The following is an 82,271-nucleotide window of genomic DNA, read 5'->3' as shown; positions in this document are numbered from 1 at the left end:
AATGCTTAAAACCTTTTATGCTCTAACTCGCTATTTAATTGTCAAAGACCTTGCCTCGTTGTTACCAGGAAAGCGAGCTTCTATCCACTCAACCATCCGGTTGTCAACAAGTTTTTTCTTCAAAGATCGTATCTGCAATGCTCTTCGCCGCCCCCATGACTCCGGTCGCGACGAGGAGAGAGTATCTATCCGACCCCCCATTCACTGTCAATGACTTTTTGGATTGATTTGAACAAAATCCGTTCAATCCGCTCCAGCCTGACAACGAACCTGCAAACCGTCTTTATACCTCAAAGATCATCATACTGCCAGTCAAAAAACAGCCGCGTCATGGTCAACGCGGCAGGTGGGAGTATCTATCCAAGCCCCGAATGGCTGTCAACATCTTTGTGCCTCTTGCGGGAGTTTCTTCCGAACGCCCCGGCAAACAGCAAGCATGACATGAACCATCATGGTCGGAAATGAATACATTATATCCCGTTATTTCAAGTCCTTGACCGCACATGGCCCGGGGCTTTACCCCGCCAGCGCGTCAAGAGATGGGTCTTCTATGTGCGGACCCGGACTTTGTCAAACACTTTTCCAACAGTTCCTCATCTTTTTTCTTCCCCATATGCCAACCATTTCTTTTCCTTGGCAACCCTTCAATACGGTTTGACCTCACGAAATTTTGACTTTCCTTTGCACCCCTCTTACACCACCAGCATTCAGCTGGTACGCTCCCCCATCAACAAGGATCTGCTATGCAAACCACCCTTGATTGCATACCCTGCTTCATGCAGCAAGCCCTCAAGGCTGCCAGAATCATCGATCCAGAGGATGCCGATCTGCACAAAAAGGTGCTTCTGGAATGGGCATCCATGTTGCCATCCCTGGATCTGACCGTCTCTCCCCCTGCCCTGGCCGGGATCATGTACAAACGACTGGGCGCCCTTCTGGGCACCAGAGACATCTTTGCAGCTGTCAAGGAACAGGCCAATACCGAGGTACAGCGATTCCTGCCCGGGTTTCGAGCAACCCTTGCCGCCAGTGACGATCCCCTGTTCGACGCCCTCAGACTGGCCATCATCGGCAACTACATGGACGCCGGCACCCCGACCCAGCATGCCTGGGAACAGGCCATGCACGAAGAACGCGACGCTACGTGGGCATCCACCCATTATCCCCGTTTTCGCCACCACCTGGCCTCTGCCAGGTCAGTACTCATTCTGGGAGACAATGCCGGAGAAATCGTCCTGGACACCCTGCTTGTGGATGAACTTGTTCGCATGGGCCACAAGGTCACCTATGCGGTCCGGGGAACGCCCATTTTGAATGATGCCACCATGGAGGACGCCAAACGGGTCGGCATGGTCGATCGGTGCGAGGTCATCACCTCTGGCGTTGATACGCCGGGAACCGTTCTTGAACGCTGTACACCGGACTTTCTCCACCGACTGGACCAGGCAGAGGTCATCATCAGCAAGGGGCAGGGAAATTTCGAGGCCCTCAAGGGCGAGCGGACCGGAATCTATTTTGCCTTCAAGGTCAAATGTCCCGTGGTTGCAGCCATGACGGGTCGTCCCGAAAAAACGTCCATATTCGAATACATCTAAACAAAGGAGCTGATCTGCGATGCGAGCCACCAGCATGGCCCTGTTGATTATCGACATGCAAAACGACTTTGTGCTCCCCAAAGGAGTGCTTCATGTGGCAGGGGCCCAGGCCACCATCCCGGTGATCCAGCGCATTCTCCACGTCTTCAGGCAAACCGGGAGACCTGTCTTCCACATCACCCGGGAATACCGTCCGGACGGATCCGATGTGGAGAACATGCGCCGCAAGAAATTTCTGGAAGAGCGCCCCTTTGTGGTTCCGGGCACATGGGGCTGGCAGATTGCGGAACAGCTCACCCCGCTTCCCGGGGAATACAGGATCATCAAAAACCGATTCAGCGCGTTCATGTTCACGGAACTGGACCTCATGCTCCGACGATTGGGCCTTGCCCACCTGGTCATTACCGGCACCCAGCTGCCCAATTGTGTCCGGGCCACGGTGTTCGATGCCTTGAGCCTGGACTACGAGGTAACCCTGATCACCGACGGATGCTCGGCCCAGACACCGGAAATAGCGGCCGCCAATATCAGGGACATGGCCCATGTGGGGGTGCAGTGCATGGATTCGAAGCAATTTCTGAACGGGTTGTAAGGGTGAGACACAAAGCTGACGGGGAAAACAGAAGCCAGTCACCTGTGACATCTGCACACATCCCAGAAGAAAGGTACGGGCACCCATCCCTGGCTTTACTCCTTCACCGGCCTTCCATGCCCAGACCTACCTGACGTGTGCCTCCCGCAACGAACAATCCATTTCCTTTGACCATTCCCTGCGCATATGACGCAAGGCAGGTAAGGTCGTTCGAACCGCCCGGATTCTCTGCTTTGCACACTTCACACGCACAACCCCTTCCTTCTGGGGACCACGGTCCATGACCACCTCGCCCCAGGGGTCAACAGCCATGCTGTGCCCGAACAGCTCCATCCCGGTCTCCTCATTCCTCCCGCACAGGGAAGCCGAGCCCACATAGCACTGATTCTCCACCGCCCGGGCCCGAAGCAGCAACCGCCCATGGGCCGCGCCCGTTCGGGCGGTAAAGGCCATGGGGCAGAGAATGAGATCAACGGGTGCACAGGCCCTGAACAGCTCGGGAAACCTGATATCATAGCAGATGGACAGGCAGATCCTCCACCCGTTAAGTTCCCAGACCACCGGTTCCCGGCCGGGAACGTAGATCGCAGTCTCATCCACCCCGCTCACGTGATCCGGGTCCAGCTGAAAAAGATGTATCTTGTCGTATCTGGCAACCAGTCTGCCTCTCGGATCATAGGCCAAAGCCGCGTTGCAAATACCATGGTCTTGTCTCACGGGAACCCCGCCAAACAGCACATGCATGCCATGTTGCGCGGCCATGTTACCAAGCTCCCTGTTGAGCATGTCCAGGGAGCGCGCGCTGGTCCGCAATGTCTCGGCGTTGCCCAGACAGATGGCGGTTTCCGGCAGGACAGCCAGATCACATCCGTTGCACTCTTCAAGCAGACGATCAATGGTTCGGAGATTGAAAGCCCGATCCGGAAGCGCGTGCATCTGGATCAGGGCAAGATCAAGGGTAGCGGGCATGTCCATCACTTCCTTGTGCGCACAAACCGATCGGCTTCTTCTTGCTTCATGCCGAAGCAATGCTCGGGTCCGGGAAATATCCCCGCGGCCACCTCGGTGCCATATTCTTGCAATGCCTGGACGACCACCTCTTCCAATTGCGCATACCGTTTGACAAATTTCGGGGTGAACCGGTCAAAAAGCCCCACCAGATCATGAAAGACCAGCACCTGTCCATCGCACTCCCTGCCCGCACCAATACCGATGGTCGGGATATGCAGGGTCCTGCTGATCTCCCGGGCCAGGATATCGGGCACACACTCAAGCACGAGCATGAACGCCCCGGCCTCCTGCAAGGCAAGGGCGTCTTCCACCAGCGCGCTGGCTGAAGCCGCATCCTTCCCCTGCACCTTGAAGCCGCCGAGATTGGTAGCCGTCTGGGGGGTCAAGCCGATATGACCGCATACGGGGATTCCGGCCCGGCACAAGCCTTGTACCTGGGGAACGACTTCGCGCCCTCCTTCCAGCTTGACTCCGTCACACCCCCCTTCCTTGATGAACCGGCCTGCGTTGCCAACCGCCTGCTCGACTGAAACCTGGTAGGACATAAAGGGCAGGTCGCCCAGGACAAAGGCCCGCTGGGTCCCCCTCATGACCGCGCGAATATGGTGCAGCATGTCCTCCATGGTCACGGGTACCGTGGAATCATACCCAAGCACGACCATGCCCAGGGAATCACCCACCAGAATCATATCCAGTCCGGCCTTGTCTACCAACCGCGCCGTTGGATAGTCATAAGCGGTGACCATGGTTATTTTTCGACCAGCGGTCTTGCGTGCCGCCAGTTCGGAAAGTGTCATCTTGGTTGCCATTGTTCTTTCTCCTTGAGGCGATGCTCTGGATGGGAGGTCTGCGCAGCATGCAGCGTGGGGTCACGAGTCAGCTGCTCCATGGGGGAGATCAACCAGAATATTGTCGATCAGCCGCGTCTTCCCCAGATACAGGGCCACGGCAAGGACCACCGGTCCGCTGATCTCGGATACCGGATGCATGGAATCCGGATCAACCACCTCGAAATAATCCAATCGGCCGGCAGGCAAACGCTCCGCGTACCAGGTCGTAATCCTTTCCCGCAAGACCGAGGCTCGGACCTCCCCCTGCCGGATCCACTGCTCGGCAGCCTGCAGTCCCTTGTACAAGGCCGGGGCCTGCTTACGTTCATCATCCGCAAGATAGGCGTTGCGGGAACTCATGGCCAATCCGTCCGGCTCGCGCACAATGGGCCTGCCTGCAATCTTCACCGGCATATTCAGATCCCTGACCATCCTTCGTATAATCGCCAACTGCTGCCGGTCCTTTTCACCGAATGCGGCCACATGGGGCTGAACCAGATTGAACAGCTTGGTCACTACCGTGGCCACGCCCCGGAAATGAACGGGTCGGCTCGCGCCGCACAATCCCCGGGCCAATGCAGGAACCTCGACCCAGGTGGCATGATCCCGAGCATACATGGTTCCGGCAGGAGGCATGAACAGAATATCCACGCCATGTTCCTCGGCAAGGCGTGCATCGCGCTCGGCATCCCGGGGATAGGTTTCCAGATCCTCACCCGGCCCGAATTGGGACGGATTGACAAACAGGGACACCACCAGGATGTCACAATGCTCTCGCATCCAGTTCATGAGGGAAAGATGGCCCGCATGGAAATACCCCATAGTGGGTACCAGTCCAATGACCTTTGTTGGTCTGTAACCCAGGCAGACCTGCTGCAGTCTGTCCGGAGACCTCACTATCTCCATGATATCCAGCTCCTTGTTCGCATCGTGTCGCAAGGGGTTCATCCCAATCACCCGGTCGGTCCCCTTTTCCCGAGATGGATGTTGACCATGCCCTGTCAGCTAGCCAATGCCCCCGTATATAATCCCCAGCACCAGTACCAGCACGGCCACCAGGGGGAAAACATACTGCAAAAACCATTTCAGGCGCACGCCATACACCCGACCGGCCCCGGCATTGATCTCTGCCATGGCCCGATCCGCCCCGTAAACCCAGAAAAAGGCCACCTGGATAACAAGGGCGCCAAAGGGAAACAGGTAAATCGTGATGAGGTCCGCCCATCTTCCAAACGCGTTCATGTTCAGATCCAGAGGAAGCCCGACCACAAAGGCCAGAGCCCCCACCAACAACACCGCCACGGGGCGTTGCAGTCCCAGTCGCTCCATGACCGCTTCAACGGGCACCTCGAGAAGATTCAGGGCCGAAGAGAGCCCGGCCAGCACCACGCTCAGGAAAAACAGCGTCCCGAACAGATGGCCCTGGGGCATGCTGTCGAAAATCCGGGGCATGGTGATGAACAGCAACCCAGGGCCGGACTGCAAGTCCAGACCAAAGGCAAACACCGAGGGAATGATCACAAAGGCGGCCAGAAGCGAGGCACTGGTGTTCATGAGCACCGTCTTGAAGGCCGAATCCGGGATGTCCACATCCCGGGTCAGGTAGCTTCCGTAAATGAGCATGCCCCCCAGGCTTACGGTAAAAAAACTCTGTCCAAGGGCCATGACCCAGGTCGTGATCTCGCCCAGCTTGGACCAGTCGGGCTTGATGAGATAGGCAACGCCTTCAAGAGAGCCGGGCAGGGTCAGGCTCCGGATGAGCAGAATCAGAAGGAGTCCGAAAAACACGGGCATGGCCACCTTGTTGCACTTTTCAAGACCCTTCTCGATACCGGCAGCCACAAAGATCATGGACAGGAGCATGGCCGCCAGATGCCAGGGAATGGACGAAGAGTTGCCGGCCAGACCACCAAACAGACCGCCCGGATCAACGCCAGCAAACCCGTTGTAAAGCGCAAAGAAAAAATACTTGAGGATCCAGCCCAGAACAATGACGTAAAACACCAGAATGCCGAAAAGGGCCACCACGGGGATGGCTCCCAGGATGCCGCCCATCACGGGGTGCTGGGGCGAGAAACTCTTTACCAGGGCGCCCATGGGACCTGCCTTTTGACTCCGGCCAAAAGCCAGTTCGGCAATGAGTCCGAACACGACCATGCCGAACACGAACAAAAAATAGGGCACCAAAAACGCTGCCCCGCCATAGGAAGCCAGCCTCCAGGGAAAAAGCCAGATATTCCCCAGTCCAATGGCTGCTCCCATGCATGCCAGTACAAATCCGAGCTTGCCGCTCCAGGTTTCACGATTCATCATGCAACACTCCATCTTCTCGTCATCCAACCAACACTTTCACTCCCTGCTTCCGGGCCACTGCAACCATGCAGCAGGCTGTTCCCCCTGATCGTTCAGGGATCGGAAGGCAGACAATGCTCACCTTTTGTCAAGGACTCACTCAGAAAAAGCCACTCCTGCAACGCCCATGCATCGGCAGCGCCATGTTGCGAAAAAGCCCCCGGCCAGTGAGCGCCGAGGGCTTTTCACAACATGCTGCAACACGTCATCCGGACAATACACATGGTTCCATATCCTCCTGCTGCCCACTCAAAAGACGCACCTGCGTGGTTGTCCTGGCAAGAAATTCCTTTTCATGGGAAACAACGATCATGGCCACATCCAGATCGTTGAGTACCTGGATGATCCGCTCCCGGGTCGACTCGTCAAGGCCGGTGGTCGGCTCGTCAAGGAGAAGAATACGGGGGGACATGGACAAAATGGTGGCCAGGGAAACCAGCTTTTTTTCTCCGCCAGACAGTTTGTGGGTGATCCGGTCCTCAAATCCCTCCAGCCCCAACCGGGCAAGCGTACTCCGGGCCAGAGCCCGGGCCTCGGCCGGCGTGTACCCCATATTCAGGGGCCCAAAGGCAACATCATCCAGCACCGTGGGACAAAACAACTGATCATCGGCGTTCTGGAACAAGAACCCGATTTCCCGGCGCGCACGAACAAAATCCTGTTCCCCGCGCATGACCCTGCCCATGATTTCGATATGACCCGATTGGGGCACAAGCAGGCCCACAAGAAGCTGCAGCAAGGTGGTCTTGCCCGTGCCATTGGGACCAACCAGGCCCAGGCGCTGGCCCGGGTACAGCTCAAGGTGGACATGGTGCAGCACGCAACGGCCGCAGGGATAGGCAAAACTCAGGTTGTGTACGCCAATGAGTGGTTTCATGAGCAGCCAGCCAGTTCAAGAATACCCAGCAGGACAATCACAACCGCCCCGCAGGCAAAAAAAAGCCAGTCTCCGGCAACCGCGCGGTACGTGGTGAGACCATACAACCGCCCCCTGAATCCGCGACAGATCATGGCCGCATGGACCCGACGGGCACGTTCCCAGGCACGCACCAGAATCATGCCCACCATATAGGCATACGTCCGATAGGTATGCATGGAGGTCGTGGGTGTGAACCCGCGCAGAACCGCCGCCCTGTGCATCCGCCCGGATTCCTCTTCGAACACGAAGATATAGCGATAGGTCATGAGCAACAACTGGCAGATTTTGGGAGGGACCCCCAGGGACTGCAGCGCATTGCCCAGAATGATCACGGACATGGTCGCCACCAGAGCCATACAGACAATGATGATGGCATTGGCCTTCAGGGTGATCTGCAGGGCATGCATGATCCCCGGGGACGAGGCCTGCAGGAACCCGACATCAAGGACAACCGGACCGGGTACGGAAAAAGGGAGCACCAGCCAGAGGAAGGCAATGAACCCATTGACCACCACCAGCCGCCTGACAAGCACGCGCAGGGGCAGACCGGCACCCAGATACAGCCCTCCGGCAATGCCTAGGGCAACGAGCTGCACATCCATGGCCCGGGAAAGGGCCACGACCACGGAAAAAGCAATGGCCAGGACAACACGGAATCGGGGATCAACCCGTGCAAGCGCGGTACGGGTGTCTGCAAGGGACTCACGGATCATCGTTATTCTCCAGCCAACCCTGAAGTTCACAAGCCGGCAAGATCAAAGGCCTGGGAAAAAGTCCCTCATGAAGGGTCTGTTTTCCCGGAAGCGGAATGGGAAGAGGAGGAAGATTGGCGGTCCTTGCCCCCTCTGATACTCCTGCAATACAGCGCAAGCCCCATCAACCCGAAAAGATAGCCAAGGCCGCCCACAACATCCCTCACGGAAAAACGATCCGCCTGCATCTGGGCCAGACGGCGTTTGATGGGCGCGAGCTTGCGATCCAACTCCCGATCCAGGATGTCCTGCACTATTTCCGGGGAAATGCCGGACATTTTATTGTTCGTTCCGGCCAACATTCCTGCCGACCCGTCCCGGGTGTCGGGTTCCACGGATTCCAGCCCGTCCACATACTCGGTTGCAGGAACGTCCCACTGCCCCTTATGCCCGGTTCCGGCCATAAGCAGGACTCGCAGGTCGAGGTGCTGCTGGCGGGCTCTGTCCGGGATACGGAAGGTGTATTGCCCCTCAGGATCAGTGGTCCCCGTGGCCAGCACCTCGCCGGTGGCAGGCACAACCATCTGCAAGCGCCCCCCATTCACGGGACCGCCCGGCTGAAATTTGCTTTGGGTATGCAGCCTGTTGCCTTCAACCCAACAGAAAACGCCCACCCGGTGGGCATGGGCCAGGGAAGAACCCAAGCCGAACACCAGCACGCAGACCACGGCCATCACCAGCCAGCCCTGTTTCATGCCAGCATCTCCGGTTTGATCTTTTTCAAAAAACCCACCAGCGCGGCGGTCATCCCGCCTTCAAGAAGCATGATGGGCACATGGGCCGCAACAAGCAGGCCAGCCGTTGCCAGAAGATCGCTCCCGGAAAGCCACAGGGCCCCAGCCGCGAGCAAGGCGGTCAACCCGATGGACAAGGCCCCGGCCAGAAAGGCGCAGATAACGGCTACTCGTCCCGTGGAGTGGATGCCCCGGCCACAAAGCATCCACACCATAAGGGCGGGCACGGCCATGATGACGGTATTGACCCCCAGAACCACCAGTCCCCCGAACTGAAACAGCACGGCCTGGAGCAGCAGGGCAATGAAAATGGCCAAAACAGCCCCCCAGCCAAGAACCAGTCCCAGGGCACCGTTGAGGATGAGATGCACGTTGGAAGGCCCCAGGGGGACATGAATCAGCGAAGCCACAAAAAAGGCAGCCGCCATGACCGCAACCAGGGGAAGGGAATCGTAATCCATTTTTTTCAGGGCGATGGTCAGCCCCGCCAGCGTCAGACAGCCCCCTGCGAGAAGCACGGGAGCCGAAAGCACGCCCTCGGAAATATGCATCTTCTGTCTTCCTTGTCCATGAGTAACGCTGCAGCCGGCCGTTGCAGACCGCTCGCAAATCATAACCGGGAAAAAGGCGACCGCCACAAACCCGAACGTTTCAGCCTACGGTTCCGGCCAGGGTACTACTTCAACCCACAGAACAGCGCCCAGTTCCACATCCTTGGGGGTTCCCTTCTGACGAATCTGATAGTCAGCCGTGTTCAGACCGGCAAAACCCCACCAGCCTGCCGCTGGGATGCCAACAGTGAACACACCGTTCGCATCCGCCCGCACAACCTGAGTCGCCAGATAGGGATGGGGCGCCTGCATGGGGCCATGGGGATTGTAATATTCGATTTCCACGGGTGTATGGGGAGCCGGCTTGCCGTCCAGCAATATCTGGCCCTGAAAGACATTGCCGGCATACAGCCCAAAGGGACGCGTCAGGGGCACGATTTCGGTTTTCAAACCTGCGGGTCGTTCCCACCCTTCTTCCTCGCCAAAGGCGCCCACAATGGTCTTGGTGTAATGGATGATAAAACAATCCTCTGCCGGCTCCCAATAGGGGTGGGGTTCCATCACAAAGGTATACACTCCGGGACGCTTGACCCTGTAGTTGACAGACCATGCCGTATGACCAAATACCGTGGTTTTCCGAAGGTCCTTTGCCAAATCCGTCATGGTTCCCTCCAGAAAAACGCCCGCATGCAGGGGTTTGACCAGTTCCATGCCTTCCTGGGCAAAGGGGTGGGAAAAACTCATGGTCAGGCCGAGGTTTCGGGATTGCCTGTCCACCATGGAAGCCGAAGGAATGATCATGCCGAAATGGGCGAATCCAGGGGCGGGAAAACAGAGAATCAACCAGCCAAAAACCAAAGACAGGGCTATCCGAACCATGCTCTCACTCCATGACAATCAATGCGTTCACATGCACAATCAACTGGGCAACCATTTTCTGCATACGCTTTCTTAAAAAATAACACAACAGAATTCTCAAGGGGTACTGAGCAACACAAAACCATGGGTTGTGCAGACAAGACGTTGCAGGAGGTAAACCTGAAAGGCAAGGGAATGCACGCAGGAAGGCCTGTTGTTCAGGCAAAATCGTCACGACCACAAGAAGAACAAGGGGAGCACGCCAAAGGCAGACAGCCCTCAGAACTCTTCCTGCAGCCGATAGACAAGATGGGTGAAACGCTTGGAGCTGTCCTTGTTGGAAAGGCCAATGGACAGGGCCCGGTGGGAGCCGAGCATCACGGCCAGTTTGCGGGCCCGGGTAAGGCCCGTGTAGATGAGATTTCGCTGCAAAAGCATGTAATGCTGGGTGACCACGGGCATGATCACGGCCGGGTACTCACTGCCCTGGGACTTGTGCACGCTCACGGCATAGGCCAGGGAAAGCTCGTCCAGCTCATCGAACCCGTACTCCACCTCCCTGCCCTCAAAGTCGATCTGCAGGGTCTCGGCCTTGGGATCCAGGGAAACGATCCACCCGAGATCGCCGTTGAACACGTCCTTGTCATAGTTGTTGCGCATCTGCAAAACACGATCCCCCACCCGATACTTGCGCTGTCCCCTGGCAATCTCCGGCCCGTGGGGATTGAGGCGCTCCTGGAGCAGGCTGTTGAGGGTCTGGGTGCCCACATCGCCCTTGTGCATGGGGGTGAGCACCTGGACATCGCGCATGGGATCAAGGCCGTACACCTCAGGAATCCGCTCGCAGGCCGTCTTTACAATGAGCTGTTGAATGCGCAGGGGATCATCGTTTTCCACCCAGAAAAAATCCGCCTGGGGGACCGGTCGGGTGGCACCCAGGGGAAACTCGCCCTCGTTGATGCGGTGGGCGTTGACCACAATCATGCTCTCCCTGGCCTGGCGAAAAATGGTAGTCAGCCGCTTGTGGGGCAAAACCCCACTCTCCAGACAGTCCCGCAGCAGATTGCCCGGCCCCACCGAAGGGAGCTGGTTCACATCTCCCACCAGCACGATGCGGCAGGTCAGGGGCAGTGCGCGCAAAAGATGCAGACAAAGGACGCAATCCAGCATAGACACTTCGTCCACAATCAGGGCGTCCACCTTGAGCTTTTTGTCTTCGTTGAACACGAAGCCGTCACTGCCAACGGGATCATACTTGAGAAGGCGATGGATGGTCGAAGCGGATCTGCCCGTGGCCTCGGCAAGGCGCTTGGCAGCCCGGCCCGTGGGCGCGGCAAGTTTTACTTCAAGGCCCAGGGAGCTCAAGGCCCGGGCCACCATGCGCGTGATGGTGGTCTTGCCTGTTCCCGGACCGCCGGTGATGATGTAGATATTGTTCTCGCAGGCCCCGAGCACGGCCTCGCGCTGCTCAGGGGATAAAGTGACCCGGGAACGGGCTTCCTGTTCCCTGATGACCCCGGCCAGCTTGTCCTCGTCCACATGAACCCGGTGAGAGGCAATGGCCTGGAGCCGGGAAACGATCTCCCGTTCCATGCGGTAGAAAAAATGCGGGTACACGGCCTGATGGACATCCTGTTGGGGAAGATCCTCAACCACAATGCGTTTGGCTTCCTGCAGCCTGACCAGCCCCTCCTGGAGCAGAGGGGCGTCAATGTCACCCAGGGCATGGGCCGCCTTTTCCAGCAACGCATCAGCCGGATAGAACAGATGGCCCCGTTCTCCCTGCTGATAGAGAACATACATGATTCCGGCCTGGACACGTTGGGGAGAATCCTGGGCAAACCCCAGCTTCAGGGCCATGGCATCGGCCGTTGCAAATCCGATCCCCCGGATCTCGTACACCAGCTGATAGGGATCCTGTTTGAGACGCTCCACAGCCTGAATGCCATAGCGTTTGAAAATCTTTCCGGCAAAGGTGGGGGCGATCCCGTACTCCTGCAGAAAAAGCATGAGGGAACGGATTTCCCGCTGTTTTTCCCAGGATTCCCTGATCTTGACCAGAGTCTTTTTGCCCAGGCCGGGGACTTTGAGCAGCTGTTGGGGATCCTCGTCCAGGATGTCCAGAACACGGGCCCCGAAGTGCTCCACCAGTTTGCCGGCCATGGTCGGCCCGATACCCTTGATACACCCGGAACTCAAATACCTCCTGATCCCGTTGATGGTGGCCGGAAGGACCTGCACACAGGTTTCGGCCTGAAACTGCCGCCCGAACTTGGGATGTTCCTTCCAGGTCCCGGTGAGTTCAAGCATTTCCCCGGGGACCACTTCGCCCAGAGTCCCCACCACCGTGACCTGCCCGGGCTCGCCACGAGCCCGCAGGCGTGCGATGACAAACCCGTTTTCGCTGTTTGCGAAAACAATGGTCGCCACCTCGCCCTTGAGGGTTCGGGTCGATGTACTGTCCTGGGTCATTTCGACTCTGTCCTTCAGATTTTCTGCCGGTACGCAAGTGACTGGCGCAGGGTATTCCGATCCATGTACTTGACCTCGGCTCCCAGAGGAATGCCCTGGGCCAGCCGGGTGATGCCGATATCGGGAAATTCCTTTTGAAGCATATTCTTGAGATATGATCCCGTGGCCTCGGCGTCTCCGGTGGTTCCCAGGGCCAGAATCACTTCACCAATGTTTCCCTGGGCCAAGAGAGTTCTCAGACCTTCGAGTTCCAGGTCCCCGGGATTGATCCCGTCAAGGGGAGACAGCAGTCCCCCCAGAATGAAATAGCGTCCCCCATAGCCTCCGGCCTCTTCCATGACCAGCAGGGAATCCCACTCCCCCACCACGCAGAGCTGGCCGGTCTCGCGCCTGGGATCGGCACAAATGGAACAGGGATCACTATCGGACAGACTGCCGCACACGGAACAGATGGACAGATTCTCGCGCAGAGAAAGAATACTCTGACCGAGTCCCCGGGCCTGGGGTTCGGGCCACTTGAGCAGGGTCATGGCCATGCGCAGGGCACTCTTGGGACCAACTCCCGGAAGGGAGGAAAGTCGTTCAACAACATCTTGTAAGGGTTGGGGAAGATTCACCAATACAATCCATCCTCGCAGAAAATGACATGCCCGCCCTACAAGGGACGGGCCATGAAAAAGGGTTCACAATCATGCGCCTTTTGGCAGATGCTCAGAACAGCTAGAACATGCCGGGAATCTTCATGCCGCCGGTAAGCTGACCCATTTCCTCCTCGGCCATTTGCGTGGCCTTTTTCAGGGCCTCGTTCACGGCAGCAAGGATCAGATCCTGAAGCATGTCCACATCCTGGGGATCCACCACGGCCGGGTCGATGGAAAGAGACAGGATTTCCCGGGCACCAGAGGCTGTGACCGTAACCATGCCGCCACCGGAGGAGGCCTCCACGGTCCTGGTTTTGAGATCCTCCTGCATCTGGGTCATTTTCTTCTGCATTATCTGCGCCTGGCGCAATATATCGTTGAGTCCCATGACGGGTTTCCTCCTTGGATGGATGGTTGGGGTGACATCGGATCACCCGGTTTTCTCGACGCTTCCGGGGAGTGGGTACACCGCCTCAAGCCCTCAGCGCTTCCTGATATCGACCACCTGGGCCCCAAAGGTGTCCATGACTTCCTTGACCAGGGGATCGGCCAAAGCCTTCTTGCGAACCTCCCCCGGCGACATGCGGGTTTGTTCCCGGGGAGGCTCGACCCGGATATCCATGGGCTTGCCCGCCCATTCCGTGGCAAGGATTTTGAGTCTGGAGACGACTTCCTGGCGGGAACACTGCTGGTACACGAAATCCTTGGAACAGAGAATTCTGATGAGGTCATCCTCAATAACGCCCTGAACCTGCAAGAGAAACATGAAGCCATGCCCTTCTGTCCCCTTGTGGGACTGACAGAATCTCACGAATCCGGACCAGTCGAGGGGCCGGGACGAAGAGGACACGCCCCCGGAATCCAAACCCGTTGTCATGGGTGCCGGGGTCTCGTGTACTGCTGCCTGGGGAGCAGAGGGCTGCGGCCCGCCTTCATGCCGTTCTTCAGCCCTTGTCGGCGCATGCAAAGGTTTCCCCGTGACTCCTGACTCCTCGTGCTCCGAGGTCCTGGCCGCAAAACCAGTGGATGCAGAGGAAACTGCCTGACCTTCGGCAGGAGTTCCCCCCGTGGTCTGGGGAGAAGACGGGGGTGTTGCGGGTGTGACCTTGCCCAGGGGCAGCAGGCTGGGAAGATAGCTCAGGTTGACCAGGAGCATTTCCAGATCCAGGCCCGGTTCAAGGCTGGCTTGTACCCTGCGCTGCCCTTCAAGGGTCATCTGCCAGCAGGCATGTACATGAGCCGGAGTAAACAGGGGAACACAGGCCTGCCAGGCCTCCACTTCCTCCTGGGGAAGATCAATGAGTTCCCGGGCCTTGTCCCCCATTTGCTTGAACAGGAAAAGATTGCGCCAGCAAAGAACCAGTTCACGCAAGAAAAAAATAAGATCCAGTCCCTTGTCCAGCACCTCGTTCTGGATGCGGCCAAGGGCTCCCAGATCCTGGGCCGCAATGGCCTTGACCAGATCAATGTACAATTCCTGATCAGCCAGCCCGAGGACCTCGCGCACTTCACGCACTCGGAGCCCATCCTTTCCCAGGGCAAGCACCTGGGCCAGCAGGGACATGGAATCACGCACGCTTCCCGCACCCCTTCGGGCCAGCAGGTGCACGGCTGGCAGCTCAAAGGAAACGCCTTCCTGCTCCAGGATGAACGAAAGGTGGTCCACCAGCTCCTGCTGGGGCAGCCGCTTGAACACATAATGCTGACAACGGCTGATGATGGTCTGAGGAAATTTTTCCGGCTCGGTTGTGGCCATGATGAAGACCACGTGGCCTGGGGGTTCTTCCAGGGTCTTGAGCAAGGCGTTGAAGGCCGCCTTGGAAAGCATGTGCGCCTCGTCGATAATGATCACCTTGTACCGGCAGTCAAGGGGCGCGTACGCCACATTTTCCTGAAGCCTGCGCACATTGTCCACTCCGGTGTTGGACGCGCCGTCGATCTCCATGACATCCACGCTGGCCCCCTTGGTGATCTGATCGCAGAACCGGCAGGCATTGCACGGTTCCGGCGCGGGTGCATCCTGACAATTGATGGCCTTGGCAAAGATCCTGGCAATGGTGGTCTTGCCCACCCCCCGGGTCCCGCTGAAAAGATAGGCCGGGGCGATACGATCTTCGGCAGCGGCCCTGGAAAGGATCGTCTTGATGGCCTCTTGCCCGGCAACCTGTTTGAAGGTCTGGGGCCTGTACGTGGCGGTAAGGGCTTCCTTGCTCATAACATCGGTGGGGGGTGAAAGATGATCCGGCGGCAAAGAGCTTGAGCATCCCCGGGGATGCTCAAGCCGGCATATTCAGGAAAGGCACAAATCCATTGGGGTTCTTCCGTCAGGACGCTGTCTGATCCGCACAAGGCATGCACAGCGGAAGTTCCCCCGAAGGAGCCTACACAGGGCAGGCAGGCTCTGAAAATCCGAACACCTTGTGCTTCAAAGGCACCCAGGCGATATGCCGCCATGATTGCGGAAGATCACGCAGGGACAAACCTTGCGTGATCCCCGCGCTCATTTACAGGGAATAGTGGGTCAGCCACCGGTCGTAATCGGGATTCTCGCCCTTGACGATGGCAAAAAACGCCTTTTGCAGGGCCTTGGTCACAGGCCCGGCATGACCGGCGCCGATCTGACGGCGGTCCACCTGGCAAATGGGCGTGACTTCGGCGGCCGTTCCGCAGAAAAAGGCCTCGTCAGCCGTGTACACTTCATCCCGGCTGAAACGCTGTTCAAGGACTTCATACCCGAGATCCCGGGCAATGCGGATGAGAGAGTTGCGGGTCAGGCCGGCCAGGATGGATCCCAAAGGGGGCGTGCGGATGATGCCGTCCCTGACAATGAAAATGTTCTCGCCCGTGGCCTCGGAAACATAGCCCTGGGCGTCCAGAAGCATGGCCTCGTCATACCCGTCCTGCAGGGCCTCTTTCTTGGCCAGAACCGAATTGACATAATTGCCTGCGGCCTTGCTCTTGGTCATCATGGCATTGACATGCTGGCGGGTGAAGCTGGATGTGCGAACCCGGATACCCTTTTCCAGGGCTTCCTGGCCCAGATAGGCTCCCCATGCCCAGGAGGCGATGATCACATGAACCGGATTGTCGCCGGGATTGACGCCCATGCCGCCGGCGCCAAGAAATACCAGCGGCCGGATATACCCTTCGGCAAGGTTATTGATCTTGAGGGTCTCAAGGATGGCTTGGCAGATGTCTTCCTGGGAAAAAGCAATGTCGAACTGCAGAATCTTGGCCGACTCGAAAAGACGGCGTACATGATCCTGCAACCGGAATACTGCGGAGTCCTGGGGACATGCATAGCACCGGATTCCCTCGAACACGGCGGTTCCGTAATGCAGGGTGTGACACAGCACGTTAACGTTCGCTTCAGCCTGGGGAACCAGCTTCCCATCAAACCAGATCTTGCCCGCATCTACCATTGTCATGCCTTCCTTTGGTTGTTAGTGGGGATTGTCGAGATAGAAAATGAACCGTCGTAATGTAGGGAATCGACATTCCCGGGTCAAGACGGAAATACATCAGGTCAACAACCATACCGGAATCTTTGACAAAAAAACGGGCCCGAACCGGGTGATGCGGTCACGCTCCCATCCACATGACCCACAGGGTCCGCGCGCGTGGTCCGTCAAACTCGGCCAGAAAGACCCGCTGCCAGGTGCCCAGGCACAAGGTGCCGCCTTCCACCAGAAGCTGCTGACTGGAGCCGACCAGGGATGTCTTGACATGGGCATCGCTGTTGCCTTCGGCGTGTCGATAATCCCCCTGTCGGGGAACAAGGCGCCCAAGGGTCTGCATCATGTCCCGGGCCACATCAGGATCGCATCCCTCGTTGATAGTCACGGCGCAGGTGGTATGGGGCGAGTACAGGGTGAGTACACCCCGGGTGCATGCATGCGTCGCAAGGTACTCTTCCACAAGGGGTGTAATGTCCTGCAAGGTTTCGCGCTGCCGCGTCCGTACGCATATGGTGTCCATGTGTGAATATCACTCCTGTCATGCGTCCTGCTATTGAAAAAGGGACCTTTTGGGTTTATGCTTGCAAGGATCAACCGGATGAATCGCTGCGCAGTGTTCCCAGCCGCCCTTGTTCACGCGGTGAGCATTGCTCCATGTCCCAACCAGTCTGCCACACGTTGCCCCAAGGAGGACAATCTCATGACCACGGCTTGCAAAAAAGGGGAACATCTCAAGGAAATTTTTGATATCTGCACCTGGAAGAACAAACACTTCAACGAACTGCCTGCCACGGATCACGATATCCGGTACAAATGGACCGAGGACGAGTATGAATTCGCCAGGCCTTTTTTTTCAACCGGCGTCCTGTGCGAAGACAGCGCGGCCACCCATCGCGAACTCTATCTGGGAGAGGATGCAAACGGCTGGGTTTTGTGCGTCACGGAAACCACCAGCAAGGATTTCAGCCCCAAGGACGTGGCCAAGGAAATGGTCCGGTTGATGGACCCGGATACAAGCATGGATGCCCTCAAGGCCATCTATTCCACAAAGTCCAAATAATCCTGCTTCACGGCTGCTCGCCCACGGCCCGTTTTCCCAACCATGCACGACCGGGAAGCGGGCCGTTTTCATGGCCAACAACGCAACCGGACTCATTCGTCCTGAAATACCCTGCTTAGCACTGCCCCTTGCAGCACGGTCCGGACAAATCGTGCATGGCATAGAGGATGCGCTGCTCCCTGACCATTCGTTCGGGATCGGGTTTTTCACAGGCATGATGGGCGGCCAGGGGCACAAGCTCCCCCCAGGTGGGGAAGGCGTGAAACCCCTCCTTGAGGATCTCCCCGTCACAACACCGAACCAGTTTGGCCTCCCTGGAATCCGTGACCACAAGCAGCGGAATGGGGCCTCCCTCAAAAATCCGGGCCGCGGCCACATATTGCCGGATGTAGGAAACCAGTCCTCCCGGACAGAACATGACCAGAAGGATGGGCTTTCCCTGGGGATCAAGGGCTATCAGGTCAAGAATCTTCTCAAAGGGCTGTCCATCCATGACATAGGCAAGACGCTGCTTGGTCCTGAGCCGATCCTTGGGATATCCGCGCTGCTCCACAAGAATGCGGGCAATGGCCTGACGCAGATCCTCGAAGGTGGTATCCTGAATTTCGTCGCCGGAAATGTAGTCGATGATGGTCTGATTGAGACTGGTTTCGTGCATGGGCATGGGGGTTTGAAGTGAACACGGGAGCGCAATGGACGGGACCGATCGGTGAAGGCTGCCACCGAGGACTGCATACCTGTATCAATGGGCCTGGGCCCAATTGTCGCCAATGCCCCAGTCCACGGCCAGAGGAACATCCAGATCGTAGACACCGCTCATGATGACAGTCAACCGTTCTCCGACCTCGATGGCGTTTTCTGCCGGAACCTCCAGAACCAGTTCGTCATGCACCTGCAGGAGGATGCGGCTTCCCGTCTTGTGCAGAAGCGGATCCCGGTCCACAGCGAGCATGGCCTTTTTGATCACATCAGCGGCCGAACCCTGAACAACGGTATTGATGGCCATGCGCCTGGCCTGTTGGGCCAGGTTGGCGTTTCGGGAATTGATATCCGGCAGGAGACGTCTGCGCCCGGCGATGGTGGTCACGGAACCATGCGCCCTGGCCCGCTTTTCAACATCTGTATAGAATGTCTTCACCTTGGCCAGGGCACTGAAATACCTGGCGATAAATTCTTTGGCTTCCTTGAGGGTCAACCCCAAATCCTTGCCCAGTTTTTGAGGACCCATGCCGTAGAGCAACCCGAAATTGATGGTCTTGGCCTTGCGACGCTCGTCCGCCTGGATGGCTTCCGGTTCCTTGTCAAAAAGCAGAGCCGCTGTCCGGGCATGAATATCCTCGTTTCTGGCAAAGGCGTCCAGCAAATGGGGATCCTTGGACATGTGGGCCAGAATACGCAATTCGATCTGGGAATAGTCGGCCGCCACCAGCTTGTATCCGGGCCGGGCGATGAAACACCCCCGCATTCTGGGACCGAATTCTCCCCGAATGGGAATGTTCTGGAGATTGGGCTTGCTGCTGGACAGTCTGCCCGTGGCGGTCGCCAGATTGTTGAAATGCGTGTGCACCCGATTTTCCCTGTCCACCAGTTTGGGCAGAGGTTCGAGATAGGTGGATCGCAATTTTTCCAGGGTTCTGTAACGGAGAATGCTGTTGATGACCGGATGGGCGTCTGCAAGGGCCTCCAGGGCCTGAACCGAAGTGGAGGGTTTGCCGCCCGGTGTCTTTTTCCGGGAAACAATGCCCAGCCGGTCAAAAAGGACCTCGGCCAGTTGCTGACTGGACCTGATGTTGAAGGTGGTTCCGGCCTCCTGGTAAATGGCCGTTGTCAGCTGATCCAGCTTCTCCTGGACCTCGGCGAGAAAAGCGGCAAAGGCCTCCAGATCCAGTCTGATGCCGTTTTGTTCCATCTTGACCAAGACGGGAATCAGGGGAAGCTCCAGCTCCCGCATCAACGGGATGAAATCTCCGGCCTCGAGACGCTTGGTCAGGAGTTCCCCGATCCGACAGGCTGTCAGGGCGGGATTTTCAGGGTGGGTGTCCAGTTCCCCGGACAAGCCGTCACGTATCCGCTCAAATCCGTAATTGCGCTCCTCGGGATCCAGAAGATACTCGGCCAGCCCGATATCGAACCACGTGCCCAGGGGCACGAGGTACCACAACCGGTGATGATAGAGAACGTCCTTGAGCGAGGGGACCGCAATGGATTGCGCCGTACCCAGCGCGGTGACCAGGGACATGGAGCATGCGTCAAACAGGTACTCACGCCCTTCAAGGCCGATTCTCACGCCCTTGCCCTCAAGGATCATGCCCACCTGTTTACCCGCGCAATCAGGCAGGGCCTCTCCGTGGACCGGCTCGACAAACGTTCCGGTCATCTTGTGTCCGGACGCGTTCGTGTCCCGGGCGTCATCCCGGGCGAATTCCCGTTTCAGAGAATGAAATTCGTAGGCATCCAGAAAGTCCAGAAACGCGCTCATATCCTCCTGATTGATCTTCAGTTGGGCACAAACGTGGTCCGCACAACAATCGGTCTTGAGACGGGTCAGTTCGCGATAGAGAAAAATGTCCTCCATGTGCGGCTTCAGACGGGTTTGCTCCTTGGCCGAGAGCCGCTCAAACCCGTCACGCAGCGCCTCCAGAGAGGGAAACCGCTTGAGCAGACCCAGGGCGGTCTTGGGTCCCACACCGGGAATGCCGGGAATATTGTCGGCCTTGTCCCCCACCAGCGCCTGGTAATCCGGCCACTGGCCGGGCACGAGGTCCTGATGCGTACGGAAACTCTCCAGGGTGACCAGCTTCTCCTTGCGCATGGACGGATCCCAGAGATAGACGTTCTCGTCCAGGCATTGCTGCAGATCCTTGTCCGCCCCCACCAGCACCACGGGCCGATCCTTTTTGAACCGATTGGCCAGGCTGGCCAGGACATCATCGGCCTCCACCCCATGGGACACAATGGTTGCAATCCCCATTTTCCCGAGACCTTCGAGAAGAGGTTCGATCTGCACAGCCAGGTTCTCGGGCATGCGCATCCGCTGCGCCTTGTAGCTTTCCATCAGGGCATGGCGAAAGGTCGGTCCCTTGCCATCCAGAACAAACCCCAGATACGCAGGCTTTTCCTCGCGCAAAAGCTTGGCCAGCAGCCGCAGGACAATAAACATGGCATTGGTGGGAAACCCGTCGGACCGCTTCAGATCCGGATAGGCGTAGAACCCCCTGTAGACAAAGGCCGAACCGTCTATCAGGTACACGGGTTCCCTGGTGAATCCCAACCGATTCTTCAGTGACATGTTCACTCCGGATCGTTGAATGTTCTGGAAGATGCAACCACGAAAGGCTCATGCAAGAGGCAACACACAGACCGCGCAGCCCCGGAAGCGATCCACGTCTACAGGATCATGGTACGGGAAGCCAGCGTCCTGCCTCAAGGTGTCTGGCAAATGCCGACCATGCAGAGCGCTCCTTGCGAAGGATTACTCTGCAGCAGGCTTGGGACTTGCCTTTTTTTTCCGTTTCCGGGCCAGCCGTTCCAGAATAAATTGCTGGGCGTGCTGGTTACCGATGTTTTCCAGGGGAATCTCGGCCCGAGCCATAGCCCTGTGCCCGCCAGCGGACCCAACATCTCCGAACAGCCCCTGGGCAAACTTGCCCATATCCCTGCGCAAACCGTCTCCCCGAAAAACCACCACAAGCTTGTCATCATGAAGCCCGCTCATGAGGACCCAGGAAAGCCCGTGCACCCGCATGAAGAAATCGGCCAGGATGACCAGGATATCCGGGGAATCCACTGCCCCGAGAAAGGCGGTCAATCCCTTGCCCAGGATGCGCATCTTGCGAAAGGCCTGGGAAAAGTATTTCAGCCATTCCACCCGGAACTCGCTGCGGGTGATTTTGTGCAACAGATTGGGATTATAGAACTTGGTCAGATATCTGAAGGCCTTGATGTCGGCATCATTGAAGTCGCGTTCAAAACTCTGGGTGTCGGTCTTGATGCCGTAGAGCAGAGCCGTTGCCAGCAATTTTCCCGGTCTGAGCCCCATATTGTACAGATATTCTGTCATCAGGGAGCTGTTTGATCCGTAGTCGGGACGGATCTCGTAAAAGGGGAAGTCCGGGGGATACTCCTCCAGGAGCGGATGGTGGTCGATGACAATGGAAAACTCGAAGGGAGCGAAATCAGGGTGATGATGCGGCTGCGAGTCAACCAGGGCAAAACGATCGTACTGGGCTGCCAGGGTGGGGATGAGTTTTTTGATAGGGATACGCAAAAGGCGTATCATGGCCAGATTGTCAGGCCGGGAAAGTTCGTTCACGTACGCGATCCCAACACTGGTCACCCTGCGGGCCAGAATCCGCTTGAGGGCCATGGCTGAGGCCATGGCGTCGGGATCGGCATTCACAAGGATGAGCCATCTCTGATCCTTTTTGAGAAGCCCGAGGAGGTTGGCGACCTGCGCGTCGAGATTTCGAAAATAAGCCATGCAATCCTTCCTGGTTTCACGTGAGGGGGAGCTTTCGGACTTGCCTGGCCGCAAACCGATCCATCGTCCCCAAGGGCAACGATCCGGGGCAAGAACCTGAAAGCCGCCTGATTGACATGCAATCGGGCAATGTCTCCGGAATTCGGTCATGAGCCCCGGGCCTCATGGCCGCGGATCGTTGCCCGAAATCACGAAAACAGACATAATGGTGTATGCAATCCGGAAACGCTATGAATAACGCATTTCCCGATCACGTGCATCCATCACATCCGACAAACGAAAGCCCCTTCTAATGACTTTGAAATGCAAGTCAAATACGGCCTTCTCCCCCAAAGCGGCCCGTGTTTCCAGAATGAAATCCGACCATGCCTTTGCCAATGCAGCCCTGGATGCGACCAATCATCCGCGCCCGGCCCGGTGCATACCGTGATGTTCCCGGGCAGCATGTCCCCCAGAAGGCCAAACGTCTCCGGGCACTTATTTTGCTGTGCAAGAATAACAGTCTCCAAAGACTATACCCATGGACACCATGCCCCGTACACTACGCCTCTTGTTCCAGCACTACTGCAACCCCCTGTACGTCTATTGCCGACTGCGAAAAATGGGCTTCCCATCTCGCGCGGCCCTCAGGGTGTGTGCGGTTTACGAACACCTTTTGTTTCGAAAAACCAGAAGATAATCAGAGGAAACCGCAGAGATCGCAACCGATTCACCCCACAGGCAAGACAACAACAAACGGCTGGAGGCACACGATGACGCTGCAGGAAACATCTGACGTCATGTCCTGGCGAAGGCAGCCCTTCAGGACATCTTGTGCGGACGCATTTTCTCCAACATGGTCAGGGATTTTTCCTGGACCCGGACATGGGCCCGGGCCGACCGGACGCTCAGACCATGGGCAGGAAGGTCCCTCAAAAACCGCGTGGGCTTGCCGCGCAGGGTATGTCCAAAGATCTTGCGTTCCCTGCTGTGACTCAAATACACGCGCTGTTTGGCCCTGGTTAACCCCACATAAAAAAGTCTGCGCTCTTCGTCCACATCAGACCTGATCTCAAGGCTTTGCACCTTGCCCGTAAGGATGTCCGTACCCACAAAAGGAAGAATGCCCTCCTCCAGAGCGGGAAGAAAAACAGCTTCAAATTCCAGCCCCTTGGCCCCATGCAGGGTCATGATCTGCACCTTTTGGGCGGCCAGGCGAATTTCCTCCAGCTCGCTCTCAAGACTGAGATGATTCAGGAGACCGGCCCATGATCCGTGCTGGTGGTAACTGGCCACCAGTTTCTTGAAGGGAGTGCTCGACCAGAACATGCGGTCAAAGGGCGGACGGTCTCCCACATACCGGGCAATATGTTCGGGTCCCCGGGCCAGGATGTCATCCGGACACACCTGTTCCATGTCTGTGGTCATGATCCCGAAAACAGCACCAGCCTGGGCCAGAATCCTTTCCACGCGAGGGTCCCTGAAAAAGGCCTCGGCCTCGGGAGCGGCACAGGGAATACCCATCTTGTCAAACATGTTCCTGTACAGGGGAATGAGGGCCTTGAACCGGACCAGCACGGCAATATCACCGGGACCAAGACCGCCCTGTTCACCGGCATCGGCCTGCCAATGGGCGGTCCCGCCCACCAGGGAAAGGATCTTGCCCCCCATCCATGCCGCCTCCTGGGCCGCTGTACCCGCCTGAAACAGGACGGCCGAACCCATATCCTGGCGGACAGCGCTCAATCCTGCGGCATGGGGAAAGACCCCCTGGGCCAGATCCAGAACCTGCCGGGTCGACCGGTAGTTTTTCTCCAGGGACACCGTGACCAAATCCGGCCAAAGTGCCTTGAGGTGGGACTGGACATCGGCAACCGCCCCCCGGAAACCGTAGATGGACTGGTTGGGATCGCCGATGGCAAAAAATCCCGTTCCCTGCTTGTCCACCAGGGCCGAGATCAGGGCCATCTGCAGGGGAGAAAGATCCTGCACCTCGTCCACCAGCACATGGGCATACCTGTCCGCATCGTGTGCATCGGTTTCGGTCCGAAGCTGTTCCAGCCAGAATTCGAGCAAATCCGTGTAATCAACCAGGTTCCACGCTGATTTCTGCCCGGTATAATTCAGATAATATGCCGAATCACCTGCCCTGCCCAGTTCCCGATCCCGGTTCATGGACTCCCAGGCCCGCTTGAGACTCTGCCCCGAAAGATCCGGGTTGGCCGTGGCAAAAAGGGATCGGGCGCCTTCCTCGGACAGCAGAACCGGAGCCTCTCCCAGCTTCCTGGACCAGAAATCAAACGCCATGGCGTGCAGGGTGTCTGCCCGCATCTTTGATCCGCGCGGATCCACAAGGGCCAGACGATTTCTGATCTCCTGGGCCGCCCGGCGGGTAAAGGTCACCACCAGCATTGTGGCGGGGTCCTCTCCCTGGGCAAGAAGATGCTTCACCCGGCCCATCAAGGTGTGCGTCTTCCCTGTTCCCGGACCGGCCAGAACCAGAACAGGGCCCGGACCGGCCTCTATGGCCTGCTGCTGCAGGGTATTGGGCTCGGCAATGGGCTCTGGCCGCGGTTTTGGGTCCGCCTCGAAAGACCGGGGAGTAGCGCCCTGGGCATGGACCTGCTCCTGCCTGTCCACAGGGATGGGCAGCATGGCCTTGCCCCGCTTGAACGCTTCCCGTTCCTGGCGGGAAAAAACCTTGATGGTCCCGTATTGCCCGTCAAATCCCCCCTGCCTGACCACCTGATCTTCCCGAAGCCGCGTAACAGCCTCGGCCACCACAGACGAAAAACGCTTGAGATCTTCAACGGGCACGGAACGCAGTATCTGCATTTCCGTGCCAAAGCGCTCGATCAGGGAAAAGTACATCCTGGCAACCTTCTTGGTCCGGGGGCCGGTCCCCACAATTTCCGAAACAATCTCCGGCAGCGGGATGAGGGAGGTAAAACCGGGATGCCCGACCGGACGAACCGGGGTGGTCCGATCCGCCAGCTCCAGAACCCGGTTGAGCACCCCGACGGTCAGGGGTTTGCCGCAAACAGGGCAGATGTTGTCGGAGCGTCTCCCCTCGCGGGGATCCACAACAACCCCGCATTTGCGATGCCCATCCAGATGATATTTTCCCTCTTCGGGATAGAATTCGAGGGTGCCTCTGAACTCCGTGGCCGAAAGCTTGCCCTTGAGGGCCCGAAAAATCCCGGTATAATCCTTGGCGCCATGAAAAATATTGGCCTCGCGTCCCAGATTGGGTCCGGAATGGGCATCGGAATTGGAAACAAGGGCGTAGGCGTCCAGATCGGACCAGAGCCAGTTCATGGCAGGGTCCGAAGACAACCCGGTCTCAAGGGCGAAAATTTCCGAGGTCAGATCGCCGAAACATTCTTCCAGGGTGTCAAATCCCGATTTGGAGCCGAACACGGAAAACCAGGGCGTCCAGATGTGTGCGGGAATCAAATAGGCCTGAGGATGGGTTTCCAGTACCATTTCCAGAAGATTTCTCGAATCAAGGCCCAGAATGGGGCGCCCATCAGAAGCGATATTCCCCACCTGGGCCAGCTTGGCGTTGAACCGCTTCGCAGCATCCAGATCCGGCATGTACACGAGGTTGTGAACCTTGCGCACCCGCCCTCCCCGTTTGTAAATGGAGCTGATTTCGGAGCTGAGCAGAAATTTGGTCCTGCAGGGAAGATCGCCCTCCATGCCCGGCAGCTCCCGGGCCAGGTCAGCGGTTTGTTTCAGACGAAACAGTCCCCCCTCGTCAGGTTCGAGCTCGTCCTCGAGCATGGCCAGCCAGCCGGGATGGGTGAAATCGCCCGTGCCCAGAATGTCGAGGCCCTTGACACTCGCCCAGGCAGCAAGATGGCGAAAGGTGAGATTTTTGCTTGTGGCCCGGGAAAACCGGGAATGGATGTGCAGATCAGCCAGAAACGTGCCCATAGGTCGGAATCTCCGTTTATATGGCTAGAGATGGGAAGTGCCCGCATCAGATGCGGCAGGCATGCGTCAAAAACAACCGCAACATGCCTTCAATCCCGTCGGGGGGCAAGGGGCAAAGATGTTTTGCAACGGCCAGACGCCGTTATCACCCCTTGAGATGATCTGCAGAAAGGAACTCGCTGTCCACCCGAAACCTGCCTGTCCAGGACGGCAGCACCGTCAGACAGTGCCCTTCCCAGGCAAGGCTCCAGGCGTGCAGGAGCATGGAAACATGGGCCGGTCCTCCATACTTGGGATCACCCACCAGGGGGAACCCTCTGGAAGCCAGCTGAACACGGATTTGATGGGTCCGTCCGGTAAGAAGACGCACCTTCAGGAGGGACAGGTCCGGACGCACCACCGCGGGAACAACCTCGCACACAGCCCTTTTGCCCCCTCCCGTACGCACCCTTTCCCGCCCCGGTCGTCCGGATTTGGCCAGATCATCGGTCAACCGGCTACGCTCACGGTATGGCCAGCGCCCCTGCACCCAGGCCAGGTAATGCTTGTTGACCCGGCCTGCCTGCCACTGATCCTGCATGAAGCGCAAAAACGTGTAGGTTTTGGCCACAAGAAGGATACCCGAGGTGTTCTTGTCCAGTCGGTGGACCGGAACCGGAACAAAAGGGGCGTCCGGGAACAAGGCCGCCAGCCGCGTGGTCACGCTGTCCGTCCACCCGGTTCCCGGATGAACGGGCAATCCGGCAGGTTTGTTCAGAACCAGCATGTCCCTGTCCTCAAAGGTGACGGGAAGTCCGGATTTTGATTTGTCCGACAAGGAGGAAGCTGGCTGTTCCCGGGTGGCAAAGGGGGGAATGCGGACATCCTGTCCCGCGCTCACCCGATCAAAGGGTTTGACCCGACGACCATCCACCCGGACCTGGCCCTTGCGGATGACACGCATGAGGGCGGACCGGGGCACGTCACGCCCCACCCGACGCTGCAAAAGCTGCAGAATCTTCTGGCCGGATTCCTCGGGCTGGATGGTAATGTGGATTACGGGCATGATGGTGGGTTATGCATGACGATTATCCCGGGACAAAACATACTTGCCCGCTTGTTTGCAAAAAGAACGCTTCCTCGGCCGGAACCCTTTCCTTCTCCGCCGTCATCCCGGATTGTGTCGGGATGACGGCGGAGACCAACCTGCGCCCTGTCACTCTCCCCCGCCACCAAGGACCGCGTATAATTGGACCTCGTTGGCCAGGCGAGTCAACTTGAGGGTCATGAGGCCCTGCCGGGCGTCCACCAGGGACCTCTGGGCATCGAGCACGCCCAGATAGCTGTCGATTCCCCGTTCATAGCGTTTGCGAGAGAGTTCATATGTTCTAGCCAGGGCCTGGACAAGGTCTTCCTGGGCCGCGATCTGTCGGCCTATCTGCTCCTGAACAGCCAGAGCATCGGCCACCTCTTTGAAAGCGGTTTGAATGGCCTTTTCATATTCGGCCAGCAGAATCTTCTGTTGGGCCTTGCTCACGCGATAGGCGGCCCATGTCCGGGGATCAAAAATGGGCATGGCCACGCTGGGCGTGAAGTTCCAGGTATCCGATCCCGAACCGAACAGGCCGGAAAGCTCCTCGCTGGCCGTCCCCATGGTGGTTGTCAGGGAGATGGAAGGGAAAAACGCAGCACGGGCCGCGCCAATAAAGGCATATCCTCCCCTGAGCCGATGCTCTGCAGCCAGGATATCCGGGCGCCGAAGCAGGGTTTCCGAAGGGAGTCCCGGCGTGACGCCCCTGGGCGGAACAAGGTTTTCAAGTCCTTCTGGCAACAACCCTTTTGGCACGGTTTCTCCGGCCAGCAGATTCAGGGCGTTTAAGGCCTGGGCCTCAAGCATGGTGTACCGGGCTATATCACCCCGGGCCGTTTGCACAGGGACTTCGGCCCTGCGCAGGTCCAGCTCGGTGGCAAGGCCTGCCTCATGCCGTCGTTTGACCAGGGCATATGCGGCCTCCTGAACCTCCAGGGCTGTTCGGGCCAGGACCAGATGATCCCTGGAGGCCGCCAGGTTCAGATACGCCTTGGCAACACCGGCAATAAGGGTGATCCGGACACTGCGCGCGGCCGCTTCCGTGGCCAGATACTCCTGCAGGGCCTGATCCTTGAGACTGCGGATGCGTCCAAAGAAGTCGAGTTCCCAGGCGGCAATGCCCAGATCGACATTGAAGGCCTTGGACGTTCTGGACGCACCGGGCAGGGTAAAGTCTGCAGCAGTGCGTTCCTTGGTCCCGGCCCCGCTCACGCCAAGCCCGGGATAGAGTTCCGCGCGCTGTACCCCGTACAGGGCCTGGGCCCGGGCCACGTTCAATGCGGCCAGTTTGAGATCCCGGTTGTTCTCCAACGCAAGGCTGATGACCTGGCCAAGGTTCCTGTCGGGAAAGAACGTTTCCCAGGGAACATCCGAGGCGAGGGGAGACGGGTCCGTTTGACGGGACGCGACATCAGCTCCCTGGGGCCACTCCGCCGGGACAGGCGCCTGAGGCCGCTCGTATGTCGGGGCCAGACTGCACCCTCCGAGAACAACAACGCATCCGGCCATCAAAACCAGCATTCTAAGCGTACTATGCATGGCCGTTCCCCCCTGTATACTTCATGGTCACCCGTTTCCGGTGTTTTCCCAATCCCTTGTAAATGATCACGTAAAACAGCGGAGCAAACATGGTTACCAGAATGGTCGAAGTGACCATGCCACCCAACACGCCCACGCCAATGGCATTTTCAGCTCCTGCTCCCGCCCCCGTGGCCGTGGCCAGGGGCAGGACGCCAAAACCAAAGGCCAGGGAGGTCATGATGATGGGCCGAAGCCGCAGCTTGGCCGCCTCCAGGGTAGCCTCCACCAGGCGAACGCCCTCGTCAACCTTGGCCCGGGCGAACTGGACAATCAAAATAGCGTTCTTGGTGGTCAGCCCCAGGATGGTCAGCAGACCGATCTGGAAATAGACGTCATTGGGCATACCCTTCATGGTGGAAGCAATGACCCCGCCAATGACCCCCAAAGGCAGACACAGGAGGATGGCAATGGGGATGGGCCAGCTTTCGTACAGGGCCGCCAGACACAAAAAGACCACGAACACGGAAAAGGCGTACAACAACGGCGCCTGGGATCCGGCCATGCGTTCCTGGTAGGACAGGCCCGTCCAGTCGAACCCAATGCCCTGAGGCAGTTTGGCAGCCAGCTCTTCCATGGCTTCCATGGCTTCACCCGAGCTCATTCCGGGCGCGGGCTCTCCCCAGATGTTCAAGGAAGAAAAGCCATTGTACCGCTCAAGCAGAGGCGATCCCGTGGTCCACCGTCCCGTGGCAAAGGACTCGAAGGGGACCATTTTCCCGGCATTGTTGCGCACATAGATCTTCTTCAGATCCTCGGGAACCATGCGAAAGGGGGCGTCGGCCTGGACATAGACACGCTTGACCCGCCCGCCCTGGATGAAGTTGTTCACGTAGGCACCGCCAAACGCGGCAGCAAGCGTGGTATTGATGGAAGTGACCGGGACACCCAGGGCGCCGGCCTTGGCCCAGTCCACGTCAATCCTGTACTCGGGCACATCGTTCATTCCGTTGGGCCGCACCCTCACAAGGCGCGGATCCTTGGCCGCCATGCCCAGCAGCTGATTCCGGGCCTCCATGAGCTTTTGATGCCCCAGACCCCCACGATCCTGCAGCTGGAAATCAAACCCCATGGCATTGCCCAATTCAATAACCGCTGGCGGAGGAAAGGCAAAAACCATGGCCTCCTTGATGCCGGAAAAGACCCGCATGGCCCGGCCGGCAATGGCGCCGACCTTGGAACCGGGATCCTGACGCAGATCCCAGTCCTTGAGCTTGACAAAGGCAAAACCCATGTTCTGGGCCTCGCCGCTGAAACTCACGCCGGCAACCGACATCACCGATTCCACAATGTCCTTCTCTTGGGTCAGAAAATGGTTTTGCACCTGTTTCATGACCTTGCGGGTCTGCTCCAGACTCGATCCTGCCGGCAAAATGGCCTGCACGATCAAGATGCCCTGGTCCTCGTTGGGGAGGTAGTCCGTGGGCATGCGCTGAAACAGATAGCCCGTGGCCCCGGTGATGAGCAGAAACAGGACAAGATACCGCAGTTTCTTGCGTAGAATGCGCCCCACCAACCGCGTGTACAGGCCCCTGAACCGGAAAAAGCTCCGGTCGAACCACCGGAAAAAGGGGCGGAGGAAAAAGATGGCGTTGTCAGCGGGCTCATGCCCCTTGGGAATGGGTTTCATGAACGAGGCGCACAAGACCGGGGTCAGAATAAGGGCCACCACCACCGAAAGGAGCATGGACGCCACAATGGTGATGGAAAACTGCCGGTAGATGACGCCGGTGGATCCCGGGAAAAAGGCCATGGGCGCAAAAACCGCGGCAAGCACCAGGCCGATACCGATCAGGGCGCTTGATATTTCGTCCATGGACTTTGCCGTGGCTTCCCTGGGCGGGAGCCCTTCCTCGGCCATGATTCGTTCCACATTTTCCACGACCACGATGGCGTCATCCACCAAAAGTCCGATGGCCAGAACCATGGCGAACATGGTCAGCATGTTGATGGAAAACCCGAACAGCCCCAGAACGGCAAACGTCCCCAAAAGGACCACGGGCACGGCAATGGTCGGAATCAGGGTGGCCCGAAAGGTACCCATGAACAGATACATGATCACAAAAACCAGGACAACGGCCTCGCCCAGGGTCTTGGCCACCTCGTCAATGGCCACCTTGGTGAACGGGGTGGTGTCGTAGGGATAGATGACCTTCATGCCCGGCGGGAAATACCGACTCATCTCTTCGAGCTTTTTCTTGACGGCATTGGCCGTGTCCAGGGCATTGGCTCCTGCAGCCTGTCTGATGGCCATGGCTGCCGAGGGCATGCCGTTGTAATTGGCAATAACGTCATACCGTTCCGTGCCCAGTTCCGTCCGGCCGATATCACTGATCCGCACCACGGAACCGTCGGCCTGGGTGGTAATGGGAATGGCTGCAAACTCTTCGGGAGTCTGGAGAAGATGCTGGACCACAATGGCCGCATTCATCTGCTGTCCCTTGACCGCCGGGGCCCCACCGAACTGACCGGCCGACACCTCCACGTTGTAGGCCTGCAGGGCGCTCATGACATCGGCCATGGTCAGGTGATAGTTGGTCAGTTTGTCCGGATCCACCCAGACGCGCATGGCGTACTGGGATCCGAAATTGTTCACTTCACCCACGCCCGGAACCCGGGAAAGGATCTTTTCCAGATTGGACTGGGCATAGTCCCTGAGATCGTTGCCATCCATGCTTCCGTCTTCGGAAACCAGACCCACAATGATCAGATAGTTTTTGGTGGACTTGCTGACCTTGACTCCCTGCTCCTGCACCACCGCGGGCAGGCTGGCCATGGCCAGCTGGAGCTTGTTCTGGACCTTGGACCAGGCAACATCGGGATCGGTTCCCGGGGCAAAGGTCAATTCGAGGCGGGACGCTCCCGAAGACGAACTGCTCCCCGAAAGATAGAGCATATTGTCCAGACCGGTCATCTTCTGTTCGATGATCTGGGTCACCGTATTTTCAACCGTCTCTGCCGAAGCCCCGGGATAAAAGGCATCAATGGAGATGGAGGGAGGCGCAATGGGCGGATACTGGGAAATGGGCAGGTTGTAGATGGCCAGGCATCCGGCAGCCATCATGGCAATGGCAATGACCCAGGCAAAAACCGGCCGCTTCAGGAAAAAACGCGATAGCATCACTTGTCTCCTTGGGCCGTGGTTGCGGACACCGGCTGTCTGACCGATGTCCCGGTGTTTTCAGGGGTGGATGCGACCCTGACCGTCATCCCCGGCCGGACAAACTGACGTCCCGTAAGAATCACCCGATCACCAGGATTCAGGCCGGAAGTCACGAGCCACTTATTGCCTATGGCCCGATCCAGGGAGACCGGATTGAGGGCAACGGTATTTTCCGGGGTAACGGTCAGAACATAGGGTTCTCCCTTGTGATCCCTGGCAACCGCATTCTGGGGAATGAGTATGGCCTTGGGGTTCACCCCTTCTCCGATGCGTGCCCTGACAAACATGCCCGGCAACAGAAGCTTTTCGGGATTGTCAAAAATGATCTGCATGGTCACGGTACCCGTGGTTTCGTCCACGTTCACTTCGCTGAATTGTACCGTACCCTTGAGGGGATAGATTGAATTGTCCTCCAGGACGAGCTCCACATTGCGTTTGGTCTGACCGCCCCGGACAAGGGCCCCCGAAGTCAGCCGCTGCTTGAGATGAAGCATGGCCGTTCGGGACTGGGGAACCTCCACGTAAATGGGATCAAGCTGGCGTATGGTTGCCAGAGCAACAGGCTGGTAGGCCGTGACAATGGCGCCCTCGGTCACCGAAGATCGGCCGATACGCCCGGAAATGGGTGCGGTAATGCTGCAATAGTCCAGATTGATACGCGCCGTTTCCATGGCCGTCTTCCAGTACTCAATGTCGGCCTTGACCTGGGCCAGGGCTGCGGCGGCATCATCATAATCCTGCTGGCTCACGGCCTTGTCCGTCAGCAACTCCTTGTACCGCTCAGCCCTCGCCTGAATGGAAGGCAGCTGGGAACGGGAACGCACAAGGGCGGCCCGTGCATTGTCCAGAGCCGCCTGAAAGGGTGCCGGATCAATCTGATACAGGGGCTGTCCCTCCTTGATGTACGAACCTTCCTCAAACAAACGTTTCACGATCAGTCCATTGACCTGGGGCCTGATCTCTGCCGTGCGAAAGGCAACAACCCGACCGGGCAGCTCCGTGATCAATGCAACCGGCTCCGGGCTGATCGTCACGGTGGTCACCTCGGGAGTCGGCATGGTGCGCACGCCTTCCTTCTTCTGCTCGCAAGCAACAAGCACCATTCCGGCCAGCAGGACGACCGCGGCCAGAACGTAAGGTGCAACGCCTTGGATTTTACTGTTGTTCCGTATCAAAATGCCTCCATATCTAGGTAAAACGTATAGTCTCATGCCGGTGAGAACCATCCACACCAACGTCACGTTACAAGGCCCAAAGGGCTCATCATCTGACACATATGTTCCCAGCACGCCTTCTTCTAGGCCTTGATGGCATTCCAGCAGGCCTCGGCCGTGGCCTGGATCATGGCATCATCAACCCTGGCGCGTCCGGACAGGGAGTAGCGCACCAGAAAACCCACCGGCCCGAAGGTCATGACCGGATAAACAGGCAGCGGCATCTTCCGGATGGTTCCCTCGTTCTGCCCCTTCAGAAACAGTTGCGAGAACAGGTCCGAGGGATTGCCGTCCGCCTGGGTGATTTCCGCATGGGCCTTGTCGATCCCGTACGGAGAATTGTAGTATTGCTCGATGAAGCGAAACTCCTTGGGATGGGAACGGAGATACTCAATCAGTTTGGTCACAAAACGGACAAACTGCCGATGCGTGGGCAACTCGGGATCAAGGCTCTCCTCCATGGCACATTTCAGGGGAGTGTCCACCCTTTGGAACAGCGCGTGGATCAGATCATCCTTGTCGCTGAAATAGCGGTAAATGCTGCCTACGCCCACGCCGGCAAGGGTTGCAATGCGCGACATGGGAGAGGAATGAAATCCGTTTTCCGCAAACAGATCCAAAGCGGCCTCCAGAATGGCGGCACGCAAATTCTTGGGAAGAGCTGACATGCTGATTTCCTTGTTACAAAAAAAGGTGGGGTGCGGAATGAACGTTCACTCTTTGATGGAGTCGACGTCCTTTGTCAAGCACGTCCTGAAGGGGACGATCTCGTGACACAAAACCGCTGGGGACCTTCACCCGATTCCGCTCTGGACGAACCAGCCCTTCTTGTTTAGCGGTGATCTGCACCGTGCGCCATGAGCGCACCCATCCGAGCCCATGCCAACCATGACCAACGATCACGCCCCTTCCCGAACATTCCGTCTCAACTGTGACCCCTCTGATGCCGAGCGGGTGGAATCCCTGCTGCAGGCCGAAGGGTTTGTCCTTGCACAGGACCCCTGTTATTCCCTGGCCCGGGGTCTCATAAGCGGCCCCACTGCCCTGGGTAACGCCCTGGCCCATACCTTTGGCTACATCTACATCCAGGATCGTTCCTCCATGCTTCCTCCCCTGCTTCTGGACCCGCCCAAAGGGGGAGTGGTCCTGGACATGTGCGCCAGCCCGGGGAGCAAGTCGACCCTCCTGGCCCGGCTGGTAGGCCCCCAAGGGCTGGTTGTGGCCAACGAGGTCAACCCGACCCGACTGGGCACCCTGCGAGCCAATCTCAGGGCCCAGAACCTTCCCAATGTGGTCACCATCTGCCAGCAGGGCCAGGATCTTCCTCTGGATGAAGGCACATGGCCCTTCATTCTGGTGGACGCTCCCTGCAGCGGCTGGGGCACCGTGGACAAGAACCCCCAGGTGATGCAGGTCTGGACCCCGGACAAACTCGCCCCCCTGGTCCAGCTCCAGAAAAGCATCCTGGCCAGAGCCGCCAGGCTTCTGGCTCCGGGCGGCACCCTGGTCTATTCAACATGCACCACCGATCCCCTGGAAAACGAGCAACAGGTCCGCTGGGCCGTTGATCACCTGGGGCTCCAGCTGGAACATCTTGATCCCCTGCCCGGTTTCACGGTGCAGCGCGGTGCGGCTCCCGAGCTGGACCACTGTCTGCTCATCGACGGCCGCAAATCCGGAGCCCAGGGATTTTTCGTGGCCCGCCTCTCCAAACCAGGCAGGTCCGGGCAACCCGCGGATTTGCCCGTCAAGACGGGGATGGCCGACCATGCCGTGCCCGTAAAACAGCTCACCACAGCCCACCCCCTGAACGAAAACGCCCTCAAGGCGGGCACATGTCATCTTTTCAGGGACAAGGTCTTTTTCCTCCATCACAAGGCTTTGCAACGCCTGGCCGGACGGGTCCGCTGGCAGGGGCTGCCCCTGGGAACCCTGCGCAAGGACCGGTTCCGCATCGACCCGACCCTCCACTGCCTCATGCCCGGGTACGATACCCTGGGGGGACTCAACGTCACGGACATTGACATCCTGCACAAAATGATATCAGGCCAGAGCCTGCCCGCCCCCGGTTCCGGCAAACACGGCGGGCTGTACTGGCGGGGCCTGCCCCTGGGATGGCTCAAATACAAGGGCAAACGGTGTCTCTGGTCCAATCGGTAATGCCTGATCCCGCGCCCCCTTTCCTTCCAACTCCAACCCCTTGCACAACCATGAACGCTTGCTCACGACGCTGCCAACGACTCTTCGACCGGCACAGCCGCACCTCCATTCTCCTGCCCCTGGATCACGGGGTCAGCGAAGGCATGATCCAGGGACTCGAGGACATGTCCTCCCTGCTCAAGGGACTTGATCCCCACCTCGTCCAGGGGGTCATCCTGCACAAGGGTCTGGCTGCGGCCCTGATCCAGGACATCGACCCGCGCATCAACCTTATTATTCATCTGTCCGCCGGTACCAGACATGCCATTCCGCCGTATGCCAAATCCCTGGTCTGCTCGGTCCAGGAGGCGGTTCGACTGGGTGCGGATGCGGTTTCCATACATGTAAACATGGGCAATGACTGCGAGGATCGCATGCTCACCGACATGGGTATGGTCACGGATGAGGCCCATCTTCTGGGCATTCCCGTACTGGCCATGATCTATGCCCGGGGCGGACAAATCGTTAACGAGCTTGATCCCACATTGGTAGCCCACTCCATCCGATTGGGCGCCGAAATGGGGGCCGACCTGGTCAAGGTGCCCTATTCCGGTGATCCCCAAAGTTTTTCCAAGGCGGTTCGCGCCTGTCCCGTTCCCGTGCTCGTGGCCGGAGGTCCCAAAAAAACCAACACCAAGGCCTTTTTGGACATGGTGGCTGAAGCCATGGAGTGCGGCGCCCGGGGCGTGAGCATTGGCCGCAACATTTTTCAGCACCGCAACCCGGCCAAGGCCCTCAAGGAACTGGACGCCGTGCTCCGACGATAACCGCGCCCGGCCCGGCGCACACGCCCATCCTCCCGAACACACCACAAAGCCGGGAACGACTCTGCCCTGTTGAGCAGCATCGTTCCCGGCTTTTTCATGCCTTCAGATCAGGCTTCATGCACTGCGGATCATGCATCCGCAGTGAGGATATGCCCCAGGCAAGGGGCCTCTTCTTCATTCAGCTGGCGGGGGATAACCCGATCACCAATCACACCAGCTACATACTGGGTTCGGTCTTCCAGGCCATGAGCGGGGTTCTGGCCGGCCCCCCGAGAAGATCAATGCGTACGGCGGCAAAGGTGCCCACATACGGTGGCAGAAGCAGGCCACAGGCCTGCTTGAAAAGCGGCAACCTGCGCCAGGTCCAGACCGGTCCCGGAAGAACCGACTTGGCCAGCAGCCACTGCCTGCCAATGGCCGCGTTGATCATCCGCTGCATCTCCCACCACGAAAACCATGAACTCCCGGCCCACAAAGAATCCCTGCCCGATTTCCGGGATCTGACATGGGTCAGGTAGTACAGGGAATGCCTGTTCAAGAACCCGACAATCAACCCCTTTCGGGCCACCCTTGTGGCCTCGGCAATGGCGGCCTGGGGATCGTTGCAGAATTCGAGTACCGTGATCAGGGAAACAAAATCGAACTCGTTGTCGTCGTAGGGCAGGTGCTCGGCCACTCCCACCCGCAGATCAACCCGGTCCCCCATCCTCTTCCTGGCCCGCTTGAGCATGGCCGGCGAGGGATCAATCCCGCTGACATCAAATCCCCATTCCCAGAACATGTGGGAAAAATGCCCCGCACCACACCCCACGTCCAGCAAGCCCTGCCGCCGCCGGGGCCAGGTGGACACAAGCCGCTGCAAAAGACGGCTTTCCCGATCCAGGATGAATTGTCCCAGCGGAGTCGTGAACCAATGTTCGTACCGGTCGGCTTGCTGATCGTTCCAGGGCATGGTGAATGAGGTGCTGTTTGTGACTTGAGGGCACGGTGCCCCCTTGAAGCCGGGTCTTGCTTGATGCCGGATTGTCAAATGGTTGATGCCTATCGATCAAAAACCGCACCCTTGGCCGCGGAGGAAGCGTGCCTGCGGTAGCGGCGCAAAAACGGTGAGGTGACTTCCTTTTCCAGGGGTTTCCAGTTCTGCTGCCGTTTGGCCAATTCCTCCGGAGAAACCAGCAGTTCCAATGACCGGCCGGGGATATCCACTTTGATCTGGTCGCCATCCTTGACCAGACCGATGGGGCCGCCTTCATAGGCCTCGGGTGAAACATGACCGATGGCCGCACCACGGGTTCCTCCGCTGAATCGACCGTCGGTGATCAGGGCAACGTCCTTGCCAAGGCCCATACCGGCAATGGCCGAAGTGGGGGTGAGCATCTCCCGCATGCCCGGTCCGCCCTTGGGGCCTTCGTTCCGAATGACCACCACGTCGCCGGCCTGGATCCTGCCGCCCAAAATGGCGGAAACCGCATCTTCCTCGGACTCGAAAACCCGGGCCGTTCCTGTGCGCTGCATCATTTCCGGGGCCACGGCCGACTGTTTGACCACACATCCGTCCGGGGCCAGATTGCCATGCAGGATGGCAATGCCCCCTTCAACGCTGTAAGGGTCTCCCATTGGCCTGATGACCTCGTCATCCGTGACCCGGGCATCCAGGGCATCCAGATTCTCTCCCAGAGTCTTTCCGGTCACGGTCAGGGCATCCAGCTGCAGGAGCCCTTGGGACGAAAGCTCGGCCATGACCCCGGGGATGCCCCCGGCCCGGTCCAGATCCTCCAGATGGTGAGGACCTGCCGGGGAAAGATGACACAGGTTGGGCGTGGTCCGGCTGATCTCGTCAAAAATGTCCAGAGTCAGATCCAGCCCGGCCTCGGCAAACACGGCCGGAAGATGCAGCACCGTATTGGTCGAGCATCCCAGGGCCATGTCCACGGTAACCGCATTGGCCACGCTTTTTTTGGTGACAATGTCCCGAGGGCGGATATTCTTTGCAAGGAGTTCCATTACCTGCATGCCGGCCTGCTTGGCCAGACGGATCCTGGCGCTGGTGACCGCCGGAATGGTTCCGTTGCCGGGAAGGGCCAGGCCGATGGCCTCGGACAGGCAGTTCATGGAATTGGCCGTGAACATACCCGAACAGGAACCGCAGGACGGACAGGCCGAGGTTTCCAGCTCTCCCAGTTCCGCTTCGCTCATGTCCCCGCGGCTGACCTTGCCCACGCCCTCGAACACGGTGATCAGATCGGCGGTCTTGCCCTTGTGGGAACCGGCCAGCATGGGGCCGCCGCTGACAATGATCGCCGGGATGTTCAGTCTGAGCATGGCCATGAGCATGCCGGGCACGATCTTGTCGCAATTGGTCACCAGGACCAGGGCGTCAAAGGGATGGGCCGTGGCCATAATCTCAATGGAATCGGCAATGAGCTCCCGGCTGGGCAGGCTGAACTTCATGCCTTCGTGGTTCATGGCCAGCCCGTCACACACCCCGATGGTCGGAAATTCCATGGGGGTTCCCCCGGCCATGCGCACCCCGTCCTTGACCGCCCGGGTAATGGCATCGAGGTGAACATGGCCGGGAATGATTTCATTGGCCGCGTTGCAGATGCCCACAAGGGGTCTGGCCATTTCTTCCCGGGTCAATCCCGTGGCAAACATCAACGAGCGGTGCGGGGCCTTTTCCAATCCATGGGTCATGAGTTTGCTGCGCATGAACGATCCTTTGTTTGTCGTGTATGTATGGTCTTGCCGGCTCAACACAGATTGAGCACACGGTCTGTCGGTCCTCCCAAGCAGTCCATGGGTACTCCCCTCGCCATGGTCCGGGATGACAAACATGTTGCCGGCATGAGAGAACAAAGTTCCGAGGGTCAACAACTATCCTTGAGAGTATGCGCAAAAACTACGCGACGGAATCAGGCAGGGTCAAGGAGTTTCACCGCAACCCGATCATTTTGCGTATACCACACCTGTCTTGTATTCAGGAATGAATTGCATTACTGCGTTGTCAACAACATATGTTTCCGTCACCCTGGACGTCCATCCATCATGACCCCATCACTTCGTTCCAAAATCACTGTTCTCATCTTGTTCGTCCTTCTGGTAACAGGCGCATCCATCACCTTTTTCACCAAAAAGGACGTGGGCAGGGCCATGCTCAAGGCCGAAGTCCGTTCCGTGGCCAATGCCCTTGAACTCATCCACACCACCATCAGGGGAGAGTACGAGGGTCTGCTTGACTACAAGGTCGCCACGGTCCAGGCGCGCAAAAGCCAGCTGCGGCATACGGCAACAGCAGGCAGGGCCCTGTGCCGCGCCTATCTGGACATGACCCGCTCGGGGCTCATGACCCCTCAACAGGCCCAAAACCGATTGAAAGATCTTTTTGCGGACATGGGATCGGGGAGCGGAGAAAAACTCACCATCATTGATTCCCGGGACAGGATCATCTTTCATCCCGACACGACCAAGATGGGCCGATCCACGGCCCAACTGCAGGACATGAAGGGCCGAACCATCACCCGGGTGGTTCGCAAGCAGGATGCCATGTACGGGGGCACCTTTGCGGTCTTCACCTGGGACACAACACGGACCAGGGATTCCGGCAAGCAGCTCGGCTATTTTCTCCCCTTTGCCCCCTGGGGCTGGATTGTTGGTGCCGTCATCAGCGTTGACGACATCAGCACCCAGGAACATCAAAAAATCAGGGAGTTGACCAAAGTCCTGGAAACAACCCTGGCCACCATCCGCATCGCCCAGACCGGCGGGATCTCCATTTTCAACACGTCCCGACAACCGGTGATCAGCCATCCTGATCGCGCCCCCCTGCCCGCACCCGTCATGGACTCCCTGATGGCCAACGCCGAAACCGGCAAGGGCTTTGTCACCTATACTTCCCAGGAAAAGGACAGGGAGCAGCAAATGCTCGCCCGGGCCTTTTATTTCAAACCCCTGGGGTGGTACGTGACCGCGTTCGTGCCTACCGAGGAAATCCAGGAACCTGCCAATGCACTGGTAACCAGACAAACCCAGCTCATTCTCCTGGTTTCCCTCATCGGCCTGGGCCTGGGTCTTCTCTTTGCTGGACGGATTTCCGGGCCCCTCAAGGAATTGACCGCATTTGCCAAACAGCTTCCGGGCATGGACCTCACCGCCTCCTCCCCGGGGATCACCTCCATTGACCATCTGGCCACACGATCCCGTGACGAGGTTTCCCGCCTGGCAGCGGCCTTCGTGTTCATGCTTTCGGAACTCCGGCGCAACGTCAGCCATCTGATGGAGGTCACCGCGTCCCGGGAACGCATCCAGAGCGAACTGGATGTGGCCAAGGAAATCCAGGAAGGCATTCTGCCCAAGATTTTCCCGGCCTTTCCGGACCGCAGGGAAATCGAACTCTTTGCCAGTCTGGAATCGGCCAAGGAAATCGGCGGGGACCTGTACGACTTTTTCTTCATCGACCACAAGCGGCTGTGCTTTGTCATTGGCGACGTTTCCGACAAGGGCGTGCCCGCGGCCCTGTTCATGGCCATCACCATGACCCTGATCCGTTCCACTGCCGAGGAACACGATAATCCCGCTACCATCATGACCAGGGTCAATGACAAGCTCAGCCGGGAAAATCCCAATTCCATGTTCGTCACCCTGTTCATCGGGATTCTGGATACATCAAGCGGTCATGTCGCCTATGCCAATGGAGGCCACAACCCGCCCATCCTGATCAGAAACAACGGCACCACCACCTATCTGGAAGGCATCAGCGGTCTGGTGGTGGGCGGCATGGAAGGGATTCCCTACCAGGGGCTGCACGTGGACCTGCACCCCGGTGAAACCCTGTTTCTGTATACGGACGGAGTGACCGAAGCCCTTGATCCGGACAAGAACCTGTTCACGGACCAGCGGCTTCTTGAAGACGTGACCGCCAACCGTCAGGCCGATCCCGAAAACCTGATCCGTGCCGTACGAACACGTGTTGACCAGCATGTTGGCACAGCCCGACAGTCCGACGACATCACCATGCTGGCCCTGCGCTTCAAGGGATGATCCGGCAGACCGTTCCAGGGCCCCTGCCCCGTGACGGACATGAAACGCACCTGACAACACGGGCAAGGCATTTCCATGGCGCGACAGACGTTGTCCCCTGGAGGAGCTGAACCGTTCAACCCGAACCCCTTGTATCCGCATGCAACGAATCGGTCTCACCACACGCCTCGCCCTGTTCACCCTGGCCATCCTGACCCTTTCCCAGATATTCAATGCCGGGCTGACCATCTCCTCCCTGGAAAAGATGTACATCCAGGGAACCTTGTCCAGGCACCGGGTGGCAGGAGGCGACATGGTCCGCAAGATCGAACGGGCCATCCGCCTGGGCAAACCCCTGGAACGATTCGTGGGCATGGATCGGCTGTTTGCAACCATCCGGGAACACGCGCCCGGCATCACCGATATCCTGGTTCTGCTTCCCGACGGCACCGTGACCCAGGCTATGAACCCCGACACGACCGCATCCACCTGGCAAGCCTACCTGGATACAAGAGGCAAAGTCACGCAGATCTCGCCAGATTCCAGGGATCAAACGGAAACCCTGGAATCGTCTTCCAGCATCTACCTGCTTTTGCCTATTACCATCGAAAAACGGCCAGTAGGTCGACTGGCCCTGATCCTGTCCAAACAGAAAATCAAGCAGGCCCTCCATCTCGCCATTGTAGCCAACATCAAGACACTGCTCCTGGCCACCTCGGGGGCGGCCCTGATCCTGATTGCGGGCATGATCTTCGTGGTCCCGGCCCGTGCGGAACATCCTTCTTTCAAACGCCGTCTGTACACCATCCTCATCCTGGCCTTTGGATGCGCCCAGCTCTTTTACAGCATGTCCAACATCGTTTTCTTCAAGGGCCAGACCCAGTCCTTTGTCAAACGCAACGCAACAACCGTGATCAGTCTGGTCAAGCAGGACATCGACAGTCTCCTGACCAAGGGCGTCCATCTGGAACAGATGCACGGGGTGGATCGCTTTTTCCACGACATTGTTGCCGTGACCCCGGAAATAGCCTCCATCAGCCTGGCAGACGGACAAGGCCGTGTCTTGTTCGCGGGCGACGCCCTGGGACCGGTTCCCCTTGAGGAAGAAAGCACCCTTGGGAAGGCGGACCCGGGATATGATATCGACATCCCCGTCCAGCCATCTGGCTCATCACGGGTCCAGGGACACATCAGACTCTCCCTGTCGCATGCGACCATTGATCAGCGCACCCGGTCCATTGTCATGGACACACTCACCGTGGCCGTCATCTCCCTGCTCTTCCTTTTGGAGATGATCATGCTCCTGTCCCTGTATCTGGAAAATCACCAGTCCATGGCCGTTTCCCCGGGGACCTCACCCGGATTTACCTGCGCCCTGATCCGGCCGGTGGGCTTTGTGATCATTTTTTCCATGAGCCTCTGCTTTACCTTCATCCCCCTGCGCATGGACCAGCTGTATGAACCCATGCTCGGCCTTTCCAGGGAAATGATCATGGGTCTGCCCGTTTCCATGCAGATGGCCGGGGCCGGGCTGGCCATTGTTCTGGCCGGATTCTGGATTGACAGACAGGGGTGGCACAGGCCCCTGATGCTGGGGCTGGCGGCCATGAGTGTGGGCTTTTCCTGCGCCGGACTCACCAGTCATCAGCTGGGCTACATCCTATCTCTTGGCCTGTGCGGTCTGGGATTCGGCCTGGCGTTCATGGGTTCCCAGGGATTCGTGCTCAAGCATGCAGAGCCGACCCGCAAGGCCTCGGGCCTGGCCACGTTTTTTGCCGGGGTCTATGCCGGCAACATCTGCGGCAGTGCGGCCGGGGCCATGATGGCCGACCGGCTGGGCTACGGACCGGTCTTTCTGATTGCCGGCTTCCTTTTCATTGTCACCATGATCCTTGTTTTTGTTTTCTTCCGCCCCCTGTTCAAGACATCGGGCACGGTGCCCGCGCCTGCCGCCAAATCCCATGTATCCACAGACATCATGGCCTATGTGGGCAACAAAAACGTACGCATCCTGCTTTTGTTCAGCATTGTGCCCAGCGCCCTGGTGCTCATCGGGTTCATCAATTACGCCCTGCCCGTGTATCTCCATCTGGTGGGCGCTTCCCAGGCCGATATCGGGCGCATCATCATGGTGTACGGCATCTGCCTGGTCTATCTGGCCCCCACGATCAGCCGGATCATCGAACGTGCCGGAAGCAGAAAGCCCTTTGTTTTTCTGGCCGGTGTGCTGGGGGCCGCGGCCATGGGCTGCTATCTTTTTCTGGACGGTCTCACCGCAGCCACCTGCGCGGTCTTTCTCCTGGGCCTGTCCAGCAGTGTGGGCTTTGCCTCCCAGAATGCCTATGCCCTGGGTCTCAAGGCCACCCGGCAATTCGGCGAAAACAAGGCCATGGGTTTGTGCAGCGCCACGGAACGGATCGGCCAGGTCCTGGGCCCCCTTGTTCTGGGGGGGCTGATTACCCTGGTCGGGATGAACAAGGCCATTGTCACGGCCGGCATGATCTATCTGCTGGTCACGGCCGTCTTTTTCGTGTTTGCCGAGGCAGACGGACACGAAACAACCATCACATCCAACAAGCATGCATAACCAGGGGACATGGCCCGATCGTGGTCGCACCCATCAACCTTTGCGAGGGTGGGTCCCCATGGAGGACGTCTTTGCATGACCACGAACACCCCTCCCTGCCATCTCCTGGACACCCTGCATCAGCAGGTGCTTGGCCAACGGCGCCATCTGGGTGAACTGATCCGTACCCGGGGCACGACCCGTCTGAGGGATTGGTGCACGAGCCTGTGTACGCCCTGGTCCCAGCCCCTGCCCACCAGCGATTCCCTTTTTGATACCGTGTACGGCCATACCGCGCGTCTTCTGGGCAGCAAAACCGCCTCCCGCCTGACCAGTCATCTGGAACACTCGCCCCATGTCCTCACGGCCAACCACCACGGCCTGGACTGCTATGCCCAAACCCTGCAGGGCACATTGCTTTTTGCCCTGGCCCGATTTCATCAAGACGCCCAAATATCCTCGTGCTTCCCGGTCCTGGCCTGCGGCAATGTCTCCCTGAACAACCTGACCTACCCGCAAGGGATTGTGCTGGCCCGCAAAATCAAGACCCCGAGCGGACGCAACGTTTCCAGGTGGGTTCCGGCCAAAATTCCGGTCTTTCCCCGTCGCCAGCAGCACGCCCTGGCCAGCAAACTGGCCGCCTACACCCCGGCCATGCTCCACAAGGCCAGATCCCTGGCCCTGTCCACGTCCTTGGGGCTGCTGCCCTCGGAACAGCAGGCCGTCCTCCACCTGCTGGATCACGTCTATCCCCAGGCCCTGGACCATGCATGTTTTTCCGACCAGTGCACGGCCATCAATGCCCGTGCCTGGCACAGCATGTTCTCCCGGGATCTTGCCGCCATCTTTCCCCAACCCGTGTACCTGGAGCTGGAAACCATCTGTACGCGACTGGCCATGGCTGATCTCACCAGCACGAAGTCCCTCCTGCACACCCTTTTGTTTGATCCCTGCGTGCGCAGAGAACTCATGCACGCACTGGACGGAGCAGTAGGCTGCTGGTCCCTAGAAAAACTGAATGATCTGGGTGCGTCCAGCATATCCGTACACAACCAGCGCGCCGGAACCCTCTTTTTCTGGACCGTGGACCACAAGGGATGCAAAATGCCCATGAATCTGGTCAAAACCGGCAGCACGCATCAACTGGTTCCCCTGCGAACCACACCGCAAACACGCGGCGAAAAGTGGACGCCAGCGGGCATTATGCACGCCCTGGAACACCACCGCATCCTGCCGTCCCTGTTCACCTGCTATACACTTCTGGCCCTGGTACGAGGGATTGTCTGCCATGGGGGAATCTATCAGACAGAATACCTTCCCGCCATGCAGGCAGGGGTCTCTCGGGCCCTGCGTCGGACCGGCCATGCCCAGCAGGCCGACCACGCCGACACGGTACGCACCAACGCCCTGTGCGCGGGCCACAACCTGGCCATGGCACACTATGCTGATGGCACGATGGTTCCGGCCGGACGTATTGAATTCATGGCCGGAGGCGGGATCACGCCCCGCCACCTCGAACAAATGGCCAACCTGACCCTTGAACAGGCCAGCCTGGCATCCCTGCCGGAAACCTTTGCTCCCTTTTTGCCGGCCCGCTGGCAATCCCATGCAGGATATGGGGAGCTCACCCATCTGGTTTACCAGCGATTGCAAGACAAACTCCCGTGTTTTGCCATCAGCTAGCAAGCTTTGCCGGATCCTGAATCACGCCAAGAGCTTTGCACAAACCGGATCCATGGGAAGGCCACCCGCCTGCAGTGCCCATCCCCGTGTACCCCTCCGCGTTGAGGACAAAAAAAGGGCAATGCATCAAGTTTCATGCATTGCCCGCAGTGTGCAGCGCCTTCTGGCCATCACGTCCAGGGGTATGGGTACAGAAGATTTTCCCCGACAACTTCTCCTGCCACCTGACGCTCTCAAAGTCCGCGTAACATCCCCAAAAATTTCAGCCGCCTAGTTGTGGACGTGCTCGATCTTTTCGTAAATTTCATCTGCCGAAAGCAGGATATCAAAAGGCGGATTGTAGTCGATTCTTTTGGCGGTTTCCAGATTCAACGCGATCTTGGGTGGTTCTTCATAAATCTGGGTCAGATACCTGGGAACCGCCCCATTGATAATCTTGCCTATGGTGGAGGCGTAGAACGCCCCGATGTACTTGTGCCCGGCCTGGGAAATGCTCATGAGCACGCCCAATTCCACCTCGCGTGAACCCGACTGGGAAAAGGTGGGCAGTTTGTACTTGAAAACCGGGGCCAGGATGCTGTCCATCCTGGACTCCTGAATCCCCCGATTGGCAGTTATGTAAAAGGCGTCCACCTTGGGAGCCAGAGCATTCATGGCCTTGACCAGCCGCGTGTACGCCAGATCCAGATCATCAATGTCAAAGGTGTCCTCGTAGTGAACCACCTCGAACCCCTCCTCCCGGGCCACCTTTTCCACATCATCCACAGCCGCATACCCCCGGCCTGCCGGGGTATTCTCATACACAAGGCCAAGACGCTGAAAGCCGATGACATCGTGGAACAGGCGAACCTGCCGTTCATAGCGGGTCGGATCTATCTGGGCATGCAGGTGATCAAACCCCGAATCCTGAGGGCTCTTGATGATCCCTGCCTGAAGAGGATTGCTCGTTGAAATGACAATGGTGGGTACATGGTGACGATCATTAGCCAGGTCCTGACCCGCCCAGGTGCCCATGGCCATGACCAGATCAATATCCTTGTCCCTGTTCATCCTGGTGATCAGCGTTTCCCGGGTTTGGGGGCGGATGGCCGCATTCCAGCCCGAGGTATAGAAACCATCCTTCAAAAACCGGATATATCTGCTCTTGGCGTGCTCGGCCACATAGTCCCAAAGGGCCCTGGTTTCGTTGGGGTCGCTGGTCGGGGGCAGTTCAATGGGCTCAATCCATCCCAGATCGGCCAGGGCAGCAATGGTTCCCCTAAAACTCTTCTGATAATCCATGTACGGACCACCTTCCAAATAGGCGATCCGAAAAAGGGGGCCATTGTACCCCGGCTCGGGACGGGGATTATATCCGTCATCCCGGGCAGCCAGGGCAGGAATTCCCCAGAGAACCAGACACACCAGCAGGCAATAATAAATTTTTTTCATGATTTCCCATGCTTTTATGTTGCGGACAGGAAAGGTTTTACGGTAATTGGCCACTGTAAAACACAGGTATTACCAATGTGCATTGGCCAAGAATGTACTACAACACCCCACCCATGCCAAGGAGCTGTATTCGTGAAAATCGCCGTTATTGCCGGAACCCGGTTTGACACGGCCCTGGGCTGTTCCCTGCTGGAGCGCTCCGGAATTCTTTGTCATCCCATACCCATGGCCAGGACGCCGGAAGAACAGAACCTCCTCCAGTACACAAACACCAACGGCCTGCAACAAACCATGGAAGAGGCTGTTAACCGGCTGGAACACAGGGGCTTTCAAGGTGTCATGGTCTTTTGCAACTCCCTGGCCTCCAGCATCAATATGGACCAGCTCAGACAGCAAACCTCCCTGCCCATTATCACTCCCCTTGATGTCTACCAGAACATGCCGGACCAGTGGCAACGGATCCTGCTCATGACGGCCAACGCCCATACCCTGGGGACGATCGAGGCCCTGCTCCTGGCCCGAAACGCGCACATGGAGATCACCGGATTTTCCAGCCTTGACCTGATCAAACGCATTGAACACCAGGAGGCCCGTCAGGTCATGGCCGACTATCCCCTGAACCACCTGCTTGCCCTGACCCGGCAGCAAAACCTTGAAGCCATTGTTCTGGGATGCACCCACCTCACGAAGATTTTTGACCATATCCGGGCCATCACCCCCTTGCCGGTCATGGACACGGGCACCATCATGGCCGAAATGGTCAAGGCCTCCCTGACATGATCACCCTTCCTTCACGGCCACAAAACTGCTGACAATCCCCACGCCCATGAGCATCCCGAGCATGCCCAGAATCTCCTGTACGGACAAAAAGGGCACTTCGATCCACAAAGGCGGAAAATACAGCATGTCCTGCAGCCCCAGGTGAACAAGGCCCAGCAGGCCCAGGGCCAAAAGGCCTCCCAGAAGTCCCTGAACCGCCCCGCCCACCACAAGGGGAAGCCGGATGTACAAGCGACTGGCCCCCACCAGGCGAAGAATCTCGATCTCGTCTTGCCTCTGGAAAAGAGCCAGCTTGATGGTGTTGCCCACCACCAGCCCCACCACCAGAATCAGAAAACAGATGACCGGCCAGAACATGGCATGGCTCACCCGCATCCAGGAATGGACAACATCGATCCTGAGCGGATTGTAGTGGACCGAGGCCACAAGGGGCAGGGATTGCAGTCTGGCAAGCATGGATTGGACCCATTGATTCTGATCCCTGGAGGGCAGGGTAAAGGTCAGCAGGGCCGTCGCCGGCAACGGGCTGGCCTGCTTGAATCCCGTCAGATCAACCTGGTCGGCAAAGGCCTGGGCCAGAACGTCCAGTCCTCCATCCGGGGTAAAGGTCGTGGTCCCCACCAGATCGGGAAGTTGTTCCATGGATTGCCATGCTGCCCTGACCCGCTCGAGATCGGCCCCCTGCTGCCAGTAGACCTGGAACTGCACCTCGGCCTGCCGTCGCACAATCTGATCTTCGATGGTGTTGACCAGCATGAGAAACATGCCCGCCAAAAACGCAACCAGACCAACGGCGGCCACCGTCAGACACAAGGCCCACGGTGTGCGGAAAATATCCCTGATTCCCTGGGTGAACAATCCCCCCAATGCGATCACCTCATCCCTCCTCGCAACTGCCTGTGGTTCGTCTGGCCCAAAGCTCCCGGCGAAGTCCCTGGCCCGACGGGCTTTCCAGGGCAACAGGCGCTCCGTCGCGCAGGTACAGGATGTTCGCCATGGGCGTATTGGCCAGGATGTCCCGATTGTGGGTGGCAAAGACAATGGTTGTGCCGTGCCGGTTGAACTGGTGAAAGACATTCATGAGCCGCCTGCCCAGATCAGGGTCCAGATTGCCGGTAGGTTCATCGGCCAGGATAATCTTGGGTTTGACCACCACGGAACGGGCAATGGCCACCCGCTGCTGCTCGCCTCCGGAAAGCTCCTGGCACAGGCAGCGGGCCTTGGTGTCCAGTTCGAGACTCCGGAGAACCGCCCGGACACGGTGCTGGACAACCTGGGCCTTTTGCCCCTGAACCCGCAGGGGCAGGGCCACATTGTCAAAAACCGTACGCCCGGGCAGAACCTTGAAATCCTGAAAAACCACCCCGATCTGGCGGCGCAGGCGGTGCAATCGGCTGGCACGCAAGGTGCCCAGATCCATGCCGGCCACATTGACCCGCCCCCGCTGAACAGGCAGAGCACCGTGCAAAATACGCATGAGCGTGGTCTTGCCCGCGCCCGAAGGGCCCACAAGAAACAGGAATTCCCCCTGACGCAGGGAAAAGGAAACGTCCTTGAGCGCCCAGTGGGAGCCAAAGGAATGGGAAAGGGATTTGACGTGGATCATGATTGGCAGACACACTTTGAAGGAAAAACAAACACAGGTACCCGAAAACATGGTTTTCGAAAGTCTTCAGCCAAGTACCTACTCAAAAGTGCGCTGGGAAGCAATGCAGCAGGAAAGGGAAGGGAGGGGAAACAAGGCAACGCAGCAGGCAGGGGAAGGAACAAATCACCACGGACAGGGACTGCCAATGCCTGCCGTGGCCAGAATTCACAGGGGCTTCTTGTTTCTGGACCTCATCTTGTCCAGCACGTTGTGAGCGGCATGAAAATCAGGATCCATATCCACGACCCGTTGCAAATGCTTGAGGGCGTTCCTGGTATCCGATAAACGCACCTCGGCCATGGCCAGGTTGAAAAGCAACCGGGTGTTGGCAGGGTCCTTGCGCAGGGCTTCGCGATACACCCTGACCGCAACCTCTGTTTTTCCCTTTTTTCTCAGGGCCAGGGCCGTATCGTTCAGGACTTCCGAAGACAAAAATGCCCACAGATAGGGGCCAAACTCCTGCATGGCCTCATGCACCTGGTCCGCCTCGATGTGCATCCTCCAGACCTTCTCCCTGACCTTGTCGTCCCCCGGGGCCATGTTCAGAGCGGTCATAAAAAACAGTCGGGACTGGGGGATATTGTGATCGTCCAGCTCCAGCTTGCCCCGGAAAAGCACGTATTCCACGTTGTCCGGACTGAGCTGCATGGCCTTGTCCACGCTGCTTCGGGCCTGATCCATGTCTCCTGCCTCATGCAGAATCCTGGCCCGCAACAGCCAGGCCCGCCCCATGAGGGGTGCGTGGCGTAGGCATGCATCGATCAGCGTTCCGGCCCGTTCCAGATCACCGTCAAGACGCGCCAGCAACGCCTGCCCGTAAAGGGAAAAACTGTCCGGCTCCTCTCCGGCCGACCTGATCATCCGAACCACAAGCTCCCGGGCTTCAGGGAGCCGCCCCTCACGAACAAGGGTTTCAAGCGTGAGGACAGCCGTATTTCCCCGTGTCGAGACCTCGCGGCTCAAAATGTAAAGCTTATGCTGCAGGACACTGATATCCAATGGCTTGACCAGGTAGCCGCTCACCCCCATATCCGCGGCCAAGGCCAAATCACCGGGTTCGACCTTGGAAGTAAACAGTAAAAAAGGAATCTCGCACAAAGAAGCATGGGTTCGTACCCTTTTGAGCAGCTCAATGCCTGACATGCGGGGCATTTTCCAATCGGAAATGACCAGTCCGAGCTGATCCTGTCCATCACGCATGAGCTGCCAGGCCTCTGCCCCGTTGGCCGCCTCAAGAATGTGGGAAAAACCCAGCACATCAAGAACATTGACCACTGCCTGCCGGGAGGGACCCACATCGTCAACCACAAGGATCGGAGCATGGGCATCAATCATTTTCGCATCCTGCAATGGCTGGCAACTCCACACAAAATTTCGCCCCGCCCAGTTCGGAATCCTCGACCCAAATGGATCCCCCGAGAAGCCGGACTATCTTCCTGCACATATACAGCCCCACTCCCGCCCCCTGGATGCCCTGATCAACGGCCTGGGACGCCCGGGCAAACCGTTCAAAAACGTGGTGTTTGGAGACATCGGGCACGCCCATGCCCGAATCCTCCACCCAGAATTTGACATAACTCCCCTGACGATCTGTCCCTCGATGGCCCTTACCGCGGACCAGTTGAACCCGGATCTGCCCCCCAGCTGGTGTATACTTGACCGCATTAGAAAGCAGATTTTGAAAGAGATGGGCCAGCAGGGAAGAATCTCCGCTCACTAGAACGTTGCTTCCAGTCGAGACCTGGAGAATAAGATTCCTTTGTTTGAGAACAATCTGAATGCGTTCCACCTCCTGCTGGATCACCAGAGAAATATCCACGGGAGCCAGACGGAAGACATCGCTCTGGAGTTCCTGAACCCGGGCGGTTTCCAGAAAATCATTGATCATCTTACGCAGGTTTTTGGCGCCCTCAAGTCCGTTGGCAATAATACGCCGCTGTTTTGCATTCACCCCCATGTAGAGAAGCAGATCATAGGTGGCAATGATGGCGGATAAGGGACTTTTAAAATCATGCACCACCATCTGCACAAGATCAGCCCGTTCCATTGTGGACACCAGCAGCTCGTTGCGCTTGTGCTCCAGTTCCCGGGCAAGCACCTTGTACCTGTCCTTTTCCTGTCGAACCTGCTCGAATAAACGGCAGTTCTCCAACAGGGGGGATATCCATCCGGCATAGGTTTGGAGCAGGTTCGCATCATCCGAATCAAAACTGATCCCGTCCTGCCTGTCGGAAACATTGACCACCCCGAGAACATGCCCCCCTTGGGCTGAACGCAGGGGCACGGATATCAGAGAGGTCGTCTTGTAGGACACACCCCGGGGCTTGAACCGCTCATCGCCCAAGATGTCACGAATTAATAAAGGTTCACCCGTGGCCAGAACATGCCCAGAAACAGTATCCTCCCGAATATCCTGAACCAGACCGACCAGGGACGGCTTGGACGAGGCCATGACTTCAAGCCGCGTTTGGTCATCGGTCAAAAGCATAATAGATCCCCTTTCGGCGCCCATGCGCTGGAGCAGGATCAACAATCCTTGTTGGAGTTTCTCGCCAAAAGGCAGATCATTGCGGGATAAAAGCTGAACAACGCGGAGCAAGATGTTTCCCTCGTCACCCAGGTTGGCGCCTCCATCCTGTTCCCCCGGGCTAGAAGAGGTACGACAACCAAGAACTTCGTTACAATGCATCACATTTCCATTGCAAAAGGGTTCATACGCTATGCCTGTCAGCAGACCTTCCAGGCCTGCCATACGTATCAACGACACGTTGTCATCCAAAGTGCTACAAGGGCAGGCCAAATGGCTGCGCAATTAATGATGACAGAGAAGGGGGGTAACACAAGAAAACAATGGGAAGCAACGTCTTTTGGGGAGGGAGATGTATGACAATTGTCGGCGCGGCCTACCTGCGGTAAAGTCCGTTACCACTCCTGGCTGCAGTCGAACTCGACATAAAAGGTATGACATTATAAGTCGGACCTGCCATGACAATCTGAATCGAACGGTGGGGCAGAGGCTGCCGTTGCATTATACAAGAAGACGGCTGATACAGGTATCAGCCGTCTTCTTGGTAAACATCACATGCAAACGAAATCGGATTATCGTCTGATGGTCTGATCCCGGTCAGGACCCACCGAAACCAGGGAGATGGGAACTCCCAAAAGTTCCTCCACCCGAAGGACATAATTCCGGGCCGCCTGGGGCAGGGACTGGAAATCCGAACAGCCGCTGATGTCCTCGTGCCATCCCGGCATGGATTCGTACACCGGTTCGACCCGGGCCAGGCTGTTTTCTTCCTGGGGGGGGTACAGGATCTCGCGACCATCGTACCTGTAGGAGGTGCACAGCTTGATTTCGTCCAGCCCGCCCAGAACATCCAGTTTGGTCAGGGCGATATCCGTGGGCCCGTTGAGACGAACCGATTCCCGAAGGATGACCAGATCAAGCCAGCCGCACCGACGGGGTCGACCCGTGGTCGCCCCGAATTCCCCGCCCTTTTCCTGGAGAAAGGTTCCGGCGTGGTCGTCGAGTTCAACGGGAAACGGGCCGCTGCCCACCCTTGTTGTATAGGCCTTGACCACGGCCACGATGCGATCGAGCACCTTACAGGCACAACCGCCACCTGCAGCCGCATTGCCGGCAACCGTATTGGATGAGGTCACAAAAGGATAGGTGCCGTGATCTATGTCCAGATGGGTTCCCTGGGCGCCCTCAAACAGGATGGAACGGCCCCTGGAAACGGTTTCCTGAATGGCTGCGGACACGTCGCCCAGATACGTGGCCGTACGCTGGGCAAAGGGGCGGATCTGCTCAAGCACCTCATCGGCCATCAGGGGCTCAAGGCCATACAGATTCTTGAACAGGGCGTTCTTTTCCACAAGGGCCTTTTGAATCTTCGTGCGCAACAGATCCATGTCGGCCAAATCTCCGGCCCGTATGCCTATGCGCGAGGCTTTGTCTTCGTAACAGGGTCCTATGCCCCGGCCGGTGGTTCCGATCTTGTCCTTGCCGGACTTGTGGGCTTCCCTGGCGGCATCCAGTATCTTGTGGTACGGCATGATCACATGGGTTTTCTTGCTGATCATCAGATGATCCGGGCCAATGGTTCGGCCGTGTTTCACCAATCCGTCCAACTCGTTGCAGAAAACTTCGGGATCAAGGACCACCCCGTTGCCGATGCAGCAGATCTTGTCGGCATGCAGGATGCCCGACGGGATGAGATGCAGGATGCATTTTGTATCACCCACGACCAGGGTGTGGCCGGCATTGTTCCCTCCCTGAAAACGAACAATGAGGTCCGCTTCCCGGGTGAGCAGATCGACGATCTTGCCCTTGCCCTCGTCACCCCATTGCGCTCCCATCACCACGGTATTCGACATATTCCATTTCTCCTTGAAAATGATCGCAGTCCCCATGCGGACGGCAAATAGCAACTTTGCTTAAAAAACCGGCGGTGCAAAGTCAATGAGCAAGACAAACCTTTCACAAGCACCAGCAATCCATCACCTCGTGGAGCAAACCGGCCACTTTTTCCAGCCCCCACTGCCCCCTGCGCACTGCCTACTCAAGTGCCTTGCGCACTTGATGAGTTTCCCCGCCCTTGCCAAACGCCGCCCCCTTCTCTAGGAGGTTTCCAACGTATGCGTACTTCTCTGACAACCATCCTGCACATACTGGTCCTCGTGGCCATCCAGGCCTTTCTGGTCAGCCAACTTTTCGAGCCGAAAATCCGTTCGGACGGTTTTCGGGTGGCCTATGTGCCCGACGAGACGACCATCTCCCGGCTTTCCCCGTATGGCCCGGGATTCGACCGGGAACTGGTGGAACACTTCTGCCGCAAGCACCGGCTCGTGCCGAAATGGATTCCGGTGGAATCGCCCAGGGCAGGCTTGGACGCCGTGGAAAACGGGCACGCCGACATGTTCATCCATACCGGGGAGCCGGACCTTGCCAGTCACGGCGACCACCTTGCCGCCGGCCCGGCCTACCGGGGAAGCCACCCGGTACTCATCCACAACAAATGGAAGCAGGATCTGCTCCATCCCGAGGACATCTGCGCCTACTCCCTGCCCGTTGCCCGCAATCCCCACATGCTTCCGGCCCTGGCATCCCTGACCGATGTTCTCGGTTGTCCGGACATGGACCGCCGGGCATCAAGTCTGACCATGCATAACCTGCTGGAAACAATGACCAGAGAACGACTTCGCTTCGGTCTGGTGGGGGCCACCGCGTTCAAGCTCTGGCAGCCCTTTTTCCCGGAGATCAGGACCTCCCTGGAACTGCACCATCACATTGCCACCCGATGGATATGGAATACCCGAACCGGCAGCAGGGCCAAGGCACTTGCGGCCTTGTGGGCGGATCTTCCCCATTCGTCCTTTTTCCGGGAGCTCAAGGCGCGCTATTTCGGATTCTTTCCCCAAACAACGGATTTTTATGAACTCTCCCACCTGGCCGGTGTTCTGAACAGCAAGCTGCCCCGCTATGGCCCGACCATTGCCCAGGTTGCCCGGGAAAACGACCTTGATCCCCTGCTGGTGACGGCCCTCATCTATCAGGAATCCCATTTCAATGCCCGGGCCACAAGCAAAACCGGCGTGCGCGGATTGCTGCAGATCAGTCAGAACACAGCGGCTGAACTGGGCATTTCCAACCGGCTGGACCCCCTGCAAAGCATCGAGGGCGGGGTCAGGTATCTGCGAAGTCTGGTGGATCGGCTGCAGCCCCTTGGACTTGATGCCTGGAACACCCTGTTTTTTGCCCTGGCCGCCTACAACCAGGGCATGGGACACCTGCGCGACGCCATGACCCTTGCCGAGCAACGGGGCAGAAACAAACATTCCTGGCGGGACGTCAAGGAAGTCTTCCCCCTGCTCAGCTACCGCAAATACTACCAGGAAGCTGCCCACGGGTATTGTCGCGGCATCGAAGTCGTGGATTACGTGGATTCAATTCGCTACTACTATTATTACCTGACCGGACTAGTCAGGCTTGAGCGCCCCGAAGGCGCGCATCTGGCCCTTCTTGCCGGGCAGGAAAAGGGGAATGAACCACCCGATTCTTCCACCTGACAGCCTGCATCATGTTGCCGAACACCCCTCCGGCGACCACCAGTTGAAGCGCCGATTGCAAGCGGTCCGGCCCATTTGCCCCCTGATTTGGCATGTGCTAGAAACCCTGTTCTTCACAGCGTTTCCCATCCGTTAGAAAATATCCGTTTTTCCAAGCCCATCCAAGGAGTCCTTTGTGAGCGATTTGAAAACCATGTACAAGACCATTCAATCCGATCCCTTTCCCCCCACCATGACCGTAACCCTGGGAGAGACCACCCTGACCTTTCACAAGAGAACCTGGACCATCAACGGCCAGGAACAGGGGCTGCGCTATGGAGAAAATCCCGACCAGCCCGCCGCCCTGTACGAACTCAAACAGGGCGTTCTCCAACTGGGCGGGGTCACCCTGCGCCAGGGCGGGGAGGCTCTGGTTTCCGGCATGACCGAAGAACAGATGATCCAGGCGGGCAAGCATCCCGGCAAGATCAATCTGACCGACGTGGACAACGGCATCAATATCCTCCAGTATCTCACCGCCAAACCCGCTGCCGTCATCCTCAAACACAACAACCCCTGTGGCGCGGCCTGGTCCGACGAGGGCATAGACACGGCCCTGTTCAAGGCCTTCTGGGCCGACCGCATTGCCGCCTTTGGCGGGGCCATTGTGGTCAACCGGCCCCTCAATGCCAAGGCCGCCGAGATCATTGCCTCGGGATATTTTGAGGTGGTTGCGGCCCCCTCTTTTGAACCCGGCACCGTGGACACCCTCAAATCGCGTAAAAACCTGCGCATCCTGGAAATCCCCGGCCTGGCCAAGCTGGAAACCCTGGTGAACACTCCCTTTCTGGACCTCAAGTCCCTCACCGACGGCGGGATCATTGCCCAGTTTTCCTTCCGCAACAAGATCCTTGCAGCCGACGATTTCCTGCCTGCCGAAGCCACGTCCAAAGACGGTTCCACCTTCATCGCCCGGGGTCCTTCCAAGCAAGAAGCCGACGATCTCGTATTTGCCTGGGCTGTTGAGGCCGGGGTCACGTCCAACTCCGTGATCATGGCCAAGAACGGGGTGACCACGGCCATCGGCACGGGTGAACAGGACCGGGTGGGATGCGTGGAACTGGCCATCCACAAGGCTTATACCAAGTATGCCGACAACCTGGCCTTTGAGGAACAGAGCTGCTCCCTGTACGAGCTCAAGGAAAAGGCCCTCCAGGATGAAAACGCCCGAACGCTCCTTGAGGACATCATGGCCCGTACAAACAAGGCCAAGGGCGGATTGCCCGGATCAGTCATGGTCTCCGACGGCTTCTTCCCCTTTCGCGACGGCGTTGACGTGGCCCTGGCCCAGGGCATCACGGCCATTGCCCAGCCCGGCGGGTCCATCCGCGATCACGAGGTCATCCAGGCCGTCAATCAGGCCGTGCCCCAGGTAGCCATGGTCTTCACGGGCCAGCGCTCGTTCAAGCATTAAAAAAGTACACAGTACGCAGTACGCAGGGCACAGAATCATAATCCCGGGGCGATCACTTCTTTTTGCAATGGCCATGTAAAGCACATTGGAAGGCAGGACACCTTCATCAATCGATTCGAGACGCCTTTTTCCCTGTGCACTGTGTACTGTGTACTGCGCACTCTGAAGTACTGTGCACTCCTGTGCCCTGTGCACTCTCAATAATTCTCAACCTTTTTTGCCCAGGTACTCATGCCCCTTTCTTCTCTCTCCCCCCTTCACCCCGGGACAATCGTCGAATACATCCAGAACAACCAGACCGTCATGGGATGTGTTCAGGAACTGCGCGCCGCCCGAGTCAAACTCGTGAACATCAACCAGCGGGAAATGAAACTCCCCCTGGCCAGGATTCTGCCGTGGACAGGACCGAGTCTGCCCGAGGCCTCCAGCAGATCCGACATATTGCAGACCATGAAGGCCCTGGAGGCCCAACGCCAGGAACTGGGCCGGGATATCGATCCCATGGAACTGTGGGAACTGGCCCAGGGAGAGATCAGTCAGGCCTCCATTGCCTGGCTGGCCGGGCTCCTCTGGGAAGACCCCGGCGCCAATGAAAAGGCGGCCCTGGGACGAAAGCTCCTTGCCACCAAGACCCATTTCAAATTTTCCCCGCCCCATTTCGAGATCTATTCGCAGGAAACAGTCACCAGACGGACCGAGGAAATGCGCAGGACCCAGGAACGGGAGCGTCTGGTGGCCGAAGGCCAGGCCTTTTTCAAACAATTATGGAAGGTGCATCAAAACAGCGCGGTTCTGTCCACCACCCCGGATGCGGAAACCGCCCGACAACTCCGACAGATTCTCATAGATCGCATCGGGTTGCGCGAACACGGCGAAACCGAGGCCGTCTGGAAAAAGATGACCGCGGGGATTCCGGACATTCCCTTTCTGGCCCTGCATCTTGCCCAGGCGTGGGGAATAGTGCCCCCCCATTACAATTATCTGCTGGACCAAGCAGGGTACGAGTGGGAAGACGAAATATGGTCAGCGCCTTTTGCCCGGGACATCGACAACCTGCGAGCCCGGGTCCTGACCATGGCCCAACCAGTCACCCATACCCGAGCGGTGAGCATTGACTCGGCCTCCACCAGAGACATTGACGACGGGTTCTTTATCGAGCGGACCAAAGACGGCTTTCATCTGGAAATCGTGTTGGCCTGCCCCGGTCTGGCATGGGAATTCGGGTCCTCCCTGGACAAAGCAGTCATGGAACGGTTCTCATCCATCTACCTGCCCGAGGGAACCGCCAACATGCTCCCCCGGGATCTGGGCAATGATTTTTTCAGTCTGCATGCGGGCAAGGACAGGCCGGCCCTGCTTTTCGAAATCCACCTGGACCACCTGGGCAACCCCCTTGCGTGCAGGCCCCGACACCAATGGGTGCGGCTGCAACACAATCTGACCTATGACGAGGTTCAGGAAAATCTGGTTTCCGATCATCCCGATCCCATGCTTCAGGCAGCCGACGAGCTGGCTCAGATGTTGCGGACCAACCGGATCCAACAGGGCGCCGTGATCATGCAGCAGCCTGATCCCCGGATCATGCTCAACCACACGCATGAGGACGTCGAAGTGGTCATGGAACCGGGACCGCCGGAAAACCGGGCCCAGGTACTGGTCAGCGAGTTCATGATCCTGGCCAACTCCCAGGCCGCCCTCTGGGCCATGGACCACGACATTCCCCTCATCTTCAGGACCCAGAATATTTCCCTGCCCAAGGAAAGCGCGGGCATCTGGTCGGCCCCGTGCGACATCTTCAGACTCATCAAGTGCATGGGGCCCTCCATCATGGAGGCAACGCCCAAACGGCACGCAGCCCTGGGTGTGGATGCCTACGCGCCCATTACCTCCCCCTTGAGGCGGTACGCTGATTTCATCAATTCGGCCCAGATTCTGGCAGCCCTCACCTCGGACCAGTTCCCCTGGACCAGCGAATCCATCAAGGCGGTCCTTCCCCGGATCAGCGCCCGGGCCCAGGCCGTAGGCAGGATCCAGCGCTTCCGCCCCCGATACTGGAAATATCTCTTTTTCCGGCAGCAGGCCAAACAACGGAACTGGACAGGAGAAGTCGTGGAACACAACGAACGCATGGTCACCCTGGCCCTGACCCAGGAACAGCTTTTTCTCCGGGCCCCCACCTCCCTGTTCGGGGACAAGGTCCGGCTGGGCCAGCGGTTCACCATCCGCCTTGGCAAGGTCGATCCCTTGAACAACGAGCTGCACATTGCCGAGGCCTGGGAAGCCTGAATCCCGCAGGAACGCAACATGCGGAACATGGTTGCGCTTGGTTTTTTCTTGTTCTAAAAGGATCGTTCACGATGTATTCGAGGACGGGGGTCATGGAAGAAACACATCCCTGCATACCCTCGCAGGTTGCACGTACACGAGTGAACACAACGTATGGAGACGATCATGGTAACAATATTCTGGCTGGGAATCAGTTATCTTTTGGGGGCCGTTCCCTTTGGCCTGCTCATTGCCAAGGTTTTCTGCAAGGTAGATCCCCTTTCCCAGGGAAGCAAAAGCACGGGAGCCACCAACATCGCCCGGACCTGTGGTTTGGGATACGGCATCCTGACCCTGGTTCTGGATGTCTTCAAGGGATGGTTTCCGATCATTGTTGCAACCAGCTTTACCCATTCGGCCACCTTTCTAACCCTGACCGGTCTGGCCGCTGTGGCGGGGCACATGTATTCGGTGTTTCTCAACGGCAAAGGGGGCAAGGGCGTGGCCACGACCGTGGGTGTCTTCCTGGCCCTGGCGCCGGGCGTCCTGTTCTGGTCCATCGTGGTTTTTGCGATGGTGATCATTGCCAGCGGCTACGTGTCCATGGGCTCCCTGTGCCTGGCCACGGCCCTGCCCGTATTCCTTCTTGTCAGCGGACACTTTTCCCTGCTCATCCTGGCCCTGGTGCTCATGGCCCTCATCTTCTGGAAGCATCGCGACAATATTGAACGCCTCCGCGCCGGCAACGAGCATTCCTGGAAAAAAAAGAAGGAATAATCCCCCAGAGGAAAAGCCGTGCAAACAGCCTCGCCACGTTGCGAGGCCTCTTCATGTCCTCTTACTTTGCGTACACGCCACAATCCCATGAAAAATTACAGCCGCATCATATCCCTTTCCTTCCCGCCCATGGTTTCGGGCAAGCCGGTCATCTGCAATCTGGCCACCCTTTTTGACCTGACCTTCAACATCCTCAAGGCCCGCATCAACCCCCGCCATGAAGGCCATATGGTTCTGGAACTTTCCGGCCGGGAAGAAGCCTACAACCAGGGCATCACCTATCTTCAGGAACACGACATCACCGTCACCCCGGTGGCCCAGCAGATTTCCCGGGACGAGGAATCCTGCATGCACTGCGGCGTGTGCACGTCCCTGTGCCCAACCCACGCCCTGTACCTGGACCCGGAAACCAGGCGCGTGGAATTTGACTGTGACAAATGCACGGCCTGTGGCCAATGCACCCGCATCTGCCCGGTCCACGCCATGCATGTGGAAGTGGAGGAAAACGGATTTTAGGAACAACGTGGCAACATAGACCGCCTCAGCACCAGGGAGAAAAGGCCCTGCCGGAAAACCTGGCTCTCCCATCCCCTACCCGACCAGAGTGCCCATGGAAACCGAACGCAGAACCTACACCCGCATTGAAACCGCTCTTCAGGCCTTCATGCGCAAGTCGGTTTCACCCTCAACCCAGCCCGGCCTCAGGGGCGGGTTCAGCCAGCCTGTGGACCATCTGCGGGACGCCTTGCAGCAGACCTCCCTTCCTGATGAACTCCTTGACTATCTTGAGGCCATCAACGCCAAGCTCGACACCATTCTTGGTCTGCTGCACCAATCGTCCATCCAGGCCGAATACCCGCTGGAAGCCACCATCTCCCAGATAAGCGGCGCAGGCCTGCAGTTCACCTCACCCCACGACTTCCAGGAGGGCGATCACCTTGAACTGGTGATCACCCTGTCACGCTTTCCCCTGAGGCTGGTCAACGTCGTGGGCACCATCACCCGTCGCCAGCAGACACGGGAAAACGGTCCTGTCTGGGTTGTGGAATTCACCTTTATCCGGGACAATGATCGCGAGGCCATTATTCAGTATGTATTCAGGGAACAACGAGAAATGATCCGGGGAGAAAAATTGTGAGCAGAACCTATGATGAGTGGTTGCACCTGGCCCGTACCCGCGTTCTTGCCAATGCCGGCGGACAGATCCCCGGTATGACCCACAACGCCAATAATTTCTGCCACGTTCTGGAAATGCAGCTGGAACTTTTCCGGGGCAAGATCCACCGCCAGCCGGACATGCCGGCCGCGGATCTCCTGCCCAAATTCGACAGGCTGACCCAGGCCGTGAACAAACTGGCGGAAATGCTTCGGGACAACGAGCTGCACAGCTTCTTTATGGACGAAGAAGTGACCATGATCGATGTGGGCCAGTTCATGGAATGGGTGGACAGATTCTGGACCAACAACCTGTTCTACAAACACAAGATCATCAGGGATATGGCGATCCACGATTCCCTGCCCACCTTGCAGCTTCCCCCCTTCCTGCTCACCCTGACCGTGGACGAGGCACTGAAAAACGCGGTGGAAGCCTGCATGGACAAGGATCCGGGCGGCCAGCACAATCTGGGTTTTGAAATGGCCCCCCTGGGTCAGGGAATCGTATGCACCCTGACCTCGCCCACCACCTTCCCCCATGACCTGGCCCCGTTCGAAGAACACGCCACCACCCGGCCCGACCACTTTGGCCTGGGCCTGCCCATGGTCAAGTTCTTTGCCGACCAGGCCGGATGGAACCTCGACCTGACCACCACCGGGGAACAGACCACCTTCAGGTTGGAAATACCCAACCAGCGAACAGAGTTGTAGCAAAGTGCGCAGGGCGCACTTGAGTAGGCAGGGCACAGTGTGCAGGGCGCAGAGCTTGGTGCTTGCGCTCAATGGGAGGTGTTAGTTGATGGAATGTTTGTGTTGGATGGTTTTGATCAGGCCGGAGAGCATGGCTGAAATTTCTTGGGTTTCCCCGATGTAATCCTGACAGTGTTTCTTGTTTAGGAAACCGACCTGTTGTGCGATATAAAGTTGCGTCCTCAATTCCCCGCATGATCCCTTGGCAATGACCAAAAATCTGATGAAATCCTTGGGGCTTTTCCGCTCATAACCTTCTGCAATATTGCTCGGAATGGAAAGGGCAGATCGCCATATTTGATCCCGAAAACAAAAATCTTTACCTGTTTTCATTGCCCCATGAAGGGCTACGGCAAGCCTGCACCCCCTTTTCCAGACCTCAAGATTCTCAAATCCATGACGTGGCGTATCCATTGACTTACCCCTTTCACTTCTGCGCCCTCTTCCCTGCCTTACCGCGAAAATATTTTTTCTGCGCCCTGCGTACTTGAGTGCCCTGCGCACTGTGCCCTGCGTACTGCGCACTTAAGTGTACTGCGCACTTAAACAAATATCACCTTCTCCATTTCCCGGGCAACGGCCTGGCAGTCGAGCTCTTCTCCTGACTCGAAAAGGGCCTTGTGCACATTGACTTCCCGGAGCACCTGGGGATTGGTGGTGTCAAAATACCCGTCCCAGGCCTCCATGGCCTTTTCCAGATTGTCCTTTTTGAGCCATGCCAGCCCCAGAAACAGCCTGGCCGTATGGTTTGCAGGATCTTTCTGCAGAACCTGTCGGGCGCACACCTTGGCCGGATTGATTTCATCCAGCCGGTAGTGGCAGATCATCACCTGCACCCGCGCCTCAAGATGATGGGGTTCCCGGGCCAGAACTTCCTTGTACGCGTCCCGGGCCTGCTCCCACTTTCCCTGGCCAAACAACTGGTCGGCCTCCCTGATTTCTTTACCAATGCCAGAAACCGGTTTGGAAACAGAAACCGAACCCGCCTCCTCCACATTCTGGCGCACCCGGCGCACCGCGCTGAATAAAAAATCTCGTCTGGAAACCATGATGCTGTCTTTCACCTCCCAAGGCCAAGAATCAACGTACAATCCAACTCCCCGACTAATGGCCCTCACAAGACGCGTCAACCACCCCACCAAGCTCCTCGAAAGACCGGCCACAAACCGGTACCGCAAAAACCACTCCCCCATCGAGTCCCAAGAAACAACTCCTGCGCACTGCGTACTGCGTACTGTGCACTTGAGTGCCCTGCGCACTGTGTCCTGCGTACTGTGCACTTAAACTTGACAATCCCCCCCATCCCAACCAAAAGTCACCCCAATTCTCATGTAAAAAAAATCATGCGGAATCATCTCCGCTCACTCATCTCTGGAGGAACATCCATGATCCTGCGTCTCGCGCTGAGTCTTTTCTGCCTTTTGACCATATCCACCCAGGCTTGGGCTGATGCGGCCAAAACCTTTGTGGTGGCCCCCTTTGCCGTGCACGGGCCCCAGACCTACACCTACCTGCAAAAGGGCATCCCCTCCATGCTCCAGACCCGCCTCACCTGGCCCGGCCATTTCCAGCCCCTTGCCGGCGACCTGATCAAGGCCCCCCTGGCCAACCGGGAAGCGGCCAAACAGGCACTGGCTTCCACCAGTGCTGACTACCTGGTATACGGCAGCGTGACCATCATGGACAAACAATGCAGTCTGGATGTCCAGCTGCTCCATAAGGACGGCAAGGCAACGCCTTTTACCGCCCAGACCACCATTGATCAGCTCATCCCTTCCCTGGAGACCACGGCCAAACAGATCAATGCGGATGTTTTCCAGCGGCCCGAGGCCAAGCCGGTGCAGGAAACCGCCCAGGTCAACCAGATGAACCCCAACCTGGTCTTCAACCAGTCCCGCTTTGGCCAGCAGGCCGTGCTCAATCCCCAGTTCCGGTATGAAAGCACCGACCAGGACCAGTCGGGCCGGTGGCGCAGTCAGTCCCTGCCCCACAAGTGCCGGGGCATGCTTGTTGTGGATGCGGACAACGACGGCACCAACGAGATTTTTATCATGGACGAGCACACGGTCTATGCCTATCGGGAACAGGACAACCGCCTGGCCAAGCTCGACGTGTTCCAGGGATCGCGCACAGCCAAATACCTGAACATCAACGCCCTGGACATCAACCGGGACGGACTCACGGAAATCTTCATCTCTGCGGTAGATGGGGTAGATGAAAAGCCCGCCTCCCTGGTGCTCACCTTTGCCAAGGGCAAATTCATGGTGGAGCAGGACCGCATCAAGCTCTTTTTCAACGTGGTCAAGCTGCCCCCCGACTTCATCTCCACCCTGGTGGGCCAGAAAAAAGGGCACGGCAAACTCTTTGATCCGGGTGTGTACGAGCTGGTGCGCATGTCCGGGGAGTACAAGCAGGCCAAGCGCTTGGCCCTGCCGGAAAAGTCCAATGTGTTCAATTTCGCCTACCTGCCTCAGGGCGACGACTACAAGGTCATTGTGGCCCATAACGACCACCTCATTGTCAACTCCTCCACCAATGACCTCCAGGCCGTGACCGAAGAGATGTACGCGGCTTCCGGAGTCAAGCTGGAGGATTTGGACACCATCCCGGGCATGGGCGTTGACCGCAACGACGCGGACATGCGCTACCACTACCTGCCCACCCGGCTCTTGCCCACCAACCTGGACCACAAGGGGCACCACGAGCTCATTGTGGCCCGGCCCGTGTCCATTGCCTCGGATTTCTTTTCCAATTACAGAAACTTTTCCCAGGGCGAGATCCACTCCCTGGACTGGGACGGCATTGGCCTGAATATTGTCTGGAAAACCCGGCGCATCAAGGGCACCCTGGTAGATTACGCCATTGCCGACTACAACAACAACGGCAAAAACGACCTGGTGGTCTGCGTGCAGACCTACCCCGGCGCAACCGGTCTCAAGGCCAAACGCACCATTGTGGTGGCCTACCCCCTGGACCAGGAATCCCCCCAATAACCCCAAAGGGCCGGGAGACGCTCCGCATCCCCCGGCCCTCATCTTTTACCGCCCGGTCCCTACCCTTCTCCTGCCTCCCGCTTCCTGTCTCCTGTCTCCCTTCTTTTATTCCTAAAACCGCAGTTAAAAAAATTATACCGTAAAAATTTTTGAACTTTTGTCAAAAACCCGCCATTTTCTCCTTGCAATCCCTGCCCGGAACGACTAGGCAGAGATCAGTTACATGGTGTCAGGCTGGTTTTTTTATCTGTTCAACCAAAAAGAGGAAGGAAACATTTATGAAACGCATTGCTCTCGCAATTCTGGTCATTGCCTTTGTGATCGGCAGCGTGGCCCCCTCCTTTGCCGTGGAAATGCAGGCAAGGGGTTCTTGGCGTGCTGCTGCATCCTGGTGGGATTTTGACGGTAAAGACGACGCCAACAACGGCGAAACTTTCCGCGCCCGTCAGCGTGCCCGTCTCTGGTTCGACTTCATTGCCAATGAAAACCTCAAGGCTGTTCTTGGTTTGGAAATCGGAGATATTACTTGGGGTGACAGCAACGGCAAACTCGGCACCGATAGCAACGAGGCCATTGAAGTCAAACACGCCTACTTTGACTTCAACATCCCCAACACCCAGGTCAACATCAAGGCCGGTCTCCAGGGTATTTACATCCCTGGCAACCTGGGCTCTCCCATTTTGGATGACGACGCTGCCGCCCTCATGGTCAGCGCTCCCATCAATGACATGGTCTCTGTTGCCGCCGGCTGGATCCGCTCCTATGATCTCGACGACGATACCAAGGGTATCTATGATTACGATAAGGACACCGCCGATGCTAAGGACGATGACAATCCCTCCGGCATCGCGGGTACCAGCGGTGACGAAGTGGACACCCTGGCTCTCTTGGTACCTGTCAATGGTGATGGCTTTTCCGTCACTCCGTACTTCTTGTACACCATGATCGGAAAAAATACAGTAGAAGAACTTCCCATCGCCGAAATATTGGACGATGCCGTCAAGAAATCTGGCATAAAGGATGATCTTGGGGAAGCTCTGGGCGGTGTTGATGACGATGCCACCATGTGGCATGCGGGTTTCAGCGCTCAGATCGATATGTTCGATCCCATTGTAGTTCTCACCGATTTTGCTTACGGTTCCTTGGCCCTTGAAGGCACCACCCAGGACATTGATGTTCGCGGTTACTTTTTTGACTTGGCCGTTGACTACAAGATGGACTTCATGACTCCTGAAGTCTTCTTCCTGTACACCTCTGGTGCTGATGATGATAAGGACGAAATCTCCGTCTTCCCGCACATCAGTGGTGACCTCAACTTCTCCACTCTTATCTTTGATGGTTCTCCGTTTACTGAAGGAGATCTGTATGACGATCCTGCCGCCCTGCCCATGTGGGCCCTTGGTCTCAAGCTGAAGGACATCAACTTGGTTGAAGACCTCTCCCACACCTTCACCATCTACTACGCCCAGGGTACCAGTGACAAGGACGGTTGGTACGGCAAGACCTTTGCCGAAGATGACAGCCTGGTTGAAGTTGACTTTGACACCAAGTACCAGATCTATGACGAACTGGCCGCCTACCTGGAACTCGGCTACGCCAGCTTTGACTGGGACAAGTCTGCAGACCACACGAACGATGCCGAAGACATCTACAAGGCCGCCATTGGTATCAAGTACGACTTCTAGTCACTGGATTATCTGATCTGCCAGACCTGACGCCACTTACCCATGACAAAGGCCGGGAGCAATCCCGGCCTTTGTTGTTTCCTCTGCCCTGCGCCACCCGATCCGCCTGCCCTCCCCTGCCTGTCCGCCAACTTCTGCCCCAGCGTCTCCCGCAAAAAATAAACAAAAACCAGTTGTTCCCCTGTGCCCTGCGCACTGCGTACTGTGCACTTCAGCGAACATGGGGACAGGTTACATGTTGAAAAAACACCTCCCCCGTGGTAAGGCAAATCCAAACTTTTCTTTATCTTTCCTTTTCAAACCCTTGCCTTGTAACCACTACCAAGAAGGGGGTTCCCATGCCACGTATCGCCCGATTCGTTCGTTCCCATGTTCCCACGGTGTACCATGTCATTTCCCGCACCGCTCTTGACGGGTTTCCTCTCAAAGACAGTGAAAAGGACTATCTTCTCCATCTCATCCGCCATTTCAGTCGATTCTATTTCGTCGACGTGCTTGGTTTCTGCATCATGTCCAACCACTTCCACCTTGTTGTCCGCATGCACCCCAGCGATTACCTTTCTGACGACGCCATGAAAAGACGCTTGGAATCCTGGTTTCCCAAGGGGCGGGAGATCACTCCCAAAACCATTGCCCAATTCAGGGAAAGGTGGTCCTCCCTTTCCAAATTGGTCAAGGATATCAAGCAGGGATTCACGCACTTCTACAACAAGCACCACAACCGCAAGGGCTATTTCTGGGGGGACCGGTTCAAATCACTCATCGTGCAAAACGGCCATTCTCTGATCAACCTGCTGGCCTATGTGGATCTCAATCCCATCCGTGCAAACATTGCCAAACGCCCCGAACAGTACCGCTGGTGCACATTGGGCTATCATGTCCAGACCAACAATCAGGACAACCTCCTCTCCATGGATTTCGGCATGAAAGAATGGGGAGAATACGACCAGACCGCCGTCCTGCGGGCGTATAGACAATTCGTGTATGAAACAGGAGCTGTGGACACGGGCAAGGGAAAACCCATGGACCCCAGGATCGTGGCACAGGAACGCAAAAAGAACTTTGAGCTCAAGCGATATGAGCTCTTTGGCTACCGGAGCAGGTATTTTTCCGACGCCGGAATCCTGGGTTCAAAGGAATTTGTGCAGGATGTTTTTGACCAGGTCAGGCACCTTCTGAAGTCAAAGGATACCCGAGTCTTCACCCCCCTTGCCGGAACCAGCGGGGTCTATTCCATGAAAAGATTGCGAGCATGAGACCGGGACAAAAGGGGAAAACGGAAGAAGTGAACATGGGGACTGAATAAAGGAATAAAGGGACAGGTTCTTTGTAAAAAGACGATAACGATCAGCCATAAAATCCCAAGGAGGGTCTTACAAAGACTCAACTCATAACCGGCTGATATAGAGATACTTTTATCGATATCTATCTGCTTACGCGTGAAAGTCGCGTTTGGTTGCTCACCAGCCAGAAAATTGAGAGCCTGGTTCGTTGTTGTTCAATTAGGCACGTTGTTTTTCTCTGTGCCCTGCGCACTGCGTACTGCGCACTTAAAGAGTGAACAAAGGGACTGAACAAAGGGACAGGTTGCATATTCTTTGTATTGAACAAAGGGACAGGTTGCATATTCTTTGTATAGAAATGGGCTTTCTTCTTATGTTGACGCGGTAAGGAACAATCCTTACAAAGACATAATCCAGGAGGTTCACATGATTCCCATTCGAGCAACCGCAACGATCACGTCTAAAGGACAAATCACTCTCCCCAAGTCCATTCGAACCGCACTCGGGCTAACCAGTGGCAATAAACTCAGCTTTGAAATCCAGGGGGAGCAAATCATTGTACGCAGTCTACGGACAAACGAGCATGAAGATCCTGCCATTACCAAGTTTCTCGGTCTGATGGAAAAGGATTTGCGACAGGGCAAGCACCTCCGAGATCTGCCAAAACATTTGCAAGATTCGATGCTTACCATGCTCAACCAACCTGTTGACCTCAATAATGACATTGATGGCGAGGTTGATCTCTGATGCAACGACATGGCTGGACCTTGCTCTTTCATGATGGAATCAAGGAGCAGATCTGCAATCTCGAAAAAGCCATCAACCGCATCAAACAAAAAAGACCGGCCGAGCTGGAAACCAGTGCAACCTATAAACTTTATGCAGCCATTTCCCACCTTGTTTTGGATGTAATTCCAAAGAATCCCAACAGTGATCGCTTCCGCCAGGGCAACACCATGGGCACAACCTATCGCCACTGGCGGCGTGCCAAGATCGGTAGACGATTCAGACTCTTTTTTAGATTTGACTCACAATCAAAGGTCATTGTCTATGCATGGGTCAATGATGCACGCTCTCTCCGCAAACAGGGAAGCAAATCAGATCCGTACGCTGTTTTCACAAAAATGCTCGAACAGGGAAATCCGCCAGACGATTGGGAAAGTCTGGTCAAAAAATGTCATCCAGGGACTTCCCCCTTTCAAGGAGCATAGAAGCCGGGTACATAGCCCTGCCCCTCCCTCCACCTTGGCACCATCCACTGCCCCAGCGTCTCCCGCAAAAAATAAACCAAAACCATTTGTTCCCCCTGCGCACTGCGTACTTCAGCGAACATGGGGACAGGTTCTTTATGAAAAATCGTATCTTGGGCTCAAAGGAATTTGTGCAGGATGTTTTTGACCAGGTCAGGCACCTTCTGAAGTCAAAGGATACCAGAACGTTCACCCCTCTGGCCGGAGCCAGTGGGGTCTACTCAATGAAAAGATTGCGAGCATGAGACCGGGACAAAAGGGGAAAACGGAAGAAGAAACATGGGGACTGAATAAGGAATAAAGGGACAGGTTTTTTATGAAAATTTTGTCATAACCAGCACTTGACAAAATGATGTTTTCTCCAAGTGTTACATCTACTTTAAAAATTTTCAAAAAATTCCTACTATGTATGTTACATCAACTGAAAATTAGTAACGGTAACGCTTTTTTATGATCGGTGTTACTTCCACCCATTATAAAAAAATTTTGGTACCATTTTGATCCATAAAAGAGTCCCAAATTGGTCCCAATTTGGGATCAATTAGATCCATGAAGCGAACATAGGGACAGGTTAGTTGGTCTTTAAATGAATTTCAGAAGAGGCGACAACTTCCCTGACACAGGGGGCTTACGCGTAAAAGTCGCGTTTGGTTGCTCACGAGCCAGAGGATTCAGAGCCTGGCTCGTTGTTGTTCAATTGGGCACGTTGTTTTCCCTGCGCCCTGCGCACTGTGTACTGCGCACTTCTGCGTGAACATGGGGACAGGTTCCTTATGAAAAAATCAGAGCCTTCCCTTTGTACCCGTGAGTCCTTCACCCCCACTGTTCGAGCTTTTCCCGGACAAAGGCCACGCATTGTTCATGCTGGTTTTTGCCGTTGCCCGTAATAGCCATGGGTTCGCCAAAACAGAACCGGATCTCCTTGGCGGGGTCAATGGGCCCAAAATCCTTGATCCACTTGCCATTGCCCCAGGCATCGGTTTTGAGGGCCAGAGGCACCACGGGAACCTGGGCCCGCCGGGCCAACTTCACGCCAATGGTATTGAACCGGGACGGATCAAACCGGACCATGCGCGTACTCTGGGGGAACACGATCACCGAGCACCCCTGTGCGAGTTTATGCTGGCCCTGCTCTAACACGTGCCTGAGATCTTCCCTGGGATTTTTCCGGCCCACGGCAATGGGATCCCATCCGGCTGTAACCGCACCAAAAAACGGAATTTTCAACAGACTTTTTTTGATGACAAAGGTCATGGGGGTGTGTTGCAAAACCATCCAGGGCAGCACAAAGGTTTCCAAAGTGCTCATGTGATTGCCCACAATGACGCAAGGCCCGCCCGCCATGGCCAGAGCCGAAACATTTTCCACCACAACCCGGCATCCCACTGACTCCAGGGCATGAACAATCCCGTAACTGCAGTTCATGAATTGCTCAGGAGTAAAGGAACGCTGCTTGATGAGAAAAAACGCCCGGGCTATCTGTGCCAGATCCCGCACGTAAAAGCACAGGGAGGGAAACCGGGCCGCCACAAACCCCGGGCGCACCATTGGTGAAACATAGGAATCCCTGACAGCAGGTGCATGCATATCTTCTTCCTCGCCATGTATGAATTGACCTTTCTGCCACAGCAACATCCTGAACAGACATAAAAGAAGGGAGCACCCATCGCAACCGGTACTCCCCCAATGTTTCTGATCAAGTGGGTATGTTTCAGATGATTGCCACCATGTTCCCTCAGGAGTTGTTGGGCGAAACACCCTGCTCCGGGGACCCGGCTTCATGGTCTCCGTCTGTTCGCCGGGCAAGGATCTGCTGACACGCCGTGGCATCCACCACATGGTCCCGGCCAAGAATATCCTTGAGATAGCCCTGCACCAGCACCTTGACCATATCTTCCTTGGGCATGTTCTGGAGGTATTCACCCGAGGCCAGCAGTTTCTTGAAGGGAGATTTGTTGACCACGGGGTCGTCAGCCTTTTTGAGCTCATCCACATAGGGTTTGACCAGTCCCCGCAGTTCCCCGGGAGTCAGACGCTTGCACATGTCAATGTGCCGGACCAAACGATCCTCGGGAGGCAGGTTGGGGCTTTCCAGGATCTCGGTCATGGCCGTTGCAAACCGCTTGCACCCTTCCTTGATGTGATGGGTTCGAACCATGTTGATCCCGGCCCATCCGGCACGCAGCCATTTGAACACCCCGGCCTTGATACGCGGTCCCTGGGATCCGGGAACCTCGCAAAAAACCGTTACGGACATGGATTCGTACATGTAGGAACTGACCCAGCCCAGTCCGCCCTTGGTCAATCCCTTGACCCCGGAATAGAGATACTGCCAGTCACCATCATTGCCCACAACCGCACCTTTTTTGCCCACAGCGGATCTGTCCTGCTGCCGGGTCACGGAAATGAGTACGGGACGGCCTTCATGGGCCAGCAGAATCAGGGCCCGGTCCATGTCATAGCTGTAATACCCCCCGGAAAACACATCCGGAGTTATTTCTTCATGCTCCACCCCATGCACCACCACCGGGGTATCCAGATGGCCAAGATGTTCCCACAATTTGGGGAGAACATTGGCTCCGGCGTTCACCGAAGTCCACTCCCCCCGGCGAACTGTGTTGGGAACCACCAGATAGGTGGGCAGATCCGGGTTGTATCCGTACCGCAGGAGCCGGTCCATGGAAATTTCAAGGGAAAAGGGATAATAGGCCGAGGTCAGCCCATTCATGTCCGGCAGCTGGAAATCGGTCGTGGAGGTACTGGAACGGACAATATCCACCAGAAGGTCAACATCCTTTCCCTGGACAAAATCCCCGGGCGACGGATTCACCTGGGCCAGCATGGTCTCAAGGGCCGTATCAAGGTATGTGAGATCCATGTCCTCTGCCCGCGGCAGACCCCAGGCCGCAGAAGACATGGCAATAACCCCCACCCAGACAAGGAGGAGGATTTTTCGTGTACATCGATTGAGCATATAAACAAGTATCCCGGGCCAGAGCCCTGTGTAGTTCCTGAAACCTTATACCTAGGGGAGATAAGCGCCAAAGGCAAGCAATGCCTTGGTCTCCACGTTGGAGGCGCCAAACCGGGTGGACGAAACGAACTTCCTCATGTATTCGGGCAGATAACTCCATTGTATGCCAACCCTGTTCACCCAAAACGTCCGCCATGAGCCAGCCTGTTTTTTCTTCCGTCCCACCGGATTTCCATGTTGCCGTACACGGCCGGACCGTTCGGGTGACACTGCGCGGCCCGGTTGACAAATCCACGGGCAGCGCCCTCATTGAGGCCCTATCCAGGGCTGATCTGCCCAAGAACGCATCCTTGCACGTGGATCTGCAGAAAGTCTCCCGCATGGATGATTTTGGCACCCTGGTTCTCCTGCACCTGGCGCGACAAAGCTCCTCTCCCATACGCTTCGAACATGTTCCCCCAGACCTGACCCGGTTCGTGGACATGGCCCGCACCATGGGCAAGGCCTCATCCTCCCGGCCGCCATGCCGCCCTGCCTGCTGGCTGGAACGCCTCGGCGACACCACCCTGAATATGCTCCACGATTCCCGCAACATGCTCATCTTTGTGGGCGACGTGCTCCTGTCCCTGATCTCGGTGCTGCGTTCTCCGTCCAGACTCCGCGGGGACGACACCCTCATCCACATGCAGCGGGTGGGTGCCGACGCCCTGCCCATTGTCGCCCTGATCAGCTTTTTGCTCGGACTGATCATGGCCTTCATGTCCGCTGTTCAGCTGGAACAATTCGGGGCCAACATCTATGTAGCCTCTCTGGTCAGTTTGTCCATGGTCCGCGAACTGGGCCCCATCATGACCGCCATCATTGTGGCCGGCCGATCGGGATCAGCCTTTGCCGCAGAAATCGGCAGCATGCGCGTTGCCGAGGAGATCGACGCCCTGACCACCATGGGCTTTGACATCACGGCCTTTCTTGTTCTGCCGCGACTTCTGGCCACCCTTGTGGTCCAGCCCTTGCTGACGTTGTTTTCGGATTTTTTTGCCATTGCCGGCGGCCTGGTGGTGGGCGTGACCCTGCTGGATCTGACCACCCACGGCTACATGGTGCAGACCATCAACACCATTTCCATGAGCGATGTGCTCTGGAGCGTGCTCAAAACCATGCTCTTTGCCCTGCTCATCGCCGGAACAGGCTGTTTTCGGGGATTTCAGGTTCGTGGCGGGGCCGATAGTGTGGGACGGGCCACCACCTCGTCCGTTGTCACGTCCATCTTCCTGATCATCCTGGCCGATTCCATTCTGGCCGTTATCCAACGGTATTGGGGGTAGGATCATGGCAGACGAATCGGCTCCGGTCATTGAGGTCCGCAACCTGACCATGGGCTTTGACCAGCTGATCCTGCTTGAACAGGCCAGCTTTACGGTTCAGCGCGGCGAGATCTGTGCCATTCTTGGAGGAAGCGGATGCGGCAAATCCACGCTGCTCAAACATTTGATCGGCTTGCACCGCCCCATGGGCGGGAAAATCTTTATTCAGGGTGTGCCCATGGATCCCATGGATGAAGACGGATACCGCAACCTCCTGCAATCCTTTGGAGTGATGTACCAGGGCGGCGCCCTGCTCGGATCCATGACCCTGGTCCAAAACGTGGCCCTGCCCATTGAGGCGTACACGGATCTTCCCGAGGAATCGGTGCGTGATCTGGCGTGCCTGAAACTTGCCCAAGTGGGCCTGCAGGGATTTGAAGATCACCTGCCCATGGAAATCAGCGGCGGCATGAAGAAACGGGCGGCCATTGCCCGGGCCATGGCCCTTGATCCGGCCATGCTCTTTCTGGATGAGCCCTCGGCCGGGCTTGATCCCGTTACCTCGGCCGAACTGGACGAGCTCATCCTGGAGATCAACAAGAACCTGGGCACCACCGTGGTCCTTGTTTCCCATGAGCTTGCGTCCATCTTTGCCATTGCCCACCGAACCATCATGCTGGACAAAAACACCCGGTCCATCATTGCTGACGGCGATCCGCGCTTCCTGCGCGACCACAGCCCCAACCCGCTGGTACAGCAATTTTTCAACCGCCAACCCCCAAAGCGGTAACGGGTTGTAAATTGAAGGTAATCGATTATGAACCCCTGCGCACTGCGCCCTGTGCACTGCGCACTCTATCGAACAGGATCTTCCATGGCCACAGCCAGAACCAAATTTTCCGTAGGACTCTTTGTTGTTGCCGGCCTCACCCTGAGCGTGGTGGTCATTATCGCTCTGGGCGTGACCAAATTTCTGGATCGGGGCACAACCTATGTGACCTTTTTTGATGAATCCGTACAGGGACTGGGTATCGACTCCCCTGTAAAATACCGGGGCGTTCCCATTGGCCGGGTCAGGTCCATCCAGGTGGCCCCGGATTCCCGTCTCATCCAGGTGATCATGGACATTGACAAGGGCGTGACCATTCCGCCCGATTCCCAGGCCCAACTCAGTGCCGTGGGAATCACCGGCAGCATGTTCGTCAATATTGACCTCAGGGATCCGTCCCGGCCTGCGCAATCCCCCTCCGTTGATTTTCCCACCGAGTATCCTGTTATCCCATCCATCCCGTCGAACATCGCCCAGATCATGAACAGTCTGTCCGTGCTCTACCACCGGCTTCTGGAAGTTGATCTCAAGGGCATTGCCGACCGGGTCAAGATCAGCCTGGACAACTTCAATACCGCCCTGGATGGCTTGGCCCTGCCCGAGCTTTCCCAGGACATCCGTACAACCCTTAAGGGCATCACGGCCCTGACCCAGCATCCAGGCTGGGAAACCGCCATGACCTCAACCACCAATGCCACCAGGGCGTTTGAGGCCGTCATGCACCAAACCGGAACCGTCCTTGCGCAGGCCTCAGCCCTTATTGCACGGACCGATCAGATGATCGCCCAGAACCAGCCCACCCTCAACGCCACCCTGCACCAGCTTCACCAGACCGTGCAGCAGACCTCCATCCTCGTGACCCAGGGAACCGCCATGATCGAGGGAAGCCGGGACAATCTCGGGGTCATGCAAAAGCACCTCGTGCTCACCCTGCGCAATCTGGACAAGGCCAGTCAGGGGCTCAACCGTTTGCTGGAAGAGCTCATCGATCAGCCCTCCAGGCTCATCTCCAGTCCGCCGCCTCCGCCCCGTCGCCTTCCCTGATGAACCCGAACCAACCAGGATATTTCCATGAGATCTTTCCTTCCCGTTGCCATCTGCCTGTTAAGTGTCAGTCTGACCCTTTGCAGCTGTCTGCCTCCAAGACACCACATTCCCCCTGTCCACTACTACACCCTGGAATATGATCCGCCCGAGGGTCAAACAAACGCAACCGTACCGGCCATTATCGAAGTTGCCCGTTTCAGCATTGCACCGGACTACGCAACGTTGCGCATGGTGTTCAAGGACGGCCCCTATAGGCGTAGCGAATATGCCTACCACCGCTGGCACGCTGATCCGGCCGATCTGGTCACCTCGTTTTTGCGCAGGGATTGCAACCGATCGGGTGTTTTTCTAGCCGTGAACGACCCGGGCATGGTCCATGCGCCCACCCATAGTATCAGCGGAAGCGTGGATGCCTTTTACGAGCGGGACAAGGCCGCGACCTGGGAAGCCGTACTGGAACTGACCGTGACCCTGTCAAAAGCCGATGAGCCGGATGTGAGCAGGCGTATTCTCTTGCAGCGCTCCTACACCAGCGTCAGGACCTGCCAGACCAGAACTCCGGAGGGCGTGGCCCAGGCCATGAGCCTGGCCATGCAGGAAATCTCCCGCCGGATACGTAGTGACGTGGCTGCCGCAATCCTTGCAGAATAAACAAAGGGCACCCCAAGGGGTGCCCTTTGTTTATTCTCTTTCCACTGTCATCTCTCAAATGGCCGCCCCCCAGCGGGGCGGCCATGTACAAGGGGAGGGTGTTATCCAACCCGGCGCTTGAGGCCCGGGAAGATTTTGGCCAGGGCCTGGGCCCTGGTCATGGTTTTGGGACGCGTAACCGAAGCCGTTGCAAACTCGTAATACCAGGACGGAGGATAGATGGACAGATAGATCGTGCTCACATCATCGGGGTCCATGAGCTGGGCATCAGGATACGTTTTTTTCAATTCAGCCAGCCGTTTTTCAGCCAGTTCAAGCATCTCGTCCCGCTCGCCAAAGTGCATGGTTCCGGTGGGACAGGACTGGACACATGCGGGCAGCAAACCGTTCTGCACCCGATCCAGACACATGTCGCACTTGCCCCATATACCGGTGACGGGATCACGCCTGGGGATGTTGTACGGACACAGTTCCTCGGGGCTCAAGTCGTCGATCTTCCTGGAAAACTCCGTGAAGATAACCGCCCCGGTATCCGCATCCTGGATGATGGCACGCTCGTCATAATCATCGGCCATGCCCTTGCAGGGCGGATCAATGCAGTGACGGCACTGCTCGGGAAAGAAGAGCCATTTGACCCCGTCATCCATTTCCCGTTCCGTGTACCGCACCAGTTTATAGGTCACAAAAGACAGATCCTGGGGATTCTGATAACTTCCCATGTTCTTTGTTTTTTCTGCCGGAAGTTTGTGCCACTGTTTGCAGGCGATCTGGCAACCCCGACACGCCGTGCACCGAGAGAGGTCTACAAGAAATGCTTTAGGCATTGAGCTCGCCCTCCTTTGCTTTGCGGACGTTGACCATGAACGCCTTGGTTTCCGGGATTCCGGTGTTGGGATCACCTACGGACGGAGTAAGCAGGTTGGCGGCATCGCCACCGCTTCCATCCTCGGGGAACTGCCAGCCAAAATGCCAGGGAACGCCCACCTGATGCACGGTGGAGCCCATGACCTTGAAGGGCTTGAACCGGGCAGTGACAAGGGCAACAGCCCACAGCTTGCCGCGAACGCTTTCAAGGATGACCTTGTCGCCGTTCTTGATGCCCCGCAGCTTGGCCAGCTCCTTGCTCATTTCGCAGAACATCTGAGGCTGGGCTTCCAGCAACCACGGCGTATGCCGGGTCATGAGACCTGTCTGCCAGTGTTCCGTGACCCGGTAGGTGCTGCAGACAAAGGGATACCGGGGATCGCAAACGGCTTTCTCTTCAACAGAGAACTGCATGGCAACAGGACTGCGCAATCGCTTGGAAAAGGGATTCTTGTCCACGGGGCATTCCATGGGCTCGTAATGCTCGGGAAAAGGTCCATCTGCCCGGCCCGGACCAAAGATCTGGCCGAACCCTTCCTTGCGCATGATGAACGCGTACTTGGTTCCCGGAGCCCAGCCGCCATCGGGAACATCACCTTCCCACTTCTTGGCAGCGGCATTCCAGGCAATGACCGCTTTTTCAGGCGCATACGGCTTGCCGTTGAGATCCACCGAGGCCCGGTTGTAGATGATCCGCCGGTTGACAGGCCAGCACCATGCCCAATTGGGATAGAGCCCGATCCTGGCCTGGGCCGGTGTCTGGGTCTTGTCCATGCGGGCGGCCATGTTCCCCTTTTCCGTAAAGGAATTGCAGTACAGCCAGTTTCCGGAATTGGTGGAACCGTCGTCCTGGAGAAAGGCAAAACTGGGAACCAGGGTTCCCTTCTTGTAGGTTTTGCCCTTGATGGTGGTGTCCTTGAGAAAATACCCGTTGATCAGCTTGGCCGTGTTCTCGGCGCTGAACCCGTGTCCATCCTGCCAGGCGGCAATATCCAGGTTCAAAATGGGATCCGAAAACAGACCACCTTCTTTTCTGTACTTGTCTTTGATCTTCTGGGCCAGCTCGCAAATGATGTGACCGTCGGATTTGGTCAGCCCCAGGGGTTTGGGACCGGCCGTACGCCACTGCATCCACCGCCCGGAATTGGTAATGGAACCTTCCTTTTCAATGGAGGTGCAGCAGGGCAGAAAAAAGACCTCGGTCTTGATCTCCTTGGGGTTCATGCCCGGACCGCGCCAAAAGGAACCGGTCTCGTTGTCAAAGATGTTCACATTGACCATCCAGTCCAGCCTGGTCATGGCCCGTCGGGTCTTGTTGGAGTTGGCACCGCTACACGCGGGGTTCTGACCCCAGGCAAAAAAGCCCTTGAACTCTCCCTTGTCCATGGCATCAAAAAGCTGCAGCCAGGTATAGGTTTTGCCCGTATCCGCCTTGGGCAACCAGGTATAGGAGAGGTTGTGATCGGTGTTGGGATACATGGCCCGCAACAGACTGACCGAATATTTGGGATAATTCTGCCACCAGTTGGCACTCTTGGGATCGTTGCTGTGGGGGGTGTAGGCCTCATTATACGCCTTGAGGGTGGGCAGGTTGGACTTGGGAACCTGGAGATACCCCGGCAGAATGTGCCAGAGCAGGCAATGGTCCGTGGAACCCTGAACATTGGACTCGCCGCGCAGGGCATTGACGCCGCCCCCGGCCACACCAATATTGCCCAGCAAAAGCTGGATCATAGCCATGCAGCGGATGTTCTGGACACCCACGGTATGCTGGGTCCAGCCCATGGCGTACATGATGGTTGCGGACTTGTCGGGTTTGCCCGTGGCCGCATAGGTCTTGTAGACCTCAAGAAGTTTGTCCTTGGGGGTTCCGGTGACATCGGACACCTTGTCAAGGGTGTACCTGGAGTAGTGCTTCTTGAGCAGCTGGAACACGCACCGGCTGTTGGAAAGACTCGGGTCCTTCTTGGGATTGCCGTCCTTGTCCCGTTCAAAGGCCCAGTAGGACTTGTCATACTTGCCGCGATAGGCGCTCCCGGGCTCGTTTTCCTTGTACCCGGAAAACAACCCGTCCTTGAATTCGAATTTCTTGCTGACAATAAACGAGGCATTGGTGTAGTTGACCATGTACTCCCTGAAATACAGGTTGTTATCCAGGATGTACTTGATCATGCCGCCGAGAAAGGCGATGTCCGTGCCGCCGCGAAGGGGGGCATAGATGTCCGCCTGGGTGGATGTCTGGGTGAACCGGGGATCAACACTTATGAGCTTGGCCCCGTTTTCCTTGGCCTTGTTGACCCACTTGAAAGAGATGGGATGGTTGGATGCCGCATTGCTTCCCATGACCAGAATGACGTCACTGTTCTTGAGGTCGATCCAGTGATTGGTCATTGCACCGCGTCCGAACGACTCTGCCAGAGCCGCAACAGTTGCGCTGTGTCAGATCCGCGCCTGGTGCTCGATCCAGACCAGGCCCAATGATCGCAAGAATGCCTGATACACCCAGCACTCCTCATTATCCATGGCCGCCGACCCGACATTGGCAATGCCGTCACACCGGTTGACCACTTCTCCCTTGGCGTTCTTCAGGCTGAAGGTCGCGTCCCTGGTCTTCTTGACCCGATCCGCGATCTGGTCCAGGGCCCAATCCCAGGAAACCGCTTCCCACTTGTCGCTGAAAGGCGCCCTGTACATGGGCTGCAGGACACGGGAATCGTTTTCCGTAAGCTGCCAGATGGAGGCACCCTTGGCGCACAGCGAACCTTCGTTGATGGGATGATCCGGATTTCCTTCAACATTGATGGCCCTGTTCTGCCCGTCCTTGGCCGTATGGACCAGAAGCCCGCAACCCACTGCACAATAACAGCAGATGGACGTGGTTTCCTTGGCCCAGCGAAGTTTCAGAAGCTGCGCCCTGGCCATCGTCGGCTTGAGACTGATGCCCAAACCTCCCAGCGCCATGACTGTTCCGGCCATCGCCGAAAACTTGAGGAACGCTCTTCGTTTCATTTTTCCTCCTTTGGTTACAGGTGTGAACCTGAATCCAAGTTATTCAAGGGGCATATTGCGACCACTACCCAAGTTGCGAAATAAGGCCTATGTACATGCCTACCCTAAGAGTTGTAGAAAGATGTCTTCGCGTACCACAGCGTTTTTGATATCGCAACAGGTTTTACAAAAAAAACGAAAGATATTAACGTTTTGTGTCACAAATGACATGTAAGACAATCATGCATTCCTTGGGGAGACACCCTGCTGAAGGCATTCTTTCCGCTTCCCTGCCGGGAATGCTTGGACTTTTTCATCCCGCCCGGATACATATTGCCAACCCCCTGCTCATTGCAGACAGGCCGCACCCTTTTCCATCCAAGGACAAACCATATGACTTCATCTCTCATCCCTGCCCGACCCTATGACAAGTTTCACGGTAATTCCTGGCATAGGATAGAAGACACGGTGACCCGGGAAACCCGCATCCATCTGGCCTGGCCTAACAGATCAACCACCCTGTGGGCCTTTCCCCGGGATCTGGACCATCTGGCACTGGGCCATGCCCTGGTGGAATGGTGTTCTCCGAACCAGATCCCCTGCCTCAGGCAGACCGAGCATGACACCTTTCATCTTGATCCCTGTCCCCGGGAGTATCCGGCAGGAGGCAGGAATTTCGAACCTGTTTCTCCCCCAACCATTCTTGGAGCCATGAACCGGTTTTTCAGCCGCACGGGCCTGTGGGAAACCACGGGCTGCTTTCACCGCATGGCCCTTTTTGATCCCCACACGGACACGATCATCCATTTTGTGGAGGACATTGCCCGACACAACTGCATTGATCGGTTGGCCGGATGGTCCGTTCAGGCGGCCTGTCCCCTCAAGGACAAGGTACTCCTCTGTTCCTCACGGGTCACCGGCTCATTGATGACCAAAATATGTCTGGCCGGCCTGCCCATGGTGGTGAGTCAATCAGCCACAACCATGGCGGCTATTGACATGGCAGCCGACCACGGCATCACCCTGCTCGGATTCGCCCGGACCAGCCGGTTCACCGTGTTCTGTGATCCTGCAGACCACGCCCGCGTTGCCAAGATCTGAATCTTTGTTCCTGCATCCTTGTTCTCGACAAAAAAATGCAGTATCTGCTCCCAGTCACATACGGGATAAAAGACATACATCATTCAAGGCATACTCATGAAACAGGACTTCTTCCGCGTTATTTCCTCCAGGGAATTGTGCCGCCTGCTTAAAACCTTTCCCACTGTTGCCAGGGAACAGATTGATTTTCGTACAGGCGTTGACCGAATGCTGGCAACAGCCATCACCTCCCCTGAAAATCTCCCCATGGTGCATCGGTCATCCATGGACGGGTTTGCCGTGCATGCCGAAGACACCTTCGGGGCCAGCGAAGCCAATCCCGCCTATCTCGAAAACAAAGCCGAACTCAAAATCGACGAGCTGAGCACAGCTCCCCTTGAGCGCGGGGAATGCATGTCCATCACCACCGGCGGCACCCTGCCTCCGGGCGGCAATGCCGTGGTCATGGTCGAGCATACCCAGGAGCTGGGAGCCGGGACCATTGAGATCCGCAAGAGCGTGGCCCCGGGAGACAATGTCATGCTTGCGGGTGAGGATGTTGCCCAGGGAGCGCCCATCCTTCCCAGGGGCAAACGCCTTCGTCCCCAGGAAATCGGCCTGCTGGCGGCCTTGGGGATCACCTCCATTACGGTTTTCAAACGGGTCCGGGCCGGAATCATTTCCACGGGTGACGAACTGGTGGATGTCAACACAACCCCGCGTCCAGGCCAAGTCAGGGATGTGAACACCTCCACCCTGGCCTGTCTTCTGGGCAAGGCAAACGCCCATGTCCAGGCCTACGGTCTGGTCAAGGACGATCTTGCCAGCATCGTGGCCATGCTCAAGCAGGGTCTGGCCGAAAACGACGTCCTGTTCATCTCCGGGGGATCTTCCGTGGGCACGCGGGACCTGACCATTGAGGCCATCTTGTCCCTGCCTGATTCCGAAATTTTGGCCCACGGCGTGTCCGTGAGTCCGGGCAAGCCAACCATCCTGGCCAGGGTAGGCGGCAAACCGATCATGGGACTGCCAGGCCAGGTCACGTCGGCACAAGTGATCATGCTCGTTTTTGGCTGCCCCCTCATCCACCACCTGGGAGGCAGCACCCAGGCCTGGGACACCTCCCTGCGACCGCAGATCCCGGCCACCCTGGCCACCAATGTCTCTTCCAAACAGGGCAGGGAAGACTATGTCCGGGTCGAACTCAAACAAGCCACACCACAGGAACCCCTCCAGGCCGTGCCCAGAACCGGCAAATCAGGACTCCTCAAGACCCTGGTCCAATGCGACGGCCTGGTGCGCATACCAGCTGAAAGCGAAGGACTGCTTGCGGGAACAAAGGTTATGGTGTGGAAAATATGATTAAGTGCACAGGGCACTTAAGTACGCAGTGCGCAGAACACAGGAGGCAGTGGTTTTCGGCATTTTGGGAATTTAACATGATACTGCGAAACAAATGCATATAAAAGACTTAATGACATTATGATTTTTTTATAACTGCGCACGTGAGTGCA

General features: G+C 57.3%; 66 protein-coding genes. 28 read left to right on the top strand and 38 right to left on the bottom strand.

Features of this window, described 5'->3' with window-relative positions; translation table 11 throughout:
• The first annotated feature begins 743 nt into the window (after window positions 1–743).
• Together DPF_RS07980 and DPF_RS07975 are read left to right on the top strand one after the other, a co-directional pair.
• Complete coding sequence (locus DPF_RS07980; RefSeq protein WP_069858723.1) at window positions 744–1,595, top strand: damage-control phosphatase ARMT1 family protein; 852 nt, start codon at window positions 744–746, stop codon at window positions 1,593–1,595.
• A gap of 19 nt (window positions 1,596–1,614) precedes the next feature.
• Window positions 1,615–2,187, top strand: a complete 573-nt coding sequence (locus DPF_RS07975; protein ID WP_069858721.1) for a cysteine hydrolase family protein — start codon at window positions 1,615–1,617, stop codon at window positions 2,185–2,187.
• Between the two features lie 126 nt (window positions 2,188–2,313).
• Here DPF_RS07975 and DPF_RS07970 read toward each other — a convergent pair whose 3' ends face one another.
• The 15 genes from DPF_RS07970 to DPF_RS07900 all read right to left on the bottom strand — a co-directional run bounded on the left by DPF_RS07970 (window position 2,314) and on the right by DPF_RS07900 (window position 17,285).
• Complete coding sequence (locus DPF_RS07970; RefSeq protein WP_069858862.1) at window positions 2,314–3,156, bottom strand: nitrilase-related carbon-nitrogen hydrolase; 843 nt, start codon at window positions 3,154–3,156, stop codon at window positions 2,314–2,316.
• Between the two features lie 5 nt (window positions 3,157–3,161).
• Entirely contained in the window at window positions 3,162–4,007 is an 846-nt protein-coding gene (gene panB / locus DPF_RS07965) for a 3-methyl-2-oxobutanoate hydroxymethyltransferase (protein ID WP_069858719.1), read from the bottom strand.
• A gap of 60 nt (window positions 4,008–4,067) precedes the next feature.
• Window positions 4,068–4,934 carry a pantoate--beta-alanine ligase gene (panC, locus tag DPF_RS07960; RefSeq protein ID WP_069858717.1) on the bottom strand — a complete coding sequence of 289 codons (867 nt, stop codon included), beginning with the start codon at window positions 4,932–4,934 and terminating at the stop codon, window positions 4,068–4,070.
• A gap of 99 nt (window positions 4,935–5,033) precedes the next feature.
• The gene (locus DPF_RS07955; protein WP_069858715.1) at window positions 5,034–6,341 is read right to left on the bottom strand and encodes a sodium-dependent transporter; all 1,308 of its coding nucleotides are present in this window, start codon (window positions 6,339–6,341) and stop codon (window positions 5,034–5,036) included.
• A 244-nt stretch (window positions 6,342–6,585) separates the two neighbouring features.
• Entirely contained in the window at window positions 6,586–7,257 is a 672-nt protein-coding gene (locus DPF_RS07950) for an energy-coupling factor ABC transporter ATP-binding protein (RefSeq protein WP_069858713.1), read from the bottom strand.
• Window positions 7,254–8,012 (bottom strand): cobalt ECF transporter T component CbiQ, encoded by a 759-nt coding sequence (cbiQ, locus tag DPF_RS07945; RefSeq protein WP_069858711.1) that lies wholly within the window; start codon window positions 8,010–8,012, stop codon window positions 7,254–7,256. Before cbiQ ends, DPF_RS07950 begins: the two co-directional genes overlap by 4 nt.
• Before the next feature lie 65 nt (window positions 8,013–8,077).
• On the bottom strand, window positions 8,078–8,746 hold the full coding sequence (locus DPF_RS07940; RefSeq protein ID WP_069858709.1) for a NikL family nickel/cobalt ECF transporter subunit: 669 nt from the start codon (window positions 8,744–8,746) through the stop codon (window positions 8,078–8,080).
• A complete protein-coding gene (gene cbiM, locus DPF_RS07935) occupies window positions 8,743–9,336 on the bottom strand; it encodes a cobalt transporter CbiM (RefSeq protein WP_069858707.1) in 594 nt (197 codons plus the stop codon). Before cbiM ends, DPF_RS07940 begins: the two co-directional genes overlap by 4 nt.
• A gap of 105 nt (window positions 9,337–9,441) precedes the next feature.
• On the bottom strand, window positions 9,442–10,215 hold the full coding sequence (locus tag DPF_RS07930; protein ID WP_083254551.1) for a DUF4198 domain-containing protein: 774 nt from the start codon (window positions 10,213–10,215) through the stop codon (window positions 9,442–9,444).
• A gap of 258 nt (window positions 10,216–10,473) precedes the next feature.
• A complete protein-coding gene (gene recD2 / locus DPF_RS07925; protein ID WP_069858705.1) occupies window positions 10,474–12,666 on the bottom strand; it encodes an SF1B family DNA helicase RecD2 in 2,193 nt (730 codons plus the stop codon).
• Window positions 12,667–12,680: 14 nt separating this feature from the next.
• Window positions 12,681–13,286, bottom strand: a complete 606-nt coding sequence (recR, locus tag DPF_RS07920; protein ID WP_069858704.1) for a recombination mediator RecR — start codon at window positions 13,284–13,286, stop codon at window positions 12,681–12,683.
• Window positions 13,287–13,386: 100 nt separating this feature from the next.
• The gene (locus tag DPF_RS07915; RefSeq protein ID WP_069858702.1) at window positions 13,387–13,695 is read right to left on the bottom strand and encodes a YbaB/EbfC family nucleoid-associated protein; all 309 of its coding nucleotides are present in this window, start codon (window positions 13,693–13,695) and stop codon (window positions 13,387–13,389) included.
• A 93-nt stretch (window positions 13,696–13,788) separates the two neighbouring features.
• The gene (dnaX, locus tag DPF_RS07910) at window positions 13,789–15,522 is read right to left on the bottom strand and encodes a DNA polymerase III subunit gamma/tau (protein WP_069858700.1); all 1,734 of its coding nucleotides are present in this window, start codon (window positions 15,520–15,522) and stop codon (window positions 13,789–13,791) included.
• 289 nt (window positions 15,523–15,811) lie between these two features.
• Window positions 15,812–16,729, bottom strand: a complete 918-nt coding sequence (locus DPF_RS07905; protein ID WP_069858689.1) for a branched-chain amino acid transaminase — start codon at window positions 16,727–16,729, stop codon at window positions 15,812–15,814.
• Window positions 16,730–16,889: 160 nt separating this feature from the next.
• Entirely contained in the window at window positions 16,890–17,285 is a 396-nt protein-coding gene (locus DPF_RS07900) for a secondary thiamine-phosphate synthase enzyme YjbQ (RefSeq protein WP_069858687.1), read from the bottom strand.
• Between the two features lie 180 nt (window positions 17,286–17,465).
• Between DPF_RS07900 and DPF_RS07895 the strand changes: the two genes are divergently transcribed.
• The gene (locus DPF_RS07895; RefSeq protein ID WP_069858859.1) at window positions 17,466–17,825 is read left to right on the top strand and encodes a hypothetical protein; all 360 of its coding nucleotides are present in this window, start codon (window positions 17,466–17,468) and stop codon (window positions 17,823–17,825) included.
• Window positions 17,826–17,940: 115 nt separating this feature from the next.
• Here DPF_RS07895 and DPF_RS07890 read toward each other — a convergent pair whose 3' ends face one another.
• From DPF_RS07890 to DPF_RS07880, 3 genes are all read right to left on the bottom strand, one after another.
• Window positions 17,941–18,489, bottom strand: coding sequence for a type I restriction enzyme HsdR N-terminal domain-containing protein (locus DPF_RS07890; RefSeq protein WP_083254549.1), 549 nt, complete (start codon window positions 18,487–18,489; stop codon window positions 17,941–17,943).
• Between the two features lie 78 nt (window positions 18,490–18,567).
• On the bottom strand, window positions 18,568–21,114 hold the full coding sequence (locus DPF_RS07885) for a DNA polymerase I (protein ID WP_069858685.1): 2,547 nt from the start codon (window positions 21,112–21,114) through the stop codon (window positions 18,568–18,570).
• Window positions 21,115–21,297: 183 nt separating this feature from the next.
• Complete coding sequence (locus tag DPF_RS07880; protein WP_069858683.1) at window positions 21,298–22,305, bottom strand: DHH family phosphoesterase; 1,008 nt, start codon at window positions 22,303–22,305, stop codon at window positions 21,298–21,300.
• Between the two features lie 292 nt (window positions 22,306–22,597).
• On the opposite strand from DPF_RS07880, the gene DPF_RS14055 reads away from it, so the two are divergent.
• A complete protein-coding gene (locus DPF_RS14055) occupies window positions 22,598–22,735 on the top strand; it encodes a hypothetical protein (RefSeq protein ID WP_176724206.1) in 138 nt (45 codons plus the stop codon).
• A 371-nt stretch (window positions 22,736–23,106) separates the two neighbouring features.
• Here DPF_RS14055 and DPF_RS07875 read toward each other — a convergent pair whose 3' ends face one another.
• From DPF_RS07875 to DPF_RS07850, 6 genes are all read right to left on the bottom strand, one after another.
• Window positions 23,107–26,223: a UvrD-helicase domain-containing protein gene (locus DPF_RS07875; RefSeq protein ID WP_069858681.1), complete on the bottom strand. Its 3,117-nt coding sequence runs from the start codon at window positions 26,221–26,223 to the stop codon at window positions 23,107–23,109.
• Window positions 26,224–26,368: 145 nt separating this feature from the next.
• Complete coding sequence (locus DPF_RS07870; RefSeq protein ID WP_069858679.1) at window positions 26,369–27,268, bottom strand: RluA family pseudouridine synthase; 900 nt, start codon at window positions 27,266–27,268, stop codon at window positions 26,369–26,371.
• A 150-nt stretch (window positions 27,269–27,418) separates the two neighbouring features.
• Window positions 27,419–28,831 carry an efflux transporter outer membrane subunit gene (locus DPF_RS07865; RefSeq protein WP_069858677.1) on the bottom strand — a complete coding sequence of 471 codons (1,413 nt, stop codon included), beginning with the start codon at window positions 28,829–28,831 and terminating at the stop codon, window positions 27,419–27,421.
• Window positions 28,824–31,991: an efflux RND transporter permease subunit gene (locus DPF_RS07860; protein WP_069858675.1), complete on the bottom strand. Its 3,168-nt coding sequence runs from the start codon at window positions 31,989–31,991 to the stop codon at window positions 28,824–28,826. Before DPF_RS07860 ends, DPF_RS07865 begins: the two co-directional genes overlap by 8 nt.
• Window positions 31,991–33,208, bottom strand: coding sequence for an efflux RND transporter periplasmic adaptor subunit (locus tag DPF_RS07855; RefSeq protein ID WP_231702149.1), 1,218 nt, complete (start codon window positions 33,206–33,208; stop codon window positions 31,991–31,993). The genes DPF_RS07860 and DPF_RS07855 overlap by 1 nt, the downstream gene beginning before the upstream one ends.
• A gap of 122 nt (window positions 33,209–33,330) precedes the next feature.
• Entirely contained in the window at window positions 33,331–33,915 is a 585-nt protein-coding gene (locus DPF_RS07850; protein ID WP_069858673.1) for a TetR/AcrR family transcriptional regulator, read from the bottom strand.
• A 220-nt stretch (window positions 33,916–34,135) separates the two neighbouring features.
• Between DPF_RS07850 and DPF_RS07845 the strand changes: the two genes are divergently transcribed.
• Together DPF_RS07845 and DPF_RS07840 are read left to right on the top strand one after the other, a co-directional pair.
• A complete protein-coding gene (locus DPF_RS07845) occupies window positions 34,136–35,407 on the top strand; it encodes an RsmB/NOP family class I SAM-dependent RNA methyltransferase (RefSeq protein ID WP_069858856.1) in 1,272 nt (423 codons plus the stop codon).
• A 50-nt stretch (window positions 35,408–35,457) separates the two neighbouring features.
• Window positions 35,458–36,213, top strand: coding sequence for a 2-amino-3,7-dideoxy-D-threo-hept-6-ulosonate synthase (locus tag DPF_RS07840; RefSeq protein WP_069858671.1), 756 nt, complete (start codon window positions 35,458–35,460; stop codon window positions 36,211–36,213).
• A 217-nt stretch (window positions 36,214–36,430) separates the two neighbouring features.
• Here DPF_RS07840 and DPF_RS07835 read toward each other — a convergent pair whose 3' ends face one another.
• Window positions 36,431–37,165, bottom strand: a complete 735-nt coding sequence (locus DPF_RS07835) for a class I SAM-dependent methyltransferase (RefSeq protein ID WP_069858669.1) — start codon at window positions 37,163–37,165, stop codon at window positions 36,431–36,433.
• 89 nt (window positions 37,166–37,254) lie between these two features.
• Window positions 37,255–38,922 carry a dihydroxy-acid dehydratase gene (gene ilvD, locus DPF_RS07830; protein WP_069858667.1) on the bottom strand — a complete coding sequence of 556 codons (1,668 nt, stop codon included), beginning with the start codon at window positions 38,920–38,922 and terminating at the stop codon, window positions 37,255–37,257.
• A gap of 336 nt (window positions 38,923–39,258) precedes the next feature.
• On the opposite strand from ilvD, the gene DPF_RS07825 reads away from it, so the two are divergent.
• From DPF_RS07825 to DPF_RS07815, 3 genes are all read left to right on the top strand, one after another.
• The gene (locus tag DPF_RS07825) at window positions 39,259–41,250 is read left to right on the top strand and encodes a SpoIIE family protein phosphatase (RefSeq protein WP_176724205.1); all 1,992 of its coding nucleotides are present in this window, start codon (window positions 39,259–39,261) and stop codon (window positions 41,248–41,250) included.
• 139 nt (window positions 41,251–41,389) lie between these two features.
• Window positions 41,390–43,816, top strand: coding sequence for an MFS transporter (locus DPF_RS07820; protein ID WP_069858663.1), 2,427 nt, complete (start codon window positions 41,390–41,392; stop codon window positions 43,814–43,816).
• Between the two features lie 75 nt (window positions 43,817–43,891).
• Window positions 43,892–45,478 carry a hypothetical protein gene (locus DPF_RS07815; RefSeq protein WP_069858661.1) on the top strand — a complete coding sequence of 529 codons (1,587 nt, stop codon included), beginning with the start codon at window positions 43,892–43,894 and terminating at the stop codon, window positions 45,476–45,478.
• A gap of 270 nt (window positions 45,479–45,748) precedes the next feature.
• Here DPF_RS07815 and DPF_RS07805 read toward each other — a convergent pair whose 3' ends face one another.
• Window positions 45,749–46,909: an ABC transporter substrate-binding protein gene (locus tag DPF_RS07805; RefSeq protein WP_069858657.1), complete on the bottom strand. Its 1,161-nt coding sequence runs from the start codon at window positions 46,907–46,909 to the stop codon at window positions 45,749–45,751.
• Between the two features lie 132 nt (window positions 46,910–47,041).
• Between DPF_RS07805 and DPF_RS14050 the strand changes: the two genes are divergently transcribed.
• Window positions 47,042–47,689: an aspartate/glutamate racemase family protein gene (locus DPF_RS14050; RefSeq protein ID WP_069858655.1), complete on the top strand. Its 648-nt coding sequence runs from the start codon at window positions 47,042–47,044 to the stop codon at window positions 47,687–47,689.
• Here DPF_RS14050 and DPF_RS07795 read toward each other — a convergent pair whose 3' ends face one another.
• The 5 genes from DPF_RS07795 to DPF_RS07775 all read right to left on the bottom strand — a co-directional run bounded on the left by DPF_RS07795 (window position 47,690) and on the right by DPF_RS07775 (window position 53,717).
• Window positions 47,690–48,565 (bottom strand): cell division protein FtsX, encoded by an 876-nt coding sequence (locus DPF_RS07795; RefSeq protein WP_069858653.1) that lies wholly within the window; start codon window positions 48,563–48,565, stop codon window positions 47,690–47,692.
• A gap of 1 nt (window position 48,566) precedes the next feature.
• A complete protein-coding gene (gene ftsE, locus DPF_RS07790) occupies window positions 48,567–49,295 on the bottom strand; it encodes a cell division ATP-binding protein FtsE (protein WP_069858855.1) in 729 nt (242 codons plus the stop codon).
• 207 nt (window positions 49,296–49,502) lie between these two features.
• The gene (locus DPF_RS07785; RefSeq protein ID WP_069858651.1) at window positions 49,503–50,672 is read right to left on the bottom strand and encodes a response regulator; all 1,170 of its coding nucleotides are present in this window, start codon (window positions 50,670–50,672) and stop codon (window positions 49,503–49,505) included.
• Window positions 50,665–52,026, bottom strand: a complete 1,362-nt coding sequence (locus DPF_RS07780; protein WP_176724204.1) for a GAF domain-containing sensor histidine kinase — start codon at window positions 52,024–52,026, stop codon at window positions 50,665–50,667. Before DPF_RS07780 ends, DPF_RS07785 begins: the two co-directional genes overlap by 8 nt.
• A 410-nt stretch (window positions 52,027–52,436) precedes the next feature.
• Window positions 52,437–53,717 carry an adenylosuccinate synthase gene (locus DPF_RS07775; protein ID WP_069858647.1) on the bottom strand — a complete coding sequence of 427 codons (1,281 nt, stop codon included), beginning with the start codon at window positions 53,715–53,717 and terminating at the stop codon, window positions 52,437–52,439.
• A 261-nt stretch (window positions 53,718–53,978) separates the two neighbouring features.
• Here DPF_RS07775 and DPF_RS07770 point away from each other — a divergent pair, with 261 nt between their 5' ends.
• The 7 genes from DPF_RS07770 to DPF_RS07740 all read left to right on the top strand — a co-directional run bounded on the left by DPF_RS07770 (window position 53,979) and on the right by DPF_RS07740 (window position 61,770).
• Window positions 53,979–55,409 carry an MltF family protein gene (locus tag DPF_RS07770; RefSeq protein WP_069858644.1) on the top strand — a complete coding sequence of 477 codons (1,431 nt, stop codon included), beginning with the start codon at window positions 53,979–53,981 and terminating at the stop codon, window positions 55,407–55,409.
• Between the two features lie 175 nt (window positions 55,410–55,584).
• Complete coding sequence (locus DPF_RS07765) at window positions 55,585–56,862, top strand: IMP cyclohydrolase (RefSeq protein ID WP_069858638.1); 1,278 nt, start codon at window positions 55,585–55,587, stop codon at window positions 56,860–56,862.
• Window positions 56,863–57,093: 231 nt separating this feature from the next.
• On the top strand, window positions 57,094–59,148 hold the full coding sequence (locus tag DPF_RS07760) for a ribonuclease catalytic domain-containing protein (protein WP_069858636.1): 2,055 nt from the start codon (window positions 57,094–57,096) through the stop codon (window positions 59,146–59,148).
• A 165-nt stretch (window positions 59,149–59,313) separates the two neighbouring features.
• On the top strand, window positions 59,314–59,904 hold the full coding sequence (plsY, locus tag DPF_RS07755; protein WP_176724203.1) for a glycerol-3-phosphate 1-O-acyltransferase PlsY: 591 nt from the start codon (window positions 59,314–59,316) through the stop codon (window positions 59,902–59,904).
• Between the two features lie 87 nt (window positions 59,905–59,991).
• The gene (locus tag DPF_RS07750; protein WP_069858634.1) at window positions 59,992–60,420 is read left to right on the top strand and encodes an NIL domain-containing protein; all 429 of its coding nucleotides are present in this window, start codon (window positions 59,992–59,994) and stop codon (window positions 60,418–60,420) included.
• Window positions 60,421–60,514: 94 nt separating this feature from the next.
• Window positions 60,515–61,042, top strand: coding sequence for a PilZ domain-containing protein (locus tag DPF_RS07745; RefSeq protein ID WP_069858632.1), 528 nt, complete (start codon window positions 60,515–60,517; stop codon window positions 61,040–61,042).
• Window positions 61,039–61,770 (top strand): ATP-binding protein, encoded by a 732-nt coding sequence (locus DPF_RS07740; RefSeq protein ID WP_069858630.1) that lies wholly within the window; start codon window positions 61,039–61,041, stop codon window positions 61,768–61,770. Before DPF_RS07745 ends, DPF_RS07740 begins: the two co-directional genes overlap by 4 nt.
• 81 nt (window positions 61,771–61,851) lie before the next feature.
• Here DPF_RS07740 and DPF_RS14450 read toward each other — a convergent pair whose 3' ends face one another.
• The gene (locus DPF_RS14450; RefSeq protein ID WP_069858628.1) at window positions 61,852–62,223 is read right to left on the bottom strand and encodes a four helix bundle protein; all 372 of its coding nucleotides are present in this window, start codon (window positions 62,221–62,223) and stop codon (window positions 61,852–61,854) included.
• Window positions 62,224–62,351: 128 nt separating this feature from the next.
• Window positions 62,352–62,858: a tetratricopeptide repeat protein gene (locus DPF_RS07730; protein ID WP_176724202.1), complete on the bottom strand. Its 507-nt coding sequence runs from the start codon at window positions 62,856–62,858 to the stop codon at window positions 62,352–62,354.
• Between the two features lie 336 nt (window positions 62,859–63,194).
• Here DPF_RS07730 and DPF_RS07725 point away from each other — a divergent pair, with 336 nt between their 5' ends.
• The 5 genes from DPF_RS07725 to DPF_RS07705 all read left to right on the top strand — a co-directional run bounded on the left by DPF_RS07725 (window position 63,195) and on the right by DPF_RS07705 (window position 68,981).
• The gene (locus DPF_RS07725) at window positions 63,195–64,802 is read left to right on the top strand and encodes an FG-GAP-like repeat-containing protein (protein WP_069858624.1); all 1,608 of its coding nucleotides are present in this window, start codon (window positions 63,195–63,197) and stop codon (window positions 64,800–64,802) included.
• Between the two features lie 278 nt (window positions 64,803–65,080).
• Complete coding sequence (locus DPF_RS07720) at window positions 65,081–66,487, top strand: outer membrane homotrimeric porin (RefSeq protein ID WP_069858622.1); 1,407 nt, start codon at window positions 65,081–65,083, stop codon at window positions 66,485–66,487.
• Window positions 66,488–66,825: 338 nt separating this feature from the next.
• A complete protein-coding gene (locus tag DPF_RS07715) occupies window positions 66,826–67,743 on the top strand; it encodes a transposase (protein ID WP_069858620.1) in 918 nt (305 codons plus the stop codon).
• 453 nt (window positions 67,744–68,196) lie between these two features.
• Window positions 68,197–68,517, top strand: a complete 321-nt coding sequence (locus DPF_RS07710; protein WP_069858618.1) for a type II toxin-antitoxin system PrlF family antitoxin — start codon at window positions 68,197–68,199, stop codon at window positions 68,515–68,517.
• A complete protein-coding gene (locus DPF_RS07705) occupies window positions 68,517–68,981 on the top strand; it encodes a type II toxin-antitoxin system YhaV family toxin (RefSeq protein ID WP_069858616.1) in 465 nt (154 codons plus the stop codon). Before DPF_RS07710 ends, DPF_RS07705 begins: the two co-directional genes overlap by 1 nt.
• An 852-nt stretch (window positions 68,982–69,833) precedes the next feature.
• Here DPF_RS07705 and DPF_RS07700 read toward each other — a convergent pair.
• Window positions 69,834–70,607 carry a lysophospholipid acyltransferase family protein gene (locus DPF_RS07700; protein WP_069858614.1) on the bottom strand — a complete coding sequence of 258 codons (774 nt, stop codon included), beginning with the start codon at window positions 70,605–70,607 and terminating at the stop codon, window positions 69,834–69,836.
• A gap of 148 nt (window positions 70,608–70,755) precedes the next feature.
• Window positions 70,756–71,898: a hypothetical protein gene (locus DPF_RS07695; protein WP_141721088.1), complete on the bottom strand. Its 1,143-nt coding sequence runs from the start codon at window positions 71,896–71,898 to the stop codon at window positions 70,756–70,758.
• Window positions 71,899–72,188: 290 nt separating this feature from the next.
• Here DPF_RS07695 and DPF_RS07690 point away from each other — a divergent pair, with 290 nt between their 5' ends.
• The 4 genes from DPF_RS07690 (at window position 72,189) to DPF_RS07675 (ending at window position 75,825) form a co-directional block, all read left to right on the top strand.
• Window positions 72,189–73,319, top strand: a complete 1,131-nt coding sequence (locus tag DPF_RS07690; protein WP_083254547.1) for an ABC transporter permease — start codon at window positions 72,189–72,191, stop codon at window positions 73,317–73,319.
• Between the two features lie 4 nt (window positions 73,320–73,323).
• A complete protein-coding gene (locus DPF_RS07685) occupies window positions 73,324–74,088 on the top strand; it encodes an ABC transporter ATP-binding protein (RefSeq protein ID WP_069858610.1) in 765 nt (254 codons plus the stop codon).
• 84 nt (window positions 74,089–74,172) lie between these two features.
• Entirely contained in the window at window positions 74,173–75,171 is a 999-nt protein-coding gene (locus DPF_RS07680) for an MlaD family protein (protein WP_069858608.1), read from the top strand.
• A gap of 27 nt (window positions 75,172–75,198) precedes the next feature.
• A complete protein-coding gene (locus DPF_RS07675; RefSeq protein ID WP_069858606.1) occupies window positions 75,199–75,825 on the top strand; it encodes an ABC-type transport auxiliary lipoprotein family protein in 627 nt (208 codons plus the stop codon).
• 101 nt (window positions 75,826–75,926) lie between these two features.
• Here DPF_RS07675 and DPF_RS07670 read toward each other — a convergent pair whose 3' ends face one another.
• Window positions 75,927–76,649, bottom strand: coding sequence for a 4Fe-4S dicluster domain-containing protein (locus DPF_RS07670; RefSeq protein WP_069858604.1), 723 nt, complete (start codon window positions 76,647–76,649; stop codon window positions 75,927–75,929).
• Window positions 76,642–79,698, bottom strand: a complete 3,057-nt coding sequence (fdnG, locus tag DPF_RS07665) for a formate dehydrogenase-N subunit alpha (RefSeq protein WP_083254545.1) — start codon at window positions 79,696–79,698, stop codon at window positions 76,642–76,644. Before fdnG ends, DPF_RS07670 begins: the two co-directional genes overlap by 8 nt.
• 372 nt (window positions 79,699–80,070) lie before the next feature.
• Between fdnG and DPF_RS07655 the strand changes: the two genes are divergently transcribed.
• Both DPF_RS07655 and DPF_RS07650 read left to right on the top strand, forming a co-directional pair.
• Window positions 80,071–80,778 carry a formate dehydrogenase accessory sulfurtransferase FdhD gene (locus DPF_RS07655; protein WP_069858598.1) on the top strand — a complete coding sequence of 236 codons (708 nt, stop codon included), beginning with the start codon at window positions 80,071–80,073 and terminating at the stop codon, window positions 80,776–80,778.
• Between the two features lie 96 nt (window positions 80,779–80,874).
• Window positions 80,875–82,119 carry a molybdopterin molybdotransferase MoeA gene (locus DPF_RS07650; protein WP_069858596.1) on the top strand — a complete coding sequence of 415 codons (1,245 nt, stop codon included), beginning with the start codon at window positions 80,875–80,877 and terminating at the stop codon, window positions 82,117–82,119.
• The last annotated feature ends 152 nt before the right edge of the window (window positions 82,120–82,271 follow it).

It is taken from the genome of Desulfoplanes formicivorans (assembly GCF_001748225.1).
Classification (GTDB): Bacteria; Desulfobacterota; Desulfovibrionia; order Desulfovibrionales; family Desulfomicrobiaceae; genus Desulfoplanes; species Desulfoplanes formicivorans.
This window is presented reverse-complemented; position numbering and strand designations above follow the sequence as displayed.

Excerpts from the sequence above, each read along its gene's own strand:
- DPF_RS07730 (WP_176724202.1), bottom strand. The coding sequence starts at position 62,858 with ATGGTTTCCAGACGAGATTTTTTATTCAGCGCGGTGCGCCGGGTGCGC.
- DPF_RS07880 (WP_069858683.1), bottom strand. The coding sequence starts at position 22,305 with ATGGCTTATTTTCGAAATCTCGACGCGCAGGTCGCCAACCTCCTCGGG.
- DPF_RS07650 (WP_069858596.1), top strand. The coding sequence starts at position 80,875 with ATGAAACAGGACTTCTTCCGCGTTATTTCCTCCAGGGAATTGTGCCGC.
- DPF_RS14450 (WP_069858628.1), bottom strand. The coding sequence starts at position 62,223 with ATGGATACGCCACGTCATGGATTTGAGAATCTTGAGGTCTGGAAAAGG.
- DPF_RS07955 (WP_069858715.1), bottom strand. The coding sequence starts at position 6,341 with ATGATGAATCGTGAAACCTGGAGCGGCAAGCTCGGATTTGTACTGGCA.
- DPF_RS07840 (WP_069858671.1), top strand. The coding sequence starts at position 35,458 with ATGAACGCTTGCTCACGACGCTGCCAACGACTCTTCGACCGGCACAGC.
- DPF_RS07805 (WP_069858657.1), bottom strand. The coding sequence starts at position 46,909 with ATGAAAAAAATTTATTATTGCCTGCTGGTGTGTCTGGTTCTCTGGGGA.
- DPF_RS07695 (WP_141721088.1), bottom strand. The coding sequence starts at position 71,898 with ATGGATCTCACATACCTTGATACGGCCCTTGAGACCATGCTGGCCCAG.
- DPF_RS07820 (WP_069858663.1), top strand. The coding sequence starts at position 41,390 with ATGCAACGAATCGGTCTCACCACACGCCTCGCCCTGTTCACCCTGGCC.
- DPF_RS07720 (WP_069858622.1), top strand. The coding sequence starts at position 65,081 with ATGAAACGCATTGCTCTCGCAATTCTGGTCATTGCCTTTGTGATCGGC.
- DPF_RS07850 (WP_069858673.1), bottom strand. The coding sequence starts at position 33,915 with ATGTCAGCTCTTCCCAAGAATTTGCGTGCCGCCATTCTGGAGGCCGCT.
- DPF_RS07690 (WP_083254547.1), top strand. The coding sequence starts at position 72,189 with ATGAGCCAGCCTGTTTTTTCTTCCGTCCCACCGGATTTCCATGTTGCC.
- DPF_RS07725 (WP_069858624.1), top strand. The coding sequence starts at position 63,195 with ATGATCCTGCGTCTCGCGCTGAGTCTTTTCTGCCTTTTGACCATATCC.
- DPF_RS07860 (WP_069858675.1), bottom strand. The coding sequence starts at position 31,991 with ATGCTATCGCGTTTTTTCCTGAAGCGGCCGGTTTTTGCCTGGGTCATT.
- DPF_RS07760 (WP_069858636.1), top strand. The coding sequence starts at position 57,094 with ATGCCCCTTTCTTCTCTCTCCCCCCTTCACCCCGGGACAATCGTCGAA.
- DPF_RS07705 (WP_069858616.1), top strand. The coding sequence starts at position 68,517 with ATGCAACGACATGGCTGGACCTTGCTCTTTCATGATGGAATCAAGGAG.
- DPF_RS07865 (WP_069858677.1), bottom strand. The coding sequence starts at position 28,831 with ATGCATAGTACGCTTAGAATGCTGGTTTTGATGGCCGGATGCGTTGTT.
- DPF_RS07980 (WP_069858723.1), top strand. The coding sequence starts at position 744 with ATGCAAACCACCCTTGATTGCATACCCTGCTTCATGCAGCAAGCCCTC.
- DPF_RS07700 (WP_069858614.1), bottom strand. The coding sequence starts at position 70,607 with ATGCATGCACCTGCTGTCAGGGATTCCTATGTTTCACCAATGGTGCGC.
- DPF_RS07930 (WP_083254551.1), bottom strand. The coding sequence starts at position 10,215 with ATGGTTCGGATAGCCCTGTCTTTGGTTTTTGGCTGGTTGATTCTCTGT.
- DPF_RS07655 (WP_069858598.1), top strand. The coding sequence starts at position 80,071 with ATGACTTCATCTCTCATCCCTGCCCGACCCTATGACAAGTTTCACGGT.
- DPF_RS14055 (WP_176724206.1), top strand. The coding sequence starts at position 22,598 with ATGACTTTGAAATGCAAGTCAAATACGGCCTTCTCCCCCAAAGCGGCC.
- DPF_RS07780 (WP_176724204.1), bottom strand. The coding sequence starts at position 52,026 with ATGCATTGTAACGAAGTTCTTGGTTGTCGTACCTCTTCTAGCCCGGGG.
- ilvD (WP_069858667.1), bottom strand. The coding sequence starts at position 38,922 with ATGCGCAGCAAACTCATGACCCATGGATTGGAAAAGGCCCCGCACCGC.
- DPF_RS07875 (WP_069858681.1), bottom strand. The coding sequence starts at position 26,223 with ATGGGCACGTTTCTGGCTGATCTGCACATCCATTCCCGGTTTTCCCGG.
- DPF_RS07775 (WP_069858647.1), bottom strand. The coding sequence starts at position 53,717 with ATGTCGAATACCGTGGTGATGGGAGCGCAATGGGGTGACGAGGGCAAG.
- DPF_RS07685 (WP_069858610.1), top strand. The coding sequence starts at position 73,324 with ATGGCAGACGAATCGGCTCCGGTCATTGAGGTCCGCAACCTGACCATG.
- recD2 (WP_069858705.1), bottom strand. The coding sequence starts at position 12,666 with ATGACCCAGGACAGTACATCGACCCGAACCCTCAAGGGCGAGGTGGCG.
- DPF_RS07785 (WP_069858651.1), bottom strand. The coding sequence starts at position 50,672 with ATGATTGATGCCCATGCTCCGATCCTTGTGGTTGACGATGTGGGTCCC.
- DPF_RS07710 (WP_069858618.1), top strand. The coding sequence starts at position 68,197 with ATGATTCCCATTCGAGCAACCGCAACGATCACGTCTAAAGGACAAATC.
- DPF_RS07970 (WP_069858862.1), bottom strand. The coding sequence starts at position 3,156 with ATGCCCGCTACCCTTGATCTTGCCCTGATCCAGATGCACGCGCTTCCG.
- DPF_RS07715 (WP_069858620.1), top strand. The coding sequence starts at position 66,826 with ATGCCACGTATCGCCCGATTCGTTCGTTCCCATGTTCCCACGGTGTAC.
- DPF_RS07915 (WP_069858702.1), bottom strand. The coding sequence starts at position 13,695 with ATGGGACTCAACGATATATTGCGCCAGGCGCAGATAATGCAGAAGAAA.
- DPF_RS07905 (WP_069858689.1), bottom strand. The coding sequence starts at position 16,729 with ATGGTAGATGCGGGCAAGATCTGGTTTGATGGGAAGCTGGTTCCCCAG.
- cbiQ (WP_069858711.1), bottom strand. The coding sequence starts at position 8,012 with ATGATCCGTGAGTCCCTTGCAGACACCCGTACCGCGCTTGCACGGGTT.
- DPF_RS07675 (WP_069858606.1), top strand. The coding sequence starts at position 75,199 with ATGAGATCTTTCCTTCCCGTTGCCATCTGCCTGTTAAGTGTCAGTCTG.
- dnaX (WP_069858700.1), bottom strand. The coding sequence starts at position 15,522 with ATGAGCAAGGAAGCCCTTACCGCCACGTACAGGCCCCAGACCTTCAAA.
- DPF_RS07870 (WP_069858679.1), bottom strand. The coding sequence starts at position 27,268 with ATGCCCGTAATCCACATTACCATCCAGCCCGAGGAATCCGGCCAGAAG.
- DPF_RS07745 (WP_069858632.1), top strand. The coding sequence starts at position 60,515 with ATGGAAACCGAACGCAGAACCTACACCCGCATTGAAACCGCTCTTCAG.
- DPF_RS07940 (WP_069858709.1), bottom strand. The coding sequence starts at position 8,746 with ATGAAACAGGGCTGGCTGGTGATGGCCGTGGTCTGCGTGCTGGTGTTC.
- cbiM (WP_069858707.1), bottom strand. The coding sequence starts at position 9,336 with ATGCATATTTCCGAGGGCGTGCTTTCGGCTCCCGTGCTTCTCGCAGGG.
- DPF_RS07670 (WP_069858604.1), bottom strand. The coding sequence starts at position 76,649 with ATGCCTAAAGCATTTCTTGTAGACCTCTCTCGGTGCACGGCGTGTCGG.
- DPF_RS07895 (WP_069858859.1), top strand. The coding sequence starts at position 17,466 with ATGACCACGGCTTGCAAAAAAGGGGAACATCTCAAGGAAATTTTTGAT.
- DPF_RS07815 (WP_069858661.1), top strand. The coding sequence starts at position 43,892 with ATGACCACGAACACCCCTCCCTGCCATCTCCTGGACACCCTGCATCAG.
- panC (WP_069858717.1), bottom strand. The coding sequence starts at position 4,934 with ATGGAGATAGTGAGGTCTCCGGACAGACTGCAGCAGGTCTGCCTGGGT.
- DPF_RS07885 (WP_069858685.1), bottom strand. The coding sequence starts at position 21,114 with ATGTCACTGAAGAATCGGTTGGGATTCACCAGGGAACCCGTGTACCTG.
- DPF_RS07770 (WP_069858644.1), top strand. The coding sequence starts at position 53,979 with ATGCGTACTTCTCTGACAACCATCCTGCACATACTGGTCCTCGTGGCC.
- panB (WP_069858719.1), bottom strand. The coding sequence starts at position 4,007 with ATGGCAACCAAGATGACACTTTCCGAACTGGCGGCACGCAAGACCGCT.
- DPF_RS07900 (WP_069858687.1), bottom strand. The coding sequence starts at position 17,285 with ATGGACACCATATGCGTACGGACGCGGCAGCGCGAAACCTTGCAGGAC.
- DPF_RS07950 (WP_069858713.1), bottom strand. The coding sequence starts at position 7,257 with ATGAAACCACTCATTGGCGTACACAACCTGAGTTTTGCCTATCCCTGC.
- DPF_RS07975 (WP_069858721.1), top strand. The coding sequence starts at position 1,615 with ATGCGAGCCACCAGCATGGCCCTGTTGATTATCGACATGCAAAACGAC.
- DPF_RS07680 (WP_069858608.1), top strand. The coding sequence starts at position 74,173 with ATGGCCACAGCCAGAACCAAATTTTCCGTAGGACTCTTTGTTGTTGCC.
- DPF_RS07845 (WP_069858856.1), top strand. The coding sequence starts at position 34,136 with ATGACCAACGATCACGCCCCTTCCCGAACATTCCGTCTCAACTGTGAC.
- DPF_RS07825 (WP_176724205.1), top strand. The coding sequence starts at position 39,259 with ATGACCCCATCACTTCGTTCCAAAATCACTGTTCTCATCTTGTTCGTC.
- ftsE (WP_069858855.1), bottom strand. The coding sequence starts at position 49,295 with ATGATCCACGTCAAATCCCTTTCCCATTCCTTTGGCTCCCACTGGGCG.
- plsY (WP_176724203.1), top strand. The coding sequence starts at position 59,314 with ATGGTAACAATATTCTGGCTGGGAATCAGTTATCTTTTGGGGGCCGTT.
- DPF_RS07890 (WP_083254549.1), bottom strand. The coding sequence starts at position 18,489 with ATGCCCATGCACGAAACCAGTCTCAATCAGACCATCATCGACTACATT.
- DPF_RS07835 (WP_069858669.1), bottom strand. The coding sequence starts at position 37,165 with ATGCCCTGGAACGATCAGCAAGCCGACCGGTACGAACATTGGTTCACG.
- DPF_RS07750 (WP_069858634.1), top strand. The coding sequence starts at position 59,992 with ATGAAAAATTACAGCCGCATCATATCCCTTTCCTTCCCGCCCATGGTT.